Raw genomic sequence first — 97,089 nt, forward strand, 5'->3', positions numbered from 1 at the left:
GCAGGGCGCCTGGACGGCGGACCCAGCAATTCATCGACAGGGTGGGATCCGCTGATTCACCCCCGGCTCGGGTCCTCTTTCCCGGCCCAACCATGTTGGCAGAACCAGCCACAGCGCCAGCCGCCGGAACCCACGAATTCCCGGAGCCGCCGTCGGACGCTGTGGGAAACTTGCGGTGCAGCTCGAAGCGAAGGCTCTGCCAACGCCACGGCGAGGAGCGGGCGAGGTGCCTGAAAGTATCTGCTGAGAAGGGGGAGGCGCTCATAACCTCAGCTTAGCCCCGGGCTGAGGAATTCCGGCCCGAACGGGGAAGCGATGGCGTAGCATCACGCTATGGTGACTCGGCTGCTGGATTTGGGGGAGAGCAATGCGCTGGCGCTCGTTTGTGCCCTCGCCGCTAGCGTGTATTTGCTGTGGCTGAGTGTGGTGCTGAGCATCATCGATATCAAAACCCACACCCTCCCGAATCGTTACGTGTTGCCGGCCTACCCCATTGCCGGGGCGCTGTTAGTAGCGGCCGCGATAGCGAGCGGGATGCCCGGGTATGCTCTCCGAGCCGGGGCTGGCGCACTCGCCATGGGTGCGTTGTATTGGCTGCTGTGGGCGGTGTATCCGGCCGGAATGGGGTTTGGTGATGTGAAATGGGCAGGCGTTTTGGGCCTGTTCCTAGGATTTTTGAGTTGGCAGCATGTGCTGTTCGGGGTGGCCGCCGGCTTTGTGGCAGGGGGATTGTGGGGCGTGGTCCTCATTGCCAGCCGCCGGGGCACAGCTCAATCCGCTATACCTTTTGGCCCCGCGATGACCGCTGGCGCTTGGCTCACCATGCTGGCGCTGCCTGCGTGAAGCACCCGACTGTGAGGGAGGCAAGCTAGAGCGGCGACACGCTGTAGCGGTGCTCAGGCCGCCCGGTGGCACCGTAACGGAGGGAGATGGCGACAGCTCCGTCGTCGGCCAAGGAGGACAGATACCGCTGCGCCGTGGTGCGGGAAATGCCGACGGTGGCCGCGATGTCCGCCGTCGACTGGTCACTGCCGGTGGCCAGCGCAGCCAAGACTGCCGTCTCGGTGGCTGTTGCCGCTTTGGGACCGGCCGTCGGGGCGTGAGGATGGAGGGCTTGCCATGCCGTTTCAAACTTGTCCTGGCTCAGATTGCCGGGTTCGGACAACAGTCGGCGGTAGCGGGCATAGCCGCGCAGCCGGGACTCGAGCAACTGAGCGGAAAAGGGCTTGATGAGGTAGGCCAGTGCGCCGCGGCGAAGTGCCGTGCGCATCGTTTCAGGATCGGAAGCGGCACTGAGCATCATGGCGTCCACGTCGATGGTGCGCAACAAATCCAGACCCGACGCATCCGGCAGGTACACATCGAGCAGCACCAGGTCCGGTCGCTCTGAATGAATGACGTTCAATCCGTGTGCGGCGGTGGGCGCCGGGGCCAAGGCACTGAATCCGGGCACCGAGTCCACCAGCCCGGCGTGCAGGCGGCCCACATGAAAGTCGTCCTCGACAATGAGGACGCGAAGAGTGCTGGTCATGATTGCTCCTTGGAAACAGGCGTCAAAGCGACCACGCCGGGCAGTCGGGCACAGAACACGGCACCATGAGATTGAGGTGTTCCAGCATCCGCAACCCACACGTCGCCACCGCGTCGGCGAGCCAGATGGCGGACCAGAGCCAAGCCAACCCCCTGGCCGGTGATGGCATCACTGGTGGACGGGTCGCTGTTGGATTCGGTTGAGTAGCCGGGAGTGAAGATGAGCTCGTCCGCCCCGGCGGCTTCGTTTGTTAGCGCGGCCCCGGTAGCTGCGGCGGTTGACGCTGGAACGTCCCTGGCGCCGTCGGGCTCCGCGCCGTCCCGGTCCCGGCGGCTGGCCAGCGGCAATCCGTCCCCGGAATCAGCCACCACTAGATGCAACGTGCCCCCAGCCGGGGTGTGTTCGTCCAGCACCTCAACCTCCACCCATTGGTGAGGCGACGTTCCTGCAACAGCTGCTCGGATGGCATTGTCCAAAAGGTTTCCCAGAATGGCTGTGACATCTTGTGGATCCGTGATGTGGCCACGGATGAGGGTGGCGGCACCAATCCGCAGCTCCACCCCGCGTTCATGGGCCTCGATGCTCTTGGCGCCAAGAAAGGCCTCCAGATACGGGTCGCTGAGCAGGCTCAGGTCCTGTGCCGGGTAGCTCAGTGGCCCGCTCTGCATGATCTCGCCAATGTAATCGCGAGCCTCGGCGGCACGGTCAATGTCCAGCAGGCCTGCCACCGTGTGCAGCCGATTGGCGAACTCGTGACGTTGCGCTCGCAGCGCGGTACCCAGCGCGTTGACGGCATCCAGCTGACGGGTCAGGGCCTGCACCTCGGTTCTGTCTCGGACCATGATCACGCGCCCCAGTGCCAGTGCCCCGTCTTCGTGATTGTTCTTCAGCCGGACAGCACGGGAGGTGACGATGACTACCCTGTCGCCCACCACGTGTTCGGACGGGCCGTATTCTGACGCGTCGGCTGTGAGTGTGGCGTCGGTGGCCGCTGCGAGAAACTCCGGCAAGCCGCTGTCGGCGAGGGGGAGTCCGCTGTAATCCCTGGTGGAGTCGGGAGCCAGCAGCCGCCGGGCGCCGTCGTTGAATACCGTGATGGAGCCATTGTTCGCGAGGCCAATGACCCCTTCATCGACGCCACGCAGAACGGCTTCCTGGTCCTGCACCAGCCCGGAGATTTCCTCCGGTTCCAGTCCCAATGTGAGCTTGCGCAGACGTGAACTCATCACCACTGTGGCAACAGCTCCCAATCCTAGGGAAACCCCCGCAATCAGCGCCACAGGCACAATACTGCGCAGCATGCCGGCAACAATGTCATCGCTGGAAAAACCCACACTGACCTCGCCCACAACAGTCGTCGATGATCCCGGGGCGTACACGGGAACCTTGGCCCGGGCCGACCGCCCCAGGGTCCCGTTTTGCTGCGACGTCTCCTCGCCCCCAGACAAAGCCACAGAGGGGTCCGTGGAGACCTTTTGGCCCAACAGAGCCGGATTGGGATGCGCAAGGCGGAGGCCGTCGTCGTCCGTGATCACTACAAACAAGGCCTCCGTGCGTTCCTGAGCTGCGCCCGCATCCTGCTCTAAAGGGCCGCCCGCCAGGAAACTCGGGGTCAGCTGGTCCTTGGGCGTGGCGGCTAGGGCGGCAGTTTCGCGGCGCACGTCCTCCGAAGAAGCCACGGTGCGCGCCACGGCCAGAGCCCGCTCCTCCGCCTGATCGCCGAGCCACTGATACATCAGCGCCGCGAAGGTCCCGGCCGTCATGATCACAATGGCCGAGACCACAGCCAGCTGCAGCACCAGCACACGCGTGGCAAAGCGCATACGCGGGGTCCGGGCCTGCATCATTGCAAAGGCTCCTTCAGGAGAAAGGTCCAACTTTTGGTCAGCGAGTCGGTGGCGGTGGGCTTAACGGGTTAAAGGTACTCAATGGGCACTAGTTCGGGCAAGTGAACTTAACCCAAGAAGTGACTCAGGCCACTCTAGTCTCTATAAGTCAGCGCAAAGATGCGGCTGGTATATAAAGGAGTTCTAATGTTGGTAATCCTCGGATTCGCCATGATCGCGGTGTTCATGACACTGATCATGACGAAGAAATTAACGCCCGTGGTGGCCCTGATTGTGGTGCCAACCATTTTCGGGCTGTTTGCTGGCGCCGGGCTTGGCATTGGCGACATGGTCATGGATTCGATGAAGAGTCTGACCTCAACAGCCGCATTGCTGATGTTCGCCATTGTCTTTTTCGGCATGATGATCGATGTCGGCCTGTTCGACCCGCTGGTGAAGCTGATCCTGCGCACGCTGGGCAATGACCCCGCGAAGGTGGTGCTCGGCACAGCTGTCCTGGCGGCAGTGGTTTCCCTCGATGGCGACGGATCCACCACCTTCATCCTCACCACGGCGGCCATGCTGCCCATCTACTTGCGCCTCGGCATGAGCCCTGTCATCCTGACCTGCGTGGCCGGTCTGGCCAACGGCACCATGAACATCCTGCCGTGGGGTGGGCCCACCGCCCGCGCCGCCGCAGCTCTGAAGGTTTCGCCCAGCGAGGTCTTCGTCCCCATGATCCCGTCCCTCATCGCGGGCATGATTGTGATCTTCTTCTTCGCCTGGCACCTGGGAGTCCGCGAACGCCGCCGCCTCGCTCTGGCCGGCAGCCTGTGGGTTGGCAAGGCCGACAAACTGGACGCCCCGGACGCCGCTGGTACCAGCGGCACCTCCGGAAAGCGTGGCACTGCCACCTCCGGCACTGGCACTTCCACGCACGACGCCGGGACCCCCTCGGGCGGATCCCTCACCCCTGCGCTGGCTGGCTCAGCTGATTCTTCCGCCGTGTTGATCGCCGTGAAGCCCCGTTCCGCTGCGCAGACCCGTTTTGATGAGCAGGTGCTGGCCGTGGCCAACCAGAACGCGGACTCGGTCAACACCTCACTGGCCGATTCCCAGCTTGATCCGAACCGTGACACACTGCGGCCCAAGCTCTTCTGGTTCAACCTGGTTCTGACCGTGACGCTCATGGTGGTTCTGGTTATGGACATCCTGCCGTTGCCGTACGTATTCATGGTGGGCTCTGCCATTGCCTTGGTGGTCAACTTCCCGAAAATGAAGGACCAGGCCAAGGCACTGGTCGCCCACGCCGGCAGTATTGTCGCTGTAGTTTCAATGGTCATGGCCGCTGCTGTTCTGACAGGTGTTCTTAGCGGAACGGGCATGGTCGATGCCATGGCAGCCTGGTTGGTCAGCGTCATTCCCACCTCGATGGGTCCGTACATGGCCGTTATCACTGGCTTGCTGAGCATTCCGATGACATTCTTCATGAGCAATGACGCCTTCTACTTCGGTGTCCTCCCCGTCTTGAGTGAAACGGCCGCTCACTTTGGCATTGATCCGGCAGCCATGGCCCGCGCCTCGATTGCCGGCCAGCCGGTTCACATGCAAAGCCCCTTGGTGCCGGCGATCCTGCTGCTCGTCTCGCTCTCGCGTGTTGAGCTGGGCGATCATCACAAGAAGGTGCTGTGGCGTGCCCTGGTTGTCTCCCTCGTCATGCTGGGCGTAGCCATTGGCATTGGCGTCATCCCCTTCGGCTAGGACTCCACCAAGTGGCCCGCTGCTGCCGGGGAACATCACGAGACCCTCGTGATGTTCCCCGGCAGCAGCGGGCCACTTTGCGCCTGCGCTCCGTTAACTCTCAACCAGGCGCCACTCCTGGAGCTGCGCATGGTTGCTGGTTACGCAAGGTTACTGGTTAACGGAGCGCAGCTTCCAACGCTTGGGCTCAGGTTAGGCTGATTCCATGGGATCACCGGACTTCATCGTCAACCTCCGCAAGAAAATCGCTCACGACCCCCTCTGGCTCCCCGGCGTACGCGGCGTAGTTTTTGACGACGCAGGGCGCGTCCTGCTCGGCGAGCGGTCCGATACCGGTGGTTGGGCGCTCATCACCGGAATCCTGGAACCGGGGGAGGAGCCGGGCCCGGGACTCGTGCGTGAAATCTTTGAAGAAACCGCTGTTGTGGCCCGGATCGAACACCTGCTGGGGGTGACCGCCGTGGGCCCGGTGACGTTCCCCAATGGCGATGTTTGCGACTTCCTGAACGTGGAGTTCATCTGCCGCTATGTCAGTGGCACCGCTCGTGTGAACGACGATGAATCCCTGGCCGTGGACTGGTTCGCCATCGACGATCTGCCACCATTACGCCCCGGCCACCTCGCCTGCATTCAGCGCGCACTGGCCTTCACAGGTGTTCCATACTTCGAGAGGTAGTACCCGCTCGTGACCGGCTCCATTGCCGAATCAGGTTCAGCGCGCAAAAGACCATGGATGTCACGATTCCTGCAGCCCCGCCCGCCATGGCTCCGAAAACGATGATCAGGCCACGCAGATCCAAGCCGCGTCCACTGTCAAAGTAAGCGTTATAGGGTGGCGGAAACAAAGTCAGTGCCAGTGATCCGGCCGTCCAGCTATAAATCAATGAAGCCACTGGGCCCAGGAAGAAGAACCAGGGCATTCGCTTGGCAGGCGCCTTCAGGCACCACAACCCCGCGACGACCAGGGCAGCAACTGGCACCAGCGCCAAGACTGCACCGATCAGCAGTTCAACTGTGTCGTAATCCATCGCATCCCCTTCAGTGGCTAGTAACCGAGTCAAGCACAGGGCGTTCGTGGCGTGCTCGTGCCGTAGGGGCTTGCGGAGGCCGCTGCGAGTGGGGTAAGCCGCGTACTCTCATCGGTCCCTGACAACTGGACGGGAGTTAGCCCCGAGATCGGTAGTTACACCGTCCCTTTGGTGGCTAACTACCGTCCAGTCGTTGCTGAGCGCAAATGGCGGGTTAACCACAAAAAGCGCGTGCCGCCGTCGTACTTCCAAAGTACGACGGCGGCACGCGCCTTTTGCTATGACCTTACGGCTTGTCCGGGGTGTCGCCCGGCGCATCTCGGGTCAGGAGAAGCGTTTCAGAGCCCTGTGCGGCGGAAGCGGACGAGCTACCAGCGGCGCGCTCGGCCTCCAGACGCTCAGCTTCGGCACCGCCCACGGCCTCGCCACGAGCCACCATGCCGGAGGTGTCGGAGAGCGGGATAACCTTCATGAAGACGGCTAGGATCAGCGCCACCACCATGAACGGGATGAGGTACCAGAACACCGGAGCGAGGGAGTCGGCGTAGGCGTTGATGATGCCGTCCTGGATGGCCTGCGGGAGCTTGTGGAGCTGCTGCGGGTCAAGGGTCGACATGGCATTGCCTGCGTCTTCCGGCGAAGCGCCGCCAGCGGCGAAGACCTCGGTCAGCGACTGGGCCAGGCGGGTGGTGAACATGGCACCGAAGACGGCAACACCCAGCGCCGAACCGACCTCACGGAAGTAGTTGTTTGTACTGGTGGCCGTGCCCAGCTGGGCGGCCGGCACGGAGTTCTGCACCACGATGACAACAATTTGCATGATGAAGCCAAGCCCGGCGCCGAAAACGAACAACTGCGCGCAAATGACCCAGATGGCGGTTTCGGCGGACAGTGTGGTCAGCCAGAGCATGGCGATGATGGTCAGCACCGAACCAATGATCGGGAATGACTTGTACTTGCCGGTTTTGGACATGCGGATACCGGACCAGATGGAGGTTCCCATCAGGCCCACCATCATGGGCAGCATCAACAACCCGGAGACAGCGGCGGAGGTGCCGGTGGACATTTGCAAGAACGTCGGCACGAAGGCGATAGCGGCGAACATGCCCATGCCCAGCACAAATCCGATCGCTGTGGAGTTCAAGAAGATCGGGTTCTTGAACAGTGACAGCGGGATGATGGGGTCCTCGGCGCGGGCCTCGGTGAAAATGAACAAGGCGATGGCGGCGATCATGCCGGCGCCCCAGGTCCACGTGGTGAGAGAGGTCCAGCCGTCGGCCTTGCCGCCGAAGTCCGTGAAGAAGATCAAGCACGTGGTGGCGATGGACAAGAACACCACACCCATGAAGTCAATCTTTTGGGTGGCCTTCTTGGACGGCAAGGTCAGCGCGAAGAACGCCACGATGAAGGCAGCAATGCCGATCGGGATGTTGATGTAGAAGGCCCATTCCCACGTCAGGTGGTCTACAAAGTAGCCACCCAAGAGAGGACCGGCAACAGCGGAGAGGCCGAAGATGGCACCGAGCGGGCCCATGTACTTGCCGCGCTCGTTGGCGGGCACAATGTCAGCGATGATGGCCTGCGAGAGAATCATCAAGCCACCGCCACCGAGACCCTGCATGGCGCGGAAGATCACGAAGCCCCAGAAATCGGTGGCGAAGGCGCAGCCAATCGAGGCGAGGGTGAAGATGGCAATGGCCGCCAGGAACAGGTTTCGACGCCCCAGGATGTCACCCAATTTGCCATAAATAGGCATCACGATGGTGGTGGCCAACAGGTAAGCGGTGGTGATCCATGTCTGGTGCTCCACACCGCCCAGCTTGCCCACAATGGTGGGCATGGCGGTGGAGACAATGGTCTGGTCCAGGCTGGAGAGCAGCATTCCGGCAATGAGCGCGGAGAAAATGATCCAGATTCTTTTCTGGGTCAGCAGGAGCGGTTGCCCTGCTTTCAAAGCGGTACTCATGGAGTCCCCTCAAAGGTCAAAAGTGAAAAGGTGAATAGTTGTTGGGCCGCTAGGAGATTTTCTCGCAGCAGCTCCTCGTAGGGGACGGTGTTCTCTTCGGAAAAGAAGACCTGGCTGGAACGGTGAGAGCAGCTCCCAAAGAGCGCGGACGTGATGGCGATGACCGGCTCATCCGGCGAAAGTTGTTCACGTTGGGCGATGAGGAGCGCAAAATCCCGTTCCCGCTCGTGAGCTCCACCCATGATTTTCATCATGAGCTGTGGCTCCATTTTCATGGCCGCCATGAGCAGGTTAATTTGCTCGCGCGTGAAGTTCAGCTCCCTTACCATCGCGCAGGTTAGCCGGAAAAGATCACGCAACAGCGTGGTGCTCAGACCGTTGGGGCCCCGCTCCACGCCGGTGCTGGAAGCCGCACCGGCCAAAAACTCTGCCATTGCCTCTGCAGGAAATTCATCCAGCAAGTGGCCAATGATGGCATCTTCCTTGGAGGGGAAGTAGTTGAAGAAGGTCCGTCGGGACACTCCAACGTCCTCGCACAGTTGCTCGATGGTGAAGCCATTGAGTCCGTCTTGGGCAGTCAGCGCCCTCGCCCGGGCCGTGATGGCCGATCGGGTTGCCTCCCGCTTTCGGGCGCGCAATCCCTGAGTTTGGCAGTGTTGAGGTTTTGCACTTTCAGTCACAAAGTACAAGTTTGCACTATTCTAGTAAAAGTGCAAAATGTTCTCATGGTGAGCTTGCTCACACGATACTCGGGTTACTCAGGGGGTAGCTATTACCTTTTGCCTATGGCCTGCCGGGAGCGAATGGTAATAGCTACCCCCTGAGTCCCCACAGAACGCTCATCCGCTTAAAGTACGACGGCGGGAGGTCACCTTGTGAAAAAGGTGACCTCCCGCCGAGGTACTTGCGAGCGGGGGAGCCGGAATGCCTCGCGATGACAAGTCACGCTGGGCCCCGCCCAGGATGAAAAGCCCCGTTGGGCCCACGCGCCCGAGGGCCCCTAACTACAGACGCGCCAGCGGCTGCAAGTTAGGGAGGGCGTGGGGCCTACTTCGGGGCGCGGGTCATGGCCATGACGTCCAGGCCCTGATCCAACTGCTCCGTGGTCAGCTCGCCGCGCTCAACAAAGCCCAGTGCCAGAACGGTCTCGCGGATGGTGAGACCTTCCTTGATGGCGTGCTTGGCGATCTTGGCAGCGTTTTCGTAGCCGATGTACTTGTTCAGCGGCGTCACGATGGACGGTGAAGCCTCGGCCAGGAAGCGTGCGCGCTCCACGTTGGCTTCGAGGCCGTCAATCATTTTGTCGGCCATGATGCGTGAGGTGTTGGTCAGCAGGCGGATGGACTGCAGCAGGTTCGATGCCATGACCGGGATGCCGACGTTCAGCTCGAAGGCGCCGTTGGTGGAGGACAGAGCAATCGTGGTGTCGTTGCCGATAACCTGAGCGGCAACCATGATGGCGGCTTCGGAGATGACCGGGTTGACCTTGCCGGGCATGATGGAGGAGCCCGGCTGCAGATCGGGGATGGAGATTTCGCCCAGGCCGGTGTTGGGGCCTGAACCCATCCAGCGAAGATCGTTGTTGATCTTCATGATGGAGTAGGCGATGTTGCGCAGCTGGCCGGATGCCTCGATGAGACCGTCGCGGTTGGCCTGTGCCTCGAAGTGGTTGCGTGCTTCGGTCAGCGGCAAGCCGGTGTCCTGTGCCAGCAGGGCGATGACGCGCTGCGGGAAGCCTGCCGGGGTGTTGATGCCGGTACCCACGGCGGTGCCGCCCAGGGGAACTTCGGCAACGCGGGGCAGGGAGGACTCCACGCGCTCAATGCCGTAGCGGATCTGCGCTGCGTAGCCGCCGAATTCCTGGCCGAGCGTGACCGGGGTGGCATCCATCAAGTGGGTGCGGCCGGACTTCACGATGTCCTTGAACTCTTCAGCCTTGCGCTCCAGTGATTCGGCCAAGTACGCCAACGCCGGGATCAGGTCATTGATCAACGCGGAGGTTGCGGCAACGTGAACCGAGGTGGGGAACACGTCGTTGGAGGACTGTGAGGCATTGACGTGGTCGTTGGGGTGAACGCTCTTCTCGGAACCTGCAGCAGCCAGCGCCTTGTTGGCCAAGGTCGCTAGGACCTCATTCATGTTCATGTTGGAGGACGTTCCGGAACCTGTCTGGAAAACGTCGATCGGGAAGTCGCCGTCAAAGTTGCCTGCAGCAACCTGGTCGGCGGCGGCCTCGATGGCGCGTGCCAATTCGGCGTCCAGGACACCCAGTTCGGCGTTAGTGGTGGCGGCGGCCTTCTTGATGCGCGCCAGTGCAGCGATGTGGGCAGACTCCAATGTCATGCCAGAAATCGGGAAGTTTTCCACGGCGCGCTGAGTCTGGGCGCTGTAGAGAGCGTTGACCGGAACCCGGACCTCGCCCATGGTGTCATGTTCAATACGGAATTCTTGTGCGTTAGCCGCGGCAGTATCAGTCATGCCTACACCATATCGCCGAGGCGCCCGCAGCCGAAAATCAGGGCAACCATGATGGCCACGAACCGTTGCGTGCCGCGCCTGCTTCGCCACACGCAAAGAAGGCCCGACGGCGGAAGCTAAGTTCCGCCGTCGGGCCTTCCGCCAAGGGGCTTACTGGTGGATGGATCCGTTGCTGTACACGAGGTCAGCGGTGCCGTCATCCAGGCGGTAGGTCAGGCCCACCACGGCGGTGCGCCTGCGGGCCACGGCATTGGCAATGATGGGGGAGTTCTCCACGAGGCGGGCAGCTGTCTGCTTGACGTGCTCCTCCACCATGTCGTTGACCGAGCTGTTCTGGTCCTTACGGAGGGAGGCGAGCACAGAGGGGGTGATGCGCTCCACGAGGTCGCGGACAAAACCTGCGGGCATCTTGCCGGTGGCAACTGCGTCCTTGGTAGCTGTCACGGCGCCGCAGCTGTCGTGCCCCAGCACTATGATCAGCGGCACCTCAAGGTATTCCACCCCGTATTCGAGGGAACCAAGGGCGGTGTTGTCAATGACGTGGCCGGCCGTGCGGACCACAAACGCGTCGCCGAGGCCCAGATCAAAGATGATCTCTGCAGCCAAGCGGGAGTCCGAGCAGCCGAAAATCATGACAAAAGGGTGCTGATGTGACAGCAGGGAGGCGCGGCGGGCGGCATCCTGATTGGGGTGCGATGAGCTGGCCTCCACAAACCGGGCGTTGCCGGCCATGAGCTCAATCCAAGCCTCCGAGGGAGTCCTGTGATGGGCTTCCACTGCGTTGATGTTGCCGTCTTCTCCACCGCTCATTATTTGCTGTCCTCTGCTTTTGGTGTGCTTGCTGTTGTGGTGCTGGTTCCGCTCTTGCCGGTTCCGAGCGAGTCTGTTGCTGCTTTGGCGAGGAAGTCGAAGTCCTCAAAATCTGCCGCGCCGGTCAACACGATGGTGTTGTCACCGTCAAGAAGAACCAGGCTGCGATCTTCCTTAGGTTTATCACGCAGCTCCCAGTCGTGCCCACTGACTGTCCGCGTTCCCGTAACAGGAGCGTATTGCGTCTGGCTGGCAGTCCACGTGGGGTTGGCCGTAACGGACTGACGCAACGCAATAAAGGTGTTGTTTGCGGTGACATAGCCAACGTCCCAGAACGCCACGCCGTCGGTCCCGGCAGGATTCCACCGGGCGTAGTTGGCGTACCAGCCATCCGGTAGCACCGGAGCCAGAGGCGTGAACCCGGCCGTGTCCGCGGCATGGCTGGCGATGCCTGCGACATCGATGTCCATGCGGTAGGACTCCGCCTTTTGCTGAGGATTGAGCCAAATAACTGTCAACACAATGGCGATGGTGGAGAAGATGGCCAAGAGCATGCCGGCTATCGAAGCATTGGCGCGTTTGGCTGCTCCGGCGGCGATGGTGGGCTTGAACGGCGGGGTTGGGCTGGAATCACTCACCGAACCATCTTCCCAGATGCGGAGGGGCAAAGTTTGCGCCAACCACCTATGTGGTGCAGCTCACCGCGTTCCGGAGCCCTGTTTCACCTATGATTACTTGGGTAGGCAAGAAAACGGCAGTCACACGCGCACCAGCGCACAGCAAAAACTGCGCCTACCTAAACAATGGGGTTTACACGTGCCTGAAAACGCATCACAGATGGATTATTCGCAGTTGTCACGGTCCTTGGCTGTGGGCGACGATGAGCCGGACCGCAACCTAGCCCTTGAGCTGGTCCGCGTCACCGAAGCAGCCGCTATTGCTGGCGGCCACTGGGTTGGTTTTGGCGAAAAGAACCTGGCCGACGGCGCAGCCGTTGACGCCATGCGTTCCCTCCTTTCCACTGTCCACTTCAACGGCGTAGTTGTCATTGGTGAGGGCGAAAAAGACGAAGCCCCTATGCTGTACAACGGTGAAGTGGTGGGCGATGGCTCCGGCCCCGAATGCGATGTTGCCGTTGACCCGATCGATGGAACCCGCCTAACAGCGATGGGCATCAACAACGCCATTGCCGTGCTGGCCGTGGCCGAACGCGGCACCATGTTTGACCCGTCGGCCGTGTTCTACATGGAGAAGTTGGTGACCGGGCCGGAAGCTGCGGACATGGTTGACCTGCGTCTTCCCGTCAAGCAGAACCTGCACCTGATCGCCAAGGCCAAGGGTGTCAAGATCAACCAGCTCACTGTCATGGTGCTGGACCGTGACCGCCACCAGCCGCTCATTCAGGAAATCCGCGACGCCGGGGCCCGCACCAAGATCATTCTCGACGGGGACGTAGCCGGCGCCATTGCGGCCGTTCGCACGGGCACGGGCGTTGACGCGCTCATGGGCATTGGTGGCACGCCCGAAGGAATTGTGGCCGCCTGCGCCATCAAAACCCTCGGCGGTGTCATCCAGGGCCGCCTCTGGCCCACCGATGATGATGAAAAGCAGAAGGCCATCGACGCCGGACACGATCTGGACCGCGTGTTGTCCACCAACGATCTTGTCTCCAGCGACAACTGCTACTTCGCAGCCACCGGCATAACCGATGGAGACCTGTTGCGCGGTGTCCGCTACGACAAGGGCCGGGTCCTGACCCAGTCGATCGTTATGCGCTCGAAGTCCGGCACCGTCCGCTTTGTTGAGGGCGAACACCAGGCTGCCAAGTGGGAAAGCTACGCCCGCCGCGCCTAAACGGTGGTGACCGGTTGAGGCCCGGCACTTTTCCGGCGACTATTCCCCAAGCGCTCCCCCTGCTCGCAAGCTCACACAGGGGCCCTCGCGCTTGGGGCCCCGCCGCGTCGGCCCCTACGCGCTAGGTCCCTCGTGGGCAGTAAGATTTCCTCGGTCGCTGGGCGACCTTGCTCAGCGATTTCCGAGGGTTCCCCGCTGCGCTTGCGAAGCTAGGGAAGGAAATCACGCCATCCCCGCTCCGAGACCTGGCGCTTGTGGGTCCGCTGGATCAGACGGGGGTTCCTGGCCGTCGGGATCAGGGCAGGCGCGCTAGCCGGTAGGCTTGAAGCATGACTTTAAGTGTTGTGCCGTGCCCTGTCCGTGACGAGTGGGATGCCGCTGTGAACTCACAGCTGGGCCACCCCATGCAGCTTTGGGGCTGGGGTGAGACCAAGGCTGCCCACAACTGGAGTGTCGACCGTGTTCTGGTGAAGGACGGCGAAACCCTGGTTGGATCCGCACAGATCCTGTTGCGCTCCCTGCCCGTTCCGTTTAACTCCTTGGCCTACCTGGCCAGGGGACCACAAGCGGAGCCGGGCAGGGAGAATGAGGTGCTGGACGCCGTCGGACGCTATGTCAAGGCGAGCCACAAGTCAGTAGCCCTCAGCGTTGAACCCGATTGGGATGCCGAGACGGTGGCCGTGGCGACCCTCCCAGCCACGGGTTGGACGCCCAGCGCCAGTACCATTTTGATTCCGCGCACCTTGATTCTGGACCTGACTCGCAGCGAGGATGAACTGCAGGGCGCCATGTCGAAAAAGACGCGGCAGTACATCCGTAAGTCGAGCCGTGAAGGGCTGGAATACCGCGCCGTCACGGCTGCCGAACTGCCACAGTGCATGGCCGTCTACAAGGAAACGGCCGAGCGGGCCGAATTTGGCATCCATGAGGACAGCTACTACAGCGACATTCTGGCAAATCTGGGCCACGGCTCACCCATTTACGGGGCATTCCAAGGCGAGAAGCTGGTGGCCTTCCTCTGGCTCGCGGCCAGCAACGCCACGGCCTTTGAACTGTACGGAGGCATGACCGAGGAGGGCAGCACTTTGCGTGCAAACTACTCCCTGAAATGGCTGGCCATCCAGGAAATGAAGGCCCGGGGAATCACCCGCTACGACTTCAATGGTTTGCTCAATGACGGCGTCTCGAAGTTCAAGTTTGGCTTCGCTGACCATGAGAACATGCTGGCAGGCACGTGGGACCTGGGGCTCTCGCCGCTGTATCCGGTGTTCGCCCGGTTCCTGCCGGTGGCTCGCCGCTCCATGAAGAAGGCTCGCGGCCTGCTCAAGCGCTAGCGGCGTCCACGGTCCCCTCTGAGCTCCGCGGGCCTGGCCTGGCCGAGCTCCGCGGGTTCTGTGAGGCAGCCGGGTCAGGTCCTGCGGGCCAGGACGGACGGATTTCCCCAGGTTCCTTGAGTCAGCCGGGTCGATTTCCCCAGCTCCCGCCGGTCAGGACGTCGAGTGTCCACTTAACGTACGTTTGAGGCCCGAAAACAGCCGGAAGCGTACGTTAAGTGAACACTCGAGGCGTTCTTCGGGGCTGGAGCCGGAAACGGGGGCCGGTGAGGACCAGAACCCGTACCGGGCTGAATTCCCCAGCTCCCGCTGGCTAGGACGTCGAGTGTCCACATAACGTACGTTTGAGGCCCGAAAACAGCCGGAAGCGTACGTTAAGTGGACACTCGAGGCGTTCTTCGGGGCTGGAGCCGGAAACCGGGGAGGGGACTTGGCCAGAAACTGGACCGGGGCCGGAATTCAGGATCGCCCAAAGACTCAAAACTGGACCCAGGGACGGGTCAGCTGGCCACGGTGATTGCGAATACCACTGCAGGGTCGCCGTTGGCATCGCCGGCCACCGCATGAGGGTGAACCATCACAGGGTTTTCGGCAGCCGGGACGAAGATCGATTCGCCGCGGCTTAGCACCATGTCGCTGCGGGGGGAGTCCAGAAGTACCGAGCCTGCCACCGAAAGCACCAACAACGGACCGTTCTGGACCAACGGCACAGGCCCGGATCCGGCGGACATATCGACGCGCTGGAGCGTAAATTCAGCAAACGGCGGTTCCCAGACTTGCTGCCCTAGAACGGTGGTTCGGGTGGGGACCACGGGTACTGCGCTGGGGTTGAAGTCCACGGTGTCCAGCAACTCCGGAACGTCCACGTGCTTACCGGTGAGCCCTCCACGCAGGACATTGTCCGATGACGCCATGACTTCCAAACCCAAGCCGTTCAAATAAGCGTGGATGTTGCCAGCTGGTAGGTAGATGGCATCGCCAGGCAGCAGCGATACACGGTTCAGCAGCAACGAGACCAGAACACCAGCGTCGCCAGGGTATTGCCGGGCCAACTCCACCACGGTCCGGAGCGACGCCGCAGCGTTGTCGGGCAGTCCGGCTGAATCCAAGCCCAACCCCAAGTCAGCGTCGGAAGAAACGTCCGTGTCAGTGGGGACAGCAGCCGCCAGGGCCTCGGCTGCGAGTTCCACAAGGGCCGTGGTTTCGGCGCCGCCACCCACCAGCGTTTCGAAGGCGCGGCGTACCACCATCGGGGCCGCCATGCGTGAGTTCAGAGTCATCTCGACCTGTTGCAGCAACGGGGGAATCTCGGCACCGCTGGCGGCAATGGCTGCTGTGACGGCTCGGAAAAGGGCGGCACCTTCGGCACAGGGTCGGAAACCGCATAGGGCCTCGAAGGGCGTCAGTGCCAGAATCATTTCCGGCTTGTGGTTGGCGTCTTTGTAGTTGCGGTGGGCAGCATCCCGGGGAACACCGGCAGTTTCCTCGGCAGCGAACCGTTCCCTGGCCCGTTCCAAAGTTGGGTGAACTTGCAGGGACAAGGCCTGATCTGCGGCCAAAAGCTTGGTCAGAAACGGCAATTTTGCACCGAAAGCTGCATGTACATCGGCACCCAGCGTCTCGAGGGGATGTTCGGCGATTAACTGATCCAGCGGCACGGGACCCTCTGGTGTCGCGGCGACCGAGGGCGAATCCGGATGTGCACCCATCCACAATTCCGCTTCGGGGCCGCCGCTAGGCACGGTGCCCAACAATTGCGCAATAGCTGTGGCCGAGCCCCATGCATAATCACGGGTGATGTTGGTCAGTGCAAACATAAGAAATTTCTCCTGGTCCAAGGCAAGCTGTAGATCGATGGAAAAGTAGCGAGGGGTCCGCCAGTGAAATAGCTTAGCCCGGGGAGCACGTCCCATTGTTGGACAACAATCCACTGAGTGCCACAGCATCACCGTTGATGGCCAATTGCTGCAGGTACTCGGCTGTGATCTCTGGCCCGGACGACGGCGTTGCTTCAGCAGGTGCCTCCGGCGCCGGAGCTGCTGGTACAACGGGTGCCGGAGCTGCCGGGGCAGCAGGATCCGGGGCGGCTGGGGCTTGCTCAGCGGGTGCCGTTGATGCGGGTGCCTTCGACGTTGCAGCAGGGGCAGCTGGCTTTGCTGCGGGTGGATTGAGCAACGTCTTGACACGCTGGTGGACCACGTCAAAGTCAGGGTAAGTGGGGAAGTCCTTGTCGAAGTCAGGCGGCCCGATGGTCAGCCGAGACAGCGGATGTGACTTGGACTTCAGCGCCAGCGAGACGAAGCTGCCCAACTGCCCGGCAGGCAGGTCCGATTCCACCACCTTGGCTCCGGCGTCGGCAAGGGAACTGAACTTGGTGAAGATGGTGGCTGGGTCCATCTGGGACAGCATGGCGGCCTGGATGCACTGTTGGCGCTGGCTGCGGTTGTACTCCAGGACCCATTCGCGGGAGCGGGCAAACCACAGTGCGTGGTAACCGTCGAGTTTCTGAACACCCGGTGGAATCCAGCCGGTTGGTGGCAGATGGTCTCCTGTGCCGTTGATGTCGTCCCCGCTCATCGGAACCCAGCCACCGACATTCACGGTGACGCCGCCCAGGGCATCGATGAGGTTGGAGAAGCCCGCCATATCAATCAGCACGTAGCCCTGAATAGTCAGCCCCAAAATACCGCCTGCGGCATCCATCATGGCGTTGGCCCCGGGATCGCTTGCGCCGGGATACAGATCGGGGTGGTTGTTGGTGACGTCGCTATAGAGGAAGTTGATGATGCAGTCATCACCGCAGTTGTAGCCGTCGGGGTAGACATCCCAGAGAGGGGAATCGGTCTCAAAAGGCGCGTTCTGCAAATTACGGGGGATGCTGATGGTGGCTGCCAGGCCTGTCTTGGCATCGACGCTGACCACCATAATGGAGTCAGGGCGCCGCCCACTACGGTCCTCACCGGCGTCGCCACCCATGAGCAGGAAATTGTAACGGCCGTCCACGGGCTTCATATCCGGGCCGGCCTGAAAAATAGTGGAGATGGCGTTGCGCCCGGAGTTGATAAGGAAAGCGCCGTATCCCAGAGTTCCGCTGGTCAGTACCATCATGACAACCACGGCCGCGCTCACCAATCCGCGCATGCCCGGTGCCAACAAACTCGGCTTAATGAGCTTGAGCGTATTGATGAACATGATGGCCCAGCCCACAGCAACTGCCGCCATCAAAAGAATGATGAGCATCGAGGGTAGCGGGCTGGTGAAAAGGTTCAGGAGCGCTTCACGGTTCACCACAGCCAGTACGACGGCGGCAATCACCACTACCCACACCGTGAAAGTACAGCGCAGGGCGATGCGCCCCAGGCGCTTATTGCCGGCCACCAATTGGGCAGCACCTGGCAAAATGAGTGTCAGCAGCAGCAGGATCCAGGCCCGTTTTGAGCGCACAGGTGCAGACGCCGGCTCCGGGAAACGGGCCGGGTTGGTCAACTCGGGCGGACGATTTGAAGGTCTGGAAACCTTTGGGCTGCTGAAACTCATACGCAGGCGTTTATCCTTCTGTAGTTCCGGCGGTATCCGGTAGAACGGCCAAAGGGTAGGTGGCGCCGGCTTTGGCCCGCAGGGCAGCGCCCTTGGCGGAAGCCTGATCGTTGAGCGACTGGGCAAAGTCCACAAGCTTTGACGCCAGATCCGTGGCCAATGCATCCGTGCCACTGGCCAGCATGCGCACGGCGAGTAGACCGGCGTTGCGCGCTCCACCGATGGAGACGGTGGCCACGGGAACGCCTGCGGGCATCTGCACGATCGACAGCAGGGAATCCATGCCGTCGAGGGTCTTCAGCGGAACAGGCACGCCAACCACAGGAAGCGTGGTGACGGAGGCCAGCATGCCTGGAAGGTGGGCTGCACCGCCAGCACCGGCAATGATGACGCGGATTCCACGGGCTGCGGCCTGGCTTCCGTAGGCAATCATTTCGGTGGGCATGCGGTGAGCGGAAACCACATCGGTCTCGAACGGGATACCGAACTCGGACAGTGCAGCTGCCGCAGCCTCCATGACGGGCCAGTCCGAATCGGAGCCCATCACAATGCCAACTAAGGGAACGCCAACGAGGGGAGTGGAAAGATCTGTCATGGCCTTATTTTCCTTCTGTGGCGTCGGGCAGGAGGCCGTCACGAATGATGTTTGCCACGGTGGTGGCGCGGGCGCGGACGGCGGTGACGTCGTCGTGAGTGGAGCCAATCACATTGACGTGGCCAATCTTGCGGCCGGGGCGAACGGACTTGCCGTAGCTGTGGACCTTGACGGTGGGTTCGGCGGCCAGGGCGGCCGGGTAGGCGCTGAAGAGGTCCTGGTTGGCGCCGCCGAGGAAGTTCTTCATGACCACAATGGCACCCAACGCGTCCGTTGCACCCAAAGGCAGATCCAGCACGGCGCGCAGGTGCTGTTCGAACTGGCCGGTGACTGCGCCGTCCATGGTCCAGTGGCCAGTGTTGTGCGGGCGCATGGCCAGCTCGTTGATGAGGAAGCCGGGTGCGCGCCCGGGGGTCTCGAAGAGTTCGGCGGCCATGACGCCTGTGACGCCGAGCTCGTTGGCAATTCGCAGTGCGGCGGCCTCGGCGGTGGCTTCCACGTCGGCAGGCAGGCCGGGGGCAGGGGCGATGACCTCATCGCACACACCGTCCACCTGGATGGATTCGGCCACGGGCCAGGCACGGGCCTCACCCGATGGGGTGCGGGCAACCAAGGCGGAGAGTTCGCGGGAGAAGTCCACCATTTCTTCCACCAGCAGCGGGTTCATGGCCTCGAACCAGTCGGCGGCAGCAGCGGCGTCGGCGGCACTACGCAGGACCCTCACGCCTTTGCCGTCATACCCGCCGCGCGGCATCTTCAGCACCACGGGCCAGCCGTGCGTGTCGCCGAAGGCTGCAATGTCAGCAACGGAGGCGACGGCGGACCAAGCCGGGTTGGGCAGGCCAAGGCGCTCAATCGCGGCGCGCATCACGAGCTTGTCTTGGGCATTGACCAAAGCATCGGGCCGCGGCTGGACGTTGACACCTTCGGCAATCAGCGTTTGCAGGTGTTCGTTGGGGACGTGTTCATGGTCAAATGTGAGAACATCCACACCCCGGGCAAACTCACGCAGCGTATCAAGGTCCTTGTAGTCACCCACCGGTGCATGGGCCACCACGGGCACCGCACACACGTCAGGGGCTTCCGCCAGAACACGTAAATCAAAACCAAGGGCCACGGCTGCAGGGGCCATCATGCGAGCCAGCTGTCCGCCGCCCACCACACCGATTACAGGAAAAGTCACAGTCCCCAGAGTACCGAAAGTCTGGCCGGATGCTTGCTTTGCACGGTTTCGAGGTCGCCAAAGCACGTGTTTTGAACAACAGCCGCGCGGCGTTGACGCAATTTTGGCTTAGAATTGAACACAATTGGCTGGCGCGAGAATCATCCGTTTATGGCCAGATCGCCGACGGAGGACCATGTACACGAAGCTAGTTAACCGCATCAAAGGCCTTATGGGGCTCTTCTGGCGAGAAGTGGCCAAGTTCGGCGTCGTGGGCGGCGTGGCGTTCGTTATTGACACCGGGATCTACCTGTGGCTGCTCAATGGCAGCATGGCCGGGCACCCCACCAAGGCGAAAATCATTTCCGCCGCCGTTGCTACCGTCTTTTCTTGGCTCGCCAACCGTTACTGGACGTTCCGCCACCGCCGCCAGGCCAATGTGCTCCGCGAGGTGCTCCTATTTGTGGTTATGAACGGCATTGGCATGGGCATCGCCGCAGCCTGCGTTTACATCTCCCACTGGGTGCTCGGCTTCGAATCCACCACCGCCGACTTCATAGCAGGCTCCGTGGTGGGCCTGGTCCTTGGCACCATTTTCCGCTTCTTCGCCTACCGCTTCTGGGTCTTCACCGACGAGCTGGATGCCGAGCCCGGCTTTGAAGGCGACCGCCAGCTCATCCAGGCCGACCACGAAGTCTGAGCGGCCGCGCACCCGCTGTGCCCAGCCCCGCCCGCAGCCCGGAGTAGCTGCGGGGCGTTCAGGGCTGCTGCCTAGCCCAGCGTAATGTTCTCGCTGGCACGCAGGGTCTCCGAAACGAGAACACCATCGCCGAGGAGAACCACTGATCCGCCTGCTGCCCAAATCTTCAAGGCATCAGGCACGACGGCGGCCCAACCGTTCTCGGCCTGCAGCAGGACCCGCTGTGGCCCGGTAGGCAACTGATTTTCAGGTATGGACAGCAGCTGCGCACCTCCTGTCAGCAGGTGGGCATAGTCAGTCTTGTCTATGTCTGCACTCAAAGCTGTGCCAGCAACATCTGTTCCAGCACCTGCGCCGTTGTTCAGAGCCGTGTGTTGCCAAGCAATATCGCTGGGCTCGGGTTCAGCGTCGGCAAAGAACACATCGGCGTGCGAACGGACTTCTCCGGAGTAATCCAGCGTGCGGGACGGGAGCTCACCCATCCAGCGCATTTGCAGGGCCGGCAGCGCAACGGCCACCACAACTGGATCCCCCTTGGCCCCGGTCAGAAGGCTGTGGATCTGCACGGGTGAGGCTGTGGCGACAATGTCAGTGCCAGAAATAAGCTGAGCGCCTGTGACGAGGGCACCCGGGCCGGCAGCGCCTGCCGCTGTGCCCGTCTGGGTGTTGCTGGAGGTGGCGGCAGTGGCGCCCACGGCCCATGTGGCCAACAACCAAGCCAGAGATCGCCAGTGAAGTGGCAGGTCCAGGGCTATGACTGTGCCCGGTTCGGCGTCGAGTTCGTCAACGAGGTAATTGGCGGTTTTGGCTACCCAGTTCTCCAGAACCCGGCCGGAGAATTCCACACGTTCGGAGTCCGGGCCGTACCAAGTAAGCCGAGGTGAGGTGGGGTTGTTGGTACGCAGGGCGTGCAACAGCTGGGTGGGGGTGTTCAGAGACTGGTTCATGGCAGCCCATTTTGTCATGTTCCACCCGCTTCCTGACGTCCATCGATTGGAAGAAATCTTATTGTGACGTGATCTGGCTTACAAAAAGAATCCTGAGACTTCACTGGGAATTCACCAAAAATGCATCTTACGCCCAGAAAGACGGGTTTTTTGGGGTCTGAGAGCCAAATTGCGTGAATGTATTGGTATGAAATTGCCGGGCGTGGCGTGCAAGATATTCCACTGTGGCAGTGGGTATCATCTCTGGCCGCTTGACGTGAGTGACTTACACGGATGTAATTAGACGCACCAACCGCTGAAAGTGGCACTGCAGTCCGCACATTGCGGGAACCGTACTTTGGTAAGCAGTGTCAGCGGCAACATTCAGGAGGACGATTATGGGGCAAGCTCAGCTGAGTGTGGAGAATTTTCGCGATGACCAGGTGGCAGCGCAGGCTGCTACCGCCTACCAGACCCGTGGTGTGCCCACTGATTGGTACGTGGACCCGGCCGACCCAGAAGCCGCTGCGTTCCATGAACGGGAGAACCGTCAGGGTCTAGAAGACGCGGCAACGGCATTTCTTTCCACGCATGACGAGCCGGACGATCTCCTGACCGGGGGAGTTGTCGGCGTTGACAATGACCCAATTTGGATTGGTCTTGGAACGCGGCGTGATGATTTCAGTGACGAAGGTGAACTAGGCTGGCAGACTGACGCCTTGTGCGCACAAACCGATCCGGAAGCGTTCTTCCCTGAAAAGGGCGGATCCACCCGGGACGCGAAGAAAGTGTGCGGCGCTTGCAATGTCAAGGCACAATGCCTTGAATACGCGTTGGCTAATGATGAACGGTTTGGAATCTGGGGCGGCCTGTCCGAGCGAGAGCGTCGGCGGCTGCGGAAGCGAGCGGTCTAATTCTTGAAGCAGTAAAAGTCACGGCCGTTCTGGTTGCCCATAACGGCGGTGCCTATCTCCCTACAGTCCTGGCCGCATTGGCCTCGCAGACCCGACCGGCGAATGTTGTCCTCGGCGCAGACGTCGCCTCAAGTGATAACTCGGGGGAGTTACTGCGCAAGGAACTCGGCGAACGTCACGTGATCTCCCTTGAGGGCCGCAAAAGCTATGGTGCTGCCGTCAATGCCGTCCTCGAGTATCAAAAACGGCTGAGCAGCGGTGCCGCAGCGACGGCCCGCCCGGCGCGTTCCGGGGACCGCCCCGCCGACGGATCATCCGCAGAAACAGCTGCGTTAAACTCATCCGGCGGAGTCGGGGTACTCGAAGGCGAGCGGCCCGGCAGCAACGAATGGATCTGGCTCCTACAAGACGACGCGGCTCCGGCCCCCGATGCTCTGCAACTGCTCATTGAAGCCACAGAGCGGGCCACCACGGCTACAGTTGTTGGCGCCAAACAGCTGGACTGGGATAACCACCGGCGTCTGGTCGATGTAGGGCTGAGTAGCAACAAATGGTTCGACCGTTTGGCCTTGGTGGGCCTGGATGAACAGGACCAGGGACAGTACGATCACTTTGCCGATATGTTCGCCGTCAACACGGCAGGCATGTTGGTCCGCCGCGACGTGTTTGAAAGACTTGGCGGTTTTGACCCCGCTCTTTCCGGCCCCGGAGATGACCTGGACTTCTGCGCCCGGGTCCGCCTGTCCGGTGACCGCGTACTCATTGTTCCCGCCGCACAGATGTTCCACGTGGTGCATCGACCCAATGGCGTCGGCACTGGCGTGGCTGCCCGCAAAGCCGGAGTCTTCCTGCGGCTCAAGCACGCCCCGGCAGCGGCTGTTCCGCTATACACGGTCGGCACCTTTATTGCTGCCCTGTATTGGCTGATGGCAGGCTTTCTCCTGAAGGCCCCCGGCCATGCCGTGCGCATGTTCGTGGCCACCTGCGCTGGCCTCATGCGCCCCTTTGCGCTGCGTCGGAGCAGAGCCTCATTGGCCGCAACGCGCACCACACGCCGCTCGGTCAACAAGGGTCTGCACGTCCCCAAGGGCGCGTCCCGTGAGCACTTGAAGTCACTGCGAGAAGCAGTGGGCCCGGACGAGGACCTGCCGGTGGAATCTCTTGCCGGCCCGTCACTTTTAGAACCCACAGGAGAAACCCACCAAGAGAGCGTGGCGCCGCTGGCTCTAGGCCGCACCGCCCCCATAATCAGTGCCATTGCGATGGTGGTTCTGTTGAGCGTACTTTCCCTCGTAGCGCTCTCGCGACTCATGGGTGCCCCCTCACTGTTGGGCGGCGCTTTGCTGCCGGTCTCTGCTGAACTCGGAACGGTCTGGCAGCACGCCACCGATTGGTGGGTCTCGCTCGGTTCCGGAATGCCCGGCCACGGCAACCCTTTCAACTACGTTTTGTTCCTGCTCAGCGCGCTGGGTGGCAACGGATCGATCGCCCTGTTGTGGTTGGTGCTGTTGGCCTTGCCGCTATCCGGTTTCACGGCTTGGCTGGCTGCTGGCGCACTGACACTGCGCCGCTGGCCGCGCATTGTGGCCGGCTTGGCTTGGGCAGGTGCTCCCGTGCTTTTGCTCGCCATGGGACAGGGGCGTGTGGGTGCCTTGCTGGCCCACATCCTGATCCCGTTGGTGATGTTGGGGCTGATCCGCGCCGTGGGTGGGGCGGTAAGCCCCGAGACTGTCCCCGGCACCGTAGAGGGGGCAGCAGGTACCGCCGCCACCGTCTCCAAGATGGGCCGCCCCGGCGTGGCAGGCAACCCGTCATGGACGGCTGCCGCGGCAACCGGGCTGGCGTTGGCTGTTGTGACGGCGGCGGCTCCGAGCCTGTTTGTTGTGGCCATTGTTGGCGTCCTGATTGCGACGTTGTTGTTGGGCCGCCGGGGCAAGACCATCTGGTGGTCGCTGCTGCCCTCGGCTGCAGTGTTCCTGCCGTTTGTCTGGTCCGCTTGGGGTAACCCCCGTGCACTTTTGGCCGATCCGGGACTGCCCCTCGCCACATCCCATGCACCGCTGTGGCAGCAGGCCTTGGGATTCCCTGAACAAGTGAACGCCACCGAGGGAATTCTGGGTCTTGGCCCGCTACTCTCGGCACCCTGGCTGACGTGGGTAGCCGTGGCAATCGTTGGCGCCCCCGTGGTGATTGCAGCCATCATCGCCCTACTGCTTCCCCTGCGCCGCGCCGCCACGGTACGCACCCTGTGGTTTGTTGCGCTGCTGGCTCTGGTGGGGTCCTATGGCCTCAAGCTCATTGCCGTAGCGTTCGACGGCGGCACGCTCGTTACCGCTTTCAACGGACCTGCCGTTTCGCTCGCGTTCTTTGCACTCCTTGGTGCCGCTATCTTGGGATTCGACGCCGTCCACCGGCACGCCTACGATCCGGCTCACAAGGCTGGCGAAAGGCACAGGACGGCGAAAGTGACCGCCGTCGTCCTTTCAATAGTTTTGGTGCTGGCACCCGTGGTGAGCTTGGGCGCGTGGACCGTGCAGCAGTTCGCCAAGGATCCCGGACAGGCGTCCTTGACAGGGCCGTTCTTGCTACAGGGAGCTACTTCCGGGACCATTCCGGCGACGGCCTCGGACCGAGGCATGGGCCCCGAGGCCAGCCGAACGATTGTGCTTTCGGTGACGGCTGATGGCGGCATTGATGCCGCGCTCATGCAGGGCGCTGGAACAACGCTGGACTCACTCTCCGCAATTTCTGCGGCAGCGCGCGTCACGGGTAGCCCGGGCCAGGAAACCGTGGTGCCCAGCGATGAGGCAACAGCGGTTTTGGAGACCACCGTGGCAGCTCTCGTCTCCAAGGCGGGACTTGACCCTCGTGATGATTTGGTGGATCTCGGCGTCGGTTTCGTGGTGCTGCGCCCAGGTGACACAGCGGCTGAGCTGTTGGCCAGCGAGCTCGAAGGAGTTCCCGGTCTGAGCAGCGTTGGCCCCACCGAATCCGGGTGGCTGTGGCGCGTTCAGCCCACCTACGCCACCGCCGGTGACACCGACGTGGTGAACCGAGTCCGGATTGTTGACGCTGCTGGCAAAGCCGTGGCACCCGTGCCGTCCAACGGAATTGGCGTCAAGACTGACGTTGCTGCCGGGGAAGCCGGGCGCAAGGTGGTGTTGGCCGAACGCTCCAATGCGAACTGGCAGGCCTGGTTTAATGGCAAATCGCTCAAGGCCACAGACGCGGGCTGGGCTCAGGGCTTCGAGTTGCCGGCGACCGCAGGAAAACTGGAGATTCGCTACGTGGAGCCTCTAGATGCAATTTTCACTATTGTGCAGTTGGTCTTGTTTGGATTGACAATCCTGCTAGCTGTTCCCGTCCGGGCCCGTCGCGGCCGTACCGGTGCATACCGGGATGAAGCATCGTTGCAAAGGGTTGGTAGAGGTGTCTGAGAACAAGGACAACAAGCAGGACAACAATATTGCTGGCGGTGCTCCTGAAACAGGCACTCCTGAAGAAGGCGCTGCTCTAACTAACGACGCCACGCCAGCTACGGACGCGACGCGCAGCGACACTGAGGTGCCCGCCGCTGATGCAAAGGTTGGGGGTGAGGTGCCCGCCGCTGATGCACCATCGACCAACGCCGCTGTGCCTGTTTCGGCTGCGCCCAGCGTCGCTGCGAAGGCTGCCGCTGAGCTATCCCCGGCTGCGTCCAACGCCGCTGCGCCCGCTGCCGATGGAACATCGGAGACGCCGAAGGCAGCTCCTGTGGAGAAAACTTCCGCACGGAGTCAGAAGCGCTCGCGCCGTGAGAAGGGGAACAGGCGAGCCGTGCGCCGTCGTTGGCCGGCCATTGTTGCCGGAGTGGCCACGGCTGCCCTGGCGGTTGCCGCGGTGGGCGCCGCCACTCTCTACCCCGGTATGGATGCCACAGCCGTGACTGAGCCTGTGCCACATGTGCTTCCGGTAGGCGTGTCCATGGCGAATTGTCAGGGACCAACCCAGTTGCTGGCTGGTTCAGCAGCAGGGGCGGATGCGGAGTTTTCAGCTAATTCCTCGAGCACCAAAACCCTGTTGAATGCCGTCGTGCTCAGTGGTGCCACGGGAGAGGTTCCGGGGGCGTCGGTGCTGGCGTTGGATGGTAAGTTCTCCTCGCTATTCACTGTGGCCAAGCCGCTTGCCACACCCTCGGGGGCGTCAACGGCTTCACCAGCAGCATTGACCGGCGAGCCAAAGGCCAAAGCACAAGTTGTGAGCGGGAAATCCGTGGATGCGGCTTCTGCGCTGCAGCTTGACCCGCTAGCGGGGGAGAGTTCTCAGGGCGCAGGATCGGTTGTGGTCGACGCCACCGACGGCGATCTGGCCGGACTGGCCGGGGCAACATGCCAGACGCCAGCCAACGACTTGTGGCTTGCTGGCGCGAGCACCACCGTGGGACGCACAGCCATCTTGTCACTGAGCAATTCCTCCGAAACTCCCGGCAATGTTTCGCTGGAACTGTTTGGCTCCAATGGACCCGTTCAGGCTGCTGGCAGCAAGGGCTTGGTGGTTGCCCCGGGCAGTGTTCGATCCGTTGTTCTGTCCGGTCTGGCCCCTGACGAAGAAATGCTTACTGTTCATGTCAAGAGCGTGGGCGGGCCCGTTAGTGGCACCATTCAGCAGTCGGTTCTGCGGGGGCTCACCCCCGGTGGCATCGATTATCTGCCCCCCGTTCAGGCTCCGGCACAGTCGTTGACCATCCCCGGTGTTGAGGTCCGTGCCGCTAACGACAGCGCAAAGATCACGGCCCAAAAGGGCTATGAGGATGCCACTACCGTTCTGGCTGTCACGGTTCCAGGAATCAGCGACGCCGTCTTGGAGGTCAAGGCTTTTGGCGCTGACGGTCAAGTGCCTCTGCCGAACGGAGGCGTATTCACCGCCGCCGCTGGCAAGGTCAGCACGCTGTCGCTGGCTGGGCTCCCAGCGGGCAACTATTCCCTCGCTGTGAGTTCAGATGCTCCGGTAGCGGCAGCTGTCCGGCTCATTAACTTCACCAAGGCGGGTGCCGCCGTCGACCTCGCCTACGCTACGTCCACAGCACGGCTGGGTGACACCCATGTGCTGACCTTGCCAGCTGGCGTCGAATCACGTTTAGCCTTTGCCGCCATTGAGGGCAGCGCAACCATCAACCTGGTACCGGTTTCAGCTAGCGGTGTGTTGGGCGCGGGGAAGGATGTGGAACTACGTGCGGGCAGCTCCGTCACAGTGGATCCGGCAAAACTACTCGGTTCCGGTGCTGTTGCAGTGGTGGTTGCTGCGTCCGGGGCACCGGCTTTTGGCTCTCAGTTGCTGCTCAAGGACGGTTCGGCCGGTATTGCTGTTCTGCCCATTGCGCCGTCGGCTGCGGGAAATTCCGCCGTCAACATCATCACCCGGTACTGACCTAAACTAGTGACCTCGGTGGTGCCGGAACAACGGGTCTACTGCGTCCGGATCAATGTTCAGGAGCCCGGCGACTTGTTCCACAAGCACCTCATGCACCAGCTCCCGGACCTGTCCGGCGTTGTCACAGAGGGCTTCCACTGGGTGCCGGTAAATGGCAATGGACGCTGGTTCACCCATATTTCCGGCAGTGGCCGGGCGGGCAGGCACATATTTTCCCAAGGGAGCCTGGGCTCCGGATGCCAGGAGTGACTCAAGCCGTTCGGGAACTTCCTCGACGAGGTATTCCACGGTTGCTAACGCCTCGGGCCACAGGGAGCGCAGCCTATCGGCGGAGTCCACCACGAGGTCATCAAATTTCTGCCCGCGGGTCCTTGAGCCCGGCAGCCCAGCGTCAAGTACGGGGCCACGTAAACCGCGCCCGTGCCTGTCACGACGGCGCGAAGTGAAGCTGCGGGCCGCAGGATTTTCTTCCCGTGGCGGATCAGATTCTTGGGGGTCCAGTGAGATTCTTAGGGACTGTTCGCCGTCATTTGCCTTGAACTGCATCATTTCACTCTAGGGCGCGGGGCAGCCGAGGGGAAATATCGCGGCATGAGGGGTAGTCTTGTGGATCGTGGGAACCCTTCGTCAATGCACCAGATCAGCCTGCCGGGAAACGGCCGTGGCCACTTTGACGTACGTCTATGCTGATTCGACGGCGGTCTTGGGGCCACTGGCAACTTTCGCCGAACCTCATTGCTACGACTTGTGCGCCAAACATTCCGCTCGATTGACGGCCCCGCTGGGCTGGAACGTCATCCATCTGGCGCGATCGGACAAGCCGCCAGCGCCTGGCCCGGATGATCTGTCTGCTCTGGCCGATGCCGTCAGGGAAGCTGCCAACGCCGGCTCCGAGGAAACTGGGGCCACCGCCGCACGGCGAGAATACCGTGGCACGTTGGAACCGCCCGCGCAGCTACCCTCCAACCCCGGCAGCACCGGCCGGCGCGGACACCTTCGCATCCTGCGCGACTAGCAGCTCCGGCATACCAGGTTCGATCCGGCCCACCTGGTGTAATGGCCAAACGTTTGACGCATTTTGACTCTTTTGACGCACCGTGAATGAAATGGGAGATCATGGCAAAGATTAACGAGGCCCTGTTGGCAATACTGCGCTGCCCGGTCACGGGATCGCCATTGACACAGCACGGCGAGGAACTGATCAGCACGGTCAATGGCGAAGACGGCATGGCGGTGCATTACCGCATCGACGAAGGCATCGCACTGCTGCTTCGCCCCGAACAAATTACTGCCTAGGCGCTACCAGCCCACACCACTAGCCAACGCCATGAGACATAGGGGTCAGAAATGAACGCTGCGTGGGAAACCATCGGGACCATGGTGCGGCGCAGGCGGGCTGCGAACCCGGGCCCCATGACCCTTGACGGGACCAATTCCTACGTTGTTGCTGCCCCCGGCGCGCACGGCGTGGTGGTGGTTGACCCCGGTCCGCTGCTGGAAGATCATCTGGCTGACTTGGCCGCTGCCGGCGCGGTTGAGCTGATCTTGATCACTCACCATCACGGCGACCACACCGATGGCAGTGCCCGGCTCCATGAGCTCACCGGCGCGCCAGTGCGGGCGGCCTTGTCGGAATTCTGCCACGGGGCTGATGCCCTGTACGACGGCGAACTCATCCAGGCGGGCGGCCTCACCATTGAGGTACTCGCCACGCCCGGACATACCAGCGACTCACTGTGTTTTGCCGTGACCCTAGGCGTGACCCTAGGAGAGTCGGGTGGAGCTCTTGCGGACACTGAAGCGCTCAATCAAGCCGATCCAGAAACCGTGATTTTCACCGGCGATACCATCCTTGGCAGCGGCAGCACCGTGATCTGCCACCCGGACGGCAAGCTGGGGGACTACCTCGCGTCCCTGGCACTTCTGCGCAACCGCGGAAGCAATACCCAAGGAAGCCAGATTGCGGCCCTGCCCGGGCACGGGCCGGAGCTGCGCGACATCGCCGCGGCAGCCCAGGGGTATGAGGAACACAGGGCGAGCCGGATCGCAGAAGTCGTTCACGCCGTCGAACTTTTACACAAGGATGGTATCGCGGAGCCCACGCCGGCTCAGGTGGCCTCCATTGTTTACGGGGACATCCCAGAAAATCTGCAAGGTGCCGCGCGGCTCTCCGTAGAAGCACAATTGGCCTATCTGTGCCGTTGACGTTCCAGCCGAGGTTCTAGGCGTAACCGCACCGTTTCGCGGGGTGCTGGGACAGTAACGACCCCATAACACCATGCCGGCTTGCCTTCGCAGTGGCAGGGGGCTGCGCAATGGTGGCGTAAAATTACGTGATGGTGTAGTTTACGCCGTCACAGGATCCTGGGGATTAGTCCACCGAATGGGGAGTTTGCATGGCTGAGTTGACAGAGACCAAGAGAGCCCGCGGGGGATTGCGGATTGCCTTGATCTCACTTGTTGCTGTGGGTATGGCTATGACCGGAGCCGGTTGCAGCATTCTGCCCGCGGAAACTGCTCCCGGTGCAGGCTCGCAAGGCACGGCGTCTGCCGGCGCCACCGCAGCACCCTCCACTGTGCCGGCCACGCCCGCCACCACGGACATGACGCCCGCCACCGGCACGGAAGCATTCAACCCGGCCACGGAAGTCTCCGCCATGGTCACCAACGGCACTGTAGCTAAAGCCGTTCTGGAAGAAAAAGCCACAGGAATCGCCGTTGCTGGCGAACTGGTGGTCAGCGGCCGCAAATGGATTTCCAAAGAACCGCTCAAGTTCGGCACCGACTACATCCTGAGCATCACCTCCGAGGACGCCGGCGGCAACAAGACCACCAGCCACAGTGCCTTCTCCACGGTTGCGGCCTCGCACGAGGCTGACGCCTGGGTATACCCGGCGGCCGATTCCACGGTGGGCGTTGCCCAGCCGCTCGAGTTCAACTTCAGCGAGCCAGTGGTAAACAAGGAAGCCGTCGAAAAGGCCATTACTATCACCAGCAGCACTGGCCAAAAGGGTGCTTTCCGTTGGTACTCGGACACCATGGTGCGCTACCGGGCAGAAACGTACTGGCCTGCAAACAGCAAGCTCACGGTGAATATGGCGCTCTTCGGCACCGACCTTGGCAACGGCATGATCTACAACGCCAATAGGGCCTATGAGGTTAACATTGGCAACAAGGTCGTCATGGAAGCTGACGCCACTAACAAGTTCGTGAACATCTTTGTCAACGATCAGCTTAGTAAAACTTTCCCGGCATCGATGGGAAGCGATACCTTCCCTTCAGCATCCGGGTTCATGGTCCTCACCGCTGACAAACAGCGCTTCGCCACCTTCAAGGCCTCAACCATTGGCCTCAAGCCGGGCGATCCCGGCGATTACGGTTCCGTAGACGTGGAATATGCCACCAGGCTCTCCAATAGCGGCATCTTCATCCACGAGGCTACGGCCTTCGCCATTCCTTACCTGGGAATCACCAACCTGTCCCACGGTTGCATTGGGCTCTCGCATGAGGGCGCTGGCTGGGTCTTTGAGAACATGCGTCCCGGGGACCTGGTTCACACTGTCGGAACACCCAATGACACGATCCTGCCCACCGACGGCTTTGGCGACTGGAACTTCGCGTTCGCCGACTACGCCTCGCGGTAACACGCCGGGAGCTGGGAGCTGTTGGCTGCCGGTAGCTGGCTGCCGCTAGTAGCTGACAGCCAGCGCCTGCCAGCTACCGCGCCCAGCCTCCAGCGCCAGCCAGCCGCCACTTGTCTGGCGCAGCCAAGACGTTTTACTTTCCGCCCACGCCGTGACGCTCCAGCTGGCCGCGTACGGCAGCTGCGCGGTCCGCGGCAGCGCCCATGCGGAGGTGCTCACGATCGCGGCGCTCGGAGATAAGCGCCGAGAGAAAAACGCTGGGATCGGTGCCAGGAGCCGGCAGCGGAGCCACGTATGCGCTGGCTTCACTGGCCAGTTCCACGGCCATGGCGTAGCGGGAGTTACCGGCCATGGCCTGTCCCTGCCGCAGGAACATGGAGATGCGCCGGGCTAGCGGATCAGGAAGCCGGCCAATGTCCACTAGGGCGGCCCACTGTCCCAGCTCAGGAGCCACGGAAACCTGCAGTGGCGTCGCCTTCGGCGCGCGGTCTCTGATTGCGTAGGTGCCGGCCAGCATGTCGCCGAGCCGCTTGGACTTGTCATTGAACAAGGACACCAGGCAGGCAATGGAGCCCAGCGTCATGTAAATTTCCAGCACAGCCAGCAAGGCGCGGACTAGGGCATGGCGAAAACGGATGGATCCGCCGTCGTCCCTCACTACCCGCAGCCCCATGGCGAGCTTGCCCAAAGACTTTCCGCGGCTGAGGGTCTCTACGGTGATAGGGACAATTACCAGCAGGCCCACGATCGTCGTCAGAACCATGACGCGGATTGCCGCCGGGTCTAGCATAAAGGCCAGCTGGAACAACAGCAGGAACAGGCCAAATCCCACCGCCAGGGTGACGAACAGGTCAATAGCGGTCGCCACGGACCGTGCGGCAAAGGAAGCTGGGCGAAGCTCGAGGACGACGGCTTCGCCAGTGATAATTGCGGACATGAAAACAGTCTATCCACGCCCATGCGCGCCTTAGCCTATATGCTGGTTCGAATGGATATGGATGCCTTCACCTCGGTGCACCGCCCGGAATGGGAACGGCTGAACACTCTTGCCCGGAAGCGGCGTCTGAGCGGCAATGAGGCCGATGAGCTGCTGCAGCTGTACCAAAGTGTCTCTGGGCATTTGTCGCTGATCCGCTCCGTGACGGCCGAGAGTGCGCTGTCCGCATCACTGTCAGCCATTCTTGCCAATGCCCGCACCCGGTTCACGGGAGCCCGGAGCAACATCTTCGTGGACATCGCCCGGTTCTTTGTCATCGCTTTACCGGCTGCCTTCTACCGGCTCCGCTGGCTGACACTTATCATCGGGGCCGTGTTCATAGCCATAGCGTTCCTTTTTGCCTTGTGGGTCATGGGGAACCCGGACGTCCAGGCGGCCTTGGGCACAGATGCGGAACTACAGCAGCTGGTCAACCACGATTTCGTGAACTATTACTCGGAGAATCCAGCCGCATCCTTTGCCGGGGCGGTTTGGACCAACAACGCCTGGATCGCCGCTCAATGCGTGGCCTTCGGCATCACCGGCATTTTTGTGCCGTACCAAATCTTCATGAACGCCGAAAATGTGGGCATGACAGCCGGCGCCATGTTCGCCTACAGCAAGGGCGATGTCTTCTTTAGCTACATCCTGCCGCACGGGCTCATGGAGCTGACGGCCATCTTCATTGCGGCCGCGGCGGGCTTGCGCATTTTCTGGGCCTGGGTGAGCCCGGGGCCCCGCACGCGCCTGGATTCTTTGGCGCTCGAGGGCCGATCCCTCATGACAGTGGCCTTGGGCTTGGTCCTGGTGCTGTTGGTCTCGGGGCTCGTGGAGGGCTTCGTGACGCCAAGCCCGCTCCCTGTCTGGGCCAAGATCACGATTGGCGCGCTAGTTCTGGCCGCCTACTGGGCGTACACCTTGATCTTGGGTGGCCGTGCTGTGCGGGCCGGCGAGCAGGGCGATCTTAACGAGGACGACGCCGGAGCCTGGCTCCGTTCAGCCTGAGTCGTCCGCTGTGGTGTCTTTGGTTGACAGTGACACCCGGGCCCTGCATTGTCAGATTTTCCGCGCCAGCCCCGGTTCCGGCCCTGGCCGTTCCTGAAACCGCCCCCGGGCCCGAAAACTCGCTCCGGTCTGGCGTCGGTTCCTGAAACTGGCCCCAGTTCCGGTCCGGCTGGGGCGATTCTGACTGCGAAACAGTGGCTGCTGCGATTTTCTCGAGCCACGGGGCATCGAAATAGCAGATAAAGGGGGTGCGAGCCGCCACTTGGCTTCTTCTCGATTCCACACAGCAGGTAATAGGGGTGCGAGCCGCTGGGACCCCTATTAGCTGCTGTTTGGAATCACCGTCAGCTGCTACACCCCCTTTAGCTGCGGTTTCGATTGCAGCTCAGGCGCCGAATCCCTCCGGCTGGGCGATTCTGACTGCGAAACAGTGGCTGCTGCGATTTTCTCGAGCCACGGGGCATCGAAATAGCAGATAAAGGGGGTGCGAGCCGCCACTTGGCTTCTTCTCGATTCCACACAGCAGGTAATAGGGGTGCGAGCCGCTGGGACCCCCTTTATCTGCTGTTTGGAATCACGGTCAGCTGCTACACCCCCTTTGGCTGCGGTTTCGATTGCAGCTCAGGCGCCGAATCCCTCCTGCCTGTGGATAACTCCGGGCGGCAAAGGGGAATATGAACCAGACTTTATTCATGGTTGTACGTCCACCACTCCCCGGGATCTTGGCACGGCGCTCCTTCACTTACAGAGAAGGACTGGATGCCGGTGTCACGCTGAGCAGGTTGACGGCGCTTGACCTGTCCATTCCCAGCAGAGAGGTGCGTGTGCCGCGCGGACAACCGCAAAGTTTGCTCGAGCGCGTACACCCCTACACCGTCTTATGCCGTGAAAGCTGCGCATCCCATGTCACTGCCGCGCAACTGCACGGCATCCCGCTGCCGTGGTTTGACCATGAAATCAAGACCATTCACCTGACGCGACCGGCAGGCTCTCCACAGCCGCGGCGCAGAAACGTCATTGGCCACAGCATTGAGCTGGCCTCCTGCGAGAGCATGCTCATCGATGGCATCCCGGTAACTACTCCAGAACGGACATTCCTGGATCTCAGTGCATTGTTGGGACTGGACGATCTGGTGGCCGTGGCAGACTTCCTTATCTGCGAGCACGACAGGCCCTTCGAACCGTCCAAACGCCCGATCATTTCGGTTGAGGACCTCCGCACCTATGTGCTGAACAAGCACAACATCAGAGGCCTCGAGAAGGCCAAAGCTGCTCTGGAATTAATGCGAGTTGGTGTGGATTCCCCGCCGGAAACAAAACTTCGCCTCCAGCTGCAGCGTGCTGGGTTGCCCGAGTTCACCACCAACTACGCCATACAAGGAGATCCGGAGGTTTGGCCTGATTTGGCGTGTAAGGAGTACAAGACCTGCAGCGAATATGAGGGCGAAGTCCACAAGACCACCCAAAAGCAACTCTTCGACAGAACCAGAGACGAGCGGACCGCCGTCCGCGGCTGGCTACAGGTCAAGGTCTACAGTGCCGACATGCGCAGGGGTGAGCCCCATGTCGATGAAATGTTCAAACAGGCACTTCGTCAGCAAGGTTGGCTGGGGTAGCGGGCCAGTTGTGGGAAATAGGGCATCCTCTGATTCGTAGGGGGAGGGGCTCTCCTGACACTTACAAGTTTCCGCTCTGGGGTGCAGTATGGGGTCATGGGACTTGAAGCTGCACCACGGGACATGGACGGTCAGAGACCTCCTGTGCCCCTTGGCGTAGATCTAGCGCACCCTGGGGTAGATCCGTTACGCCCCGGGGTAGCGCAGGACCCAAACATTGCTCCCGTGGCTGCCAACAGTCAGCCACCTCCGGCTCTTCCGGCTCCAGCTCACCCCTGGCACCGATTTGTTGCGGTGGGGGATTCCTTTACGGAAGGCCTGGATGATCCGGAGCCACGCAGCCCAGGCAGATACCGGGGCTGGGCGGATAGGGTGGCGGAAGAGCTGAGTAACGGAGTCCCGGATTTTGCCTATGCCAACTTAGCCGTCAGGGGGCAACTGCTGCAGCAGGTAGTGGGCACCCAGATAACTCCAGCACTTGCTCTTAACCCGGATCTGGTCTCCATCCAGGCCGGCGGAAACAACTTGCTGCATCCCGGGGCAGACCCGGACAAACTGGCGGCGTTGCTGGAGGCTGCCGTGGTCCGCCTTCGCTCGCAAGGGGTGACGGTGGTGATTTTTGCCGGCCCCGACGCGGGCAGATCCACCGTGATGGGTCAGTTCCGGACCAAGATTGCCATCTTCAATGAAAATATGCGCAGCATCGCCGAACACCACGACGCGCTGATCGCGGATCTGTGGGCCATGACTCAACTGCACGATTCGCGCATGTGGAGCGTGGACAGGTTGCACCCCTCGGCCATGGGCCACCATGAGGTGGCCGCCATGGTGCTGAACACCCTTAACGTGCCACATTCATTGGTGCCACTGACTCCGAAACCACTCCCGGCGCAGAGCTGGCGCGAGGCAAGGGCAGGTGAGATCCTGTGGGCCCGGGATTATCTCGTGCCGTTTGTGTTGAGGGCTATCCGTCATGAGTCGTCAAACGGAGGCTTTGGCGCCAAGCGTCCTATTCCGGCGCCACTCCGCGCTGTTCCGGTGACTACCCCGGTTAGAATCTTTGGGAATCCCGTGCCGCCCTTGCCTGGAGCAGAAAATGACCCACAGGCCAATCCTGGATGACAGTTTGGCATCATCACGGGGTGGCAGCCGCCGGGCGTGGCCGCGTGCCGGTATCGTTTCGACTTGTGAGCGAGAATTCAAAGCCCCAAGACTCAGAGACCCTCGATTCGCCTGCCAACGAGCCGGCGCCCTCGGGTCCGGCACAGCACGGCCTTCTGGCGCGCGTACAGTCCGAGGCCGCTGCTGGCGCCGACGCTGCCGCTGCTGGCGCCGACGCTGCCGCGGCCGAAAAAGCCCGTGCTCGGCGGGCGGCGGCACCCGTTGCCGAGAGTTCCGTCTCCAAGATCAAACTCGAGGAAACGGCTCATCCGGAACCCATGCGTCCGGCCTCGAGGATGCCTCGGCTCCCCAGTGATGAGGAAATTGCCTCGGCGCTGGCCAAGAGCGTTTCAGATGCTGAAACGGGAAAAGACGCGGGAAAAACCGGCACAGCGAACGCTGCTGAGCCAGCCGACACCGCCGTAGCTGCGGAGTCTGCTGAGGACAGCGCAGCCTTGCGCCCCTCTGTCGAGGAGCTGGCCAAGCGCAAGGCGGCCAGAGACAAGGCAGCGAACACCAAGCCGGTACTGCCGCGCGTGTTCCAGGTGTTGATTGCCGTGTTCTACCCGATCGTGCTGTTGGTGTTGGCCATCAGACTGGTCACCACTTCAACCTTCCTGTGGATTGAATACCACCGTCCGGGGTTCCCCTCTGACAGCTTTGGATTCACCACAGACGATCGTATTACGTACGGCTCCTACACGGTTGACTACCTGCTTAACTTTGCCTCGCCACGGTACTTGGGTGACTTGGTCAATTCGGTGGGCAATCCGTTGTTCCTGAGCCGAGAAGTAGCTCACATGGCCGATGTCAAGACAGTCATCGTCATGGCGTTCCTGACTGCGCTAGTGCTGGCGATCATCATGGTCATCGGCATGGTCTACCTTTCGCGTCGCAGCTTTGGTGGCAATCGCCGCGCTTTGTTCGCCGGCTCTATTGTCACTTTGGCGCTCATTATTGGCCTGGGCATCTTCGCTGTCACCGGTTGGGAAGCGTTCTTCACCGAGTTCCATAAGATCTTCTTCGCCAACGGAACGTGGACCTTCTACACCGACGACACCCTCATCCGGCTCTTCCCGAGTCAGTTCTGGATGGATTCGGGCATCTTCATAGGCGCGTTCGTCTTCGTGGTCTCGTCCTTGACCCTGGCATTCACCTGGCCCACTAAAGATCGGCGCGTGGCTGTATCTGCCGCGATGCGTCCGGGTAGGCGCACCACGGGCTAGCCTTGGTTGCCGTACCAACGCTCAAAGGCAAGGATCTCTTCCATTGCCGGCAAAATCTCTTCAACCATCTGCTGGTGGGTTAGACTGCTCCGTCGATAAGGGTCAACAACATCGTCACCTGCGGTTGACGGTTTCGATTGGCTGCGAAATTCGGCGGCCAGAACGGGAAGTTGCTGCCACCGTTGCCGGACCTGCTCCGGTGAGTTTCCGGTTTTTACCCTATCGGTGCCTGAGCGCCTGATAGTTCGCAAAATTCGGCCGAGTTCAACCAAGGTGTAGCTTCGCTTCAACAGGCGAGGGCTCATCTGAACCACGGCACCGCGGTGGGCCACTGTCATGGCTAGGACAAGATCAGTATCTGCGAGTAGCGCTGGGACCAGTTGGCGCGAAGCGAACCCCTCACTTGATCCGCCAAAGGAAGCCAGCAGGGCAGCGGACTGATCCTCCATGCCGTTGCCCACTAAAGCTCCCGTACCAGCACTGCGCACTTGGAAAAGGCCGGGGTGCAGGCTTTCCAGCTCCGTTTGCAGCATTCGCTCAGCAAAAGGGGACCGGCAGATATTTCCTGTGCATACAGTCAACAATCGAATCATAACTCGATCCTAGCGGTCTTGGTCATGATCAAAGCGTCACAATTCATTCGCAGCCCAAGTGCACTTCCGTGTCCTAGATCCAGCTCGGGAGCCACATATGTTGGCGCCAATATTCCTGCGGGATGATCTCCGCTGCCCAGATCGGATAGAAGAAGGCGCTGATGGCAACTGTCAGGACCAGAAAGATTCCAACGATGATGGCACCTTGGGCTCGCCGCCACGGGGGATCGCCAATTTTGCCTAAGATCATGCCCAAGACCAGCACAATGGCCAGGATCATGAACGGTTCGTAGGCGATGGCGTAGAAGAAGAAAATGGTGCGCATCGGGTAGAAGATCCAGGGCAGGAATCCAGCAGCGAATCCGACCAGGATGGCCCCTGCACGCCAGTCGCGCTTGGTGATCCAGACGCCGATGAGGAACAGGAGGGCCAATGTTCCTGCCCACCAGATGAGCGGATTGCCAACGCTGGTGATGGCGGCCGTGCACTTTTCCACCGCGCATCCGCCGTCGCCGTTTTCATAGTTCTTGACGTAGAAAGAGGTGGGGCGGCCCATGACCAGCCATGACCAGGCATTGGCTTTGTAGGGGTGGTCTGAGGCCAACCCAGTATGGAAGTTGTAGGCGGTGTAATGGTAGTGCCACAGGGAGCGCAGGGAATCCGGGACCCAGCCCCACGTGGTGGACGGGTTCTCTTGCGCCCAATGCCTGTCGTAGGCGTCTGTGGAGCGGAACCAGCCGGTCCAGCTGGCCAAGTAGGTGGCGGCGGCGACGGGCACCATGGAGACAAACGCAACGATGCCGTCTTTCCAGACAGCGCCCAGCACCCAGTACTTGATGCCGGCAATGCGGCGGGCGTTCATGTCCCACACCACACTCATCAACCCAAAGGCGGCCAGGAAGAACAGGCCTGACCACTTGGTGCCAATGCACAGTCCTAGGGCCACGCCGGCAGCGATCCGCCACCAACGGATCCCCAGCCACGGGCCGTACAGCAGGGCTTTGGACGGGATCCGACCATCCGGGCCGGCGAGGGCCGATAGCTTTGCTGCCAGCCGCCGTCGTCCATCATCGCGGTCCATGATGAGGGCACCAAAGGCGGCCAGGGCAAAGAACATAACAAAGATGTCCAGCAGTGAGGTGCGGGACTGGACAATGGCGTGCCCGTCCACGGCGAAGAGCAGGCCGGCCACAGCGCCCAGGATGGTGGAGCGGAACATTTTCTGGGCGATTAGGGCCAGGATGAAAATGGACAGCGTGCCAACGAGCGCTGCCGTGAACCGCCAGCCGAAGGTGCTTTCCGGGCCAAAAATCCACATGCCGAAGGCGATCATCCACTTGCCCACGGGCGGATGCACCACGTATTCGGGCGTTTGTTCCAGGCCGGTAAAGATGCCTTGGTTGAAGAGGTCGTTGGCCTTCTCCGCCCAGTTGCGCTCGTAGCCGCTTTGCAAATAGCTGTAGGCGTCCTTGATGTAGTAAGTCTCGTCGAAGACCAACGACGGCGGCTGGCCCAGTCGCAGGAAGCGCAGGAGTCCGCCAACCAAGGCCGTCAGGATCGGGGCCATCCAAAACCAGACGCGCAAGCTCACGGGCGTGGTGGCCATGGAATACCGGCTCCCCAGGAGTCGGGCACGCAGGGCTGTGCCGGTGAAAGCCTCGGCCGGATCGAGCAGCCAACGACGTGCCGGAACGCTGGGCCTGGCCGCGTGGGAGGGGCCCGGCGAGCCGCTGCCCTCCGCCCGCGGTTCAGTGGCAGCGGTGGGATCCGGGGCCGCCGCAGCGGTATCCATAACGTGGGGTTGCACGGGGTCAATGCTACCCAACTGTGCCCTGAAGCCGCGGAGCACTACGCTGGAGATATGGAAGATGACTTTGGCACAGATCCCGCACCCGCCGACAACGACTCGGACGTGGCCGAAGAAGCCCTCGACTCCAGCCTTGCCCCGCCGGCCAAGCCCGGAGAGGGCTACATTGTTTTAGCGGCAACCCCCATCGGCAACATGGGCGATGCCTCGGCCCGGCTCATTGCCTGGTTGGGCACGGCGGACATTGTTGCTGCCGAGGATACCCGCCGCCTGCACCGGCTCGTCACCAGTTTGGGTGTGAAGGTGGGCGGCCAGATTATTAGCTACCACGAGCATAATGAGGCCGTGAAGACCGCCGAGCTGCTGACCCAAGTTCAGAGCGGCAAGACCCTGTTGATGGTCACCGATGCCGGCATGCCCTCCGTTTCCGATCCCGGGTTCCGGCTGGTGGCTGCCGCCGTTGAAGCCGGTGTGAAAGTCACAGCAGCACCTGGCCCCTCCGCGGTCCTGACAGCCCTGGCACTGTCCGGGCTGCCCACGGATCGCTTCTGCTTTGAAGGATTCCTGCCGCGTAAGTCGGGGGAGCGGGCCTCGCGATTGCACGATCTAGCCGTGGAAAAGCGCACCATGGTGTTCTTTGAGGCGCCGCACCGGCTAGAAGCCATGCTGCGCGCGCTGCACACAGCTTTTGGGCCGTCCCGTCAGGGGGCTGTCTGCCGCGAGCTCACCAAGACGTACGAAGAAGTGATCCGCAGGCCGTTGTCCGGGCTGCTGGAATGGGCCGAGGAAAACCAGATTCGCGGTGAAATTGCCATTGTTGTCAGTGGAGCTCCGGCCGGTGACGCAGGAACTGTCGAGGACCACGTGGCGGCTGTCAACGAGCTGATGGGCCAGGGGATGCGGATGAAGGAAGCTGTCGCCGTGATTTCCCATGATGTGCACTTCAGCAAGCGTGAGCTGTACAGCGCTGTGCTGGCAGCACGCGGGTAACAGATACCTGGGGCTAGATTCGAAACTTATGCGCTGAACCCGTGCTCAGTTCCGCGCATGGTTACCTATGCGCGGAACTCACTGTGGGTTCACCGCATAATTTCAAAGCTCCGAACACTGCCGTGACCTTCCGTTGGACAAATGCACAGCGAATTCGCTGCTGGTAGTGCGTAGATGCGTAGACACTTTTATCGGCTGAGAACTACCGTGAACTAAAGCACAGTGAACCGCTGCGCAGCCTGCGTCGAGCCGGAGCACATCCGGCACGGCCGCGCGTCGGCGGTCATGCAAATGCACACGATAAATCGGCCTTCGATAACGTCGTCCAAGCAACTAAGGAGTCATCATGACCGTGACAGCTGCCACCGAACTCACCGAACGCGAACGTGCTTTGCTGGCCAGCGTTCCCACTGGACTGCTGATCAATGGTCGATGGCGCAGTGCAGCCTCGGGGAAGACCTTCGACGTGGAGGATCCGGCCACCGGCGCGGTTCTGCTGATGCTGGCCGACGCCGGCCCCGAGGACGGTGCCGCGGCCCTAGATGCCGCGGTCGCCGCACAGGAGGACTGGGCCGCCACCGCCCCGCGCGTCCGCTCCGAGATCCTGCGCCGCGCTTTCGAGATGGTCACGGCCCGCGCCGAGGACTTTGCTCTGCTCATGACTCTTGAAATGGGCAAGCCGCTGGGCGAGGCCATGGGCGAGGTCAAGTACGGCGCCGAATTCCTGCGCTGGTTCTCCGAGGAAGCCGTCCGCTCCTACGGCCGCTACTCGGGCAACCCCGAGGGCACCCAGCAGATCATGGTGCAGAAGAAGCCCGTGGGTCCATGCCTGCTCATCACGCCGTGGAACTTCCCGCTGGCCATGGCCACGCGCAAGATCGCCCCCGCCGTCGCCGCCGGCTGCACCATGGTGCTCAAGCCCGCCAACCTGACCCCGCTCACCAGCCAGCTTTTCGCGCAGATCATGCTCGACGCCGGCCTGCCCGCCGGGGTCCTGAACGTCGTCTCCACCTCCACCGCCGGTGCCGTGACCGGGCCGCTCATCCAAGACCCGCGCCTGCGCAAGCTGTCCTTCACCGGATCCACCCCCGTGGGCCGCCGACTGCTGGCCGACGCGTCCACCAACGTGCTGCGGACCTCGATGGAACTCGGCGGCAACGCCCCGTTCCTGGTCTTTGAGGACGCTGACCTGGACGCCGCCGTTGAGGGTGCCATGGCCGCCAAAATGCGCAACATGGGCGAGGCCTGCACCGCGGCGAACCGCTTCCTCGTGCACGAGTCTGTGGCCGACGAGTTCGCTGCGAAGTTTGCGGCCCGGATGGGCGCTTTGACAACCGGCCGAGGCACCGACCCTGCCACCCAGGTGGGCCCGCTGATCGATGCCAAGAGCCGCGACAACGTCCACTCGCTCGTGACCGACGCGCTGGCCGACGGCGCCACCATCGTCACCGGCGGCGCACCCGTGGACGGTTCCGGCTACTTCTACCAGCCCACGGTGCTGCAAGGCGTGGAGCCCGGCGCACGCATCCTCACCCAGGAAATCTTCGGACCCGTAGCCCCGATCGTCACGTTCAAGAACGAGGACGAGGCCGTGGCCCTAGCCAACGATTCCGAGTACGGCCTGGCCACCTACGTCTTTACGAAGGACCACAACCGCGGCCTGCGCATGGCCAACCGGATCGAAACCGGCATGATTGGCCTGAATGCCGGCGTCATCTCTAACGCGGCCGCACCGTTCGGCGGCGTCAAACAGTCCGGACTGGGCCGTGAGGGCAGCGTTGAGGGCATCGAGGAGTACCAGTACGTGCAGTACATCGGCTTCCCGAACCCCAACAACGTCTAGTTCCGCAGACCCGGCACCACTTTCCGGCGGTTTTTCGGCAACGCCGCATCACTTCCGGGGGTTTAATCCGTTACGCTCCCTCACTCTGTGCCACAAAGTGAGGGAGCGTAACGGTTTAAACGCCGTAAAGTGGTGCGGCGTTTCGGGGGGAAGTCTAACGGTGGAAGAGCGACGCCGGCAGCCACCGTGCGCGCAACCGTCGCCACGGTGTGGCTCGAGTCTGCAGACGGGCGGCAACAATTTCCACCGCGTCTGCCAGATCGTCGCGTCCGGCAGGACTCTGCGCACCAGGCGCAGTCTCCGCAGACAGCGTGCTCCCAGACGCGGTGGCACCAGAAGTGGTGTCCACAGACTGAGTACCCCCAGCACGGCTGGCCCCAGCGCCGTAAACATCCTCCTCATAAGCTCGCCGCAGCAATCCCACAGCGGCAGGAGCCGTGGGCCCGAGCATGGTGGCGATGCGTTCGGCATGGAGTGCCGGGGTGCGTGCCGGATCAGGGGCATAGCCATAGTCGGTGGCCGTGTCCATGAGTTCGCGCCAGGCCAGAACGGCCGGCGGAACGCCGGAGCTGATAGTGCCAGCCGTGTCTCCCGCGCCGCCCGGGCCGGAAACGCGGGCAGTGGCGGGGGTACGCACCCGGGCTAGGCGCCGCCGTCGGACATTATTTCTAGCCCAACCCGGAGCCATCAGCAGCAAGACCACCAGGATTCCGGCACCGGTGCCCAGCAACCAGTGGCGCCAATTCACCGATTGTCCTGCATTTCCGGGAGCCGCAACGGCTGTTGTGGCGGACTCCGTGGCTGTCGCCGTGAGCGTTGCCGTGGAGCTGGGAGCGGGCGCGGCGCTGGCCAAGGGGACCGAGCTGTCGGTTTCCTGCTCGTACTCGGGGACACTGCCGCGCGAGGGAGTGGGCTCGAAGGGAACCCAGCCGAGGCCCTCAAAATACAACTCCGGCCAGGCATGCGCGTCACGGCCGGTGGCTCGGTAACCAAACAGGCTGACACCGTCGCGTTCGGCAACATCAGTGGTGACAGCCCCTGGCGCATAGCCCACGGCAATGCGAGAGGGGATACCCAGCTCCCTTGCCATGACAGCCATCGCGGCGGAAAAGTGCACGCAGTAGCCGCTCTTGGCCTTCAAGAAAGCCGCGAGGACCTCCATGCCGGAGCCGTCGTATCCGTCCTCGGCGGGTGTGTCCAGACTGTAGGTGAAGGCATCCGAGCGTAGATAATTTTGCAGTGCCAGAGCTTCGGCAAACGGTGTAGCCGCTGATCCGGCCACACTTTTGGCGGTGTCTTTGACAATTTTCGGCACATCGTCCGGGAGCGTGGTGAAGACCTTTTCCAATGAGGCGGACGGCTTCCCTGTGGCTAAGCCCAGCCGGGCCGCGGTCAGTTCCGGAACCTCGCTGCGGACCACGTAGCTCTTCTGGTCTGCCGTGGTGGACCCTGCACCCTTGATGGTTGCGGTGGCCGGGTTCCACCGCCAGTTCCCGCCCAATTCCGTGACGCTCACTGTGCCAGCTGGTGCCGGTAGCCACTCACTGCGCAGGCCTTCGGGGGCGATGACAGTGAGCGTTTCCGTGCGAGGGATGCCTGGATTGGCATCGTGCGCCGGTGCAACGCTTGCCAGACCGGGTTGGAGCCCCAGAGGTAGCGGAGAGGGCCGCCACGATTTTCCCGTGAAGTCTTCCAGCGTGTTGAGTCGGATGTACTGGCCGGAATTGGTGTTGCTCAGATAAGTGAGGTGCACTTGGCCTGATTGTTGCCGCAGGTTCTCGCCGAGGGAGATCATGGGGTCTAGGCCTACGTTTCCGTTTTGTGGGTTCAGCCGGGTGCCTTGAGGGAAGGCGCCCTGGTTGAATCCAGGCAGCACCGCTGGCACCAGCGCCATCACCAGCACCACGGCTGCACCCAAGGCGACGGCCCGCGTCAGCGTACCGCTGGGGAGGTAGCTGGAGTCTGTTCGAATTTTCCCCTCTGGAGCGTACCAGCGGCAGCAGCCCATGATCAGTAGGAATCCAGCGCCGGCACCCACGAAAGCCATGGTGCCAAGACCGGTTTCCGTCATTAGCGCGGAGGGCAACATGACTAAAATGAGCCCCAGTGAACTAGCTGCTGGCATCGAGACCGTAATGGCCAGGGTGTCAATCAGCAGTGCCGTGAAACCCAAGCCGGCACTCACAAGGAAGACCATGGGCAGCACGGCAGGGGCGGGAGCCAAATTGCCCATGATGACTTCTGAGGCCTCGGTGGCCAGGAGCTGGGCGGCCCTGAGCGTCTTCATCGTGGGAATGAACCCGAGCACGGCACTCGTTGGGAAAAATACCATTGTCAGGCTCAGCAGCCAGCCGGCCAGGGCTCCCAGCGGGGCGAAGGAGCTCAGCCCCGGGTACCGGCGCAACAGCACAGGTAGCAACAATGTTGCAGCCACCACAACCGATGCACGCGGGAACCAAGCGTAGTTGACTAGTACACCTTTCAGGGCCAGCGAGGAACCCATGACGGCAGCGAAAATTGCTAGCGCCAGGATCCAGCGGGCCGGGCCGGTGCGTGGCGCACCGAAGCGGGTTCGCGGAGATGTCCGCCGTGGCCAGCCGACGCCGCTTCCCTGACCAGAGTTTTTCTGGGCCGGCTTGCTTTGGCCGGGCTGGGCCTGGGCCGGTGGTCCTTGATAAGGCGCCTTTCGGTACGGGTGTTTCTCAGGTGTGCCGCCGTCCTGCTGTAACGTCATGGTGCCAGCCCCAAAGAAGCGCTCCGGTCTAGCTGTAACCAGACCAGCTCAAGGGGAACCGATGGTGTGAGGGCTGCGGCGTGCCACCCCGCCCTGCGCAGGGTTTCCAAAGCGCTGGCAACCTCACTGATGTCTTGGCAGAGCACTAAAGCGTAAGCGCTCTGAGTTGATTCTGCGATGCTCGCCAGCCGATGGGCGTCGGCGTCATCGAGCAGCCCGGTGACGGCCACCAAGGGTCCGCGACGCCGCCCATGGTGGAGCTTGTACGCAAGTGCGTTGCCGAAGGGCGCGCTGTCGCTTTCAGAAGCTTGTGTTCCAAGGACTGAGCCCCCGTCCGCTTCCAATTCCAAGGCCGCCAACGCTGCGGCGACGTCAAAGGTACCCTGGCTTCCGCTGAAGTCCTCCACGGCAGGGGCGATCGCAGAGGCTGACGATTCGAACCCTGGGTTGCCTCCGTGATCCAGCACGCGTAGTGAATAGCCACGCTCCAACAAGTGGGCGGTAATGGACGCCACCGCGCTGACGGCCTTCTCGAAAGTCGGGGTCGTCAACAACCCAAAGCTCGTGGACCTGCCGAGCCCTGCGCCACCGAGCCCTGCACCACCGAGCCCTGCACCACGATTCGGCACAAGACGCTGATTGAGACGGTGGGAATCGCCAAAGGCGTGGTGACGGCGGTCTAGCACCACAGCGGCCTCGGGTGCAGTGACGGACTCTTCCGCGCGGACCATGAGCTTTCCATGCCGGGCAGTGACGGGCCAATGGACCCGACGCAGGGGGTCCCCAGAGCGGTATTCACGGGTCATGGCGTCGTCGTGGCTGGCGTGGGCCAACTCCTTGGTGGTTCGTGAGCCGTCTTGACCTCTTCCGTCGGAGAGCGAAATCGATGCAAGTTCGACGGCGGCCGGGGCCACGGTGAGCTGGCCGCCGTCGCCCAAGGTGCGCTTGAGAAAAGCGACGCCGAACGGATCGGAAAATTCTGCCCGCAGCGGACCCACCGGGTATACACCGCGACGGGGTGGGACCACCTCATAGTGGTAGCGGCTCACGGGGCCGCGCGGCACTACTGGGTTGGGAAAACTAAAGGACGGGGCAGCGTAGAAACTGTCGGGTAGTTCATCCGTGAGCCGGGCCCGGGCGCCGCCGGGGGCTTGGCCGCGTACCTCCAGGACCACCGAAACGGCGCTGCCGGCCCGTGCCAGACCGGGGGAGATCCGGCGCTTTACGGCAAATCCCGGCTTGAACCACAACAGCCCGGCGCAGGCAGCTCCGGGTAGCGCTAAGCAAAAGATGGCCAGCATTAGGAGATCGCGGCGGCCCAACGTAATCGCCAGCAAAAGGGCCAGAGCTCCCGATGCCAAGAGCAGCCAGCCACGGAGCATGAACGGTCTCAAGGACAGCATCGGGGCCTTACCGGAACCGGGCGTCCTTCACGGCGCGCCCGTCTGGTTGGCCGGGAACCGGCACCGTGGCCAGCAGCTCAGCGATGACACTGGCCGCCGTGGCGCCACGTGTGGCCGCTCCACGCTCCACCAGCAATCGGTGAGCCAAAACTGGCACTGCCAGCTCACGAATGTCATCGGGTAAGACAAAGCCGCGGCCAGCCAGAGCAGCAGCAGCTTTCGCGGCACGCAACAGCTGGAGCAGCGCTCGCGGACTGGCCCCCAAGAGCAAGTCAGGGTTCGTTCGGGTGGCTTGGCCCAAAGCCACGGTGTAGGCGCGCACGGCTGGGGCAACGTGAATGGCGGCAACGGTGGCGATCATGGCGTTGACCTGGTCGGCGGTGGCCACACTGCTCACACTATCCAGTGGGTTCACCGACTGGTGAGTTTCCAGCATGGAGAGTTCGGCGTCGGTGTCTGGATAGCCCAACGAGATTCGGGCCATGAAGCGGTCGCGCTGGGCCTCAGGGAGCGGATACGTCCCTTCCATTTCAATGGGGTTTTGGGTGGCAATAACCATGAACGGGGCGGCCAAACTATAAGTCCGCCCATCCACGCTCACCTGGTGTTCGGCCATGGATTCGAGCAGGGCCGACTGTGTCTTCGCCGATGCCCGGTTGATCTCATCACCAATAACAATGTTGGCGAAAATGGCTCCGGGGCGGAATTCGAAGGCCTGGGTGGACTGATTGAAGATGGAGACGCCAGTGATGTCACTCGGCAGCAGATCCGGGGTGAACTGGATCCGGTTCACAGTGCAGTGCACGGTGCGGGCCAGCGACTTCGCCAGCAGTGTCTTGCCAACCCCGGGTACATCCTCCAGGAGCAAATGGCCACCGGCCAGCAGTACCGTCAGTGCCAGCCGAACCTGTTCCTCTTTGCCATCGATGACAGTGTTAATGACGGCCATGATTCGCTCGCTCAAGGCATCAAATAGTGCCGCCTCCATGGCTTGCGCAGGTGCCGGCGCATCTCGTGGCGCAGCCTGCAATCCAGCCTCAGCCGCGGTGTTCCCAACTGCTGCGGTGTCTGCTAGCAATGTCTCCTGCGGGCCCATGCCTCACCTTTCGGGTCGATTTCATTGCCATCTGCTCACAGGACCTCTCCTAAAACCAGAGTCCTGTGACCTACGCTACTAGCTTGGCCGCAAATTGGCGCCTTCGCACACGCAAAAGAAGCGGACGATCCCGCAAAAGAAGGGGAGAGGAAGCGAACGGTAAAGTAGAAGACCATGTGCACTAATGATGTTCCTCGCCCGTACCGCCCTGAAGAGCTCCAGGACAGCGAAGACACCCGCCCGGGCGCTTTCGCCGCAGCACCGGAACCGCTGCCCGTGCCCGTGTATGACAATCACACGCACTTTGACTTTGGCGATTCACCTGTTGAGCTCGGAGCGGCGCTCGATGCAGCCGAGGCGGTGGGAGTTGCGGGAGCTGTTCAGGTTGGTTGCGATCTACCCTCGTCACGTTTCACCGTTGCCGCAGTCGATGCGGATCCGCGCCTGCTCGGAGCCGTCGCCATCCACCCCAACGACGCTCCGGAATTGGCCGTCTCCGGCAGCCTGGATGCGGCCCTGGCGGAAATTGCTGACATGGCGGCCCATCCCCGTATCCGTGCCATTGGGGAAACCGGACTGGATTACTTCAGGACGGGCCAGGATGGGGTAGCTGCCCAGCACCATTCCTTCCGCCAGCACCTAGACATTGCCAAACAGCGGGAGCTGGCGTTGCAGATTCACTGCCGTGACGCGCACGTTGATGTTCTCAAGATTCTGAAGGAGGTTGGGGCGCCCTCGCGGCTGGTCTTTCATTGCTTCTCCGGCGACGCTGAGTTGGCACGGATTTGTAACGAGAACGGCTGGTACATGTCCTTCTCCGGCACCGTGACCTTCAAGAACGCCCACAATTTGCGCGAGGCCCTTGCCGTGGCAGATCCGGCACTGGTCATGGTGGAAACTGACGCGCCATTTTTGACTCCGCACCCCTTCAGGGGCCGCCCCAATGCCAGCTACATGCTGCCCTATACGGTGCGAAGCATGGCTCGGCTGATGGACCTGGATCTGAGTGTTATGGGTACCTTGTTGCGTACTAATACGGAGTCTGTTTATGGATCTTGGACGGATTAGCGATGTCGTGTCGCTCACTTTTTCACCGCTAAACCTTGTCCAGCAGATCACGATTAGGTTACGCTGAATAACTATTAGCCGTGGTCGGGGAAGGCCAACGGATGAAATGCTGCCGGAGCGACCGTTCGAAAGAGCTCCGCGGCAACCGTTCGCAAGAACAATTTTGGCAGTTCAGTCCGCGATATATCGCGGCCTAAAATTGCTGTAGTTGCTCTGTTCTTCTCCGTGCCCGGGTGCTCTAGTAGTTACGGGAACTCGTGAATTCTCTCCTCACCGTCAATGGCAAATTGAGCTATTTGAAGCTTGCCTGCCAGGGCGCAGTCTTGCTGGCGCTCGTGGTAGCGCTTCTGGCGTTCATAACGGCCACCAAAACCGTCACCCTGGTAGTGGATGGACAGACCAGCTCAGTTCAAGCCCGCGGTGAGCATGTCGGTGATGTACTGGAGCAAGCGGATATTTCCGTGAGCAGCGCCGACAGCATCACACCGGCGCTAGACATCAGTGTTGAGAGCGGTTCAACTATTACCGTCAACACGGCCAAAGACATTACGGTGAGCCTGGATGGGGCCGAGAAAACTGTCACCACCACATCCTCCAAGATCGGTGATTTGATCAGCCAAATGGGCATCGCCGCCAATGCCAAGGTTTCCTTGCCGGCCGATTCCCTGATCGCCAATTCCAGCGACTTGAGCATCATCACCCCCAAGCAGATCACTCTCGTGACGGATGGTAAGAAGCAGATCAAAACCACCACGGCTCACAGCGTTGAGAGCTTCCTTGCTGAAACCGGCGTGACTCTGGCCAAGACGGATCTGCTCTCTACGCCCGGCAGCGCAGCTGTGGTGGAGAATATGGTTCTCAAGGTGACTCGCGTGAACAACGCCGGAACCGCCACGGAGACCGAATCCGTCCCATTCAAGACTGACGAGAGCGTTGATCCGGAACTCTTCAAGGATCAGAAGAAGACGGTCACTGCGGGTGCCGCCGGCACGCTGGAAAAGACGTTCCGCACGGTTTCCATTGACGGCGTTGAGGTAAGCCGCACCGAGACCGGTGCCAAGGTGATCACCGAACCAACTGCAGCAAAGATCAGCATCGGTGGCAAAGAGCGCCCCGTCAAGAAGGTTGAAGCAGCCGCGGCCCCGGCATCCGCAGGAGCCAATACTGGGGCCAAGGCGCCCGCCATGTCCAATGAGGCCATGTGGGATGCCATCGCCCAGTGTGAAGCAACCGGTAACTGGTCCATCAACACCGGAAACGGATACTACGGTGGCTTGCAGTTCGACATCCAGACCTGGCTTGGCAACGGTGGCGGCGCCTACGCGCCCAACGCCAGCTTGGCCACCAAGGCCCAGCAGATTGCCATTGCCAACAAGGTCTTCGCCGAGCGTGGCCTGCAGCCGTGGGGTTGCGGCCACGCGGCAGGATAGTCTGCACGCAACGCTCCATCACTTATGGCAGGTTTCTTAGCAACGCTCCTGCACCTATTGCACAAACACGACGCCGGGTGGTGACCTTTCACAACAAAGGTCACCACCCGGCGTCGTGCTTCATACCACCTCCCTACCGGTGCCACACGCGCTGACTTAGCAGATACCATGGTTTCGTGACCTCCCCGCATCCCAGCCCCGCCACCCAGCCACTTCTGGGCGCCACCGAAATTCGCCGACTGGCCGAAGAAATCGGTGTGCGTCCCACTAAAACGCTGGGACAAAACTTTGTCATCGACGGCAACACCATCCGCCGTATTGTGGCAGCAGCCAATGTTGACCCCGGCGAAACCGTTTTGGAGGTGGGCCCGGGATTGGGCTCGCTGACTTTGGGTTTGCTCGATGCCGCTGCCCGTGTGGTGGCCGTTGAGATCGACCCCGTCCTGGCGGCCAAGCTGCCCTCCACCGTTGCTGCTTTTCGCCCGGAAAAGGCTGCCAACCTTGATGTGGTCCTCTCTGACGCCATGAGAGTCATGGAGCTCCCGGGCGAGCCCACAGCGTTGGTGGCGAATCTGCCCTACAACGTGGCCGTCCCCGTGGTGCTGCACCTCTTGGAACACTTCCCCTCGCTCAGGCATGGTCTGGTCATGGTTCAGGATGAGGTAGCGGACCGAATGGTTGCCGGACCTGGCTCCAAGACGTACGGCGTTCCCTCGGTCAAGGGCGCTTGGTACTCCAAGATGCGCAAGGCAGGCGTCATCGGCATGAACGTGTTTTGGCCGGCACCGAAGATTTCCTCCGGGCTGGTGGCTTTCACCCGCCATGAACCGCCGGTGACAAGTGCCTCACGGGAAGAGGTTTTTGCCGTGATTGATGCCGCGTTTGCCCAACGCCGCAAGACCCTGCGCGCAGCTTTGGCGGGCTGGGCCGGTGGCGCTGCCGAGGCCGAGACCTACCTGCGCATGGCCGGTGTGGATCCCAGCGCCCGCGGCGAAGTCATTGATGTGGCGGCCTATGCCCGCATTGCCGAAGCCAAACTTGGCATCACGGCCTAAGGATGGAGTCCATGGAGTCGGCAGGCACAGCTCGGAACGGCAGCTTTGAGGCGCTCTCCGAGCCCTTGTGGCAGCCGGAACCACGCCGGGTCAAGGTCCGCGCCCCTGGCAAGATCAACGCCTTCTTTCAGGTCGGGCCGCTGCGATCTGACGGCTATCACGCCGTCGCCAGTACCTATCTGGCCGTTTCACGCTACGAAGAAGTAGCAGCCACGGCCCGGTCTGGCACGCTGCCTACGGACATCACCGTCTCCGTCAGCTCCGCGAGCTCCTTGACGCCTGAACAGCTTGCCTCGATTCCACTGGACGGCAGTAATCTGGTGGTCAAGGCTGCGTTGCTCGTGGCCGACATCGCCGAGAAGCCCTGTGGTCTGCATCTGGAAATTACCAAGCACGTGCCCATCGCAGGCGGCATGGGCGGTGGTTCAGCTGATGCTGCCGCCACGCTCGTGGCCTGTGACGCGCTCTGGCACACTGGGCTCTCCCGCGAGGAATTGGCCCAGCTAGGGTCCGAGCTCGGCGCGGACGTGCCGTTCGCGCTCATGGGGGGTGCCGCCGTCGGGCTTGGCATTGGGGATGAGCTCACGGCAGCACTTGCGCCAACGCCGCTCCATTGGGTTCTGGTGCCAGCGGAGTTTGGTCTGTCCACGCCAGTGGTTTATGGGACGCTGGATACCTTGCGTGAGGCTGGCGGCATCCAGGCCGATGAGCCGGTGCAGGTTGAGGCGGGAGTCTTGGCGGCCTTGCGGGCCGGGGATGCGCAGGCTCTGGCGCCGTGGCTCCACAACGATCTGCAGACAGCTGCCGAGAACCTGGCTCCGTCACTGACCGCAGTGCTGGCGCAGGGGACGGCGTTGGGTGCGCTGGCGGCGATCGTCTCCGGATCCGGTCCCACCCTGGCGTTCCTTGCCGCAGACACCGCGCATGCGCAGGATTTGGCGGCAGCGTTGGGCGATCGCGGACACCGTGCGTGGCCCGTTGAGGGTCCCGTGCACGGCGCACACATCATTTTGTAACTTGATAAAAACGTAAAAAGAAAGTGGTACCACGTGGCTCATTTGCTGGGCGGGGAGAACCTCAGTGTCTCCTTCGCTACCCGAACCGTGCTCGACGGCGTCAGCGTCGGCCTTGAAGAAGGGGACCGTATTGGCATTGTGGGCCGCAACGGTGATGGCAAGTCCACACTGATGCGCCTGCTGGCCGGCCGCCAAACCGCCGATTCTGGCCGCGTCACCGTGCGCGGTGGCGTCCAGGTCAGCTACCTAGACCAGACGGACGTGCTGGACGGCGATGACACCGTGGGCTTCGCGATTGTGGGCGAGGCCGCCGATCACGAGTGGGCCTCCAACCCCAAGATTCGCGAGATCATGGGCGCCTTGGTGGGCGAGGTTGATTGGCATGCCAACATCCACACGCTCTCCGGTGGCCAGAAGCGCCGTGTGGCTCTGGCCAAGCTGCTCATTGGCGATGACGATGTCATTATGCTCGATGAGCCCACCAACCACCTCGATGTGGAAGGTGTCGCCTGGCTGGCACGGCACCTCAAGGCGCGCTGGCGTGCCAATGAAGGCGCCTTTGTGGTGGTCACCCACGATCGCTGGTTCCTTGATGAAGTGTGTACCCGTACCTGGGAAGTTCATGACGGCACCATTGACCCGTTCGACGGCGGTTACGCCGCCTATGTTTTGGCCCGCGCCGAGCGTGACCGGTCGGCAGCCGTCGTGGAATCCAAGCGTGTGCAGCTGGTCAAGAAGGAACTGGCGTGGCTGCGCCGCGGCGCACCTGCGCGAACGGCCAAGCCCAAGTTCCGCATTGAGGCTGCCAATGAACTGATTGCCGATGTTCCTGAGCCCCGCGATTCCGTGGCGCTGTCCAAGATGGCCACTGCGCGTCTGGGCAAGGACGTCATTGACTTAGAAAACGTCTCCCTGACCATCGGCGAGGGCGAGAGTGCCAAGAACCTGTTCAACAACATCACCTTGCGCCTGGCGCCGGGGGAGCGGCTGGGGCTGGTCGGCGTCAATGGTGCTGGCAAGACCACCTTGCTGCGCCTGCTCAACGGTGAGGTCGAGCCCTCGTCCGGGAAGATGAAGACCGGTTCCACTGTCAAGACCGCCGTGCTGACGCAGGAAGTGCGTGAGCTGGACGATGTCCTGACCATGCGAGTCGTGGAGGTCATCGAGCGGGAGAAGCGCTCCTTTGAAGTGGCTGGCAAGGAGATGAGCGCTGGCCAGCTCGTGGAGCAGCTCGGTTTCACCAAGGAAAAGCAGTGGACCATGGTCAAGGACCTCTCCGGTGGTGAGCGCCGCCGCCTGCAGCTGCTGCGACTGCTGGTGGGAGAGCCCAACGTGCTCATGCTCGATGAGCCCACCAATGACCTGGATACGGACACTTTGGCCGCCGTGGAGGACGTGCTCGATGGCTGGCCGGGCACGCTCGTGGTGGTCTCGCACGATCGGTACTTGCTGGAGCGTGTCACCGATCACCAGATGGCGTTGCTGGGCGACGGTAAGATCCGTGGCCTGGTCAGGGGCGTTGACGAGTACTTGGAGCTGCGCGAAAACGCCGGCCTGTCGCCTTCCTCTGGTGCCCCCAGCGCGGCTCCGGCTCCGTCCGGTCCCACCGAGGGCCAGAAGCGCGATGCTCGCAAGGTGCTGAACCGTCTGGAGCGTCAGCTGGGCAAGAACTCGGCCGCTGATGCCAAGATTCATGAGCAGATGGCCGCGAACGTGGGCAACTACGACGTCCTGGGCGATCTCCAGACGAAGCTGGCCAAGCTTGCCGACGAGCGCCAGGGCATGGAACTCGAGTGGCTGCAGGCGTCAGAGATCCTGGAGTAAGCCCCTGCTTGTGTCGGCACTGCGCTGACGTGCTTGTGTCTGACCTGCCCTGAGCCTGCTTGTGCCTTGAGCCTGCGCACCGTTGTTCCTTAACGGTGCGCAGCTCCAAGAGTGGCGCCTCTGGGCCTTTCACGAGCAGGATTTTCCCCCGCGAGCACAGCCTGTGGCAGAGCTCTGCCGGGATGCTTGGCCCACCTTGATGCGCTGGTGGATGGCCAACTGGGGCTTGAAAATGACTGTCACGACTGCCATGACCAACTGTCACCAAATGAGTAGGCGTGGCACGCGGGCCGTCGCCGTGGCAGCGTGCTGATGATCGAAAACGTGCCAACAAGCTGTTTGGGCGTTCCCGACAGTGTGAGCTTTGACACTCGATGGCGTCAAATTGGGTGGCGATGGAGGTCTCAACTCGCGCAACATGCCATGGCCGTGGCACACTATATTCTCGTGAGCTTCCAGCGAGAGCGGGAAGTGCATGGTCCGCTCTGGTGTAACGGCAGCACCCCAGCCTTTGGAGCTGTGGAGTACAGGTTCGAATCCTGTGGGCGGAACCGTAGTTGAAAATAAATCAGGCTTGCGGGCTGAGCAGGTACCATGGATGTTGTTTCCCATTGCGTACGTTTTGAAACGGACTATGGTCCGGGCAGGAGTGCCACTTAGTGAGCCCCCAAGAAATCCCCTCCAACAACCCGGCAGCTGTGATTGTCCTGGCCGCCGGTGCGGGCACGCGGATGAAATCACGCACACCCAAGATCCTGCACACCATCGGTGGCATTTCTATGGTTGGCCATGCACTGGCAGCGGCGAAGGGTCTGCACCCCGCCAAGCTGGCCGTTGTGGTTCGCCACGAACGCGAGCTCGTCGCTGCCCACATCGCCGAACTGGACGGCACTGCAGACATTGTTGATCAGGATGAGGTTCCAGGCACCGGCCGCGCCGTTCAGCAGGCCCTCGAAGCACTGGATGCTCAGGCACCTGTCGAAGGCACAGTAGTTGTCACCTACGGCGATGTTCCACTGTTGACCAGTGAACTGCTGACAGAACTCGTCGCCACGCACAACGCAGATTCCAATGCCGTCACCGTGCTGACAGCCGTGCTCGACGACGCCGCAGGCTATGGCCGCATCCTCCGCGATGCCTCCGACGGAACTGTTCTAGGCATCCGCGAGCACAAGGATGCCACGGAGGAAGAGCGCCAGATCCGTGAGATCAACTCCGGAATCTACGCCTTCGACGCCGCCGTCCTGCGCACCGCGCTGCAAAGCGTCACCACGGATAACAACCAGGGTGAGATGTACCTCACCGATGTTCTTTCCTTGGCGAGGAACGACGGCGGCCGCGTCGCCGCAGTCTCCACCACCGACCGCTGGCAGGTGGAAGGCGCCAACGATCGCGTACAGCTCGCTGCCCTGGGCACCGAGCATAACCGCCGCATCGTGGAAGGTTGGATGCGCGCTGGCGTGAGCATTATCGACCCCGCCACCACGTGGATCGACTCCACAGTGGTACTGGACGAAGACGTCACCATCCTGCCCGGCACCCAGCTGCACGGCACCACCACAGTGGCGCGTGACGCCGTCGTGGGTCCCGATTCAACGCTGACCAACGTGCAGATCGCCGAGGGCGCGGAGGTCACCCGCACCCACGGAAGCGGTGCCATCATCGGCGCGGGCGCGCATGTAGGCCCGTTCACCTACCTTCGTCCGGGCACCGTCTTGGGCGCCGACGGAAAGATTGGCGCGTTCTACGAAACCAAGAACGTCACCATCGGCCGCGGCTCCAAGCTCTCCCACCTCGGCTACGCCGGCGACGCTGAAATTGGCGAGGACACCAACATTGGCTGCGGCAACATCACAGCCAACTTTGACGGCGTGAACAAGCACCGCACAGTGATCGGCTCGGGCGTCCGCACAGGTTCCAACACAGTGTTTGTCGCCCCAGTGACGGTTGGCGATGGTGCCTTCACCGGTGCCGGTGCCATCGTTCGCAAGGACGTGCCGGCTGGCGCGCTCAGCTTGACGGTGGCTCCGCAGCGCAACGCCGAAGGCTGGACCACGGCGAACCGTCCCGGTAGCATCCCAGCCCAAGCGGCAGAGTCTGCTGCCGAAAACGCCAGCAACTAAAACTTCTCACCTACTCCCACCACCGCGAGAAAGAACATAATGAGCGAACTAAGTCATAACGTCGACAGAAAACTGGTCTTGGCTTCAGGCCGAGCGCACCCAGAGCTGGCCGAGGAAGTGGCGCGTTGCTTGAACACCGAGTTGCTGCCCATGTCGGCTTACGATTTCGCCAATGGTGAGATCTACGTTCGCTCGGGGGAGAGCGTTCGTGGCAAGGAAGTTTTCATCATTCAGGCGCACCCGGCACCGTTGAACAACTGGCTCATGGAGCAGCTGATCATGGTTGACTCCATGAAGCGCGCCTCTGCCGCCGCCATCACGGTGGTTGCACCGTTCTACCCGTACTCTCGCCAGGACAAGAAGGGCCGCGGCCGCGAGCCGATCTCGGCACGTCTGGTCGCTGATCTGTACAAGACCGCTGGCGCCGACCGCATCATGAGCGTTGACTTGCACACCGCGCAGATCCAGGGCTTCTTCGACGGTCCCGTGGATCACTTGTTCGCGATCCCGCTGTTGGCAGATCACATCCGCAACATTGTTGGGGACGACGACGTTACAGTCGTTTCGCCCGACACCGGCCGCGTGCGTGTGGCTGAGCAGTGGGCCGAGCGTTTGGGTGGCGCACCCTTGGCATTTGTTCACAAGTCGCGTGACCTCACGGTTCCGAACCAGGCTGTTTCCAAGACTGTTGTGGGACAGGTCGAGGGACGCACCTGCGTTTTGATCGATGACATGATCGACACCGGTGGAACCATTGCTGGCGCCGTACGCGTTCTCAAGGATGCCGGAGCCAAGGACGTCATTATCGCAGCCACGCACGCCGTGTTCTCCGATCCTGCCGCCGAGCGCCTCGCCAACTGTGGCGCACGCGAGGTTGTTGTGACCAACACGCTGCCCATCCCGGAAGAGAAGCGTTTCCCCACGTTGACGGTGCTCTCCATTGCACCCCTGCTGGCACGTGCTATCAAGGAAGTCTTCGAGGACGGTTCCGTTACGAGCCTGTTCGACGGCGACGCCTAACCACCACTGGCTTTTAGCTTTCAAACCAACGGCCGCTTCCCTTTGCTGGGAGGTGGCCGTTGGTGTTTCCGGCTCAAGGGAAGCGGCCGTTGCTGTGTCCGGCTCTGCGCCCGAGGTGCGTTGTAGCTCGCCTCGCTGGCCGCCGCTGCCCGAACCTGTTGCCCACACGCCTTGCCCGTACAACCCGTCCGCCCTCTCGCCGCTGCCCGCCTTGCCCGAACCTTATGCGCCTGACTGCTCCTGAGTTTGGCGCATGGTCTCCCTGGCGCTGAACTGGGCACGGGCTCGGCGCATAACAGCGTCTCAGCTACGGCATGCGCTGGATTCCGCCCTCAGCCAGGCGCATAAAGTAAGCCGTTGTCCCTCCACAGGCATCACCTAAGTCGGCTTATCCACAATCACGACGTCGGGGCTGTCGCGGCCGCCGTCCCGTGGGCACGCTAGGTACATGACACTTTCAGCAGCAGTAAAGAACCGGTCAGTGGCGGATGAAGTTGCTTGGTACGGCAAGGTTGCGAGAAGGAAAGACCTGCTGTCAAGGGGATGCACAGCCTGGAGCTTGAAGCAGGCCGTAGTGGCAGGAATTATCAGTCAGATATGCCGTGGATATTATGCCCTGCCGGATGCTGATCCGTTGGATATCCATCTAGCACTGCATCAGGCGAGGCGGACATGTTTCACGAAGGCCGAGCAGCTGGGGTTGTGGGTCATTAAATCTCCCCTTCTTCCGCACGTTGCCGCAGCTCACGGCAGGCCAATTTCTGGGTGTGTGGTTCATAGAGTGAGTCGACCGCAAACCTTGATGGACATCCTGCGCCAATGCATCACATGTGGTTCCGAGGTAGATGGCTTAGCTGCGCTGGAATCTGCAGTCGTGCTCAAGATGTGCACTATCCCTGAGCTTCGCGCCGAATTCACCAGACGCGAAGACACGGGTGCAAGGGCGATTATTGGCATGATTGATCCACAAGCCATGTCCATCGCAGAAACTGTGGCCAGATATTATCTGCGCCGGGCCGGCCTCAACGTCCAAGGCCAGTTTTACGTCAAAGGCGTTGGGCAGTTAGACCTCTTGGTTGAAGGCCTGCTGGGCGTGGAAACAGATGGTGAGACGTACCACAACACGGCGAGTGGATGGGCTGAGGATTTGAGGCGCGACAATCTACTGGTCATCAAAGGTTTGTGGTGCTTGCGCATTCCGGCGAAGATGGTGCTGGGGAGTCCAGATATCATGCTGAAATGGGTGCGTGAGGCGCTGGAAATGATCAGTTCCGCGCCACACTGAAGAAGCAATCCGGCGCATAAGATCACTTAAATTCCGCTATGCGCCATACTGCAAGTGAGTTCATCGCATGGTGTTCCCTGCGCCAAACTGGGCTGCGGTTCGGCGCATAGGTGTTCCGGAGCCCGGGCGCGGCAATCCGCAGCCGCCCGAGCAGCTGCCTGAGCGCTCCACCCGCCCCGTTGCACGCTGCCAACGCGCCAGTCTGCTAAACTAGTCCAGTAAACCTTGGCGAGGGATGCCCACCTAGTGAGTATCCGTGATCGACTGGGTCTCGCAGCTCCTGACTTTCATGTTGTGGATTGTGTTGACCTGTTTAGTCCACGCCCACCCCCTATGAAATGAAGGAGCTTTTTTCATGTCAGATTTGAACCTCATTGGTGAAGCACGCAACGAGTTCGGCAAGGGCGCTGCACGCCGCATCCGCCGCGCCAAGCAGATCCCCGCAGTAATCTACGGCCACGGCGTTGCACCCCTGCACATCGTCCTGCCGGAGCGCGAAACCGTTCGCGCCATCCGCGCCTCCAACGCTCTGCTGCGCGTCACGGTCGACGGCGTTGAGCACCTCGCCCTGGTCAAGGACGTCCAGAAGGACCCCGTACTTCAGATCGTTGAGCACATCGACCTGTTGACCGTTAAGAAGGGCGAGAAGGTCATCGTTGACGTTCCCGTTCACCTCATTGGCGAGCCTGCTCCCTCCGTTGTTGTCAACCAGGAAGAAATGACCGTCAGCCTCTCCGCTGATGCAACCAACGTCCCGGTTCGCATCGATGTCGACATCACCGGCCGCACCTCCGGTCAGCACATCTACGCAACTGACCTGGTTCTGCCGGCAGATGCCGAGCTGGAGAACGATTCCATCATGCTGATCGCCCACTTGGCTGAGCAGGCTGCTGAAGCCGAAGCTGCTCCGGCTGCTGAGTAGTCTTCACCTCATATGAGTGGAACATGGCTTGTAGTCGGGCTCGGGAACTCCGGGCCCGGCTACAGCCGTAACCGGCACAATATTGGCTACATGGTGGTTGAGGAATTAGCCTCCCGCCTTGGAGCTACTTTCAAGACCCATAAAGCCAAGGCTTTGGTGGCCACGGGTCGCCTGGCCGTGGGCGGGCATAAGTTGATCTTGGCCAAACCCGCCGTCTTCATGAACCTCAATGGAGGTCCGACGGCGGCACTCGCCAAGTTCTATAACCTCCCCGCCGCGAATGTCATCGCCGTCCACGACGAAATTGATATCCCCTTCGACACCGTAAAGGTCAAAATTGGCGGCGGTGAAGGCGGCCACAATGGTCTGCGTGATATTTCCCGGACCTTGGGCACCAAGGATTATTACCGCGTCCGTGCGGGAGTTGGACGCCCTCCGGGCCGAGCCGATGCCGCCAGCCACGTCTTGCGCGACTTCTCTACCGTGGAAAACAAAACCCTCCCGTTCCTGATCGATAACGCAGCAGACGCCGTCGAACTTTTGGTCAGCGAGGGCCTGCTGGCCGCGCAGGGAAAATTCAGCTAATCCGACTCATTGTGTCGCGCACCACCCCTACTGTGTAGTTTGTCCACCCCAACTGTTATGATCGCCATTATGCGGTGCGGCAGCTCTGAGGGGCTGTTGGACGTAGGACAAACGGGGTCTCGAGATGACAACACATAACAATGTCGCCGCTGGAAAATGGACGAAACCTGCGGCAATGGGGACATTCGAAGCCATGGGCGCGGCTGATAGGAAGTTCTGGTCTTCTTTCGTTAGGCAGACGGAAATCGACCGGACTGTTCGCGCCCTCAATGACCCTGCCACCTATGGGGTCACGGTCATCGGACCCTGGGGCGTCGGCAAGACTACTCTTGCGCGTGCGGTAGAAAAAACGTTGGCTCCCACCACTCACATTGAACGTTTGTTCGGCTCATCGGCAGAAGCTCTCATCTCTTACGGCCCCCTGTCCATGCTGATGGCCCGGCTGCCTGCCAACGCGCTGGAAACCCCTACAGGGGTGATCCGCGGAATTGATGAACTCATCAGAGCGGACGCGGCTGGCCGTGATGTGCTCCTGATTGTGGATGATCTTCCTGGGCTGGATTTCTTGACAGTGGGTGTCATGATGCACCTGGTGCTGGGCGGAACGGCCAAGGTCCTGGTCATGGCACGGGATTCCGCCGATCTCCCCGAAGACCTGGTGTGGTTAGCTAAGGACGGACAACTCGGTGAAATCCGGTTGGACCATTTCAGTGTGGCCGAAGTAGGGGAGCTGATTGCCAAAGCGACCGGGACCTTTGTGTCCCAAACTGCTGTGACGGCTTTGCATGAGGCCAGCAACGGCATTCCGCTGGTCCTGCAGGCTTTGTTCCGCGAACAGGTAGTCAAGGGAAGCATTGTCAAACACCTTGGCGGCTGGGTTGTGAAAGACGCTATCAATCTGGACTCCACCAGCGCCATGGCAGAAATTGTGAGCTCTCGGCTATCGCGGGAGGATGCTGCCGTGCGTCTGGGCGTGGAGAAGATGTCACTCCTTGGCAATGCGCCCCTGCAGGTGGCGATCTCTGCCTTGGGGCAGGAGACTCTGTGGCAGCTCGAGGAACGCGGATTCGTTGAGATTTCAGTTGAAGGGCGCCATCGGGCGTTCCTTGCCGAGCAATATGTTGGGGATATTGTTCGCAGTGGGCTAACCCCGAAGCGGATGGCTGAACTCTTTGCGCAGATTGCACTGACAGTCGATCAGGAGTTGGAATCGCTTGATGGTCGTGAAACCATGTCGCTGGCCACATGGACTCTCGACGCCGGGATGGTCTTGGACCCTCGGGTTGCCTTGGCCGCGGCGCTGAGCGCATTGCGGAACTTTGATCCAGTGTTAGCAATCCGCTGTGCAACACAAATTCCCACAGATAACCCCTTGTGGGTCAAATCAGTACAGGCCAGAAGCGCAGCTTATCAACTGCTGGCTGACTACAGGGGCGCCGTTGCTGTCCTTGACGCCGTACCTGCCACCGTCATTTCGCAGCTACCCTTTGAAGAATTTGGGGCATGGGTGTTGGCCTGCACTCGGGCACTGCTGTGGGTAGAAGGGGGCTTGCCGCGAATTCAGGAGCTGTTGGCTGGGGCCGAAGAACGCCTCGTTGACGAAAATGGCAGGGGGCAGGACACAACAAAAAAGTTGGGACTGACACTTCTGAACTTGGCCCGTTTTGAATACCAGATCCACGGGGGCGAGTTCAGTGCCGTCATCCCGGAGTTGGAGGCTGCAATCAATGAGGGTGAGTCTGAATATCGTCTTAATTGCGAGTGCCTGCTCGTTCCTGCGCTGGCGGCGGTTGGCCGTGAGTTGGATGCGATTGCGCTGGCCAAACGCATCGAGACGGACGCTGCAGCCCTTGGCATGACTCCACTTTTCAGTGACTACGCTCGCAACGGAAAGGCGATTGCTCAGATTTGGAGCGGGCAATGGATCGACTGCGTTGCGATGCTTCAAGATGAGATTGAAGGCTTACAGCGCCCCGTTCCTTACCGCGGCGGATTGATTGAGCTCAACCTTGGCTTGGCACATGCATTTGCCGGACGCGGGGCCGAGGCAGTGCAGGTGCTCATGTCTGCGGCCGCCCAGCTTGAAGCCCGAAACAGTGACCATGCCCTGGGCCTGGCCTATGCTGCGTTGGCCTTCTGTCATGCCCAAGTCAACAATGAACAGGATGCAAGGGGCTGGCTGGAACTGGCCGAATCCGTCCCCTGGCCAACTTTATGGACCAACCAGGCAATGCTGAATTTCTTCACGCACCTTGCGCTGCGCTGGCTCGATGACCCGCGGGCAACTGAACAATTGCATCTCGCAGCCCTCGTTGACATCGACAAGGGACGGTTTGCCATGGCGTCCATGTCACTTTTCGCCGCAACCATCCAGGCGAGCGACAAGGATTACGCGCTGCTCGAGGAAGTTTCCTTGCGGCGCCAAGGCCCCATGGCAGCGCTGAATGTACTACTGGCACGCAGTTGCCGCACGAGTGATGCCGAAAAGGCGCTGGAAGCCGCGCACATTGCCGAGACCTTGAAGCTCGACGCCGTCGAATCCCGATGCGCGGTTCTCGCCTTGGATTTCGCGAGGGACGCGGGAAGAAACTCCGTGGCCAGGCTGGCATCGCAGCGCTTAGACCGGCTCCAGAAGAACCTGCCAAAATTGCCCTTCCAGCCCCAGAGCGCGGGGGTCAAGCTCACGCAGCGGGAAATTCAAGTGGCGAAGTTGGCCAAACGCGGGCTAGGTAACCGTGCCATTGCGGACAGGATCGGCGTCTCTGTCAGGACCGTGGAAGGTCACCTCTATCAGCTGTACAGCAAGCTGGGTATCACCACCAGGCATGAGCTTGCAGAAGACCAGGACTTTTAGGCAATGGCAGTGAATTCCGGAAACGACCACCAGCGGGATCGAGCTAAGCGTGCTACGCCGTTCTGCCGTCAGGCGGAACTGGAAGAATTAACCAACCAGCTGCATCGGTCTGGCTGCAGTGCTATCTTTTTGAGCAGTGAAATGGGGATGGGCACCACCTCCTTGCTGCGTGAACTGGCCAAGGCAAGCTCCTCCCACTCAGCAGTGATTTCACTGCAGGGGACGCCTTCGTTGGCCTCTATACCTTTTGGTATTCTTGCTCCTTTTCTGCGCCGGAGCTCGGATGCTTTTGTGGAATCACATGTTGATGCCATCAGGAAGACTCTTGCCCTTTTGGACGAGCAAGAGTCAAAACTGCGGGCAGAGCTCGGTCCAGACGTGGAGCTTGGCAAACCTTTGCTGATCCTTGACGAATCCGGCTCCATCGACAGGGCCACAGCTGAGGTGGTGGTCAATCTTGCTCAGGCGGAGAAGATCCAGGTGGTTGTTGCCCACCGTACAGGAACTGAACCTGTCAGTCCCTTGCCGCAACTTTGGGATGCCGGCGTCGCTGAAAGGTTCCATTTGTGGGCCTTGACGCGTGAGGATGGGCACGCGTTTTGCGCCGGGTTGCTGGGTGGGTCACCCACGGCAAACACCGGCTGGTACTTCTGGCACACAGCTGCCGGGAACCCGCTCCTCATCAAGCTGCTCATGGACGATGCCCTGGCCAATGGCAAGCTACACCAGCGAAACGGTCTGTGGGTGATGGACATTGCCTCGGTGCCTGCCGGGTATCAATTGCAGTCAGTTGTCAGGGAACAATTGCGTGGGTTATCAGCGGTGGCACTGAGGACCCTGAACCTTGTGGCTTTGTCGGAACCAGTTGCTGCCGAAATAGTCAGCAAGCAGATGGGAGCAGAGGCGTTGGCGGAACTCTTTGAGCGCCATCTGCTCCAGGAGACCTTTGACGGAACCGCATTGCTGAGGCTGATCAACCCGGTCTACGGGGAGGTTATTCGCGAGATGGTGCCTCGAGCCCAGAGCCGCATGTTGCACAGCCGGCTCATCAACGAGCTCAAGATGGAATCCACCACGCCGGAGTCTGCCTTGCGGATGGTCATTTGGACTCTGGAAAGTGGTCTTCCGGTTCCCGACGACGATCTGTTGAAGGCTGCCATTTTTGCGTGCAAGCTGTATGAAACCGGGATGGCCTTGCGTCTGGCCGATGAGGTTACGGGTTCGCAAAACTTTGGTAGGGCTCATGCCATCAAGGCGCGTGCTCGGTTCAATGTGGGGGAGTACGCTGCAGCGGCGGCACTGTTGGAGCACTCTCCGCAGAGTGCCGGTAGTGTCTCAGAGCTCATGTTCGGCGGGTTGTTGCGGGCTGCCACAAAGTCGACGCTAGGGCTTGCCGCGGACACCATTCATGCTGATGCCAGCACCTTGCGCTTACACGCAGACAGGCTTGCGTCCGGCGATCCGGAGAACGCACAGGACATCTTGTTGCGGGCGGGGGAGCGGGGCAACATCATCGACTTGATGGCTCATTCCAGGGCTGGCGAGTACCACCTGATGCAGCCCCACATACAAACCGTGCTCGAGCGAACTACCGGAAATGAAGATGCGGATCATTTGTGCAATCGGTCCATGGCTTTGGCGCTGGACGCCGAACGGTTAAGTGCCTTGGGCCAACCCGTCGCTGGCATGGCACGGGCTATGGCGGCCTTCGCGATTGTGCAGGCCGAGGATCATGATGTGTACTTCGTTCCGGAAATGATCATCACCCGGGCTCAGGTTGCCTCGTTGACGGCGGGGCTGTGGGACGAGGCTGAGCAGTTGATGCAGTCCCTCGCCGTAGACGTCGGTAAGGCCACGATTTCCTTTGGTGGCAGTGTTGGTGTTGCCCGTGGGATGATGCTGCTGCGTCAGGGGCGCACCACTGCCGCGTTGGCGGCGCTGCTGGAGAGCTGCGATGGTCTGGCGCACAGCGATCCACAGCAGCTCTTAGGCTATTGCACGGCCATGGCAGCGTATGCGGCGGCTAAATCGGGACGCCTCGACACTGCGCGGGAGCTGGTTCAGCAGTACTCGGAGGACACCGGGATGTTCATCGTGGTAGCCCATGAACGATCCTTCATTGCCGCAGCACGTGAGTATTTGGACGGCGATGGGGCAGGTATTACAGAGCTTTTCAGCGTGGCTGATGATCTCCACGCGCGAGGACAATTCACGGCGGAGCTCAATGCGCTGGCTCTGCTGATGGAGTTTGAACCGAATAAAGCGCGACGCCGGATCCTGGCTATCGCGACACAGGTGGAGGGCCGCTGGGCTGCTGGTTTGGCCTCCTTTGCCGAGGCTCTTGAGCAAAAAAACGCTCCAGTGCTGGTGAATGTGGCCGAACAGCTTTTGGAAGCACAAATGTACCAATATGCTGGCAGGGCGTTTCGGCTGGCATCATCTGCATTAGCCAAGGACCGCCACTCTCTTCTGTCACATCGGGTGCGTGACGGTCTTGAACGGGTCGACGCTGCCGTTGGCGAGGTGCAGGAGTCGAGGCCTGGGGTACATGGCGGTCATCGCCGACTCCGAGAACGGTTGACAGCTAGAGAGCTCGAAATCACGCTCATGGCCGCACAGGGACTGAGTGATAAGTCCATTGCGGCTGCCCTCCATGTCTCGGTTCGAACAGTTGAAGGGCATCTGTACAGGGCCTATACGAAGCTGGAGATAACCGACCGCAATGATCTGGTGCAGGTCCTCTCTGATTAGGGAACACCCCTCCGCTGTGAAGCGTCAACAAGCGCTGTGAGGCGTTATTAAGCACCGAAAACCACTGTCTTGCGCTGCGCGAGATGGTGTTTTTTTGTGTGCCAGGAATCCATAACCAAGTACCGCGCTCCAGGGAGTGAGTACCTCTGCAGGTATTTCCCAGCATCATACTCAGGCAAGCTGCGACTAATAGCGTAGTGGCCACTCGTGCACGCAGTGCTCGCAGGCCGTTAGCTAGAGGTATCCCACCGGATAGCTGTGCAGGAAGGTCTCAATGTCTAGTTCAAAGCACGCGGTGGTGCACCTTGCTGGGGGAGTCAAAGCCTGTCACGAAGCGCACCTACGCCACGTAGTTACCCATGCTTCGCCCTCTCCCCAACAAGACCTGCCCAATCTCTGTCATTGGGCTCCCTATTCGGAGCCGGCGGCGGATAAGCCTTCTGAGACCAAGGCTTTCCCCCAGCCGTCGTCGGCTCCCCCTAACCGTTGGAACCACTGGGCGCACAAGCAGCCCGTGGTGAGCGTTCTCGCTCTGTGCTCGTTCGGAAAGGGGATGTCATGAGCATTCTCAAAAACCACTCAACGATTTTATCGACAGGCACCCTGACCGGAACCGGACGGCGCCAGACGCTGAAGCCAGCGCACAGCAAACACTCAGTGTGGGACGCACGGCTGCGCCCCGCCACCGCAGGCAACCTGGTGACGGGCGTCAACTGGTCTACCGCCTACGCCCGCAACATTCGCCTGACCGACTTCATCGTCACTTTGACTGTCGTGAGTGTGGCCTTTATAGGGCGGTTCATGTTCGATGGCTCCACTGGCCTGCAAGGAGCAACCATCCAATACATTCCCTTGAGCATTCTTGTGCTGCTCATGTGGAATGCGGATCTTGAATTATTCCGCACCCGCGACAAGCGCATCTTTGGATCTGGGGCTAGCGAATACAAGCGAATCATCCATTCGACCCTGCGTGCTTTTGGTCTGCTGGCCATCTTCTTGGTGGTCCTGAAATTCGATATTGCCCGTGGATTCTTCGCCATAGCGTTGCCCTTGGGCGTTTTTCTTCTGCTGGTGAGTCGGTGGCTGTGGCGCAGGTGGTTGGCCAGGCGCCGAGCAGCGGGGAGCTACTTCTCCAACGCCGTCGTGATGGGTGGCGCCGAAGATGCCGGCTACGTCATCTCCCAGTTGCGGTCCAACCCGGGCACCGGATACAAAGTGGCGGGCGTGGCATTGACATCGCTGAGCGCTGGTACCGAACTCACGCCGCCGTGGTATCGAGTTCCCGTTTTTTCCAGCGAAGCACAGCTTGAAAAAGTACTGGCCGCAACGGGGGCAGACACCGTCATCGTTGCAGGAAATTTGCCTGGTGGCCCGAGTGCTATCCAACAGCTTGGTTGGGATTTGGGTGAACTGCATACCGAACTTGTTCTAGCATCAAGCCTGACCAATGTGGCTGGCCCCAGGGTGCATTTTCGCCCAGTGGAGGGGCTGCCGTTGATGCACGTTGAGCTGCCGCAGTACTCAGGAGGCAAACACGTCTACAAGCGGGCCATGGACGTGGTTCTCTCAGCCATGGCGCTGCTAGTTCTCTCACCGTTATTTCTGCTGCTGGCAGTGATTGTTCGCACGGGCAGCTCGGGCCCAGCGTTCTTCCGTCAGGAGCGCGTTGGTCGCGATGGCGAACCCTTCAAGATGCTCAAGTTCAGGTCAATGGTCACTGACGCGGAAAAACGCCTGGGCGACCTCGCCAGTCACAACGAAGGTGCCGGGCCATTATTCAAAATGACCCACGATCCACGCATTACCAAGTGCGGCCGGTGGATGCGCAAGTACTCCCTCGATGAGCTTCCGCAGTTCTGGAATGTATTGCTCGGGAACATGAGCCTTGTTGGCCCCCGCCCGCCGCTTGCTACCGAAGTTGCGCAGTATCAGGCCCCAACCGGGCGCCGCCTGCTCATCAAGCCCGGCATTACCGGCCTGTGGCAGGTCAGTGGTCGCTCAGACCTCCCTTGGGATGAGGCAGTTCGGCTAGATCTCTACTACGTGGAGAACTGGTCTCTGACCGGTGACTTCATCATTCTTTGGCGCACCGCCAAGGCTGTCTACTCCCCGGAGGGTGCTCGCTGACCGGCTTGTGCGCGTTACAACATAACTTCAAAAAGAAATGGAAAGTATCATGGTCTCAAATTCAGGATCCCTCCATCGGCAAACACTGGTAAACACCGGTGAACCACTGAGGGTTGCAGTCATAGGCGCAGGTTACTGGGGGCCCAACCTAGCTCGAAACTTCAAGGCAAGCCCAGACTGGGAGCTGTCCGCCATTGTGGATCAGGATCTCGCCCGGGCGCTGAAGGTGGCTGGCCCATTGGGCGATGTGCCGGTCTTCGAATCATTGACGGCGCTGTTCGGCGCAATCGAGATTGACGCCGTCGCGATTGCCACGCCGGCGCGCACCCACCACCTCGTCGCTCTGCAGGCACTCGAGGCAGGAAAACACGTTTTGGTGGAGAAGCCGCTGGCCGCCAGCCGAGAGTTGGGGCTGCAAATGGTCCAGGCAGCGGCAGATGGCGGCCTGATCCTGATGGCGGACCACACCTACTGCTACACGCCTGCCGCCCTGAAAATTAGGGAACTGATCGAAGCCGACGAGCTCGGTGAGATCCTGTTCATTGATTCCGTCCGGATCAACCTGGGTCTTGTCCAGCCCGACGTCGATGTGTTTTGGGATCTGGCACCCCACGATCTATCAGTCATTGACTTCATCCTGCCAGGCGGTCTAGCGCCGGAGTCGGTTGCCGCGCACGGTGCCGATCCCTTGGGAACGGGCAAAGCATGTGTGGGTCATTTGACCTTCGCCTTGCCCAACAATGCGATGGCGCATATCAACGTCAACTGGCTCAGCCCAACCAAGATTCGCCAAATGATCATAGGCGGGACCAAACGGACCCTGGTGTGGGATGACCTTGTGCCCCAGCAACGGATCAGCGTCTATGACCGCGGCATCAACTTTGAGAAGGCCGGTACTTCCGCGGCCCAGCGCAAGGCACAAGCCATCTCCTACCGACTGGGAGATACCTGGTCGCCAGCACTTCCCGAAAAAGAAGCACTGGGGCTGATGGTTGCGGAGTTTGCGGAAAGCATTCGTCAGGGGCGGCCTTCGCGTACCAGCGGCCTGGCTGGGATGCGGGTTCTCAATGTTTTGGAGGCTGCAAGCCGCAGCCTTGCACTTGGCGGGGAAAAAAGCTTCGTCGCCAGCAATGACGTTCAACTGGAGGGAACACGATGAGCAAGCTCGAAGGCGCAAATATTCTAGTGACGGGCGGGGCCGGAACCATCGGCTCCACCATCGTTGACCAGCTGCTGGAGGCCGGGGCCGCCCATGTTGATGTGCTGGACAATCTGGTCCGCGGACGCAGAGGAAACCTGGCGCAGGCGCTGGCCACAGGCAAGGTGGCCCTTCATGAGACGGATCTGCGTGACCGTGACGCCGTCCATGACCTGACCCGCGGCAAAGACATTGTGTTCCACCAGGCAGCCATCCGCATCACCCAGTGTGCTGAAGAACCCCGGCTGGCTCTGGAGGTCCTGGTCGATGGCACCTTCAACGTCATTGAGGCAGCTGCGGAGCACAAGGTTGGCAAGCTCATCGCCGCTTCCAGCGCCTCGGTCTACGGAATGGCAGAGGCGTTCCCCACCACCGAACGCCATCACCATCACAACAATGACACCTTCTACGGGGCAGCCAAGTCCTTCAACGAGGGAATGATCCGTAGCTTCAGGGCAATGACGGGTCTGGATTACGTCCTGCTGCGGTACTTCAACGTTTACGGTCCCCGCATGGACGTCCACGGCCTGTACACGGAGGTGCTGGTGCGCTGGATGGAACGGATTGTCGATGGCCAGCCTCCGCTGATCTTCGGTGATGGACAGCAGACCATGGACTTCGCCTACACGGTGGACATTGCCAGGTCCAACATTTTGGCCGCTGCCAGCGACGTCAATGAAGGTGTCTACAACATTGCCAGTGGAACCGAAACATCGCTGTTGGAGCTGGCCCAAGCACTCTTGCGGGTCATGGATTCCTCGCTCCACGTCGAACACGGTCCGGAGCGTGCCGTCAACGGGGTGGTTCGGCGACTGGCGGATGTTTCCGCTGCAAGGACGGATCTGGGGTTTGAGGCCTCCACACAATTGGAGGACGGGCTCCGGGAACTTGTTGACTGGTGGCGGCCGTTGCGTGAAGAAATTGCCGCTGGCCGATCCGTCGGGGCAGGTTCGCGATGAGTATTTCCGCAGCACACGATGTGGCGGCGCTCCCGCGCATCAATGTCATGAAGCCGTGGCTGGGCACAGAGGAAGCTGATGCCGTGGCAGCAGTCATTGCCTCAGGATGGGTAGCTCAGGGCCCCAAGGTGGCCCAATTCGAGGCCGAGTTTGCGGCAGCACAGCAGGCAGCTTCGGCTGTCGCCACCTCAAATTGCACGACGGCGCTGCACCTCGCTTTGGTGGTGGCCGGGATCAAGGCGGGTGACGACGTCGTGCTTCCTTCGTTCTCCTTCATCGCCACAGCCAACGCGGCTACCTACGTGGGTGCCAGGCCGGTCTTTTGTGATGTGGAAGCGGCCACCGGCAATGTCACCGCAGAAACCATCGCCGCCGCCCTCACCAAATGGACGAAAGCCGTGATCGTGGTAGATCAAGGCGGCATGCCCGTGGATCTGGAACCGATCCGGGCCCTGTGCGATCCGCAGGGGATTGTGGTTATTGAGGATGCCGCCTGTGGCGCCGGGTCCACGTACCATGGCCGGCCTGTGGGAGCAGGGGCCGAGCTCGCGGCGTGGTCTTTCCATCCGCGCAAGATCCTGACCACGGGGGAGGGCGGCATGCTCACCAGCTCCCGCCTCGAATGGGCGCAGCGGGCCGCGAAGCTGCGCGAACATTCCATGAGCGCGTCGGCCGCCAGCAGGCATACCTCGGTGCTGGCCCCACCGGAGGAATACACAGAAATTGGCTTCAACTTCCGCATGACAGACATGCAAGCGGCAGTTGGTTTGGTTCAGTTGGGCCGGCTCCCCGAAGCCGTGGCGCAGCGTCGGCGGATCGTGGCACGCTACACGGAAGCCTTGGCGCACGTACCGGGCCTGCGGCTTGCTCAGGACCCCACCTATGGAACCAGTAACTTCCAATCGTTCTGGATGGAAGTGCTTCCAGGGTTTGGCAGCACCCGTGAGGAGCTGCTGGAACATCTGGCCCATCAGGGCGTTTCGGCCCGACGCGGCATCATGGCAGCGCACCGCCAGCCGGCCTATGCAGAGATGGACTGCGGGGCGGCGGAGCTATCAGTCACCGAACGGCTCACAGAGAACACCCTGATCCTGCCGGTCTACCACCAGTTCACCGAAGCCGAGCAGGACCGCGTCATTGACGCCGTGAAATCCGCGGGGAGGCACTAGCCATGGCGGATCTGATCCTGATCGCCGCCAGCGGGCTGGCCCGCGAAGTCCTTGCCTCCACGCGTTCGGCAGGAACAGCGTCGGTCATTGGATTTCTTGATGACGACCCTGCGCTCGCCGGTACTTTGCTGAACGGTATTCCAGTGCTTGGCCCCATCGCCAACGCAGTGAACTACCCGGCCGCCCAATTTGTTGTGTGCGCAGGCAAGGGGTTGGTTAGGGATCAGATCGTCCGACGGTTGCAACTCCTTGGCGTCGAAGCCGGTCGCTATGCCACAGTCATTGATGCCACGGCCGTGGTCCCGTCTGGAACGGTGGTGGGGGAGGGCAGTATCTTGCTCGCCAACGTGGTTCTGACGGCGGAAGTCCACCTGGGACGGCATGTGGTGGCGATGCCCAACGTGACCATGACGCACGACGACGAGTTGGCTGACTTTGTCACGCTGACGGCCGGTGTCTCTCTCGGCGGGGGAGTTCGGATCGGCCGATTCGCCTACCTGGGTATGAACTCCAGCGTGCGCGAACGGTGCACAGTTGGCGCCGGTGCCACGGTAGGGATGGGTGCCGCCGTCGTCCATGACGTGCCCGACGGCGAAACCTGGGTCGGCGTCCCGGCCCGCCTATTGGGGACACTCCTCGAACGCGAAAATGCCAACATTGAAAGCGGGAACCATGGCTGAGAAACTGCATATTCCATTGGTTGACTTACAAGTGCAACAAGCTGAGATTGCTGACGATATTCGTGAGGAAATTGATGACGTCCTGTGGTCGGCGTCCTTCATTGGCGGCCCCGCTGTTGGGCGTTTCGAAAAAGCGTATGCGCAGTTCTCCGGAACAGGGCATTGCATTGGGGTGGGCAATGGCACCGATGCTTTGGAACTAGCACTGCGGGCGAGTGGCGTGCGTGCCGGTGGAGAAGTGATCTTGCCGGCAAATTCATTCGTTGCGACGGCGGAAGCTGTGGCACGGATGGGGGCGGTCCCGGTTTTGGTGGATGTTGATCCGCACCATCTGCTCATTGATCCGGCGAAGGTTGCCGAAGCAATGGGTCCCAAGACTCAGGCGATCGTGCCAGTCCACTTGTTTGGTCAGCTGGCGCCCATGCCGGAGATCATGGCACTTGCAGAGGGTACCGGGATAGTGGTCATTGAAGATGCCGCTCAGTCCCAAGGAGCCCAGCGTGGAGGGCAGGTGTCAGGTTCCTTTGGAACAGCCGCCGCTACCAGTTTCTATCCCGGTAAGAATCTTGGGGCAGCCGGTGACGCGGGTGCTGTGACGACTAATGACGCCGACATCGCCGCAATGGTCCGGGTGCTCGGTGCTCACGGCAGTTCTGCGAAGTATGTTCATGATGTAGTCGGCATGAACTCCCGGTTGGACACCATCCAGGCAGTGGTGCTGGATGCCAAACTCAAGCGCTTGCCCCGTTGGAATGCCATGCGGCGCGAAGCCGCCGCTCAATATGGTGACCTGCTTGCCGGCGTTTCGGAAGTGAAGTTGCCCACCGACAGGCCCGACTACGAGGACGTGTGGCATCTATATGTAGTGCAGCTTGATGATCGTGATTCCATGGTCGATGCCCTCAATGCCGCTGGTATTGGAGCTGGCATCCACTATCCAACACCAATCCACCTGACCAAGGCTTTCTCATTCTTGGGCAAGGGCACAGGAGACTTCCCTGTGACAGAGGCAGCGGCGGCCCGCATCATGTCCCTGCCGATCTTCCCGCACATCCTGGTGAAGCAGCAGGAACGGGTAGTCAAGACTCTGCGCGAAGCGTTGCGAGCACGGTGAATTCTCCATGACGGCGCCACTTCGAGTGAAGAATCCAGCGACACCCACGGCATCCAGAGCATTCATGCTGAGCCTGCTCAACACCATCATTTCCCGTTTCGGCACCATCGGGATTGGTATTGCGCTGGCTAGGCTGCTGGGTCCGGAACAGTTCGGTACCTATGCCATAGCGTTTGTGGCACTCATAGCCATATTGAGCTTCAACGAACTGGGTGTCAGCTTGGCCATTGTCCGCTGGCCGGGAGATCCCAAGGAAATTGCTGGAACAGTCACCACAATTTCCGTGGTCAGCAGCACAGTCATCTTTATTGGTGCGTATCTAGGCGCACCGTACTTCGCGGCGGCCATGGGGGATGCCGAAGCCACCAATGTGGTCCGGGTCATCGCCACCTGTGTTGTCATCAATGGCGCCGTTGCTACGCCTGCTGCTCTGATGCAGCGGGACTTTCTGCAAGGCCGGCGAATGGTCATTGACCAGGTCAACGTCTGGCTGGGAGCCATAGTATCGGTGCTGCTCGTGGTTGCCGGGCTCGGGGCCATGAGCCTGGCCATTGGGCGGGTGCTGGCGAGTGTTGTGGCAGCAATCATGTTCATCAAGTACTCACCGCTGCCTGTTCGATTTGGCTTCAACAAGGATAAATTGCGTCCGCTGCTGGTGTTTGGCCTGCCCTTGGCCGGTTCCAGCATCGTGGTTTTTGCTGTTGGATATGCGGACCAGATAGTGGCCGGGCGGATTCTTGGGGCCACGGCGTTGGGCTTTTACGTTCTTGCCTTCAACCTTTCGAGTTGGCCCACCAGCATCTTCTCCCAGCCCCTCCGAGGTGTTGCGCCACCCGTGTTCGCAAAGCTGCAGCACGATCCGCCAGCCATGCGCTCCGCCATGTTGTCGCTGACAGGGGTAGTCACGGCGGCAGTGATCCCGGTGGTGGCCGTCATGGCGGGTGTCGCAGTGCCGCTGGTGACTTTTGTTTACGGAACTCCGTGGGTTCCGGCTGCAACGGCGCTTGTCTGGCTCGCCGCCTTTGCTGCCTTCAGGATCCTGTTTGAACTGGTCTACGACTACCTAGTGGTTTTGGGTAGCTCAGGACCGATCTTCAAGGTGCAGATTCTCTGGCTGCTGATCCTAATTCCTGCACTGCTTGCCGGCGCACACTGGGGTGGGCTGGCCGGATTGGCGGCGGCACCGGTTGCCGTGGCCGCTCTGGTGGTACTGCCGATCTACCTGAAGATGCTCAAGTCCCGGGGATTCCGTCTAACCGACTTTGCGGCCAAGGTGTGGCCGGCCGTGGTGGCTGTGGTGCCAGTAGCGGTTGGCAGTCGTTTTCTGGCACTAACCATTGAGACTGACTGGCTGGCGGTTCTTGCTGCAGCTGGGCTCGGAATAGTGGCCATGGTGCTGTTACTCATTGCTGACCGTAAGGACCTCATTGCCATTCGCAACTGGGGCAAGGAACAGGAGACGGTAGCGTGAAGATTCTTGTCTATCCGCATGACATGGCCATTGGTGGTAGCCAGCTTAACGCCATCGAACTGGCGGGCGCTGTAAAGGCGCTGGGCCATGATGTTGTAGTTTATGGTCAGCCTGGGCCGTTGGTGGACCGGGTGAGTGAATTAGGTCTGGAGTTCATACCGTCACCGGCAGTTCATCGCCGGCCCACGCCAAGTGTAGCTAGTCATTTGCGCCGGGTTGTGAAGGAACGCGGCATCGATGTGGTTCACGCCTACGAATGGCCGCCAGCTCTCGAAGCGGCTCTAGCGTGTGCGGGCTCATCGGGGGCCGTGGCTACTACCACTGTCATGTCCATGTCAGTTGCCCCGTTCATCCCTGCAAATATGCCGTTGTTGGTGGGTACCGAACAGATTCTTGCGGTTGAGCGTGCACGAGGCAGGGAACAGGTGGGGTTGCTCGAGCCGCCCGTGGATATGGTGCTCAACGACGCCGAGATCAATTTCCAATCAGATAAATTTCTTGCAGAGCTCGGCGCAGATACGGAAACTTTTACCGTCTCGATAGTTTCCCGACTAGCCCACGAAATGAAGCTCGAAGGCATCCTATGCGCAATTACGGCCGTTGGCTGGCTCAATTCTTTGCATCCGGTCCAGCTCATCATCACTGGAGACGGACCGGCAAGGAATGAGGTCCAAGCCCAGGCACAGGCAATCAATGAGGCCCTAGGAGTTCAGCGGATCTTTCTCGCTGGGGAAATGGATGATCCCCGAGCTGCTTACGCTTGCGCGGATGTCAGCATCGGCATGGGAGGCTCGGCATTACGAGCCATGGCCTTTGGGTCTCCGTTGATTGTGCAGGGCGAACAGGGGTTCTGGCAGTTGCTGGACGAGTCCTCAGTTCAGACTTTTCTGTGGCAAGGCTGGTACGGAGTTGGTTCGGGAAGCGAAGGGTCCGTTGAGGCTTTGGCGGAGACTCTTGAAAGCTTGTTCGAGGCGCCCACATTGCGCACCCACCTTGGAGAGTACGCTCGGGCACTCGTGCAAGAGCGCTTTTCGCTAGAAGTTGCCGCACAGAAGCAAGTGGCTTTCTATCAACAGGCTGTGGCCGCACCTCGGTCGCAAACACGAAGCAAGATTGGGCATGCAGGTACTTCGGCCAGGCGTTTCCTGAGCTACAAAACAAGCCAACTCAAGGCGAAGATTGCAGGCCGGTATTCACTGGATGACTTCAACGCCCATCCCGTCGCTCAGAACAAGCAGGTGCAGAAATGAATTCCACGTCCGGGCACCTTGTCGTGATGATCGCAGGAAGCCGGTGGGAAAACACTCGAGGAACCGACCATCGATTGGCGGAAGCATTGGCGAAGAGGTCGTTGGTGCTGTGGGTGGATCCACCGGTGCCGTTGGCCGGGCCGGCATCCGGCGGGTGCCCCCCGATTCGGCCCGGGTACGCCTTGGACGGTCTGAAACCAGGGTTGTTGCGCCTGCGTGTTGCGGCTCCTCCCGGATTCACTAGGCCCTTGCTTCGAAGCGTGGCCAACAAGCTTGTTGGCAGGGCAATCCGCGCAACACTTCAGACGTTGCCCATGGAACTCAGCGCAACAGTGCTGCTCTCACCGCGAGAAGTGTTCCCCACTGGACTGGGCGGCACAAAGGTACTGCACGTAACTGACGATTGGATTGCTGGATCGGCCATGATGGGGTTATCGGAGCAGAAGGTCGCGGAAACGTTGCAGCGCAACATCGACACAGCCGATGTTGTCTGCGTTGTGTCTCCGTCATTGAGTGGCCTGATCACACAACGAAACCCGAACAAGACGCCAGTAGTTTTGCCAAACGGCTGCCTTCCAGCACATAGTCATGGGTCCAGAAGGAGCCACCGCCGGGCAGCGGCTGCGCTTGTAGGGCAGCTCAATGAGAGGTTGGATTTTGATTTGCTGGATCAACTGGTCAGCAGCGGTGTCAAAATTGAAGTCATCGGACCCCGACGCGAACGGGACCCCCGATCACGGCAGCGCTTGGACAAGTTCCTGACGTCAGATGGTGTGTCCTGGCTGGGAGAAATTTCTGAAGACGATGCTTTTGCTCGCATGAGCACGATGGCAGTGGGGATCACACCATATTCAGATAACGCCTTCAACCGTGCCAGCTTCCCCATTAAAACCCTTGACTACCTTGCGGCCGGAATGCAGGTTGTGAGTTCAGATTTGCCAGCGGCACGATGGCTCAATAGTGAGTGGGTGGATGTTGCTGATTCACGGGGCGATTTTGTTTCACTTGTTCACCAAGCCCTGAACGCGGACCAATCTGAAGAAGACGTTGCTTCACGCCGTAGCTTTGCCGCTGGGCATACTTGGGACTCCAGAGCTAAACAGCTGTTGGCATTGATAGCTGTAGGTGACCATTCGTGACACCTGGCTGCAACCTCCCCAAGAGTCCAATCAACATGTTCAGCTATGCCAAAGACCGGCGTGAAAGGGTGATGGACCTTGCAAATTGACCATGTACTACTAACTCGATTCAACCTCCCGACGCAAGGGGTAGAAAGTCTAGTGCGAGCGCAGGAAGGGTGGTTGCGAAACCGCCAGGCGCTTTTTGAGAGATACTGTCTTCCTGCTGTCGCGGGCCAGAATGAACGGAATTTCAAATGGGTCATCTACTTGGACACCCAGAGCCCACAATGGTTGCGCCAACGCATCACTGAGCTGGAAAAATTGGGTATTTTCACCCCGATTTATCGGGATGAGGTGCCGCATGATGTTTTGCTTGCGGATATCCATGCAGTGACGGGGGCGGGAGGGGACGTCTTGTTGACAACAAACGTGGACAACGATGACGGGCTTGCTGTCGATTTTGTGCAACGCCTGCAACTGGCAGTCAAAGATGACTCTCGGGTTGCAATATACCTTGCGCGTGGGCTGATCCAGCAAGCCGGAAAGCTGTACTTGCGTAAGGACCCTGTCAACGCTTTTTGTTCAGTTGCCGAATCATGGGACAACCCCAGTACGTGCTGGTCGGATTGGCACACGAAGCTGGGAGAGTCCATGCCTCAGGTGCAATTGCTTGGTGCCCCTGCTTGGCTGCAAGTCATTCATACCGGCAACGTGAGTAACCGTGTCCGCGGAATTCGGGTTAGTCCTGCAAAATTCCGGCATGGTTTCTTGGTTGGACTCAACGAAGTTCAGACGCCTTCGGCGTTGGATATTTTGATTGACAGGCTGGTGCTGGCGCCGATCCGGTCAAGCAAGGAGGCGGTGCGGGGGGCAGCTAAGAAACTAATTCTCGCCGTGGTCGGAAAGAAGGGCTTGGATAATTTCAAAACCCGTCTGGCAACAGGCTCATCATCGAGAACGTCATGAACAGATTTCAACTTTTCTCAGACGTCGTCACGTACGGCGGGTATATGGTTGGCGTCACACGGAGAATCAATGTAGGGGGAGCATTTTATGTTTGTTAGGGACATCCTGGTCAGCTGTCTTAGACGGTGGTATTTTGTGGTGGCGGGTCTGCTCATCACAGGCTTCATTACCTACTACGCGTTTAGTATGGTCTCGCCCACGTACGAAGCTAAAGCCAGTGTCGTATTGATCCCGCCTTCAGTCGCAGTGACAGTGGGAGACAATCCATATCTATACCTCGGTGGTCTTGAGCAAGCTTTGGGTGTTTTGCAGGTCAAGGTAGCCTCTCCGGAGGTCTCCGCTGCACTCCTGGATAAATTCCCGGGGTCCTCGATCGACATAACCAAAGACGGAACCACCTCGGGTCCCATCATGGCAGTCACCGTTGGAGCGGAATCACCCGAGGCAACCATGCAACTCCTCAAAGGGACATTGGAATTGATACCTTCGACTCTTGTCTCACTTCAAACGGAATTGAAAGTTCCTGCGAAGTCGGTCATCACTGTGATGTCCTTGTCCTCGGACATTGAACCCACCAAAATTTCCAAGAAGCAAATCCAGATGACAGCAATGGCGGGCGTTGGCGGATTGGCGGCAACCCTACTCCTAACTGGCTTCATTGACCGCCTAATGTCGCGAGAAAAGCGCTCGAAGGCGCAGGTCGACAGCATCGGATCTGAGCTACCCGAGGCACCCCTGGGATTGCGGGGAATCGTCAGTGACAATACCTCTGACGCAGCGTTGCCCATCGAGGGCCCGCATCGTCGTCCAAGGGCCCGTGCTAGGCGTAAAGACGGCGCCAGAGATGACAGCGACGAGTCGGTGGACGTTGGCACGTGAAATGCGTTCACGTGAGACCTTGATCGGCGTGAGGGGCCGCAGGGAACTGCCCCTGCCCCATGCATTGCACTCACCGGATGCGACTACTGTACTCACGGTCTATTTGTTTTTGCTGGTGGCGGTTCCCTCCGATCGAAGTATCGGTCCTTTGGGAGGTGCAGGATCCCTCTCCACCATCTTTGGCCTTGGCATGCTGCTGTGGTGGATATGGCATCAAGTGCGCCATCAACGTCCTAATGAGTTCCGCCGCGTGCAACCGGTCCGAATAGCGTTCGTAGTCTTTGTGCTATCGTTGTTGGCAAGTTATACCGTCGCTTCGTTGTCCTCGCTGCCCTTTGTTGACCAGAATGCATCCAATTTAGTTCTCCTTAACGCTGCCTCGTATGCGGGTGTTGTGTTGTTAGCCAATGACGGAATCACTGGTCGGGATCGCTTCTTAGTCTTGCTCCGACGGATATCTTTGGCAGGCGGACTGTATGCCGCACTGGGACTTGTGCAATTTTTTACCGGTCACAACGTTGTAGATTCCATCCAAATACCTGGGTTGACCTCCGGTGGAACCGGGGGAGTCGATACTCGTGGCGATTTTGTGCGACCGGAATCGACGGCACGGCATGCACTTGAATATGCGGCCGTTCTGTCCATGGTTTTGCCCGTCGCCTTGACTTTGGCGATTCGCGAATCCCATCGCACCGTCTTCTTGCGGTGGTTTCCCGTAGCTGCCATCTTCATGGCAGCATTCTTGTCAGTGACCAGATCGGCCTTGCTAGGCATCGTCGCGGTATTACTGGTACTAATCCCCACATGGGAACCTGCAGTAAAGAAAATGGCTGTTTGGGCAGCTATTGGCGGGGGAGTGGTCATGTATGCCTTAGTGCCAGGGCTCAGCGGAACTATTATCGGGATGTTTTCGGGAAATGACCCCAGTGTGGATTCCCGGACAGACAGCTTCGCTGTGGTTGGCGACTATCTTCGTATTTCCCCGATTTTTGGTCGCGGACTGGGCACAATGGGACCCCAGTACCGGATCTTCGATAATCAATACATTGGTTTCATCATAGAGATAGGGTTGATCGGTGCGGCCGCTTTCATCCTGCTTGTGCTCACCGCCATGGTCACCACGTTTCTTCGCCGTCGGGCTCCGGATCAACTGGTCGGCTCGATGGGTCCTGCGCTGAGCGCAGCAGTCTTGGCGGGAGCACTCCTGAGTGCATTCTTTGACTCATTTCACTTTCCTCAGGCCGTGGGAATGCTCTTTCTGATGATTGGTCTGTGCGGTGCGCATTGGAACATCCGTCAGGTCAATGACGCAGAGTTGCTCGCTCCAGAAATGCATGGGGCTGGGCCCCAAGAGAATACTGGTGTCAGGCGCCTAGGGGGATCGTTACTTCGACGATGGTATGCAGGGCTAGCGGTCTTGCTCTTGTTTGTACCTCTGGCCATGAGCGCCCGCTCCGCAACAGGTGTCTTCTATGCAAACTTCAACATCGATTTGCAAGCCCCGCCCGGAGCCACAAAAGGAAATGCACTTCGTACGGAAGCATCATCCATTGTGAATTTTGCGGCTGTCATTCAAAGATTGTACGAGGATGACCATCACAATTCCACGGTCCTGCCAACTACGGCGCCACTCTATGGGACGGGTCTCAGAGATGCCGTAGCCGTCTATTTACCCAGTGCCGGAGGGCAGTGGCAAACCAATTTCAACAGTCCCACAATAGCCGTGGAGATTGTGGGCTCAAGCCCTGAAGCTGTCATGGAGAAGGCGGAGCAAATTACCGGTGCCGTTGAAAAGCTGGTTGAGGACCTGCAGGGAGAGATGGGCATTTGGGAGAAGTCTCGGATCACCAGTGAACGGCAGCCAGCGCAAGTTTCAGTGAGCTATGTGCCGGTACGAACAAAGTACGCCTTGTTCTCCATTGGGGCGTTAGCAGTTGCCATGGCAATTAGCTCAGCTATTGTTCTGGACCGTGGCATTCGACAGCTTCACAGGGTAAGGGCTGCCAGAGCGAAGGAATATTCGGGGCACTAGGGCCGGCGTCAAAGCAATGTGGCGTGGTTCCTGTGCAAGGATCCACGCCACACTCTGGTTCGGAGCTAATTAGTCGATCTTGTAGATGTGGTAGCTGTATTCATTGGCGAAGTTGTCAGTGAATTTGCCGTCAGCACCCACAGCAATGGTTCGGTTCTCGTCAACCACTTCCACGGAGGTGGCCTTTATCCCGCTAGGAAGCTGGAAGACACGGCTTCCGGGCTTCGAGCTGCCATCGACCATGGCAAAGACATATGCTGAGCCGCTATAAGTCTTGAGCATCGTGTCGAGGCCGGCACCAAAGGAGTACTGGTAGGACTGAGTGTTCAGCACCGGAGCCAGCTTATGGACTTGACTGTTGACCTTGGACGCAGCATCAACCTGAGGTTCTCCACAGAAATTAGCTGTCACCTGAGATTGCCGCAACACGCTGCCACCCTGACAAGAGCCTGAGAGGCTCTGGTTGAAGTAGACCAGCCCTCGGGCCTCGTTGATGATTGAGCTCATAACCGCCCCCTGCAGTTGACCGGGGGTGATGTTTGCCGTAAATGGGCCGCCACCGGGGCCCCCATTGAGGAGTTCAATGAACTGCCATGGCGCCTGCAGCTTTCCGTCGGCCGCATCTTGCTGCCTCAGGGACTTCATTGACTTGCCGTAGCTAGAAGCCGTGCGGCAGTTCTCCTGGGTCACGGGCGTAATGTAGTTCTGACGGTAGGGGGTCCAACTACAGAACGGGACTGTGTACCAATACATGTCCAGGGACACGGCGTCGGTGTAGTTGTTCACGAACGCCTGCGAATCGGAGGCATTCATGTCGTTACTGATCACCATTTGCGTAAAGTTGGAGTAGTTAAAGCGGCCGTTGCCCGCATTCTGGTCCTTCAGCGACTGCAACCACTTACGGCCCTCGACGGGTGTGAACCGACCATCAACTTCGTCATCTAAGAAATTGCCAACCCAGTTAGTGCTGGAATCAGTGAAGGTACTGTTCAGCTTCCCTCCGATCCAGAAGACATCGTTGTCCTTGAAGAGGCTGTAGGGCGTGTTGGCGTCCATGCCAATATAGGTGTTGAAGCCGTTCTTCTTGTCATACTGTGCTTCTGCGTTGGAGCTGATGCCGTTGTACCAGACAACGACAGGGAAAAATGACGGGTCAGACCAGCCCGCATCGTTGGCGTGCTTGAACTGCTTCCAGTAGCTGGAGCCGCCCTCCCACGGGATGCGGGGGAGGTTCAACGTGCCAATGGCAGGCGGATCCGTGGGTGGTGCGGTGGTTGGCGGCGTAGTTGGGGCCACGGTGGGTGGGGCTGTGGTGGGCGCTATCGTCGGGGTCACCGTGGGTGGCGCCGTGGTGGGTGGTGTCGTGGGGGTCACGGTGGGTGGCGCGGTGGTGGGTGGTGTCGTTGGTTTCACCGTTGGAGGTGCGGTGGTGGCCGGCGCGGTGGGTGTTGAAGGGGTAAACACTACGTCAACGTAGTAGTTTGAATCCTTGTAGGTGTTGCTTGGATAGGTGCCGCCATTACCGTAGGCGTAGACGCCACCGCTGGCAAGGATGGTCAGTGGACCGTCGCTCTTAGCCTCCTTGAGCCCTTGCTCGTCCGCTGAGTAACGGCCGTTGGGCGCAATGTATGAGGCCACATATTTTTCACCTTTGGAGATCTCGACGGGCGTCGGCAACGTTACCGTCTGCCAGCCAACGGACATCCCGTCGGTGTCGGGCAGAGTTGCCGTGGCAAGGACTTTTCCTTGAGGTGACCACAAATTAACTACGTGGGGTCCTGTGTTTCTGTCGCTCCTGTAGAAACGAACAGCCGAAACAGTGCCGTCCTGCGAAGTTGTGAATTTGGCACCGAGCTCAACGGAGACCGTATCCGGGTCCACCAATGTCTGGGGCACGGAGTCTTCGATCACGGAAAGCGTGGATGCGTAGCTAGGTGTGTTTCCAGCAGTGGTTCCAATGAAAAACGGAACCAATAGTGCCAATGCTGCGATGCCAGCAATTGTTGTTTTAGGGCGTCTTGAATAGCCCCAGCGGTGCGGTGACCGCTCGGACTGCGAGTGCGCAGTAAGAGTTTCCATAGTTTGGGATAGTCCTGAGTAGTGTCGTTTTAGACCTAGGCAATCTCCCCCCGAGATCAAATCGTAACATAGCGGACTTCTGTCAATCAGGGGCGCGATGGCTGAAATTTGCCCAATTTACGCGCTTCGGCTACTTTCGTCCCGGTCCCACCCGCCATCAATTGTCAACGATTTTCCACGCGCCAACTTTCCCGAAAGGGCTACTGAAGCGTAGACACCAGCGTCAAAGAGCGCCAAGGGCCCACTCACACTGGCCACGAGGTTGCCAAGTCCTGACCCCAGCCCGGAACTGGACGGCAGCTCAAGGTTTCCTCGGTAAATCCGGCGTAGGGTGCGGTTCAGCTCCTTGACTGATTGGGGGACCCGAACCACCACCGGGGTGGTGGGTAGGATGGCTTTCTCTTCGGGTTCAAAGAGTGAGTCAATGTAGGCGTCATCGGCCGTGGCATCAGGGAATCGTGGAAAACGTGTGTGTCCGGCGGCGCTGACAGCGTAGACACCCGCTCCCCACAGATGCGTATGCATGGAGGGGATGCGGGTCCTTGCCCGATAGTAGGCACGAACCCACGGTGCGGCGCCGGCCGTGTCATAAGTGAACGCAGGGCGGGCAGCCAGAGCACCCGGCCGGGCAAGGTGCTCAAACACGTCGGACACCGCCTGCTCGGTCATTTCAATGTCTGCGTCAAGATACAGGCGCGGCCAGCGTGTGGCGATCGCGTCAGCGGCGTTCAGGGCTGAGGTTTTGCCCGGCTCGGTGAGATCGAGGACAGTGATACCTGGAAAACTAGCCGCCAGGGCAGCGGTGGCGTCGGTGCATCCGTTGCACGCGACAATGACTTCGATGTCCCCGGCCGCCGCACGTGCAGCCAAGGGCCGCAACGTCCGGGCTATGACTGTGGCTTCGTTGTGGGCGGGGATGATGACTGTGCCCGACGGGAAAACGCTGGCAGGCGTCGGGATACTCTCTTCCACCGAAGCTTGAGGAAGAGTCGCCCACGACCGGAATCCCAAGAGCATTGAGGCTGCGAGCCTGTGCCCGGACTGATTGAACCGGGCCACCGAAGCCGCCGCGGTAATGGTGCGCACCGCCAGAGCATATGGACGGGAATGGTGTGCAGCCGCATACCGCACTCGATTCACAGCCATGAGCGCCAGTAGGCTGTCCGAGGTGCCGGAGCCGCCCTGCTCGTGGTTCATGGCAGCGAGAGGCTCAAACCAGATGGATTCTCCGGCATTGCGGATCCTGCGGAAATAGTCGGTCTCCTCGGAGTAGAGGAAGTAGCGATCATCCCAAGGACCCAACGTTGCTGCCAGATCCGAGCGGATCAGCAACGCCGCCCCGGTTGCCCATGCCACCCGATGGGCATAGACGTAGCTTTCGGAGTCCATATCCATTTCTGAAAGCCAAGCAGGACGGGTGGGGAAGCGGCTTCCGGCCACAGCGTCTCCAAGGCTCCTGCTAATCGACGGTTCCCGGCGCAGCGATGGGTAGGTGGCGCCATCGGGGTCAATCAGCCGGGGCACAACAGCACCTGCGCCGGACTTTTCCATCCGGCTAAGCATGGCTCTGATGGCGCCCCTGCCTACAGTCAAATCCGGGTTGAGGATCAGCAAATTATGCGCCGCACCTGCACGCTTGACCGCAGCATTGATGCCGCCGGAATACCCAAGATTTCCGCCCGAGCTAAAGGAAATGACGTCCGGATACTTGGCCAGCTCCGCCAAAGTCCCGTCCTTGGAGCAGTTGTCTGCCACGATCACCCTGATGGATTGATCAGCCGTTTCGGCGCGCAGCGACTTGATGAGGTGGGGCACGTCGTCGGCGTTGTTGTAGGTGACCACCAGAACAGCCACATCCGCGATGTCCTGGGGGCTGGCGAAACTCCCCGATGGCCGGGTGATCGTCGGAGAGACCGGCTGGGGCCTGACCAAGTGGACTTCGGAATGCTTTGCCGGTGTTGTCCCTGACCTCAATGCCAAGTACGACGGCGGTCCGTCCACCAAGTAGCGCCGCCCAAGCCTGTGGGGCTCACGTGAAAGCCGCCACGCCCACTCGAGCCCGTTGTCACTGGCCCATCGGGGCGCCCGCGCGACTTGGCCCGCCATGAAATCGACAGCGGCACCGAAGCCCAGAAGTACTTTGGCCCCAGTCTGCGCAGCATACTCGGCCATCCACAGCTCCTGCCGGGGCTTACCCAAACCCACCACAAGAACGTCGGTGTCCGCGGCGCGAATTTCCTCGGCAAGTCGTGTGCAGTGTCCGTGCTGAGATAGCTCGCTGCGCTCGGGGGACCACCAGCCTGAGATCAACAAATCCGGCCGCTCCGCGCTCAGCCGGAGCCGCAGAGCCATCTGGGTCTCTGGTGATCCCCCGAGAAATCCGATGCGGGAGCCGTGGACGGCGGCCAAATCCAAAATTGGTTCAATCAGATCGCTGCCGGCTAACCGTGGCCAGTAGCGTCCCGTTGAACGCCTCGCTTGGGCTGCAATGGGGGCCCCGTCAATCAAGTTCAAAAATTCTGCCTGGCCAGGATGTTCCAGTGCGCCATTCCATCGTCCGGCAGTCCCGAAGTGGTGGATGTGGTCCAGATTGATGGACACCACACACAGCGGCAGCTGCGCAGGGGTGGTTAGGCGATCGGAAATAATCGACATCGTCTTGTCAAAATCAACGAGATGGACTGGAATCCCTGCTGAGAACATGGATTCGGTAATGTCAATTGTCATAGTGAGGACCGGCTTTCCAGACAGTGGGGCACATAGCCCCGAGACGATGGGGGCGGGTAGTGCCGCGCACAGGCGCAACGAAGGTGGCGCTCGGTCTGTGGAATGCGCGCGGGGTTCTCGATGTTGCCGATGTTGCGAAACGGCAGAGACTGTTGGAGGCACTCCCGGTGTTGGCAAGTAAGTGCACTTTGACTAGCACGTGCCCCATGGCGAAACGGCAGCGCACACCTAAGACTGTGCGCTGAGACGTGCACCCGTGCATGAGATCCCCCGACGACTCCGAGTTGAGTCCGCCGTGTTAGACCTTGAATACGCGGCGGGACGGAACCAGAAGGCGCCCGAGCCGGGATCGGCCAGGTGCCCTGAATGGACCCGTCGCTGCCGACACTATGGGGTTGAAAAGCTGGTCGCCAGAGTACCCAGTACTCGCAAAAACTCAGCTACCGCAAGGGGGTACTTGGTTTGGCTCGCAGGGCAGCGCATTGCCCTGTGAGTAGGACGGGTGGCTACTTAGTGGGCAATCCCGTGCACAATATGTTCGGCAATTGCCATCGATGAGGTGGCGCCCGGAGATGGGGCGTTGCGCACGTGCACCATCTTGGATGATCCAGTGATGACGAAGTCATCGACCAGGCTCCCGTCCTGATTCATGGCCTGCGCCCGGATGCCGCGGCCACCCGGGATGACGTCCTCTACCGCCAGCTCGGGAACGTAGGCCCGTGCCGCCTCAATAAACACCTTCTTGCTCACCACCGTGCGGCCCTCCCGGAGTGCAGCAGGGATGTTGCCGGCGGCGAACCGCCAGAATCCTGGGAAGCCAGCCGTTTCTGCCAAGTCCTTGGGGGAGAGCTGCCACGGGCCGTAGAGTTCCCGGCCGCCAGCAAGGAATGCGTTCGGTCCGACCATGATGGCGCCGTCGATCCTTTTAGTCAGGTGCACTCCCAGAAACGGGTAGCGCGGATCCGGCACAGGATAAATGAGGCCGTTGACCAGGTGCCGGCGATCGGCTTTGAGTAGGAAGTAGGCGCCGAAGAAGGGGACAACGCGGGGGTTTTTTGCGTCGCCGGATTCTCTGGCGACGCGATCCGACTGTAGACCCGCGCAATTCACAACCAGCCCGTACCGCTCGGTGCCGGCACTGGTTCCGAGCTCCACAGCAGAGCCGTGGTCCTGGAGCGAGATGACTTCAGTGCCCAGCCGCAATTCACCCCCGGCCTCCACGAACTCCTCTGCCAACGCCCGGGTCACAACTGAGTAATCGGTAATGGCGGTGGTCGGGGAGAATAAGGCCGCAATGCCTCGGGCGTGCGGCTCAAGGCGAGCCAGCTCCCTGCTGTCGATCAGCCGGACACCCGGAACACCGTTGGCCAGCGACCTTTCAAGAATGGCATCAAGGCGGCTCAGTTCGCTGCCATCACGGGCAACAACCACTTTCCCGCACTCGTCGAACGGAAGGCTGCGTTGAGTAGCCAACTCCCGCAATAGGGACACGCCGCGCCGGCATAACTGCGCCTTGAGGCTGCCGGGTTCGTAGTACAGCCCGGCATGAACCACGCCACTGTTGTGTCCCGTCTGGTGGTGAGCGAGCGCGGTTTCCTTCTCGTACAGCACCACTTCGCTGGCAGTTCCGGAATGCAAAAGCTCACGGGCTACCGCAACACCAATGATTCCACCGCCCACGACGGCGGCCCTGACCATTGTCATGCCTCTGACCAGGCGCTGAGGTACTCCGCCAGCCGTTGCTGGGCCAGCAGGGGTGTGTGCCCGGTAGCCTCAAGTTTTGCCAGATCCAAGGTGGAATGGGTTGGCCGCGGGGCTATGCCAGATTTGTCCTTGAAGTAAGCAGCTGTGCTGGTACCTGTGACGTCTCCGCGGGCATAGCCCAGATGTTCGTAGACATCCGCTGCAATGCTTGCCCAGGTCTGGGCCGGACCGGTGTTGGTGACGTTGTAGATGCCGTAGCTGGGACGAGTCACCAAGAGGTGCCCGATGGCCTGGGCGATGTCCACCGTGAATGACAAGCGGCCATATTGGTCGTCCACCACGTGGGGTTTGATGCCTTTGGCAGCGAGCTTGGCCATGGTGTTGACGAAGTTGTTGCCGTCACCCACTACCCAGCTGGTGCGCACAATAAAGTGCTTGGGCGTGGTCGCCGCGGCTACATCTCCTGCAGCCTTTGACTGGCCGTAAACTCCAAGGGGGGAAAGCGGCTCGCCTTCGCCATGGATCTCGAGCGTGCCGTCAAAGACGTAGTCACTTGAGATCTGCACTAAGGTGATGCGGTGCTCGGTGCAGGCCCGTGCAAGGGCGGCGACGGCGGTGGCATTCACAGCCCAGGCGGCTGCCCGCCCGGACGGTGACTGCGCGCCGTCCACAGCGGTGTAGGCCGCGGCGTTGATAACCGTGCCGTAGCGAGAGAAATCGAGATCTGCAAAGGGTTCCGGTCCCGCCAGATCAAGGTCGGCACGGGTGGCATAGTGCACGGTGGGATCGGCGCCGAAGAATTCCTTGAGGGCCCGGCCTAGCTGGCCGTTGGCACCAAGCACCAACGTCATTTTCCCTTTCATGGGCACTACCTCGGACAAAAATGGGTGGTTGCGGTCCTTCTCGGAGAGCTCGGCCTGCTTCAGAGATATAGGCCAGGCGATGTTCACTGTGGGATCGGCAAGGTTTAAGAATGTATACAGGTGTTGCGCTTGCGCGGACCAGTGATCATTGACGAGGTAGCTATAGGCGGTGCCGTCGGCCAAAGTCTGGAAGGCATTTCCAACGCCGGCGGGGATATAAATTGCCGTGGATGGGTCCAACACAGCTGTAAAAACGGATCCAAAACTAGAACCCTCGCGCAGGTCTACCCAGGCTCCAAACACGGCACCAGTGGCAACCGAGATGAACTTGTCCCACGGCTCAGCATGGATGCCCCGGGTGGTGCCTGCCGTTTCGTTGAACGAGATGTTGTTTTGCACGGGGCCAAAGTCAGCCAATCCTGCAGCGACCATTTTCTCGCGCTGCCAGTTCTCCTTAAACCAACCCCTGTTATCGCCGTGAACTGGGAGGTCAAAGAGCACAACCCCGGGGATCGGAGTGGTTCTTGAGGCAAGTGGCTTCCCAAACTGGAGACTCGGGCTCATCGCTGCGTCATCGTGACTCATTGAGGGGCCGCCGCAGTGGGGTATAGGGTCTGTTCCCCCGCCGCGGCGTACTTGGTTTCTGTGGCCGTCTTTTGTGGCCTCCACCAATCCTCGTTGGCTTGGTACCAGTGGATTGTGGCCGCCAATCCGGCCGTGAAATCAGCGTGTGAGGGGGTCCAGCCCAGCTCGGTGCGTAGCTTTGTTGAATCGATGGCATAGCGCAAGTCATGCCCGGGGCGGTCCGTGACCTGATCGTAGTCATCAGCTGACTTGCCCATGCCGCTTAGGATTGCCTCGATGACGCTCTTGTTGTTGTGTTCCCCATCAGCGCCGATGAGATAAGTTTCCCCGGATACGCCCTTTTCCAAGATGGTGAGCACGGCGGAGGAATGGTCATCCGCGTGGATCCAGTCGCGCACGTTCTCTCCGGAACCATAAAGTTTGGGCCGGATGCCGTCGATGATGTTGGTGATCTGACGGGGAATGAATTTTTCCACATGCTGGTAGGGGCCGTAATTATTGGAACAATTGCTGATGGTTGCGGCAACCCCGAAGGAACGCACCCACGCCCGAACCAGCAGATCTGAGCCAGCCTTTGTTGAAGAGTAGGGACTCGAGGGGTTGTAGGGGGTGTGTTCGGTGAATCGATAGGGGTCATCGAGAGCCAAATCGCCGTAAACCTCATCGGTGGAAATATGGTGGAACCGCTTACCGTGCTTACGGACTGCTTCGAGAAGGGTATAGGTACCCATGATGTTAGTCGCTAGAAAGGGGCCCGGGTCTGCCAAGGAATTGTCGTTATGCGATTCTGCGGCGTAATGAACCACAGCATCAACAGTGCGGACCAGTCTATCTACCAGCTGCGCGTCAGTGATATCTCCCTGAACAAAGCGGAATCTTTCAGTAGGAAGATTCGCCAGCGAGGCTAAATTGCCTGCATAGGTTAACTTATCCACTACCGTTACCTGGAAATCACTATGCTTCATGACATAGTGAACAAAGTTGGACCCAATAAAACCGGCACCGCCGGTCACCAGAATTTGCATCATGTCCCCAGCGTAGCGTCAGACGAGGCGCAAAAAGAGGTACAGGACGGTATTAATGCGTGGCATTATTCTTGCCGGTGGAACCGGCTCAAGGCTGCACCCCATCACCTTGGGTATCAGCAAGCAACTTGTCCCGGTGTATGACAAGCCGATGATTTACTACCCTCTGTCAACGCTAATTCTGGCTGGCATCCGGGACATCCTCATCATCACTACCCCCCACGACGCCGAACAATTCCACCGCTTGCTCGGAGACGGATCCCAGTTTGGCATCAACCTCAGTTACAAGGTTCAACCCTCACCTGACGGCCTGGCTCAGGCGTTCCTCCTGGGCCGCGAACACATTGGTAGCGACACAGTTTCGCTAGTTCTGGGTGACAATATTTTCTATGGGCCAGGGTTGGGCACTCAGTTGCAAAAGCACGAGTATGTCACCGGAGGATCCATCTTTGGGTACTGGGTCAAGGAGCCCAAGGCCTATGGTGTGGTTGAATTCGACGTCGATGGCAGGGTGCTGTCCTTGGAAGAAAAGCCTGAATTCCCGAAGAGTAACTACGCCGTGCCCGGACTGTATTTCTACGACAATGATGTCATTGACATTGCTGCGGACCTGAAACCATCAGCCCGTGGGGAGCTGGAAATTACAGACATTAACCGCACCTATTTGGAACGCGGACAGCTGCACGTGGAGCTACTTCCCAGAGGAACTGCCTGGCTGGACACCGGGACGTTTTCAGACCTCAACGATGCCTCGACGTTTGTTCGCACGGTCGAGAGCCGTCAAGGTCTGAAAATTGGCTCACCAGAAGAAGTCGCCTGGCGCGGTGGATTCCTCAGCGATGAAGAACTCCGGCAACGTGCTGAACCCATGGTCAAGAGTGGTTATGGAGCATACCTGCTCCAGCTGCTGGAGGCCGGCCCGGAATAGGACCCACAGCAGCAGGAATGAATAGTCACTAGCACCGTCCTGTCAGACTCGCCAGAGCCTGTTAACGTCCGGGCGGTCAGGATTCATGGAAACCAAGGAGCTGTTTTCATGTGACTGGGTATTTTTCAAGTACCTAGTCAATTTTGTGACTCCAAAAAAAGCAGTGATGCCTAGCGCTCAAGTTTCCTAATAAAAAATAACGGGGATAACGAAGAAAGACATAATCTGGAATCATTCCAAATTCTGGAAAGGGCGCTCAAGCGGCTTTTGTAGGCCACCAATGACGGTGTCAGGGACCGCGCAAAGGGTAGCCTCATGGGCACAGTTCCGCGATCAGTGCGACAATTAGGTGAGCAGGACGTGACGTATTGCCTCGCGTCCGGTGCAGGTCGATGGGCGGCCTGCCGCACTATTGCCAAGGAGCGCACAACTGGTGACTGGAACAGCCAATCATGGCCACTCCCTTCCGTTGACGGACACAGAGATCTTGCGGATCCGCAATGACTTCCCCATTCTCGAGCAGCTTGTCAATGAACAGCCGCTGGTCTACCTGGATTCGGGGGCCACCTCGCAAAACCCGCTCAGCGTCATGGAGGCTGAGCAGGAGTATTACGAGCAGCGCAATTCCGCAGTACACCGCGGCGCCCATACTCTAGCCGTAGCTGCCACGGATGTTTTTGAAGATGCCCGCAGCACAGTTGCGGCCTTTATTGGCGCCGACGACAACGAGCTCGTCTGGACGCAGAACGCCACCGCCGGCCTGAACCTGATCGCCTATTCATTTGGCAACGCCAGCGTTGGCAAGGTCTGCGACGCCGCCAAAAAGTTTGCGGTGGGCCCTGGCGACGAGGTCCTGGTGACCGAGATGGAACACCACGCCAACCTGATTCCTTGGCAGGAGCTGTGCCGCCGCACCGGTGCCACCTTGCGCTTTATCCCCATTTACGACGACGGCACGCTGGACATGGCAGCAGCCGCAACGCTCATCACGGAGCGCACCAAAGTCCTGGCCTTCACTCATGTTTCCAACGTCACCGGCGTCATCAACCCGGTGGCCGAGCTGGTTGCACTGGCACATGCCGTTGGTGCGCTGGTGGTTCTTGACGCCTGCCAATCGGCCCCGCACCTGCCCCTTGATGTCAAGGCTCTCGACGTGGACTTTGCCGTGTTCTCCGGCCACAAGATGCTGGCACCTACAGGCATTGGCGGCGTGTACGGCCGCGCCGCGCTGTTGGACGCCATGCCGCCGTTCCTGACAGGCGGTTCCATGATCACCACCGTCACCATGGAGGAGGCTGGCTACCTGCCGGCTCCGCAGCGTTTCGAGGCTGGCACCCAGCCCATCTCGCAGGCTGCAGCCCTCGCCGCCGCCTGCAACTACTTGAGCGAGACGGGCATGGCCCGGATTCATGCGTGGGAAGCAGAGCTGGGCAAGCGCCTGGTGAAGGGGCTGGAAGGGATCGAAGGAATCAGAGTCCTGGGTCCTCCCGCGGGCGTTCCCCGGGCAGGATTGGCCGCCTTTGAGGTGGCGGGAGTGCACGCGCACGACGTCGGACAGTTCCTTGACGCTGCTGGCATCGCCGTCCGCGTGGGGCACCATTGCGCCCAGCCGCTGCACCGCCGCCTTGGCCTGAACTCGTCCACCCGGGCGAGCACTTATTTGTACAACACAACTGCCGAAGTTGACGCATTCCTGGCCGCGGTGGCCGGCGTGCGGGCCTACTTTGGCGTGGAAGGTGCCTCATTGTGAGCGCGTTGGATTCGCTGTATCAGCAGATCATTTTGGAAGAGTCCAAGACCAGGCGCGGCGGTGACTTGCGCGATGATCAGTTGGACGGGCAGCACTTGCCGGCCAACGTGGGCCAGTGCCACCAGCTGAATCCGGTGTGTGGGGATGAGATCACGCTGCGGATCGAGACTGCCGAGGATGAGGTGAGCGGTATTCACTGGGCGGGGGATGGCTGCTCCATTTCAATGGCGTCGGCCTCCATTCTGAGCGACATGGTGGTGGGCCTGAACCGCGCCGAGGTGGCAGCGTTGATTGCGAATTTCCGTGAAGTGATGCGATCTCGGGGGAAGCTGGTAGCCGATGAGGAAATCCTCGGCGATGCCGCCGCACTCTCGGGTGTCTCGAAGTTCCCGGCCCGCGTCAAGTGCGCCATGCTCGCCTGGGTTGCCGCCGAGGATGCGCTGAACCAAACCCGTTAGCTTTTACGCATCCAGGTAGCTGTTTTGTACTTGCTTTTGTGGCTGGCCTACTTGTTTATTGCCATCTCTATTGCGGTGCCGCCCGCTCGCGCTTAGTCTCGGTTTGAGTCCAGTCCTGTCGGGAGACGGTGGCGGTCTGGGGAACCGAGAAAAGGCGTTCAGGGTAGCGATGAAAAATGCACAAGCAGGTCTCAGCAGAAAATCCCGCACTGGAACTGGCACGGCGAGACCGTACCGGTGGCCACTGGCGGTCCTCTCCATGGCGGCAGTCTGGGCTCTGGTTGGTGTGACGTTGGTGCTAGGCCCGGTGAGCGGGGCTTCGGCAGCGGATCCCTGCGGCGCAGGCAGCAACCCCATCTCTTGTGAAAACAGCAAGCCCGGCACTGATCCCTCAGTTTGGGACATCTCCGGCGCCGGGGACTCGGACATTCAGGGCTTCTCCACCGACATCAGCGTCAACGTGGGTCAAACCATGGGCTTCAAAATCAAGACAGACGCTCACAACTACACCATCGACATCTACCGCACCGGTTGGTATCAAGGGCTGGGAGCCCGGAAGATTACCTCCATCAGCCCGTCAGCTGCCCTGCCCCAACTGCAACCTGAGTGCCTCTCGGATGTTGCAACCCAGCTTTACGACTGCGGAACCTGGGGCCTTTCGGCGTCCTGGGCGGTCCCGGCCACAGCAGTTTCCGGCGTGTACGTGGCGCTTTTGAAGCGCCAGGATAACGGCAACAGCAGCCACATCACCTTCATTGTGCGCAATGACGCCAGCCATGCTCAGGTGGTCTTTCAAACCTCCGATCCAACCTGGCAGGCCTACAACACCTATGGTGGTGCCGATTTCTATCAAGGCGCGGCCATTGGGCGCGCCTTCAAGATCAGCTACAACCGCCCGGTGGTGACACGCGGCGATGTTGATGGACGGGACGCCTACTTTTCCAGTGAATACGCCATGGTGCGGTTCCTGGAACAAAACGGCTACGACACAACGTACATTGCCGGTGTTGACACTGATAGGCACGGAACTCTGCTGACCAACCACAAGGTGTTCTTGTCTGTTGGCCACGACGAATACTGGTCAGGCGCTCAGCGGGCCAACATCACGGCAGCGGCCAATGCCGGGGTCAACTTGCAATTCCTTTCCGGGAACGACGATTATTGGCGCACCCGCTATGAGGCCTCGACCACTGACAACTCCACCTACCGCACCATCACCTCTTATAAGGAAACCTGGTCAAACGCCAAGATTGATCCGGCGGCGGATTGGACCGGAACGTGGCGGGATCCTCGTTTTGCCTCTCCAGCCAACGGCGGCGGAATTCCTGAAAATGCACTCAGCGGCACCATCTACATGTCCAACTACACGGATTTGCCGGTGACTGTCTCCGCCGCGGAAGGAAAAACCCGGCTGTGGCGGAACACTGCCCTCACCTCTTTGGCAGCAGGAACAAAGGCTGCCCTGGCGCCGCGCACCGTGGGCTATGAATCGAACGAAGACCTTGACAATGGCTTCCGGCCGGCAGGCCTCATCCGGCTTTCCACCACGGTTGGCAGCACCCCGCAGTACCTTCAGGACTACGGAAATGCGGTATTGCCAGGAACCACCACGCACAACATCACCCTCTACAAGAATGCTGCCGGGGCCTTGATCTTCTCCGCCGGCAGCGTGCAATGGTCTTGGGGATTGGACCAAACGCACGACGGCGCTGGGGCGCCAGCAGATGCGCGGATGCGCCAAGCCCAAGTGAACCTCTTCGCAGATATGGGTGCCCAGCCAGCAACCTTGGATCCAACACTGGTGGCAGCAAGCGCCAGCACCGACACCACCGCTCCGGTAGTGGTGGTGACCTCTCCGGCAAACGGCGCAACGGTTGCCAATGGGGCAAAAGTGACGCTGAGCGGCACCGCAACGGACAGCGGAGGTGTTGTGGCCGGCGTCGAAGTTTCCACCAACGGCGGAACCACCTGGCACCCTGCCACGGGCACCAATACTTGGAGTTACAGCTACATCCAGCACGGGCTCGGGGCCCAGAACACGCTGGTTCGAGGCATTGACGATAGCGCCAACTATCCCAACGTACCGACAACCCGGCAGGTCCAGGTTGCGGGCCCCTACAGCGTCTTAGGCAATGAGGATCCGAAGGTCATCGACTCAGGTGATACCGGGGCCACCAATCTTGGGCTACGCTTCACACCCACTCAAAACGGCTTCATTTCCGGCGTGCGTTTTTACAAGAGCGCAGCCAATACAGGGACCCATACGGGCGCAGTCTGGGACGCGGCAGGCAATCAGCTGGCATCGCTGACATTTTCCACTGAAACGGCCAGCGGATGGCAAAGCGCAAGGTTTGTCACCCCAGTTAAAGTCACAGCCGGGCAAAGCTACGTGGTCTCCTACCAAGCCCCCAATGGCCGCTACTCCTACGCCACCGGATACTGGGACTACAAGGGCCTGTCTGCAGCACCACTGACGGCGGCAGGCGGATTTGGTGCCGCTCCAGCGGGCGTGTACAACACCAACGGCAGCTTCCCCACGGACAGCTATGAAAACAGCAACTACTATGTGGACGCCATTTTTGAAACCACAGACACCTCACCGTTGGTGGCGACGGGGCAGGTGCCTGCTGGTGGTGCTGGCAGTGTTGGGGTCTCGACGCCGGTCTCTGCTGTGTTGTCTAAGGATGTGACGGCGGGCAGTGTGAGTTTGGTGTTGAAGACGGCGGCTGGTGTTTCGGTTGCTGGTGCTACTTCTTATGATGCGGTGAGCCGGAAGGTGGTGTTTGTGCCGTCGGCGGCATTGGCGAAGAGCACCTCGTATACGGCGACGGTGAGTGCTACTGGTGTTGGTGGTGGGTCTGTGACGGCGGGTGCTGTGTGGTCGTTTACCACGGTGAAGCCGGATTCGACGGGCTGTCCTTGTGGTTTGTATCAGGACAGTGCGGTGCCTAGTGTGCTTTCGATTGCTGATGGGACGCCGTTGTCTTTGGGCGTGAAGTTCAGTGCTGCTTCTGCTGGCACGGTGACTGGGGTGAAGTTCTATAAGGGGCCGGGGAATACGGGGACTCATACAGGTTATTTGTATAAGGCTGATGGGACGGTGTTGGCTCAGGCTGTATTTGCTTCGGAGTCGACCACGGGTTGGCAGAGCGTGTTGTTTGCAACTCCTGTGGCGATAACAGCTGGGACGGTGTACACGGCGGCTTATAGCAATCCGGTGGGTACGTATTCGGCAACGCCAGGTGCTTATGGCTCTGATGTGAGTGTTGGTCCGCTGCATGTCTCGGCTGGGTCGGCGGTGTATGCCTATGGTTCCAACTATCCAGTGAACGGGTCCTCGGCCAGCTACCTCGTCGACGTCATATTCGCACAGCCTGCCTCACCGTTGGTGGCGACGGGGCAGGTGCCTGCTGGTGGTGCTGGCAGTGTTGGGGTCTCGACGCCGGTCTCTGCTGTGTTGTCTAAGGATGTGACGGCGGGCAGTGTGAGTTTGGTGTTGAAGACGGCGGCTGGTGTTTCGGTTGCTGGTGCTACTTCTTATGATGCGGTGAGCCGGAAGGTGGTGTTTGTGCCGTCGGCGGCATTGGCGAAGAGCACCTCGTATACGGCGACGGTGAGTGCTACTGGTGTTGGTGGTGGGTCTGTGACGGCGGGTGCTGTGTGGTCGTTTACCACGGTGAAGCCGGATTCGACGGGCTGTCCTTGTGGTTTGTATCAGGACAGTGCGGTGCCTAGTGTGCTTTCGATTGCTGATGGGACGCCGTTGTCTTTGGGCGTGAAGTTCAGTGCTGCTTCTGCTGGCACGGTGACTGGGGTGAAGTTCTATAAGGGGCCGGGGAATACGGGGACTCATACAGGTTATTTGTATAAGGCTGATGGGACGGTGTTGGCTCAGGCTGTATTTGCTTCGGAGTCGACCACGGGTTGGCAGAGCGTGTTGTTTGCAACTCCTGTGGCGATAACAGCTGGGACGGTGTACACGGCGGCTTATAGCAATCCGGTGGGTACGTATTCGGCAACGCCAGGTGCTTATGGCTCTGATGTGAGTGTTGGTCCGCTGCATGTCTCGGCTGGGTCGGCGGTGTATGCCTATGGTTCCAACTATCCAGTGAACGGGTCCTCGGCCAGCTACCTCGTCGACGTCAT

73 protein-coding genes and 1 tRNA gene (1 of these 74 only partly in view) are annotated in these 97,089 nt (G+C 60.5%); 48 read left to right on the forward strand and 26 right to left on the reverse strand.

From position 1 onward, the window contains the following. Positions 1–265: the beginning of a hypothetical protein gene (locus CXQ93_RS01780; RefSeq protein WP_104108761.1), read on the reverse strand. The gene continues 593 nt to the left of window position 1, outside the view; the window shows 265 of its 858 coding nt (coding positions 1–265); it begins with the start codon at positions 263–265; its stop codon lies beyond the left edge, outside the window. Between the two features lie 68 nt (positions 266–333). Between CXQ93_RS01780 and CXQ93_RS01785 the strand changes: the two genes are divergently transcribed. Further along, complete coding sequence (locus tag CXQ93_RS01785) at positions 334–843, forward strand: A24 family peptidase (RefSeq protein ID WP_104108762.1); 510 nt, start codon at positions 334–336, stop codon at positions 841–843. Positions 844–868: 25 nt separating this feature from the next. Here the strand turns inward: CXQ93_RS01785 and CXQ93_RS01790 are convergent, their stop codons facing one another. Then, a complete protein-coding gene (locus CXQ93_RS01790) occupies positions 869–1,531 on the reverse strand; it encodes a response regulator (RefSeq protein ID WP_104108763.1) in 663 nt (220 codons plus the stop codon). Next, positions 1,528–3,378: a sensor histidine kinase gene (locus CXQ93_RS01795; protein ID WP_258068523.1), complete on the reverse strand. Its 1,851-nt coding sequence runs from the start codon at positions 3,376–3,378 to the stop codon at positions 1,528–1,530. Before CXQ93_RS01795 ends, CXQ93_RS01790 begins: the two co-directional genes overlap by 4 nt. A gap of 186 nt (positions 3,379–3,564) precedes the next feature. Here CXQ93_RS01795 and CXQ93_RS01800 point away from each other — a divergent pair, with 186 nt between their 5' ends. Next, positions 3,565–5,118: a CitMHS family transporter gene (locus CXQ93_RS01800; protein ID WP_104108764.1), complete on the forward strand. Its 1,554-nt coding sequence runs from the start codon at positions 3,565–3,567 to the stop codon at positions 5,116–5,118. Between the two features lie 205 nt (positions 5,119–5,323). Continuing rightward, positions 5,324–5,794, forward strand: coding sequence for an NUDIX domain-containing protein (locus CXQ93_RS01805; protein WP_104108765.1), 471 nt, complete (start codon positions 5,324–5,326; stop codon positions 5,792–5,794). Here the strand turns inward: CXQ93_RS01805 and CXQ93_RS01810 are convergent. From CXQ93_RS01810 to CXQ93_RS01835, 6 genes are all read right to left on the reverse strand, one after another. Further along, positions 5,766–6,146, reverse strand: a complete 381-nt coding sequence (locus tag CXQ93_RS01810) for a hypothetical protein (protein WP_104108766.1) — start codon at positions 6,144–6,146, stop codon at positions 5,766–5,768. The two genes, CXQ93_RS01805 and CXQ93_RS01810, sit on opposite strands and share 29 nt — an antisense overlap. A gap of 286 nt (positions 6,147–6,432) precedes the next feature. Then, entirely contained in the window at positions 6,433–8,112 is a 1,680-nt protein-coding gene (locus CXQ93_RS01815) for an MDR family MFS transporter (RefSeq protein ID WP_104108767.1), read from the reverse strand. Then, positions 8,109–8,750: a TetR/AcrR family transcriptional regulator gene (locus tag CXQ93_RS01820; protein WP_256939705.1), complete on the reverse strand. Its 642-nt coding sequence runs from the start codon at positions 8,748–8,750 to the stop codon at positions 8,109–8,111. Before CXQ93_RS01820 ends, CXQ93_RS01815 begins: the two co-directional genes overlap by 4 nt. Positions 8,751–9,159: 409 nt before the next feature. Continuing rightward, complete coding sequence (locus CXQ93_RS01825; protein WP_104108768.1) at positions 9,160–10,590, reverse strand: class II fumarate hydratase; 1,431 nt, start codon at positions 10,588–10,590, stop codon at positions 9,160–9,162. A 150-nt stretch (positions 10,591–10,740) separates the two neighbouring features. Beyond that, positions 10,741–11,400 (reverse strand): carbonic anhydrase, encoded by a 660-nt coding sequence (locus tag CXQ93_RS01830; protein ID WP_104108769.1) that lies wholly within the window; start codon positions 11,398–11,400, stop codon positions 10,741–10,743. Beyond that, positions 11,400–12,038 carry a DUF4245 domain-containing protein gene (locus tag CXQ93_RS01835; RefSeq protein ID WP_146073133.1) on the reverse strand — a complete coding sequence of 213 codons (639 nt, stop codon included), beginning with the start codon at positions 12,036–12,038 and terminating at the stop codon, positions 11,400–11,402. Before CXQ93_RS01835 ends, CXQ93_RS01830 begins: the two co-directional genes overlap by 1 nt. A gap of 199 nt (positions 12,039–12,237) precedes the next feature. Here CXQ93_RS01835 and glpX point away from each other — a divergent pair, with 199 nt between their 5' ends. Both glpX and CXQ93_RS01845 read left to right on the forward strand, forming a co-directional pair. Continuing rightward, positions 12,238–13,254, forward strand: a complete 1,017-nt coding sequence (gene glpX, locus CXQ93_RS01840; RefSeq protein ID WP_062291471.1) for a class II fructose-bisphosphatase — start codon at positions 12,238–12,240, stop codon at positions 13,252–13,254. 329 nt (positions 13,255–13,583) lie between these two features. Next, the gene (locus tag CXQ93_RS01845) at positions 13,584–14,588 is read left to right on the forward strand and encodes a peptidoglycan bridge formation glycyltransferase FemA/FemB family protein (protein ID WP_104108771.1); all 1,005 of its coding nucleotides are present in this window, start codon (positions 13,584–13,586) and stop codon (positions 14,586–14,588) included. Positions 14,589–15,088: 500 nt separating this feature from the next. Here the strand turns inward: CXQ93_RS01845 and manA are convergent, their stop codons facing one another. The 4 genes from manA to CXQ93_RS01865 all read right to left on the reverse strand — a co-directional run bounded on the left by manA (position 15,089) and on the right by CXQ93_RS01865 (position 19,903). Next, entirely contained in the window at positions 15,089–16,405 is a 1,317-nt protein-coding gene (gene manA / locus CXQ93_RS01850; RefSeq protein WP_104108772.1) for a mannose-6-phosphate isomerase, class I, read from the reverse strand. Between the two features lie 73 nt (positions 16,406–16,478). Next, a complete protein-coding gene (locus CXQ93_RS01855) occupies positions 16,479–18,125 on the reverse strand; it encodes an LCP family protein (protein ID WP_104108773.1) in 1,647 nt (548 codons plus the stop codon). A 10-nt stretch (positions 18,126–18,135) separates the two neighbouring features. Continuing rightward, complete coding sequence (gene purE, locus CXQ93_RS01860; RefSeq protein ID WP_104108774.1) at positions 18,136–18,720, reverse strand: 5-(carboxyamino)imidazole ribonucleotide mutase; 585 nt, start codon at positions 18,718–18,720, stop codon at positions 18,136–18,138. A gap of 4 nt (positions 18,721–18,724) precedes the next feature. Continuing rightward, the gene (locus tag CXQ93_RS01865) at positions 18,725–19,903 is read right to left on the reverse strand and encodes a 5-(carboxyamino)imidazole ribonucleotide synthase (protein WP_104108775.1); all 1,179 of its coding nucleotides are present in this window, start codon (positions 19,901–19,903) and stop codon (positions 18,725–18,727) included. A gap of 175 nt (positions 19,904–20,078) precedes the next feature. Here CXQ93_RS01865 and CXQ93_RS01870 point away from each other — a divergent pair, with 175 nt between their 5' ends. Beyond that, on the forward strand, positions 20,079–20,582 hold the full coding sequence (locus CXQ93_RS01870; RefSeq protein ID WP_104108776.1) for a GtrA family protein: 504 nt from the start codon (positions 20,079–20,081) through the stop codon (positions 20,580–20,582). 71 nt (positions 20,583–20,653) lie between these two features. Here the strand turns inward: CXQ93_RS01870 and CXQ93_RS01875 are convergent, their stop codons facing one another. Then, positions 20,654–21,547, reverse strand: coding sequence for a TIGR03089 family protein (locus tag CXQ93_RS01875; protein ID WP_258068524.1), 894 nt, complete (start codon positions 21,545–21,547; stop codon positions 20,654–20,656). A gap of 359 nt (positions 21,548–21,906) precedes the next feature. On the opposite strand from CXQ93_RS01875, the gene CXQ93_RS01880 reads away from it, so the two are divergent. From CXQ93_RS01880 to CXQ93_RS01890, 3 genes are all read left to right on the forward strand, one after another. Beyond that, positions 21,907–22,422: a WhiB family transcriptional regulator gene (locus CXQ93_RS01880; RefSeq protein WP_104108777.1), complete on the forward strand. Its 516-nt coding sequence runs from the start codon at positions 21,907–21,909 to the stop codon at positions 22,420–22,422. 77 nt (positions 22,423–22,499) lie between these two features. Further along, a complete protein-coding gene (locus tag CXQ93_RS01885) occupies positions 22,500–25,859 on the forward strand; it encodes a glycosyltransferase (protein WP_258068525.1) in 3,360 nt (1,119 codons plus the stop codon). Further along, a complete protein-coding gene (locus tag CXQ93_RS01890; protein ID WP_104108779.1) occupies positions 25,852–27,828 on the forward strand; it encodes a DUF5719 family protein in 1,977 nt (658 codons plus the stop codon). The genes CXQ93_RS01885 and CXQ93_RS01890 overlap by 8 nt, the downstream gene beginning before the upstream one ends. A 6-nt stretch (positions 27,829–27,834) precedes the next feature. Here the strand turns inward: CXQ93_RS01890 and CXQ93_RS01895 are convergent, their stop codons facing one another. Continuing rightward, complete coding sequence (locus CXQ93_RS01895) at positions 27,835–28,377, reverse strand: metallopeptidase family protein (protein ID WP_104109168.1); 543 nt, start codon at positions 28,375–28,377, stop codon at positions 27,835–27,837. Between the two features lie 67 nt (positions 28,378–28,444). On the opposite strand from CXQ93_RS01895, the gene CXQ93_RS01900 reads away from it, so the two are divergent. The 4 genes from CXQ93_RS01900 (at position 28,445) to CXQ93_RS01915 (ending at position 31,475) form a co-directional block, all read left to right on the forward strand. After that, on the forward strand, positions 28,445–28,846 hold the full coding sequence (locus CXQ93_RS01900) for a DUF3499 domain-containing protein (RefSeq protein ID WP_104109169.1): 402 nt from the start codon (positions 28,445–28,447) through the stop codon (positions 28,844–28,846). A gap of 101 nt (positions 28,847–28,947) precedes the next feature. Further along, the gene (locus CXQ93_RS01905; protein WP_104108780.1) at positions 28,948–29,127 is read left to right on the forward strand and encodes a Trm112 family protein; all 180 of its coding nucleotides are present in this window, start codon (positions 28,948–28,950) and stop codon (positions 29,125–29,127) included. 51 nt (positions 29,128–29,178) lie between these two features. Further along, the gene (locus CXQ93_RS01910; RefSeq protein ID WP_104108781.1) at positions 29,179–30,036 is read left to right on the forward strand and encodes an MBL fold metallo-hydrolase; all 858 of its coding nucleotides are present in this window, start codon (positions 29,179–29,181) and stop codon (positions 30,034–30,036) included. A gap of 191 nt (positions 30,037–30,227) precedes the next feature. After that, positions 30,228–31,475: an Ig-like domain-containing protein gene (locus CXQ93_RS01915; protein ID WP_104108782.1), complete on the forward strand. Its 1,248-nt coding sequence runs from the start codon at positions 30,228–30,230 to the stop codon at positions 31,473–31,475. A gap of 133 nt (positions 31,476–31,608) precedes the next feature. On the opposite strand, the gene CXQ93_RS01920 is transcribed toward CXQ93_RS01915, so the two are convergent. Continuing rightward, entirely contained in the window at positions 31,609–32,412 is an 804-nt protein-coding gene (locus tag CXQ93_RS01920; RefSeq protein WP_104108783.1) for an RDD family protein, read from the reverse strand. 51 nt (positions 32,413–32,463) lie between these two features. Between CXQ93_RS01920 and CXQ93_RS01925 the strand changes: the two genes are divergently transcribed. From CXQ93_RS01925 to CXQ93_RS01940, 4 genes are all read left to right on the forward strand, one after another. Then, on the forward strand, positions 32,464–33,456 hold the full coding sequence (locus CXQ93_RS01925) for a stage II sporulation protein M (RefSeq protein WP_181036009.1): 993 nt from the start codon (positions 32,464–32,466) through the stop codon (positions 33,454–33,456). Between the two features lie 692 nt (positions 33,457–34,148). Then, entirely contained in the window at positions 34,149–35,072 is a 924-nt protein-coding gene (locus CXQ93_RS01930) for a hypothetical protein (RefSeq protein WP_104108784.1), read from the forward strand. Between the two features lie 96 nt (positions 35,073–35,168). Beyond that, positions 35,169–36,194, forward strand: a complete 1,026-nt coding sequence (locus CXQ93_RS01935) for an SGNH/GDSL hydrolase family protein (RefSeq protein WP_256939710.1) — start codon at positions 35,169–35,171, stop codon at positions 36,192–36,194. Between the two features lie 65 nt (positions 36,195–36,259). Continuing rightward, positions 36,260–37,459, forward strand: a complete 1,200-nt coding sequence (locus CXQ93_RS01940; protein ID WP_258068527.1) for a TIGR01906 family membrane protein — start codon at positions 36,260–36,262, stop codon at positions 37,457–37,459. Here the strand turns inward: CXQ93_RS01940 and CXQ93_RS01945 are convergent. Both CXQ93_RS01945 and CXQ93_RS01950 read right to left on the reverse strand, forming a co-directional pair. Further along, positions 37,456–38,052 (reverse strand): low molecular weight phosphatase family protein, encoded by a 597-nt coding sequence (locus CXQ93_RS01945; protein ID WP_104108786.1) that lies wholly within the window; start codon positions 38,050–38,052, stop codon positions 37,456–37,458. The genes CXQ93_RS01940 and CXQ93_RS01945 overlap by 4 nt on opposite strands. A gap of 73 nt (positions 38,053–38,125) precedes the next feature. Beyond that, positions 38,126–39,844: a phospholipid carrier-dependent glycosyltransferase gene (locus CXQ93_RS01950; protein ID WP_104108787.1), complete on the reverse strand. Its 1,719-nt coding sequence runs from the start codon at positions 39,842–39,844 to the stop codon at positions 38,126–38,128. A gap of 69 nt (positions 39,845–39,913) precedes the next feature. Between CXQ93_RS01950 and rsmI the strand changes: the two genes are divergently transcribed. Beyond that, positions 39,914–40,849, forward strand: coding sequence for a 16S rRNA (cytidine(1402)-2'-O)-methyltransferase (gene rsmI, locus CXQ93_RS01955; RefSeq protein WP_104108788.1), 936 nt, complete (start codon positions 39,914–39,916; stop codon positions 40,847–40,849). Between the two features lie 346 nt (positions 40,850–41,195). Continuing rightward, positions 41,196–42,692 carry an NAD-dependent succinate-semialdehyde dehydrogenase gene (locus tag CXQ93_RS01960; RefSeq protein ID WP_104108789.1) on the forward strand — a complete coding sequence of 499 codons (1,497 nt, stop codon included), beginning with the start codon at positions 41,196–41,198 and terminating at the stop codon, positions 42,690–42,692. A 154-nt stretch (positions 42,693–42,846) separates the two neighbouring features. Here CXQ93_RS01960 and CXQ93_RS01965 read toward each other — a convergent pair whose 3' ends face one another. Genes CXQ93_RS01965 through CXQ93_RS01975 form a run of 3 tightly spaced genes read right to left on the reverse strand, consistent with a single transcriptional unit; the run spans position 42,847 to position 47,925 of the window. Next, entirely contained in the window at positions 42,847–45,426 is a 2,580-nt protein-coding gene (locus CXQ93_RS01965) for a DUF3488 and transglutaminase-like domain-containing protein (protein ID WP_104108790.1), read from the reverse strand. Beyond that, positions 45,423–46,829, reverse strand: a complete 1,407-nt coding sequence (locus CXQ93_RS01970) for a DUF58 domain-containing protein (RefSeq protein WP_104108791.1) — start codon at positions 46,827–46,829, stop codon at positions 45,423–45,425. Before CXQ93_RS01970 ends, CXQ93_RS01965 begins: the two co-directional genes overlap by 4 nt. A 7-nt stretch (positions 46,830–46,836) precedes the next feature. Then, positions 46,837–47,925, reverse strand: a complete 1,089-nt coding sequence (locus CXQ93_RS01975; protein WP_104108792.1) for a MoxR family ATPase — start codon at positions 47,923–47,925, stop codon at positions 46,837–46,839. Between the two features lie 174 nt (positions 47,926–48,099). Here CXQ93_RS01975 and CXQ93_RS01980 point away from each other — a divergent pair, with 174 nt between their 5' ends. From CXQ93_RS01980 to CXQ93_RS02105, 25 genes are all read left to right on the forward strand, one after another. Then, positions 48,100–48,993: a TatD family hydrolase gene (locus CXQ93_RS01980; protein ID WP_104108793.1), complete on the forward strand. Its 894-nt coding sequence runs from the start codon at positions 48,100–48,102 to the stop codon at positions 48,991–48,993. A gap of 257 nt (positions 48,994–49,250) precedes the next feature. Continuing rightward, positions 49,251–50,423 (forward strand): resuscitation-promoting factor, encoded by a 1,173-nt coding sequence (locus CXQ93_RS01985; RefSeq protein ID WP_104108794.1) that lies wholly within the window; start codon positions 49,251–49,253, stop codon positions 50,421–50,423. 176 nt (positions 50,424–50,599) lie between these two features. Next, positions 50,600–51,478, forward strand: coding sequence for a 16S rRNA (adenine(1518)-N(6)/adenine(1519)-N(6))-dimethyltransferase RsmA (rsmA, locus tag CXQ93_RS01990; protein ID WP_104108795.1), 879 nt, complete (start codon positions 50,600–50,602; stop codon positions 51,476–51,478). Between the two features lie 11 nt (positions 51,479–51,489). Next, a complete protein-coding gene (locus CXQ93_RS01995; protein WP_104108796.1) occupies positions 51,490–52,494 on the forward strand; it encodes a 4-(cytidine 5'-diphospho)-2-C-methyl-D-erythritol kinase in 1,005 nt (334 codons plus the stop codon). Positions 52,495–52,527: 33 nt separating this feature from the next. Then, positions 52,528–54,318 (forward strand): ABC-F family ATP-binding cassette domain-containing protein, encoded by a 1,791-nt coding sequence (locus tag CXQ93_RS02000; RefSeq protein ID WP_104108797.1) that lies wholly within the window; start codon positions 52,528–52,530, stop codon positions 54,316–54,318. 479 nt (positions 54,319–54,797) lie between these two features. Continuing rightward, positions 54,798–54,869 (forward strand) — tRNA-Gln (locus CXQ93_RS02010). 180 nt (positions 54,870–55,049) lie between these two features. Next, entirely contained in the window at positions 55,050–56,441 is a 1,392-nt protein-coding gene (gene glmU, locus CXQ93_RS02015) for a bifunctional UDP-N-acetylglucosamine diphosphorylase/glucosamine-1-phosphate N-acetyltransferase GlmU (protein ID WP_374953379.1), read from the forward strand. Between the two features lie 39 nt (positions 56,442–56,480). Further along, a complete protein-coding gene (locus CXQ93_RS02020; protein WP_104108800.1) occupies positions 56,481–57,461 on the forward strand; it encodes a ribose-phosphate diphosphokinase in 981 nt (326 codons plus the stop codon). A gap of 448 nt (positions 57,462–57,909) precedes the next feature. Further along, positions 57,910–58,746 (forward strand): type IV toxin-antitoxin system AbiEi family antitoxin domain-containing protein, encoded by an 837-nt coding sequence (locus tag CXQ93_RS20355; protein WP_146073134.1) that lies wholly within the window; start codon positions 57,910–57,912, stop codon positions 58,744–58,746. Positions 58,747–59,101: 355 nt separating this feature from the next. Further along, entirely contained in the window at positions 59,102–59,668 is a 567-nt protein-coding gene (locus CXQ93_RS02030) for a 50S ribosomal protein L25/general stress protein Ctc (protein ID WP_062291369.1), read from the forward strand. Positions 59,669–59,680: 12 nt separating this feature from the next. Continuing rightward, positions 59,681–60,253, forward strand: a complete 573-nt coding sequence (gene pth, locus CXQ93_RS02035) for an aminoacyl-tRNA hydrolase (RefSeq protein ID WP_104108802.1) — start codon at positions 59,681–59,683, stop codon at positions 60,251–60,253. A 175-nt stretch (positions 60,254–60,428) separates the two neighbouring features. Continuing rightward, positions 60,429–63,107, forward strand: a complete 2,679-nt coding sequence (locus CXQ93_RS02040; RefSeq protein ID WP_181036010.1) for a LuxR C-terminal-related transcriptional regulator — start codon at positions 60,429–60,431, stop codon at positions 63,105–63,107. A gap of 3 nt (positions 63,108–63,110) precedes the next feature. Then, positions 63,111–65,858, forward strand: a complete 2,748-nt coding sequence (locus CXQ93_RS02045; RefSeq protein ID WP_104108804.1) for a helix-turn-helix transcriptional regulator — start codon at positions 63,111–63,113, stop codon at positions 65,856–65,858. Between the two features lie 558 nt (positions 65,859–66,416). Continuing rightward, a complete protein-coding gene (locus tag CXQ93_RS02050) occupies positions 66,417–67,985 on the forward strand; it encodes a sugar transferase (RefSeq protein ID WP_104108805.1) in 1,569 nt (522 codons plus the stop codon). Positions 67,986–68,034: 49 nt separating this feature from the next. Continuing rightward, positions 68,035–69,144 carry a Gfo/Idh/MocA family protein gene (locus CXQ93_RS02055; RefSeq protein WP_104108806.1) on the forward strand — a complete coding sequence of 370 codons (1,110 nt, stop codon included), beginning with the start codon at positions 68,035–68,037 and terminating at the stop codon, positions 69,142–69,144. Then, entirely contained in the window at positions 69,141–70,142 is a 1,002-nt protein-coding gene (locus tag CXQ93_RS02060; protein WP_104108807.1) for an NAD-dependent epimerase/dehydratase family protein, read from the forward strand. The genes CXQ93_RS02055 and CXQ93_RS02060 overlap by 4 nt, the downstream gene beginning before the upstream one ends. Further along, positions 70,139–71,311: a DegT/DnrJ/EryC1/StrS aminotransferase family protein gene (locus CXQ93_RS02065; RefSeq protein WP_104108808.1), complete on the forward strand. Its 1,173-nt coding sequence runs from the start codon at positions 70,139–70,141 to the stop codon at positions 71,309–71,311. Before CXQ93_RS02060 ends, CXQ93_RS02065 begins: the two co-directional genes overlap by 4 nt. A gap of 2 nt (positions 71,312–71,313) precedes the next feature. Then, positions 71,314–71,991, forward strand: coding sequence for an acetyltransferase (locus CXQ93_RS02070; protein WP_104108809.1), 678 nt, complete (start codon positions 71,314–71,316; stop codon positions 71,989–71,991). Then, positions 71,984–73,105 (forward strand): DegT/DnrJ/EryC1/StrS aminotransferase family protein, encoded by a 1,122-nt coding sequence (locus CXQ93_RS02075; RefSeq protein WP_104108810.1) that lies wholly within the window; start codon positions 71,984–71,986, stop codon positions 73,103–73,105. The genes CXQ93_RS02070 and CXQ93_RS02075 overlap by 8 nt, the downstream gene beginning before the upstream one ends. Positions 73,106–73,112: 7 nt before the next feature. Next, a complete protein-coding gene (locus CXQ93_RS02080; RefSeq protein WP_104108811.1) occupies positions 73,113–74,576 on the forward strand; it encodes an oligosaccharide flippase family protein in 1,464 nt (487 codons plus the stop codon). Further along, complete coding sequence (locus CXQ93_RS02085) at positions 74,573–75,826, forward strand: glycosyltransferase family 4 protein (RefSeq protein ID WP_104108812.1); 1,254 nt, start codon at positions 74,573–74,575, stop codon at positions 75,824–75,826. Before CXQ93_RS02080 ends, CXQ93_RS02085 begins: the two co-directional genes overlap by 4 nt. Then, entirely contained in the window at positions 75,823–76,965 is a 1,143-nt protein-coding gene (locus CXQ93_RS02090; RefSeq protein ID WP_146073135.1) for a glycosyltransferase, read from the forward strand. Before CXQ93_RS02085 ends, CXQ93_RS02090 begins: the two co-directional genes overlap by 4 nt. A 78-nt stretch (positions 76,966–77,043) precedes the next feature. After that, entirely contained in the window at positions 77,044–77,913 is an 870-nt protein-coding gene (locus CXQ93_RS02095; protein WP_104108814.1) for a glycosyltransferase, read from the forward strand. Between the two features lie 87 nt (positions 77,914–78,000). Next, the gene (locus CXQ93_RS02100) at positions 78,001–78,792 is read left to right on the forward strand and encodes a hypothetical protein (RefSeq protein ID WP_104108815.1); all 792 of its coding nucleotides are present in this window, start codon (positions 78,001–78,003) and stop codon (positions 78,790–78,792) included. A 190-nt stretch (positions 78,793–78,982) separates the two neighbouring features. Next, on the forward strand, positions 78,983–80,824 hold the full coding sequence (locus CXQ93_RS02105) for an O-antigen ligase (protein WP_219817310.1): 1,842 nt from the start codon (positions 78,983–78,985) through the stop codon (positions 80,822–80,824). Positions 80,825–80,893: 69 nt separating this feature from the next. On the opposite strand, the gene CXQ93_RS02110 is transcribed toward CXQ93_RS02105, so the two are convergent. The 5 genes from CXQ93_RS02110 to rfbB form a co-directional block, all read right to left on the reverse strand. Then, on the reverse strand, positions 80,894–82,903 hold the full coding sequence (locus CXQ93_RS02110; RefSeq protein WP_104108817.1) for a DUF4082 domain-containing protein: 2,010 nt from the start codon (positions 82,901–82,903) through the stop codon (positions 80,894–80,896). A gap of 117 nt (positions 82,904–83,020) precedes the next feature. Next, positions 83,021–85,630 (reverse strand): WecB/TagA/CpsF family glycosyltransferase, encoded by a 2,610-nt coding sequence (locus tag CXQ93_RS02115; protein WP_104108818.1) that lies wholly within the window; start codon positions 85,628–85,630, stop codon positions 83,021–83,023. A gap of 510 nt (positions 85,631–86,140) precedes the next feature. Next, positions 86,141–87,334, reverse strand: a complete 1,194-nt coding sequence (gene lhgO, locus CXQ93_RS02120) for an L-2-hydroxyglutarate oxidase (protein WP_104108819.1) — start codon at positions 87,332–87,334, stop codon at positions 86,141–86,143. Continuing rightward, positions 87,331–88,761 (reverse strand): bifunctional dTDP-4-dehydrorhamnose 3,5-epimerase family protein/NAD(P)-dependent oxidoreductase, encoded by a 1,431-nt coding sequence (locus CXQ93_RS02125; protein ID WP_104108820.1) that lies wholly within the window; start codon positions 88,759–88,761, stop codon positions 87,331–87,333. Before CXQ93_RS02125 ends, lhgO begins: the two co-directional genes overlap by 4 nt. Positions 88,762–88,778: 17 nt before the next feature. Beyond that, the gene (rfbB, locus tag CXQ93_RS02130) at positions 88,779–89,810 is read right to left on the reverse strand and encodes a dTDP-glucose 4,6-dehydratase (protein ID WP_104108821.1); all 1,032 of its coding nucleotides are present in this window, start codon (positions 89,808–89,810) and stop codon (positions 88,779–88,781) included. Between the two features lie 52 nt (positions 89,811–89,862). Between rfbB and rfbA the strand changes: the two genes are divergently transcribed. From rfbA to CXQ93_RS02150, 4 genes are all read left to right on the forward strand, one after another. After that, positions 89,863–90,735, forward strand: coding sequence for a glucose-1-phosphate thymidylyltransferase RfbA (rfbA, locus tag CXQ93_RS02135; RefSeq protein WP_104108822.1), 873 nt, complete (start codon positions 89,863–89,865; stop codon positions 90,733–90,735). Between the two features lie 430 nt (positions 90,736–91,165). Then, positions 91,166–92,485 (forward strand): SufS family cysteine desulfurase, encoded by a 1,320-nt coding sequence (locus CXQ93_RS02140; RefSeq protein ID WP_374953380.1) that lies wholly within the window; start codon positions 91,166–91,168, stop codon positions 92,483–92,485. Continuing rightward, complete coding sequence (gene sufU / locus CXQ93_RS02145; RefSeq protein ID WP_062291316.1) at positions 92,482–92,943, forward strand: Fe-S cluster assembly sulfur transfer protein SufU; 462 nt, start codon at positions 92,482–92,484, stop codon at positions 92,941–92,943. The genes CXQ93_RS02140 and sufU overlap by 4 nt, the downstream gene beginning before the upstream one ends. 169 nt (positions 92,944–93,112) lie before the next feature. Further along, positions 93,113–97,089: DUF4082 domain-containing protein (locus CXQ93_RS02150; RefSeq protein WP_258068531.1), on the forward strand; the 3,977-nt coding region annotated here is incomplete at its 3' end.

The sequence above is a fragment of the Arthrobacter sp. N199823 genome (genome assembly GCF_002929705.1).
Taxonomy (GTDB): domain Bacteria; phylum Actinomycetota; class Actinomycetes; order Actinomycetales; family Micrococcaceae; genus Specibacter.

What these genes read in the sequence shown, in the direction of transcription:
- CXQ93_RS01855 (WP_104108773.1), bottom strand. Translation starts at nt 18,125, where the DNA reads ATGAGTTTCAGCAGCCCAAAGGTTTCCAGACCTTCAAATCGTCCGCCC.
- rfbA (WP_104108822.1), top strand. Translation starts at nt 89,863, where the DNA reads ATGCGTGGCATTATTCTTGCCGGTGGAACCGGCTCAAGGCTGCACCCC.
- glpX (WP_062291471.1), top strand. Translation starts at nt 12,238, where the DNA reads ATGGATTATTCGCAGTTGTCACGGTCCTTGGCTGTGGGCGACGATGAG.
- CXQ93_RS01930 (WP_104108784.1), top strand. Translation starts at nt 34,149, where the DNA reads ATGGTTGTACGTCCACCACTCCCCGGGATCTTGGCACGGCGCTCCTTC.
- CXQ93_RS01970 (WP_104108791.1), bottom strand. Translation starts at nt 46,829, where the DNA reads ATGCTGTCCTTGAGACCGTTCATGCTCCGTGGCTGGCTGCTCTTGGCA.
- CXQ93_RS02125 (WP_104108820.1), bottom strand. Translation starts at nt 88,761, where the DNA reads ATGAGCCCGAGTCTCCAGTTTGGGAAGCCACTTGCCTCAAGAACCACT.
- CXQ93_RS01825 (WP_104108768.1), bottom strand. Translation starts at nt 10,590, where the DNA reads ATGACTGATACTGCCGCGGCTAACGCACAAGAATTCCGTATTGAACAT.
- CXQ93_RS01915 (WP_104108782.1), top strand. Translation starts at nt 30,228, where the DNA reads ATGGCTGAGTTGACAGAGACCAAGAGAGCCCGCGGGGGATTGCGGATT.
- CXQ93_RS01950 (WP_104108787.1), bottom strand. Translation starts at nt 39,844, where the DNA reads ATGGATACCGCTGCGGCGGCCCCGGATCCCACCGCTGCCACTGAACCG.
- CXQ93_RS02110 (WP_104108817.1), bottom strand. Translation starts at nt 82,903, where the DNA reads ATGGAAACTCTTACTGCGCACTCGCAGTCCGAGCGGTCACCGCACCGC.
- CXQ93_RS02080 (WP_104108811.1), top strand. Translation starts at nt 73,113, where the DNA reads ATGACGGCGCCACTTCGAGTGAAGAATCCAGCGACACCCACGGCATCC.
- CXQ93_RS02030 (WP_062291369.1), top strand. Translation starts at nt 59,102, where the DNA reads ATGTCAGATTTGAACCTCATTGGTGAAGCACGCAACGAGTTCGGCAAG.
- CXQ93_RS01980 (WP_104108793.1), top strand. Translation starts at nt 48,100, where the DNA reads ATGTGCACTAATGATGTTCCTCGCCCGTACCGCCCTGAAGAGCTCCAG.
- CXQ93_RS02040 (WP_181036010.1), top strand. Translation starts at nt 60,429, where the DNA reads ATGGGGACATTCGAAGCCATGGGCGCGGCTGATAGGAAGTTCTGGTCT.
- CXQ93_RS01920 (WP_104108783.1), bottom strand. Translation starts at nt 32,412, where the DNA reads ATGTCCGCAATTATCACTGGCGAAGCCGTCGTCCTCGAGCTTCGCCCA.
- CXQ93_RS01870 (WP_104108776.1), top strand. Translation starts at nt 20,079, where the DNA reads ATGTACACGAAGCTAGTTAACCGCATCAAAGGCCTTATGGGGCTCTTC.
- CXQ93_RS02115 (WP_104108818.1), bottom strand. Translation starts at nt 85,630, where the DNA reads ATGACAATTGACATTACCGAATCCATGTTCTCAGCAGGGATTCCAGTC.
- CXQ93_RS01935 (WP_256939710.1), top strand. Translation starts at nt 35,169, where the DNA reads ATGGGACTTGAAGCTGCACCACGGGACATGGACGGTCAGAGACCTCCT.
- glmU (WP_374953379.1), top strand. Translation starts at nt 55,050, where the DNA reads ATGAAATCACGCACACCCAAGATCCTGCACACCATCGGTGGCATTTCT.
- CXQ93_RS02020 (WP_104108800.1), top strand. Translation starts at nt 56,481, where the DNA reads ATGAGCGAACTAAGTCATAACGTCGACAGAAAACTGGTCTTGGCTTCA.
- CXQ93_RS01815 (WP_104108767.1), bottom strand. Translation starts at nt 8,112, where the DNA reads ATGAGTACCGCTTTGAAAGCAGGGCAACCGCTCCTGCTGACCCAGAAA.
- CXQ93_RS02045 (WP_104108804.1), top strand. Translation starts at nt 63,111, where the DNA reads ATGGCAGTGAATTCCGGAAACGACCACCAGCGGGATCGAGCTAAGCGT.
- CXQ93_RS02065 (WP_104108808.1), top strand. Translation starts at nt 70,139, where the DNA reads ATGAGTATTTCCGCAGCACACGATGTGGCGGCGCTCCCGCGCATCAAT.
- CXQ93_RS01895 (WP_104109168.1), bottom strand. Translation starts at nt 28,377, where the DNA reads ATGCAGTTCAAGGCAAATGACGGCGAACAGTCCCTAAGAATCTCACTG.
- manA (WP_104108772.1), bottom strand. Translation starts at nt 16,405, where the DNA reads ATGTTTGCACTGACCAACATCACCCGTGATTATGCATGGGGCTCGGCC.
- CXQ93_RS01910 (WP_104108781.1), top strand. Translation starts at nt 29,179, where the DNA reads ATGAACGCTGCGTGGGAAACCATCGGGACCATGGTGCGGCGCAGGCGG.
- CXQ93_RS20355 (WP_146073134.1), top strand. Translation starts at nt 57,910, where the DNA reads ATGACACTTTCAGCAGCAGTAAAGAACCGGTCAGTGGCGGATGAAGTT.
- CXQ93_RS01795 (WP_258068523.1), bottom strand. Translation starts at nt 3,378, where the DNA reads ATGATGCAGGCCCGGACCCCGCGTATGCGCTTTGCCACGCGTGTGCTG.
- CXQ93_RS02105 (WP_219817310.1), top strand. Translation starts at nt 78,983, where the DNA reads ATGCTGCTGTGGTGGATATGGCATCAAGTGCGCCATCAACGTCCTAAT.
- CXQ93_RS01800 (WP_104108764.1), top strand. Translation starts at nt 3,565, where the DNA reads ATGTTGGTAATCCTCGGATTCGCCATGATCGCGGTGTTCATGACACTG.
- CXQ93_RS02060 (WP_104108807.1), top strand. Translation starts at nt 69,141, where the DNA reads ATGAGCAAGCTCGAAGGCGCAAATATTCTAGTGACGGGCGGGGCCGGA.
- CXQ93_RS01805 (WP_104108765.1), top strand. Translation starts at nt 5,324, where the DNA reads ATGGGATCACCGGACTTCATCGTCAACCTCCGCAAGAAAATCGCTCAC.
- CXQ93_RS01785 (WP_104108762.1), top strand. Translation starts at nt 334, where the DNA reads ATGGTGACTCGGCTGCTGGATTTGGGGGAGAGCAATGCGCTGGCGCTC.
- rfbB (WP_104108821.1), bottom strand. Translation starts at nt 89,810, where the DNA reads ATGATGCAAATTCTGGTGACCGGCGGTGCCGGTTTTATTGGGTCCAAC.
- CXQ93_RS01810 (WP_104108766.1), bottom strand. Translation starts at nt 6,146, where the DNA reads ATGGATTACGACACAGTTGAACTGCTGATCGGTGCAGTCTTGGCGCTG.
- CXQ93_RS01925 (WP_181036009.1), top strand. Translation starts at nt 32,464, where the DNA reads ATGGATATGGATGCCTTCACCTCGGTGCACCGCCCGGAATGGGAACGG.
- CXQ93_RS02050 (WP_104108805.1), top strand. Translation starts at nt 66,417, where the DNA reads ATGAGCATTCTCAAAAACCACTCAACGATTTTATCGACAGGCACCCTG.
- CXQ93_RS01880 (WP_104108777.1), top strand. Translation starts at nt 21,907, where the DNA reads ATGGGGCAAGCTCAGCTGAGTGTGGAGAATTTTCGCGATGACCAGGTG.
- CXQ93_RS01905 (WP_104108780.1), top strand. Translation starts at nt 28,948, where the DNA reads ATGGCAAAGATTAACGAGGCCCTGTTGGCAATACTGCGCTGCCCGGTC.
- lhgO (WP_104108819.1), bottom strand. Translation starts at nt 87,334, where the DNA reads ATGACAATGGTCAGGGCCGCCGTCGTGGGCGGTGGAATCATTGGTGTT.
- CXQ93_RS01830 (WP_104108769.1), bottom strand. Translation starts at nt 11,400, where the DNA reads ATGAGCGGTGGAGAAGACGGCAACATCAACGCAGTGGAAGCCCATCAC.
- CXQ93_RS01790 (WP_104108763.1), bottom strand. Translation starts at nt 1,531, where the DNA reads ATGACCAGCACTCTTCGCGTCCTCATTGTCGAGGACGACTTTCATGTG.
- CXQ93_RS01995 (WP_104108796.1), top strand. Translation starts at nt 51,490, where the DNA reads ATGGAGTCGGCAGGCACAGCTCGGAACGGCAGCTTTGAGGCGCTCTCC.
- rsmI (WP_104108788.1), top strand. Translation starts at nt 39,914, where the DNA reads ATGGAAGATGACTTTGGCACAGATCCCGCACCCGCCGACAACGACTCG.
- CXQ93_RS01960 (WP_104108789.1), top strand. Translation starts at nt 41,196, where the DNA reads ATGACCGTGACAGCTGCCACCGAACTCACCGAACGCGAACGTGCTTTG.
- pth (WP_104108802.1), top strand. Translation starts at nt 59,681, where the DNA reads ATGAGTGGAACATGGCTTGTAGTCGGGCTCGGGAACTCCGGGCCCGGC.
- CXQ93_RS02100 (WP_104108815.1), top strand. Translation starts at nt 78,001, where the DNA reads ATGTTTGTTAGGGACATCCTGGTCAGCTGTCTTAGACGGTGGTATTTT.
- CXQ93_RS01945 (WP_104108786.1), bottom strand. Translation starts at nt 38,052, where the DNA reads ATGATTCGATTGTTGACTGTATGCACAGGAAATATCTGCCGGTCCCCT.
- CXQ93_RS01845 (WP_104108771.1), top strand. Translation starts at nt 13,584, where the DNA reads ATGACTTTAAGTGTTGTGCCGTGCCCTGTCCGTGACGAGTGGGATGCC.
- CXQ93_RS02070 (WP_104108809.1), top strand. Translation starts at nt 71,314, where the DNA reads ATGGCGGATCTGATCCTGATCGCCGCCAGCGGGCTGGCCCGCGAAGTC.
- CXQ93_RS02055 (WP_104108806.1), top strand. Translation starts at nt 68,035, where the DNA reads ATGGTCTCAAATTCAGGATCCCTCCATCGGCAAACACTGGTAAACACC.
- CXQ93_RS02090 (WP_146073135.1), top strand. Translation starts at nt 75,823, where the DNA reads ATGAATTCCACGTCCGGGCACCTTGTCGTGATGATCGCAGGAAGCCGG.
- purE (WP_104108774.1), bottom strand. Translation starts at nt 18,720, where the DNA reads ATGACAGATCTTTCCACTCCCCTCGTTGGCGTTCCCTTAGTTGGCATT.
- CXQ93_RS02075 (WP_104108810.1), top strand. Translation starts at nt 71,984, where the DNA reads ATGGCTGAGAAACTGCATATTCCATTGGTTGACTTACAAGTGCAACAA.
- CXQ93_RS01875 (WP_258068524.1), bottom strand. Translation starts at nt 21,547, where the DNA reads ATGACAAAATGGGCTGCCATGAACCAGTCTCTGAACACCCCCACCCAG.
- CXQ93_RS01975 (WP_104108792.1), bottom strand. Translation starts at nt 47,925, where the DNA reads ATGGGCCCGCAGGAGACATTGCTAGCAGACACCGCAGCAGTTGGGAAC.
- CXQ93_RS01965 (WP_104108790.1), bottom strand. Translation starts at nt 45,426, where the DNA reads ATGACGTTACAGCAGGACGGCGGCACACCTGAGAAACACCCGTACCGA.